Source organism: Leucobacter sp. cx-328 (genome assembly GCF_014530035.1).
Lineage (GTDB): Bacteria > Actinomycetota > Actinomycetes > Actinomycetales > Microbacteriaceae > Leucobacter.
The window spans coordinates 1-115343 of sequence record NZ_JACVMX010000005.1; the positions used below are offsets into that span (position 1 = coordinate 1).

Sequence of the window (115343 nt, forward strand, 5' to 3'; positions counted from 1 at the left end):
ACTCCCCGTACCGACCAAACCAATGGCCTTCCGAAAAGCAGTCCAACAACCAAAACCCGTAGGTTTCGGTTAACCGCAAGCGAATCAACCAGGCCAGCGATGCTGCCCGGCTGCGTTGCGGCGACAAGGGATTACATTACGCCGATCCACACCCCAGCGCAAACCCAGACCACATCCCGGGCGCGCCCCCACCACTCCCCCAAGCCACCACCAGAAAACCCACAAAAGCAACACCCGACCACAGCTTGGAATGATCCGCGCCCCGCACCCGAAAACCACGGCCAACAGCCAACGCCAACCCCTCGAAAACGATAGTTCCCAACAAAAAACAGGGGTTACTTGCGCAAGAAAGGGACAATCTCGCTAAAACAGGCCTATCTCGGCGAGGTAGCGGCAAAGCAAGACTGCACTGCACCGCGCAAACAAACAAACACACAAAAAGTGGGGCGCCCCGGAAATTCCGGAACGCCCCACTTCAACGGCCGAAGCCGAAGCGAAAGCTTTAGCCAGCCGCGCGCTCGAGCACGAGCTCGCGTACACGGGCGGCATCTGCCTGGCCGCGCATCGCCTTCATGACTGCACCGATGACTGCGCCGGCTGCCTGCACCTTGCCGTCGCGAATCTTCGCGAGAACGTCGGGCTGCTGCGCGAGCGCTGCATCGATTGCTTCGATGAGTGCGCCGTCGTCCGAGACGATTGCGAGGCCGCGAGCCTCAACGATCTCAGCTGCTGTGCCCTCGCCATCGATCAGGCCAGCGATGACCTGGCGAGCGAGCTTATCGTTCAGCGTGCCAGCGTCAACGAGCTCAACAACCGAGGCGATCTGCGCCGGGGTGATGAGGTCGGTGGGCTCTGCCTCGCGCTCCTTGGCGATACGTGCGATCTCGCCGGTCCACCACTTACGCGCAGCCTGTGCGGGAACGCCTGCAGCAACGGTCGACTCGATCGCATCGATCAGTCCGGCGTTGATGACATCGCGGAACTCGAGCGCCGAGAACTGCCACTCGTCGCGCAGGCGACGGCGACGCAGGGTCGGGTGCTCGGGAAGAGCTGCGCGCAGCTCCTCGACCAGCTCGCGCGAAGGCGTGAGCGGTGCAAGGTCGGGCTCGGGGAAGTAACGGTAGTCGTCCGCGTCACTCTTGGGACGGCCGGGCGAGGTCTCGCCGGTGTCCTCGTGCCAGTGACGGGTCTCCTGCGTGATGGTGCCACCCTCGTCAAGGATGCGCGCCTGGCGCTGGATCTCGAAGCGGACCGCACGCTCGATCGAGCGGAGCGAGTTCACGTTCTTGGTCTCGGTACGCGTGCCGAGCACCGACATGCCTGCATCCTCGTTGCCGCGGGGGCGGAGCGAAACGTTCGCGTCACAGCGGATGTTGCCGCGCTCCATGCGAGCGTCAGAGATGCCGAGAGCGGTAACGAGGTCGCGGATCGTCGAAACGTACGCAGCTGCGATCTCGGGAGTATCTGCTTCGCCGCCGAAGATCGGACGGGTCACGATCTCCACGAGGGGAACGCCAGCGCGATTGTAATCGACGAGCGAGTACTCTGCACCCTGGATGCGGCCGGTCGATCCACCAACGTGGTTCAGCTTGCCAGCGTCTTCCTCCATGTGAGCGCGCTCGATGGGCACGTTGATGATGCGGCCCGACTCGAGCTCGATCTCAACCTCACCGTCGTAGGCGATGGGGTCATCAGCCTGCGAGATCTGGTAGTTCTTCGCGAGGTCAGGGTAGAAGTAGTTCTTCCGAGCAAAGCCCGATACTTCCTGGATCTCGCAGCCGAGCGCGAGGCCGAGGCTGATCGAGTAGCGAACGGCCTGCTCGTTCACGACGGGCAGCGAGCCCGGGAGACCGAGGCAAACAGGGGTGATGTTCGTATTGGGGTCAGCACCGAAGGTGTTGGGTGCCGACGAGAACATCTTCGTCTTGGTGTTGAGTTCGACGTGAACCTCGAGGCCGATGACCGGTTCGTACAGCTCGAGAGCCTTGTCGAAATCCATGAGCTTGGTCTTTGCCATTACGCGGTCGCCTTTCCGAGTGCGGGAGCCGTAGCCCAGAACGGGGTGCCATCGCGCTCAGTGATGAGCGCTTCGATTGCTGCACCGGTGCGGAACAGGCGCGCATCTTCATATGCGGGCGCCATGAGCTGCAGGCCAACGGGCATGCCGTCTTCTGCCGCGGTACCGATCGGGAGCGAGAGGCCGGGAATGCCTGCCATGTTCGCGGGGATCGTGGTTGCGTCGTTGAGGTACGCAGCCATCGGGTCGTCCTGCTTCTTGCCGAGCTCCCATGCGGTGGTGGGGGCGGTGAGCGAAGCGATAACGTCGACCTGCTCGAATGCCTGCGCAAAGTCGCGCTGGATGAGCGTGCGCACCTTCTGTGCGTTGCCGTAGTACGCGTCGTAGTAGCCAGCCGAGAGGGCGTAGGTACCGAGGATGATGCGTCGCTTCACCTCTGCGCCGAAGCCCGCCGCACGGGTAGCACTCATGACGTCTTCAACGGTGCCCTGACCGGTGCGGAGACCGTAGCGAACCGAATCGAACTTCGCGAGGTTACTCGATGCCTCTGCGGGGTGCAGGAGGTAATACGCAGCAACTGCGTACTCGAAGTGCGGGGTGTCGATCTCGATGACCTCTGCGCCCTGCGCGGTGAGCATTGCGACAGCCTCTTCGAAGCGTGCCTTTGCCCCTGCCTGCGCACCGTCGAGCATGAGCTGCTTGACGAGGCCAACGCGAAGACCCTTGAGAGGTGCGTCGGTTGCACCTTCACGAGCTGCTGCCGCGAACGACGGCCACTCGTGCTTGAGCGAGGTCGAATCGTGTGCGTCGTGGCCGCTGATGACGTCCTGCAGGAGGGCGGTATCGAGGACGGTACGCGCGCAGCTGCCGATCTGGTCGAGCGACGATGCCATCGCGATCGCACCGTAGCGGCTCACACTGCCGTAGGTGCCTTTGAAGCCAACCGAACCGGTGAAGGCTGCGGGCTGGCGGATCGATCCGCCGGTGTCAGAGCCGAACGCAAGGGGGGCCTCGAACGCAGCAACCGCCGCAGCCGAGCCGCCGCCGGAGCCGCCGGGAATACGGTCGAGGTTCCACGGGTTGTGCACTGCACCGTACGCCGAGGTCTCGTTCGACGAGCCCATTGCGAACTCGTCCATGTTGGTCTTGCCGATGTTCACGAGACCTGCAGCGCGTGCCTGCGCAACCGAGGTTGCGTCGAACGGCGACTGGTAGCCCTCGAGAATCTTCGAACCAGCGGTGGTCGGCATGTCCGTCGTCACGAGGATGTCCTTGATGGCAACGGGAACGCCCGCGAGCTCACCGAGCTCTTCGCCGGCTGCACGGCGCTCGTCGATCGAGCGCGCGGCGGCAAGCGATGCCTCCGCGTCGGTTGCAAGGAACGCGTTGAGCGAGCCGTCAACCTCTGCAATGCGGTCAAGGTGCGCCTGCGCAGCCTCAACAGCCGATACTTCACCCGCAGCGAGCTTTGCGCCCAGCTCTGCGGCTGTCAGTCGAATCAATTCAGTCATTGGTGCCCCTCCTACTGCTCTTCACCGAGGATCGAGGTCACACGGAACATGCCGTCTGCCTGATCGGGAGCGTTCTTCAGCGCGTCTTCACGCGACAGGACATCTGCGATTTCGTCCTTGCGCGTCACGTTCGTGAGCGGGATCGGGTGGCTCGTCGCGGTCACGTCCGCAGTCGTAACCTCGCTCACCTTCGCAATATTCGTGAGGATCGAGCCCAGCTCAGTCGTGAGGCTTGCGACCTCTTCGGGGGTCAGGGCGATCCGGGCGAGACCAGCAAGATGTTCGACCGTCTCGGTCGTGATCTCGTTGTTCGCCGCATGGGTGTCAGACATGCTGCTCCATCATTCAGGCGTGGACGGGTTTCAAACCACACCATCCTATCCGACGGGGCAGACATTCAGCGGTGATTATTCACAAGCAGTGCGCGGATCACCATCACTCTGAATCATCTCTACGATGGGAGTATGAACGTGATTGATCTCAAGGGCGTCGATCTCAACCTGCTCGTGGTTTTCCATACCCTCATGCAGGAGCGGAACGTCACTCGTGCGGCAGAAAAACTGCATCTCACACAGAGTGCGGTGAGCGCTGCGCTGTCGCGTTTGCGTGCGGCGCTTGGCGATCCACTGTTCGAACGCGGCCGCGGTGAAATGACCCCGACGCCGCATGCGATCGAGATTGCTGGCGCGATCTCTTCGGCGCTTGGTGGCTTGTCGCAGGTATTCCACCCGAAGTCGACCTTCGACCCTGTCACGTCGACGCGCACGTTTCACTTGGCCATGTCAGATGACATTGAGGCCGTCGTCGCGCCATGGTTGCTGCGCCGCACGCTTGATGAGGGCTGGCGCGTTCGCTTCGCAGTGCACCAGACCAACTCGCGTCTCTATGAAGAGGCGCTTGCTACCGGTGGCAACGACGTCGCCATTTGCGTAACACCCTTGGACCGATCCGCTGCCCATCGTGTGCAGCCGATGTTTGCTGGTAGCTGGCTCTGCCTGTACGCGCCGACGTGGCGCCTCCGTAAGGGTCCGATCACCCGCAAGGAATTTGCCGAGGTGCCGCACATCCGCGTTTCGTTCGATGCACAGCGTGGCTTCATCGATGATCTCCTCGAGTCAGCAACCTCACTACGCCACATGCCGCTCTCGATTACCCACTTTGCTGGCCTCGGCGCGGTGCTGAAGAGCTCGCCCGCGATCGCAACTTTGCCCGACTATGCTGCGCGCGCCTTCGCGGCAGCAGAGGGGTTGCGCTGCTCCCCCGTGCCAGTTCCGGTTCCAGCGTTCACGGTGTCGATGGTGTGGCGTTCCGAGACTGACAGTGACCCGGCACTCGCGTGGCTGCGCGAGGTGCTCGGCGAATTCACCATGCCCAACGCAGAGTAGCCACAGCAATCGGGACGCGGATCATTTTCCGCTCCCAGAACTATGCATGCGTGCGAGTGCCGTCGATGTTCCAGAGCCCTGAGCAGCCACGGCGGTGAGAACTCACGATGTGCCCATCAACGACCCCGATTGCGGTCATAAGCGCATAGACAGTAACGGGACCGACATATCGGAAGCCTCGCTTCTTCAGCGCTTTTGCGAGAGCTACCGAATCCGGCGAGGAAGCCGGAATTTCATTCTCGGTATGTGCGGCAGGCGAAACAGCGGGCATTGCACTCCACACAAGCTCGTTCAGAGTCTCTCCGTCGTGCCACATCTTCATGACCAGCTGCGCATTCTGGATGACCGACCTCACCTTCATGCGATTTCGAATCATGTCTGGCATCTCGAGGATGCGTTCGATGTCTGCTTCATTCATCTGAGCGACGCGCTCGATCTCAAAGTTGTGGAACGCTGCTCGGATGCCCTCGCGCTTTCGGAGAACCGTCAACCATGAAAGCCCCGCTTGGAACCCTTCGAGCGAGATCCGCTCGAACAACCCGCGTTCGTCGCGCACGGGCATGCCCCACTCGGTGTCGTAGTACTCCGTTAGCAGGGGATCTTGTTCAGCCCAAGGCGTGCGCACAACATCGGACGCGGGTTGGTAGGTGCTCATCAGCTCACTTTCTTTCACTTAGCAGCAGATTGAAAACGCTGCCGGTCAGTAGCAAACCACGGTTCGCTCCCCCGTTGGAAAAATAACTGAATTTGCGAACAAGATCGCCGCACCAGCAAAGATTGGTACCTGTGGGCAACGCTCATGGGTACCCCGGCCTCTGCCAGAAGCCAGGACTTACAGATTGAGGCCTGCAGGCCCCTCCGTCACGAGAATCGCGAATTGTTCAGCGTCAAGCACTGGAATGCCGAGTTCTTCGGCTTTGCCGAGCTTTGAGCCAGCGCCCGGCCCCGCTGCGACGTAGTCGGTTTTTTTCGAGACCGACGAGGCCGCTTTACCGCCGGCCTGAATGATCGCTTCCTTCGCGCCGTCACGAGTAAAGCCGTCGAGCGCGCCGGTTGCCACGACAGTCAAGCCTTCGAGGACACCGCCCTCGGCAACTGCACCACCGGGGCCAGGATGACCTGGCGTCGACCACTGCACCCCAGCCGCCGTCCAACGCTCAACAATCTCACGGTGCCAGTCGACCTCAAACCAAGCCTGGAGCGACTCCGCGATGATGCTGCCGACACCTTCAACTGCGGAAAGCTCTTCGAGCGTTGCCGCACGGATCGCGTCAAGCGAGCCAAACCAGTCTGCGAGCGCTCGCGCCGCAACAGGACCAACGTGCCGAATATTCAGTGAGACGAGCAGTCGCCAGAGCGGCTTGGTCTTCGCCTTCTCAAGCTCTTCGAGGAGTTTGTCGGCGTCTTTAGATTTCACCGCAACGCGGTAGTCCTTCTTAATTCCGGCCTGACGGCGCTCAGCAGGCGTCGCATCTTCCCAGCCGGGCGGGTAGGTTGCCGCGCTCAATTTTTGGAACGGCTTCCGTCGCTTGGGTTCACCGGTCTCTTCGTCGATGGTGACCTCGCCCGTCTCAAGATCACGCACGATGACCTCAATAGGAACGAGCTGATCGAGCGTCAGTTCGAACAGACCTGCCTCGGTCTCGAGGGGTGGGGTAGCAGGAACCTCGGGCTGCGTGAGCGCGGCCGCGGTGATCGCGCCGAGCACCTCGACATCGAGCGCGCCGCGGGTACCGATGTGTTCAACGCGACCGCGCACCTGCGCGGGGCACGCACGCGCGTTCGGGCAACGCAGATCGATATCGCCCTCCTTCATCGCGCGCAGTTCAGCTCCACACTCGGGGCAGTTCTTCGGCATCTGCCACTCGATCTGGGTGCCGTCTCGTAGTTCGACGACCGCGCCGAGCACCTCAGGAATCACGTCGCCTGCTTTGCGAAGCACGACAGTGTCACCGAGCAGCACTCCCTTCGCCTTCACGACCTGTTGGTTGTGCAGGGTCGCCTGGCTCACGGTCGAACCGGCCACTCGAACCGGCTCCATGACCGCGTAAGGGGTCGCACGTCCTGTACGGCCGACGCCAATACGAATGTCGACCAGCTTGGTGTGCACCTCTTCTGGCGGATACTTGTATGCGATCGCCCAACGCGGTGCGCGACTGGTCTCTCCGAGTTCTGCGTGAAGCTCAAGTTCATCGACCTTGATGACGATCCCGTCGATCTCGTGCTCGAAGCCGTGGCGGTTTTCACCGCTCTCCCGAATAAAATCGACAACTTCTTCAGCAGTATCAAACACACGGGAATGCGGAGACACAGGTAGACCCCAGCTCGCGAGAAGCTCGTACGCATCTGACTGGTTCACAAATCCTGGGTGCTCCCATGCACCGATGCCGTGAACATACAGCGAGAGCTTGCCAAGACGCTCACGCATGAGCACGAGTTCGTCTGCACTCTTATTGTCGGCACGCTGGCGCAGCGAACCCGCAGCCGTGTTTCGTGGGTTCGCGAACTCTGGGTAGCGCACCTTAATGTCACCGTCAGCGATTCCCTTTGCTCGCTGCGTTGCCGCGAAGTCTTCTTGCAAGCGATGCTGGCGCTCGTTCAGCTCGGCGAACGCCTCACCACTGAGGAATACCTCGCCACGCGCCTCGAAGAACTCGGGAAGGTTCTCCCCCATCAGCTCACGCGGGATGACCGGAATGAGGTCAACGTTTTCGGTAATGTCTTCGCCGGTGCGCCCATCGCCACGGGTCGTCGCTGTCTCAAGCACACCGTTGCGGTACGCGAGGCTGATCGCGAGGCCGTCAATCTTGAGTTCACTCAGCCAGCGCACGTTACGCCCAGCCGCCGCACGGGTCTTGGCTGCCCACTCGCGGAACTCGTCGAGCGAGAACACGTTGTCGAGGCTCAGCATCCGCTCGGCGTGCGTGTGCTCAGGGAAACCAACTGATGCGACCGCAGCACCGACCTCGCGGGTGGGACTATCTTGACCGACAAGCTCGGGAAACTCCTGCTCGAGAGCTTCGAGCCTGCGGAACCGTTCGTCGTACTCAGCGTCAGACACCAAGCTCACACCGTCTGAATGGTATGCCAGACGGAACCGTTCGATCTCTTCGGTCAAACGGTCGACCTCGGCGCGCGCCTCATCAAAGTCGCGCGGAAGTGCTGCTGCAGAGTCGGTGTTCGTAGTCACCGTTCCAGTGTAAGTTCAGCCACCGACATCGGCACTCTTGGCACGCGCATTCCGCCACGCGCCCCTATGACGGGCGGCCCCGCTACCTACGCGGCGACCGGAGCTTCTGCGAGCGCACGGTCAATCGTGAACTGGCCAAGCACGCGCGAGCCAACGTAAATCACTGCCGTTTGGCCGGGCGCAACACCCAGCAGCGGCTCCGCGAGCTGCAGATTGATATCAACCACGAGCTCGTGAGTTGCTTCGGCACGGTGCTGCTCGGTGCGGTCCTCGTCGCGGATCGGCTCCAAACGCGCAAACGCAGGTACGGGATCAGCGTGGGCACGAATCTGCACCTCGCACGCGAAGCGCTCCGAGAGGTCGAAGCCGGGCTCACCAGCAAAGCTGTAGCGACCACCGGTGATCCGCTCAATTGCAAGACGGTCCTTCGAACCGACAACTACCTGGTTCGATACTGGGCGGATCGACAGCACGTATCGGGGCTTACCGTCATCGGCCGGACGACCGAGCTGGAGCCCGCGACGCTGGCCAACGGTGTAGCCGTGCGCGCCATCGTGCTTGCCGATGACCTCGCCAGCCTCGTCGAGAATCTCGCCTGGCTCACGCGACACGTGATCCGAAAGCCAGCCGCGCGTATCGCCGTCAGGAATGAAGCAAATGTCATGGCTATCGGGCTTCTGCGCGATCTGGATGCCGCGATCCGCCGCCTCTTCACGAATCATCGCCTTCGAAGGCGTATCGCCTAGCGGGAAATAGCAGTGATCGAGCTGGTTCTCAGTGAGGACACCAAGCACATATGACTGGTCTTTCGCCCACGCGCTCGCGCGGTGAAGTTCACGACCGTTCTCGCCGTCAATGAGGGTCGCATAGTGGCCGGTGGCCACGGCGTCAAAGCCAAGTGCGATTGCCTTATCGAGCAGCGCTGCAAACTTGATCTTCTCGTTGCACCGCATACACGGGTTCGGAGTGCGGCCCGCGGCATACTCGGCGATAAAGTCATCGACCACATCTGCCTTAAACCGCTCGCTGAAGTCCCACACATAGAAAGGAATGTCGAGCAGGTTCGCGACGCGACGGGCATCCATTGCGTCTTCGATCGTGCAGCAACCGCGCGAACCGGTACGCAGCGTGCCCGGCATACGGCTCAGCGCCAGGTGGACACCGACAACCTCGTGCCCTGCCTCAACGGCGCGAGCTGCAGCAACCGCTGAGTCAACGCCGCCACTCATCGCAGCCAAAATCTTCATTCGAAAGAGTTTACGCGACCTCGCCGGGAATCGTTACCCAGGTTTAGACAAATCCGGCGACCCGGGCGCGTTCGATCGCAATCGGCAGCGCCGCGAGAAACGCGTCAATCTCGGCGACTGCCGTGTCAGGGCTCAGCGTGAGACGAAGTGCACCGGCCGCAACATTCTCTGGCAGGCCCATGGCGAGCAGCACGTGAGAGACTTCGGCGACACCGGCGCGGCACGCAGATCCAACGGAAACCGAGACGCCTGCCGAGTCAAGAAGGAAGACGAGCGAATCACCCTGGCAGCCAGGGAACGTGAAGTGCGCGCTGCCGGCGAGGCGGTGGCCCGCTGCCGGATCCGCGCCCCGAAGTACCGCGGTGGGATCGATCGCGCGCACGCCAGCGATGAGCTGGTCGCGACGGCTCGTAAGCCGTGCGATGCGGTCGGTACGCGGGGTGCCATCAGTTTCAAGTGACAGTTCGATCGCGCGGGCGAAGGCAATTGCGCCGGCGACGTCCTGGGTGCCGGAGCGGCCGCGCTGCTGGGACCCGCCGTGGAACAGCGGGCTTACGGTGAGGCGCCGATCAACGACGAGCGCACCGACGCCCATAGGGCCACCGATCTTGTGCGCCGAAACACTCATCAGATTTGCGCCGGAATCGCGTAGCGAAACCGGGATCTGACCGAGGGCTGCCACAGCGTCAACGTGAACCGGAATATCAGCAGCCTGAGCGATCGCGCACAGTTCCTTCACCGGCTGGACGGTGCCGACCTCGTTGTTCGCCCAAAGGAACGAGATGAGTGCGACACGATCCGCGCCCCCAGCGTTCTCCTCCGCGATTGCCGCAGCGAGCGTCTCTGGTGCGAGGCGACCCTCAGCGTCGATCGGCAGCCAGCGCACGATCGCGCCCTGCTCATCGCGCAGCCACTCCGCTGCTTCGATGGTCGCGTGATGCTCACCATCAGCGACCAACATGACCGGGCGTGCGGATCGACCCTGGCGAGCCCAGAAGCCACCCTTGAGCGCAAGGTTGATTGATTCGGTGCCACCACCGGTGAGCACGAGCTCTGCTGAGCCGCAACCGAGCGCGACAGCAATGCGTTCGCGCGCGCTTTCCAGCGCCTCGCTTGCACGCTGGCCGTGGCTGTGGGTCGAGGCAGGGTTACCGACGGTCTGAAGCGCACGCGCGTACGCCGCAAGCACCTCATCCGGCATGGGTGAGGTGCTTGCGTGGTCGAGGTACGCCGAAGCTCCCTCAGTGGCGCCGGGCGCCGTGTCGTTCAGGTCGAGCATCGAGGTTAGAACATCAGCGATGCGAGGCGACCACGAGCGGCGTTGACGCGCGGATCAGCCTGGCCGACGACTTCGAACAGTTCGAGGAGACGGGTGCGAACGATCGCACGGTTCGCCTCGTCGCTCTTTTCGAAGAGTTCAAGGAGGCGAAGGAATGCGTCCTCAATATGGCCCCCCGAAAGGTCGAGGTCAGCAACAAGCATCTGCGCGTTGAGATCGTCGGGCTGGTCGGCAGCAGCCGTGCGCACACCGTCAACGGTCTGACCCTGCAGACGAAGCAACAGCTTCATCTGTGCGAGCGCTTCCTTTGCCGCCTGATCTGCGGGAGCCTTCTGCAGAACGGCCTGCCACTCGGCGATCGCGCCAGCGTAGTCACCACGCTCTGCCGCTTCCATCGCAGGGATGTGCGCCTCAGGAACACGCGCTGCAGGCGGGGGCACCGGAGTGCCGTCACCTGTCGCGTCGGGAGCTGCCACTCGGCCAGTCACACCCTGCTGTTCTGCGAGCTGCAGGAGCTGTGCCATGAAGTCACGGATCTGTGTCTCGGCGAGCGGACCCTGGAACAACGGAACTGGGCGGCCACCAACGAGTGCAACGACGGTCGGAATAGCCTGCGGGCCGAACGCTTGCGTCAGCTGCGGGTTTGCATCAACGTCGACCTTCGCGAGCATGATGAGGCCGCCAAGGTCACGGGTGACCTTTTCAAGGACGGGATTCAGCTCTTTCGCGGGCTCGCTGCTCTCAGACCACAGCGAGATCACGACGGGAACAATGCCCGACAGCTGCGCTGCCTGCTCGAAGGTCGAGTCACTGATGTCCATAACGAGAGACGGGACGTCGACTGCCGAGGCAGTCTGCTGACCACCCGCACCTGCGCCAGCGCCGGGAGCTTGGCCGCCCTGCGGACGGTTTGCCAAATGGCTCAGATCGACGCCACCACCGGGAATGCTCGGCATAGGGTTACGCTGACTCATGCTGTTCACTTACTCCTTCGCTCCAACGAGCTCACTTGTTACGCCGAGGAGTTGAATCTTCTCGCCGGAATCCTTGGTCGGGACGTAGAACAGGAGCTGGTGTGCAACCTCGCGCACGAGCTTCTTCTTCTGGCCTTCGAGGCCCGAAATTGCGGTGACCTCATTGGCCGCCTTAGGTGCATAGCCGTCTGACTCGACGATCTGGTCTTCAAGCACGGTTGTGGCAACAAGCGCTCCACCGAGGCCTGTAGAGAGCGCAACCACGGGCTGCTCACCCTGCGCTGCGGTCACCGAGAACTTCATCGGCGTCTTGTCGGTGTCAGCCTTCTGCTTCGACTGCGCTACCCAGGCAGCACCGTACTTCTCCAAGAGGAGATTATCTTCAAGGTCAAAGAGATCTGCACCTTCTGCGTCCTTGCCAGTGGCAAGGAACGTGGCGTACATTTCGCCGACCGACTCGGGCGTTGCCGCAATCGTTGAGATGTCGTTCGCGAGGAGCGCCGTACCCACCTCGGCAGGTGCTGCCTGCGGCATTGTGATGCCGCCGCGCAGCGAGAACACGCGAGTCACGAGGTAGTTGGTGTGCGGCGACTCCTGGGTGAGAAGCATCGCAACTGACGGCGCTTCGGCCTGTTCGTCACCTTCAGCCGCCTCGGGGGCCTTGGACGCAACAGTTAGGAAGAGTGTGCGAGGCCAGCCCTCGGTGCTCTGCACCAGCTGGTAGTCACGTGATTCCGAGGTGATGGCATCGGGAACCGAAGCATAATCACTCACCGATTTGCGGATCGTATAGTTCGCTGCGCGCTGCGTGAGGGCATCGCCCGTGAAGCGCTGCGCGAGGAGCTCTGCGTCGAGATCAGCATCGGCCTGTTTCGTTACCTCGGCTACGTTGTCCAGGATCGCGGTGATCTGACCGTCGGTCACGGGCACCGGCGCGGCGCCAGAACCTTCAACGACTTCTTCGACGACGGCTGGCTCTTCGTTTTCAAAGCTTGGCCAGTACGTTGGCGAACAGCCGCTCAGGCCAAGCACGGCAGCCATGCCGACGACAGGCAGCGCGAATCGGGACATCTTCTTTGTGCCTCCGTCGGAGTTGCCAGTCTCGGGTGTAGTTGCCTCTGGACCTGTTGCTTCTGGTGCATCCGTTCCCGGCTCGGACGCGGATCCTTCTACCGCAGCGGGCACCTCAGATGCGGGTGATTCAGTCGTGGGCGATTCAGGCAGCGTCGAAGCAACCTTCTTGCTTCTGAACATATTTCGGATCCCCTGGAATGCGCCGCGACGACCACGACGGGGGCCAAGACCACGACGGTCATGGTCGAATGCGAGGAGGTACAGCACGAGACCAGCGATGGCGAGCACGCCACCCGCAGTCAGGAGCGGGCCTGCCCACGGGGTATTGCGATCCTGTACCCAAACAAGTGCAGCGTCATCTGGCGCTGGTGCTTCGCCATCGGTTGCGAAGAGCAGCGACTCGTCAGGCTGCAGCGACACCGGAAGTCGGGTCTGCTTTTCACCATCGACGGGACCCTCACGAGACTCAAGCCAAAGATCGCTTCCACGTGGATTGATTGGCTCCATTGGCTCGGTGGTTTCATCGGTTGCCGCTGCATCGGTCGCCGCTGCATCGGTCGCTGCAGCATCGGCCTCGGCAGGTGCTTCGTCGGTAGCCGTCTGATCCGCATCGGAACCATCGCCTGCAGCGCCGGAACCGGGCTTCACAATAAAGGTCTTGCTCGCAGCGTCGTAGGTTGCACCGTCACTCTCGAAGGGAGCGATCCAGCCCTCGATGTCGCGGGTCTTTGCGATTGCAACGAATGAGTCAGGCGAGGTGAGCACGACATTGCCCTGGCCGGGAACGTCTTGCATGTCATCTGCGTCAACGACGAAGTACGGCGCGTCACTTTCCTCCGAGATCGGATACCGAAGCTCAGCAGGCCCAGCAAGGAAGGTGCGCTGGCCAACGCCAAGCACTAACAGCACGCCCGCTAATACCAGCGTCGCGATCGCAAGGAAATATCGCACCGGGAAGTCCTCCAATGGTGGCCCGAGAGCCGCCGTACTTTGTTGACTTATCCCGCCGACAGGAAGTGGACGGGAAAGCTTCGACGGTCGCCGAAACCTACAGTTCCTTACTACGGTACCGGAATGCAGCTGTGGAGCGCAGATGAATCAGCCAGAACTGTGTTGACTCCCAGCCGCACTCTTCCCCCATTCCAACACCGCAATCGGGTTATCATTGGTCAGTTACACAGGCGCGATAGATATGTTTGTCGAGCCTGAGCACCCAACGAATCCGGAGGCCATGTGTCCGACGCAGCACAGCAGTTCTCAGTCTCATTTCGCGGCTACCAGCGGGAAGAGGTGGATGCGCATCTCAATGATTTGAGCACGCGCATGTCGACTTTGCAGTCCCACTTGACCGCACTGCAGAACGCGCACCAGACCGAGGTGCAAGCTGGCGAGGGTCAGCGTGCCCTCATCGCAGAGCTTCAGGAGCAGGTCGCCGAACTGGGTGCATCAGGCTACTCAGGCCTCGGACTCCGCGTCGAGAAGAGCCTGCAGCAGGCCGAACAGCACGCTCAGGCACTGATGGCGCAAGCGGACCTTGATGCAGACAAGCTGCGTAAGTCGAGCGAAGAAGAAAGTAACCGCGTTCTCGCGCAGGCACGCACTCAAGCAGATGAGCTCCTGACCTCCGCGAACGAGCAGGCCGAGGTCATCATTAGCGCCGCGCGCCGCGACGTCATTCAGATCACCGCAGAGACCAATGAGGAGCGCGAGCGCATCCTCACTGAGACGAACGACACCGCAACGCGCGTCCGCACGACCGCTGAACGTGAGTCACTTTCGCTTCGTGAGACCGCAGATCGCGAGTCTCGTGCAGAGCTTGCGACGGCCAAGAGTGAAGCAGAGCGCATCCTTGGCGAGGCACAGACTGCCGCAGCAGCGCTCACAAACTCCACCGAAGCATCGGCTGCGGCGTTTGAGACGGAGCGTGAGGAAACTCGCCGCGAGGTCGAAGCCGAGCGCGCACGCCTCACCCATGAGGCAGAAGTGAATCGCGCCGAGTTTGAGGCACGCCGTCAGCGCGAAGAAGCTGAGCTTGAAGAGAAGTACACCGAGCTCGAGCGCCAGCTGACAGCGTCGACCGACGCCCAGCGCCGTGATCTCGAGAACGAAATGACCACACTGCGTGGTCGCATCGCGCAGGAGCGTGCCGAGCACGAGGAAGCGATCACGGCAGAGCGCACTGCGCACGATGCGCGGATCACGGCAGAGCTTGAACAGCACGCAGCACGACTTGCCCAGGAGCTCGCAGAACACGAGGCAACTGCCGCACGCGAGCAGGATCAGCAGGCCGCACAGATCCGCACCCTTGCCGATCAGGCTGAGCGCGAGCGCGAGCGACTGAACGCACACGCAACCGAGCTTCGCGAACGTGAGCGCGCAACGCACGATGCGACGCTCACCCGCGAGCGCGAGGACCACGACGCGCAACTCCTCACCGAACGCGAGAAGCAGACCGCACAGCTCACCGCTGAGCGCACTGCCCACGAGACTGCGATCCTTGACGAGCGCACCGCGCACGATGATTCGGTGCAGGCAGAGCGCAATGCGCACGAGGAACGCCTCGCATCCGAGCGCGCAACCCACGATGCGACACTCGCTACTGAGATCGAATCTCACGAGGCTCGCCTCGAGGCAGAGAGCACCGCGCACAGCGAGCGTATCGCTGCAGAGTCGCTCGCTCATGACGAACGTATTGCTGCAGAATCGCTTGCACATGACGAACGGATCGCCGCGGAAGCGCTCGCGCATGACGAGCGCCTTGCGTCCGAACGCGCAACGCATGAGGAGCGGATCGAGACCGAAGGCACCGAGCACGCAGATCGCATGGCCGCTGAACGACAGGCGCACGGCGAGCGCATTTCGCGCGAGCTTGGATCGCATCAGGATCGTCTCATCGCCGAGTGGGAACAGCATCGGACTCGCGTCGAGGGCGAGCGCAGCGCGCTGGCTGACGAACTCGAGGCGGCACGACTTTCAGCAGTCGAAGCGCGTGATGCCGCGGCTGAGGAGCAGCGCATCCAGCTTGCCGACGAGGTCGCCGAGCACACGGCCCGCCTTGCCGACGAAGTCACCGTGCACAACGAGTCACTCGCTGGCGAACTTGCCGCACACATTCAGCGTCTCGCTGACGAGGCTGCCGCGGCTGAAGCGCAGCTTCGTTTGGCACGTGAAGAATCCGCGACCCAGCTGGGTCTCGATCGCGAACAGCTCGAACTGCGCATCGAACGTGATCGTGCGAGCCTCAATGCAGACATCGAACGCGAACGCGGCGAACACGAGCGTGAACTCATCAAGCTTCGCGCACAGCACGACGAAGATCTACTTCGCGAGCGCGACGAGGCAGCAGCTTCGATTGCTCGCGAAGCAGCCGCGATCCGCGCCACCGCGACCGAGGAGACCGATCTCCTGCGCGCCAACACGGTGAAAGAACTCGCTGACTTCCGCACAAGCGAAGAAACCGAGCTCGCAACGCTGCGCGACACCACTGAGACCGAGGTCCGTGAGGCCCGTGAACAGCTCGCGGCCGAGCGCACCGAGACCGCGCAGACCGTAGCGGATCAGCGTTCGCAGCTCGAAACCGATTTGGCAGACCGTCAGCGCGAGGCAGCAGCTGCGGCGAAGGCAGAGCTCGATGCTGCGACCACAGAACTGGTTGCGCTGCGCGAACAGCTTGCCGCGGCACGCGCGGAGCACCAGGAACTCACGGCTGACGCCGAACAGGATGCGATGAAGATCCGTGCGGCTGCCGAACAGCGTGCTGCAGAGATCATGGTCGAAGCCGAGCAGCGTGCGCAGGTGACCTGGGTCGCCGCAGAGGACCGCGCGACCAAGGTGCTTGCAGCGGCAGAGGATCGCATGAACCAGCTCAAGGTCGAACGCGGCGCGGTTGCGCGCTACTTCGAGAGCCTTGGTGAAGTGCTGACCAATGCGCAGAAGATGAACACCGCAGCGGAGCGCCACGTGGATGTCGAGGTCGTTTCCGAAGAGGCACCCAACGCCACCGGCGAGACCGCAGTCATTCCCGAAGCAGATCAGGCAGAGTAACCCCAATGAGCATTACCGCAGCAGCCGATGGCTCGGCGCTCGGCAACCCCGGGCCAGCTGGCTGGGCTTGGTACATCGATGACAACCAGTGGCGCGCTGGCGGCTGGCCACGCGCCACCAACAACCAGGGCGAACTCATGGCCGTCCTTGATCTCCTGAACGCGACCGCCGACCGGGCGTCTGAGCCTATTCTGATCCGCTGTGACAGCCAATACGTCATCAACTCAGTAACGCAGTGGATGCCTGGCTGGAAGCGGAAGGGCTGGAGAAAGGCCGATGGCAAGCCCGTTCTCAATCGCGAGCTACTCGAACAGATCGATGCAGCACTCGCAGGTCGCACTTACAAATTCGAGTGGGTGAAGGGACACGCAGGTGACCCGATGAACGAAGCAGCGGACGCGCGAGCCAATGCGGCTGCAAAGGCTTTCCAGGCAGGTGTGGCACCCGATGCAGGCCCTGGCCTCGCCTCTGGCTCGCCAGCGCCGGTCACCGTCGATGTAGAGGCGCCTGCCGCTCCCCCGACGCTCTTCTAGCTCCGACTTCCAGCTTCTTCGCTACAACGAGAAAGAGGCCCCGCCTCCCGCGACCGCGGGGTGTGGGGCCTCTTTCTCGTTGGCCAAGGTCATCGCAAGGCGCCAGGGGCCAGAAGGCGTTACATGAGGCGCCAGCAGTGTGAATGATAATGGCGACGATCCGCTACCGCAGCCGAGTCACCAAAGAGGTTCTCTGCGCTCCATGCAACCACATGGGCTTGGCCTGGTGGCACGTCGCTGCCACACTCTGGGCAGCGATAGATTTTCTCTGCGCGTTGCACGGAAACATCACGAACGAACCATTCACGGCCACGACGCATTTCACGTCGTGCACCGCCGTTGGCCAGACGAGACACATCACGCTGCGGCGCTGCGGCCGCACGCTGATACTTACTCGGACCGCGGCTACGCCCCACCCGAGATCACCACCAGTGGTTCGAGGTCCAGAAGTCGTACGCTGCAGCCCAGCTGCCGTAACGACCCACTGCGTACCCGTTTGCCCACTGCAGGTTGTCTACTGGGTTGTAGCCGTTTCCAGGGACCTTGCTGCACGGGTAGGCCTGGATAAGGCCGCATGCACCCGAATCAGGGTTGGTCGCGTTGGGGTTCCAACCAGACTCACGCGAAGCAATGTAGTCAACGAAGCCCCAGTCACTCTGCGCGATACCTGCAGCTGCCATCCACTCAGAGGGAGCGCCACCACCGGTATAACGAAGCGATTCAGTGCTTGCAGACTCAGACGAGTCCTCAGAAGACCCAGAAGTTTCAACCGTCTTTGCGACAGGCTTTGGCTTCGGAATCTCTTCACCTTCAACGGCCGGAAGCACGAAGTCATCGTTCGGGTTTTCGTTCGCAACGAATTCTTGGAAGAGCTGTGGGTACTGCGCAGCAAACTCTTCGTCGGCAGAAGCGCTGGGCGTGGTCATCGGGGCCAGAATCGCCATACCGAGGAAGCCGGCTGCGGTCACGCCTGCGATGGGGCCGCGTACGCGGCGCCAGAGAGAAATACGAGTTGTTGATGCAGTCACAATGTAACGATTCTATCTCATCAACCGTGATGCGCCAAGGCGCTCACAGTCTGCGGTCAGCGAGTAGCGAGAATCAACTCGACAATCGCGTCGAGCAGCGCGTCTACCTGGTCTTCGTCGTAGCCACGCCATTCGCTATGGAAGACGGTCTCGCGCACCTCAGCTGGAGTCATTGAGATCTCACGTCGGGCGAACATGTCGCCAACGCTGTCGAGAAACGCATCGACCTGAGAGCGACGGTATCCCGACGCGAATACCCCGCGACGACGCAGGCGTTTGCCCGCCGGACGTCCGATGCGGCCACGCACGTCAGAGAGGAGTGAGCGGGTCTCATCCCACCACTCTTTCTCACCATTCTCACGCATCTCAACGCGACGTTCACGCTCATAAAAGACGTCCTCGAGCCGGTCGAGTGCCGCATCGACGTGGCGAACGGAGTAGCCACCTTTGACTACGGGGAAGGAAGCTTCTCGAACCTCTCCAGCGGTTACCGCGGAGGATGCGCCTGCAGCGCCAACATAGGTTTCACGAGCGCGCTCAACGAACGCTTCAACGTCGGCCGGCTTGTATCCCAGACGACGATCCGCCGCTTTCGGGAATACGTTTCCTGTCTGACCGGCACTGCCGGTTGCACCATCACTCAAGAGATAACTCCTACCACGAGGGCGACGCCATACACGGCAACCGCCGACGGCAACAACGAATCAAGTCGATCCAAGAAGCCACCATGACCAGGGAACCAGGTACTCATGTCTTTGACACCGAGATCACGCTTAATCAGCGACTCGGTAAGGTCTCCGCCCGTGGCGGTGAGGAGAACGACCGCGCCGAGCAGAATGCCTACCCACCACGGTTGATCAAGGAAGAATACGGCGGAGAGCACGCCCGTCGTCATCGCGAGCGCAGCTGCACCGGCGAAGCCTTCCCAGGTCTTATTGGGGCTAATCCTGGGAGTCATCTTGTGTTTACCAAGAGTCACGCCAGCGGCATATGCGCCGATATCAACCGAGACAACGACGAGAACGAGGGTGAAGACCCACCATTCTCCGTTATCGAGCTCGTTCAGCAGAACCGCAAACGAGCCGAAGAAGCCCACATATACGAGGGTAAAGAGCCCAGAGAACACGTCCCGAATGAGCGTCTTTGGTGGCACTTCCCACTTGGGTACAAGGCCCTCAAGTAGTCGCCACACAACGAGAAGTGCCGAGGCTGCAAACAGGCCCATAAGCATGCCCGCTGCACCCCAGAAATAGGTGGCGGTGACGGTGAGCAGTCCGCCGAGCGCGACGCCGATGCGCGGCACACGGCGTCCCGCGGTGCGAAACGCTGAAGCTAGCTCGACAAGAGCGACCACGACAAGCGCGCCAACGAGAATCGCGAAAGCCGGCTTCATCCAGAAGAGACTTCCAAGGAAAACCGCGCCGAAGGCCAAACCAGAACCAATCGCTAAGAAGAGATTGCGTCCTGCCTTTTCTTCTACACGATCGCTCGTCGCTTTGAGCTGCGCGCGAAGCTCCTGAAGGTCATGTCGACCCTCGTGCTGCTCACCATCTACCGGCATTGAGGTTAGACCTCCAGCAGTTCTGCTTCTTTGCGCTTGAACGCTTCGTCGATCTGCTCGATGAACTGCTTCGTCAGAGCCTCAAGCTCCTTCTCAGCACGTGCAACGTCGTCCTCGCCAACCTCGCTCTTAAGCGCCTCAAGCTCGTCCTTCGTGCTGCGGCGCACGTTACGAACTGCAACGCGTGCATCCTCAGAACGAGTCTTGACGATCTTGACGAACTCCTTACGGCGTTCTGCAGTCAGTTCGGGCAGGGTTACACGAATGACGGTTCCGTCGTTCGTAGGGTTTGCCCCGAGGTTGTGCATGTTGCGGATCGCCTCTTCGATGCCCTTCATCGCACCCTTGTCGTAGGGGGTGATAACAAGGCTACGTGCGTCCTGGTTTGCTACCGAACCCAGCTGCGGAAGCGGCGTCGGGGTGCCGTAGTAATCAACCAGCAGGTTCTGCAGCAGCGACGGGTTAGCGCGTCCGGTGCGAACCGTCGCGAAGCTTTCCTTGGCGGCCTCGACCGCGCGGGTCATACGATCCTTCGCGTCAGCGAATACCTCTTCGATCACGATGATCTCCTTCTTAAACGGTAAACGTTTCTAAGCTTACTGGTGGACCCGGGTGCCGAGCTTCTCGCCACGGATAGCGGCTGTGACATTTCCAGCAGGCTCCATACCAAAGACGCGCATCGGCATGCCATTGTCCATGCAGAGGCTGAACGAGGTCGAGTCGACTACCTTGAGGCCCTTAACGAGCGCATCATTGTAAGTAATGTCTTCGATGAGCGTAGCGTTGGGGTCTTTGTTCGGGTCGGCCGTGTACACGCCATCAACACCGTTCTTCGCGACGAGCACTTCGTCAGCGTGAATCTCGAGAGCACGCTGAGCTGCAACCGTGTCCGTCGAGAAGTACGGGAGGCCTGCGCCTGCACCGAAGATAACGACGCGACCCTTTTCCATATGGCGGATCGCACGAAGCGGGATGTAGGTCTCTGCGACCTGGGTCATGGTAATAGCCGACTGCACACGGCTATCGACGCCCGCCTGCTCGAGGAAGTCCTGAAGTGCAAGTGCGTTCATGACCGTGCCGAGCATACCCATGTAGTCGGCGCGCGCGCGATCCATACCGCGCTGTGAAAGCTCTGCGCCGCGGAAGAAATTACCGCCGCCAACAACGACTGCAACTTCTGCGGAATCCATTGCTGCAGCAATCTCACGTGCGATCTCGCTGATGACGTCCGGGTTCACTCCGAGGGTGCCACCACCGAACGCTTCTCCAGAGAGCTTAAGCAGTACGCGGCGCTTACGAGGGGTGACTGAAGTCATAAAAAGAGACTCGCTTTCTCGGTGGGTTCTGGGAGTAATGATAGTCGGTGAATGGCAGCACAAGGCCCGAGGGTAGAAAAACTACCCTCGGGCCTCATGAAGCAACTTACGCGCCGACCTTGCTACGAGCAAAGCCAACGATCTTGATGCCAGCTGCCTCAGCAACAGCCTTCACGTCGCGCTTGTCAGCGTCGAGTGCGTGAATCTGCTCGGTGAGAACAACCTGCTTGAAGAACGCGTTCAGGCGGCCTTCAACGATCTTCGGGAGTGCAGCCTCAGGCTTGCCCTCGTTACGCGAAATCTCGGTAACGATCTCGCGCTCCTTGTCGACGTCTGCAGCGGGAACCTCATCGCGGTTCACGTACAGGGGGTCAGCGAACGAGATGTGACGTGCGATGCTGAGCGCTGCGTCTGCAGCCTCTGCCGACTCACCTTCGTAGCCAACGACAACGCCGATCTGCGGGGGCAGATCCTTCGAGGTGCGGTGGAGGTAAACCGAGGTAGCGGGAGCCTCAACGCGGGTCACCTTACGGAGAACGATACGCTCACCGATGATTGCCGATTCGTCAGTGATGACGTCTGCAACGGTCTTGCCGTCGAGATCAGCCGCGAGGCCAGCCTCTGCGTCAGCTGCACCTGCTGCTGCAATTGCGTCGAGAACCTTCTCGCTGAGTGCAACGAACTTCTCGTTCTTTGCAACGAAGTCGGTCTCGCAAACGAGCTCGATCATGGTTGCTGCGCCCTCGGTCTCGCGCACTGCGACGAGTCCTTCGGTAGCCTCGCGGCCCTCACGCTTAGCAACGCCCTTGATGCCCTTCAGGCGAAGGATCTCAATTGCCTTCTCGATGTCACCGTCTGCCTCGACGAGTGCGTTCTTGCTGTCCATCATGCCGGCGCCAAGGCGCTCGCGCAGTTCCTTCACAGCGGCCATGGTTACTGCAGCCATGTGTGACTCCTTCATGTCTATGGAAACCGCGGGGTACTTTTCAGCACCCCGCGGTTTCATGTGTCTTGACTAAATCCTACGTTCAATAGATGAACGGAGGAAAGATCAGAGGTAATTACGAAAGGTAATTACTCAGCTGCGGGAGCAGCTGCCTCAGCCTCAGCCTCAGCGGGCTTGTCAGCGTTGAGGAGCTCAACTTCCCACTCAGCGAGGGGCTCAGCTGCTGCGCCTTCAGCGGGCTTCTGGTGGCGCTCCATGAGGCCCTCAGCAGCTGCGTCAGCGATAACACGGGTGAGCAGTGCAACCGAACGGATTGCGTCATCGTTGCCCGGGATGGGGTAGGTGACGTCGTCGGGATCGCAGTTGGTGTCGAGGATAGCGATAACGGGGATACCCAGCTTCTTCGCCTCGTCGATTGCGAGGTGCTCCTTCTTGGTGTCAACAACCCAGATAGCCGAAGGGGTCTTCGTCATGTGACGGATACCACCGAGGGTCTTCTGGAGCTTGTCGAGCTCACGCTTCTTGAGGAGGAGCTCCTTCTTGGTGAAGCCCGAGGTGGTGCCCTCGAAGTCGAGCTGCTCGAGCTCCTTCATGCGCTCCAGGCGACCGGTAACGGTCTGGAAGTTGGTGAGGAGGCCACCGAGCCAGCGCTGGTTCACGTAAGGCTGGTTAACGCGAGTCGACTGCTCAGCAATTGCTTCCTGAGCCTGCTTCTTGGTGCCGACGAAAAGAATCGAGCCGCCGCGTGCAACGGTGTTCTTTACGAAGTCGTATGCAGAATCGATGTAACCGAGGGTCTGCTGCAGGTCGATGATGTAGATACCCGAACGCTCGGTGAAAATGAAGCGCTTCATCTTCGGGTTCCAACGACGGGTCTGGTGACCGAAGTGGACGCCGCTGTCGAGCAGCTGGCGCATGGTAACGACTGCCATGGTCGTCTCCTTGTAAATCAGGCGCGCAAAAAGCACGCTCATACGGTTTTCAACGATCGCGGTGCGATCGAAGCCTGGTGCCCGTGAGCTCAACCGCCACTCACCAAATTGGTGTGCGGACCGATGGCATCACCCACTGAAGTGGGCACGCGAAGTCACCTCTTCCGAGATGCCAGTCCAGCTTACCACCATTTCGTCACTCACTTCGACGCCTCAGCGTTGCTCGCATATCGAGTTTGCCGCGATCTTTCGGTACTTATTCACAAAGCGAGGTGATCGCACTTCTGAGCTGGCAGTTTTCTTCACACTACCGACAGGAGGTTACCCATGAATGAAGAAAACTCACGTCGAAAATCTCAAGCGCTTGGTGCGCGTGGCGAGGCACTGGCGGCCAGGTTTCTCGTAGCGAAAGGGTACACAGTGTTAGCGCGTAATTGGCGTACGCAGCACGGTGAACTCGATCTGATCGTGTCGAAGGCTGGCACCGTCGTCGCGGTTGAGGTGAAGACCAGACGTGGACTCAACCACGGCCATCCGCTCGAAGCCATCACCGCCCGAAAGTGTGCACGCCTCAAGCGACTGCTCCTCGAGTGGGTGCAGAAGCAACGCATGCCACACCCCCATTTGCGTATTGATGCGATCGGCATCACGCTGCGCGATGACGAAACACCACGAATCGACCATCTGCGAGGCATCCAATGACGCGCGTCTGTCGCGCAGCGACCATCGCGCTCACCGGCCTCTCCGGCAGTGCGGTCTATGTAGAGGCCGCGGTGAACCAGCAGCTGCCGGGCATGGCGATCATCGGCCTCCCAGATGCTGCACTGGCGGAGGCGAAGCTGCGCGTACGAACTGCCGCGACCCAATCCGGGCTTTCGCTCTCAAGCAGGTTCATTACCGTGAACCTCGCCCCAGCAGCGCTCCCGAAGCATGGCACCGGGTTCGACCTTGCTATTGCACTCTCGGTGCTCTCAGCATCTGGGCACCTCCCGAGTTCGCAGCTCGCGACCACCGCTCACTTCGGCGAGCTCGGGCTAGACGGCACCCTTCGACGCCCCAATGGACTCTTGAGCGCAGTGCTCGCAGCCCGCGACCTCGGATTTCGGAAAGTGATGGTGCCATCGGCATCATTCAGTGAGGCGCAACTCATCCCCGATATCGAGGTCATCGCTGTGCCTGATCTGCGCAGCGCTGTTGCGTGGCACCACGGCGAGCAGGTTTCCCAGGGCTTCACTCACCCAGCACCGTCGCGATCCTTACAGCTCCTGCCAGAAGCCACCAACCTGCACTCTCTGGATATGGCTGAGGTCACAGGCCAGGCCGATGCGATCGAGGCACTCGTTGTCGCAGCAGCCGGGAGGCATCACCTTGCTATGGTCGGCCCGCCAGGCGCAGGCAAGACCCTACTTGCCACCAGACTCCCTTCTCTCCTGCCAGACTTGTCCGGGCAAGAGTCCCTCATGGCAAGCAGCATTGCGTCGCTTGGTGGCACGCCAGTGTTCGAACTCGTCACGCGCCCACCATTTGAGTCACCGCACCACACGGCAACCAGTGCTTCCCTCGTTGGGGGTGGGCAGTCAGCCGTTCCACGTATCGGCGCGATCACCCGAGCCTGTCACGGCGTGCTGTTTCTCGATGAAGCACCGGAGTTCAAAAAGGACGTACTCGAGGCACTTCGACAGCCACTCGAATCGGGAAGTATCGAAATCCATCGCGCAAATATGCGAACAACCTTTCCCGCCCGCACCCAACTCGTGCTGGCAGCGAATCCATGCCCGTGCGGGAAAGCAGGCTCACCTGAAACCGCGCTCCAGTGCGAGTGCACTCCTCAGATCCGACGCCGTTATCTCCGCAAGCTCTCAGGACCACTTGCAGACCGCATAGATCTCCAACTGTCGGTCCGCCGTGTCTCAACAGTTGCCAGACCTGCGACCGCAGGCCTTGACGCGATCGCAGAACACAGTAGCGCTGCACTGAGAGAAAAGGTCACTCTGGCGCGTGAGCGATCCGCCCACCGGCTTCGGGAAACACCATGGCGAGTGAACGCAGACGTTCCAGGAGACTGGCTGCGCGGTCTGACGCTCCGCCTCCCGAGCGAGGAGACGGCCGTGCTCGACCAAGCTTTGCGTCGCGGGTCAATCACGATGCGCGGCTACGACCGAGTACTCCGACTGCACAATACAACGTTTTTGCGTATGTGAACAACAGCGGGGAAACCCCAGATCAGCACATGGTTCCTGCCACTCGCAGCCGCTCGGCTGCTGCCGCACAGGGAGGGTTTCCCTCCTCCAGGAGGTGCTCGGCATGAGCGAGAAGGCGTCCGTGGCCGTGCTCGGCGGAGCGGGTGTGGGCCGCTGAGCGTAACGGAACGAGCGTTACGCTCCCCGATGGGTTGAGAAACCGCGGAATCATGCGGCAGAACGGGGCGTCGGAGCACGCGAGCGGCGGTGCGGTCGAATGGTGGCGTTACAGCTGCGAAACGGCGAGATCCGCGGAATCATGCGGTAGAACGAGGTGCGTAACGCTGTAACGCTGAAAACGCGAAACCTTTAGCTACAGAGCGCGTAAGTGCACGCATGGCATGGTCGTTGGTCTTGATATTTAACTTCTCTCTATACTATTTCCCCAGAACGAGCGTTACACCGTTACATTCAAGAAAAAACCCTGGTCAGAGGCTGTTTCATTTGTAACCCTGCTGTAACACCACGAGGCCCGGCGTTACAAAACCGGCTTCCCAGCCCCGGCGAGCAGACTCCCAGCGCGAAGAAACCCCTGGTAAACGAGCAGAAACGCGCACCTCGCGAGCCGCGGGGCCAGCGTTACTACACGGCCAGAAGCAGCGTTACGCAGCCCCTAGTAGCCCGCACCCATGCAGCCGTCCGCACGAGCTCCCTCATGCACGAGGGGCTCTCCCTCCCCAGCCCGGCCGAGGCGCAGCGGGAGCTCAGCCGCGGCCCCAGGAAACGCAGCGGCCACGCAGCGGGAGCGGAGTGGCTGCGCCCCGAGGCCCCTCCGGGCGCTCAACACGACGCGCGACACGCCGTACCGGCCATCGCTTCGCGTTGTAGATCGTTTCGCCTAGCCTGTGAGCAGTCGTTGAGACTCATACCGCGACTGCCTTTCAGAGGGCCGCTCCAAGACTCGGACTCCACGGAGCGGCCCTCGACTTTTCTTCCGCCTCCGGCAGTGCTTGTTTATCCTTGCCTCCGGGAGGCATCAGAGCGCTCCTATGCAACGAGCCCCGCGGCATCACGCTGCGGGGTCTGCTTTTCACCGCAGGTGCTCGAACGGATCAACAACCGAGTGCACGCCGTGCTCAGGGCACGAGAACGCCACCCTGATGCCGTCACCCACGCCGGCGTCGAAGGGCTCCGGCACGCAGTCGCGGCCGCACTCCTGGCATGTGCGGTACTGCTCCACGCCCGAGCTGTCGCCGACGCGGACCTCCAGGTTGTCGGGGACCTCAATACCATCGTCGCTCATGAATCGACCATATCCGCACCGTGCTCGCTGCTGTCAAGGTCGAGCACTGCTTGAAAACAAGAACCCCGAGGCATCGCGCCTCGGGGTTCTTGCGTCTACTCCGCTCGCCTGCGCGAGCGAGGAAGCGAATGTTGGGGCCGGGCACAGCCCGTCCCGGGAGAAGTGGTGACAAGAGCATCCCGCAGGGATGCGGCAGAGCGCACAGGCAGCCCTACGGGCTGTGGCTCTGTTGGCATCACCGCAACAGAAATGAGCACAACTATGCCTGAGCAGAAGCAAGCACAGCAGCGGATCACCGTGTCCGGCGTCGTCGGGGACACGGTCAAGTACGGCACCACGAAGCTGGGCCAGCCCTACATCTCATTCGAGATCGCGGTCCAGGAGGGTCCACGTCGCGGCGCGAAGCGCACCGTGTACTACACAGTGAACGCGTTCCGGCAGCTCGCCGTGAACGCATCGCAGAGCATCAAGCCGGGCGACCGTCTGCTCGTGACCGGCACGGTCAAGGAGATGCTCTGGCAGCGGCCTGACCGCCTCGTCAGCCAGCGCACCATCACCGCCGAGCGCATGGGCCATGACCTGTCCTAGGGCATCAGCGCGTTCAATCGCGCAGAAGAAGACATCGAAGACGCATAAGGAGACCCGACCATGACCACCCAACTCACCCCCTACGACACCGGCGACCGCCTGGAGCCGCAGCCCTGGCCGCTGGAGAGCGACGACCACTATGGCCTCGTCGACCTCGACAACGACGAGAGCGCCACGGTGTTCACCATCAGCGGCAAGCGCCTAGATGACAACACAGCCAACAGGACCGCTGACGGCTCGCCCGGGTACCTGCTGAGCGTCAGCACGTACAGCGACGACACAGCCGTCGAGATCGACGGCGACAGAGTCCTCGTTCTCGACGAGGACACCCTCGCGGGCCTCAACACTCTCGTCGAGCTCGCCGAGCAGGGTACTGCCGTCGACGCCGACGCCTGGCGCCTCGTTCAAGGAACCATCAAGAAGATTCAAGGAGCACGACCATGAAAGCACAGCCCACCGTCCTCCGCGCCACGAGCAGCGCTAATTTCCTCGCCGCGCTGCCCCGGCTCACGGGCATGACCGCGCCCGAGAGCTGCTTCGTCGTGCTGTTCAACGGCAAGCGCACGCTCGGCGCAGCCCGCATCGACCTGCCGCCGCTGGAACAGCTAGAGCGCCCCGGTGACGAGATCGAGCACTGGCTGCGCCAGATGGCCGAGATCGCCCTCAAAGGCGACGCCGTGGCCGTTGTAGTCAACACTGACGCTCAGCTCTCCAAGCAGCCCGTGTCGAGCCCGCACGGCACGCTCACAGGCGTGCTGGCTGATGTCTTACACGCTGCCGGCGCCTCAGTTCGCGACGCCCTCGTGGTTGCATCCGACGGCTGGGCGAGCTTCGTCGGGACGAACTTTCCAGAGCTACATAGCCTCGACGAGATCCAGCAGAGCCCGCTCTACGACCCTGACCACGTGCTGCTCGGTGTCGACGAGTGGCGCGCCCAGCACCCCGGCCGGACGGCCGAGGACCCCAACGAGATCACAAATATGACGGCGCAGATGTGCGCCTCCGGCAGTCAGGAGAACAGATCATGAGCACCAGAGACGCAGACCTCCTCGCGCGCTTCGCCTGGAGCCGCATCATCGAGCCCGGCGACCGCGCAGCCGCTGCGCTGATGAACGCCTTCGGCGCGGCAGAGGCACTGCAGCGACTCGCCGCCATCGACGAGCAGATCAAGAAGCGAATAGTGAACGCGTCCTACGCGCCGCTCGCTGAGAAGTGGCTCGCCCGTCACGACATGTCGCAGGCCCAGCGCGAGCTGGAGAAGGCACTGGCCGCAGGTCTCACGGCTCTGCTGCCCGGCGACGAGCTCTGGCCTGCGCGCCTCGGCGACCAAGAAAGCGCAGACCCGCTCGCACCGGCTCAGCCCCTCATGCTCTGGGCTCGCGGCGACGTTGCGTTGCTCCAGAAGCCGAGCCTTGCGATCACCGGGGCCCGCGCCTGCACCGGCTACGGCGAGCACGTGACCCGCGAGATCGCAGATCACGCAGCGCAGCACAGCGTCACCGTGCTGGCTGGCGCCTCCTACGGCATCGACGGCGCGGCTCACCGTGCTGCACTGGCGGCCGGCGGCAAGACCGTCGCGGTGCTTGCGAGCGGAGTGGACAGAGCCTATCCCGCAGGCCACCGAGAGCTCATCGAGCGGATCGCGGAGCAGGGCTTGGTCGTCAGCGAGATACCTCCCGGCACCGCGCCCACGCGGCACAGGTTCCAGATGCGCGGTCGGATCATCGCAGCGCTGGCGGGCGCAGTGGTCATTCCCGAGGCGGGCCTGCGCTCTGGCGCGCTGCGGGTGGCACAGCAGGCGCACGGCATCGGCAGGCCCGTCGGCGCTGTGCCGGGTCCCGTCACCAGCGCAGCGAGTGCGGGCTGCCACATGCTCCTGCAGCAGGGCACAGCGCAGCTGGTTGCAGACGGCGAGGAAGCGCTCGCCTTCATCATGCGGAGCAACGGTTGCAACGAAGAAGGAGTACCAGCATGAGCACCACCACGTTCGAGCTCACTCAAGGAGAGGCAGCCTGCGGCGTCGACCTGGAAGACGTCCATGCCCTGCGCGCGAGGGCGCTCGTCATCGACGGCGGTGGTGCCGTGGTGCTGCCCGCCGACCTTGCTCCGGCACTGACCGGGGCCGCGGCGAGGCTTGCGCTCGGCGGAGCAGTGGTATTCAGCGGGTTCAACCAGTTCGGCCAGCCTGTCTACCGACGCGAGGAGACAGCGCGATGACATGGAAGCTCATGCGCGAGGCTCTGAGGCTGCGATTCGGCGAGACCGAGCTGCAAGGCTCGCTTCATTACGACCCAGCCCAGCACGCACTGGAGATGCTGTTCCCCGACAGCGACAGCGAGATGCTCACGGTAGATCTGCTCGCGTCCGGCTACGTCGCGTACCCGGGCGAGGTGTTCGTCCGCGACTACAGCGAGCACAGCGGCCTGCCGGCGGCCCTTGTCGCAGCAGGTGTCTTCGGGGAGGTGGAAAAGCTCAGCGTCGGTCCCTTCAGCTCCAGCGTGAGCCGGATGCGTGTGATCGCTGCTGGTTGAGATGCGAAGAGACCCCGGGGCCCGACGGCCTCGGGGTCTCTGTGTGACTCAGAGTGATCTATTAGAAGATCATTCGACACCGTAGTGCGCGTTCATCTGTCGAGTACCCTGAATGATGAGCAGCTTCTTCAGATCAGTCCCCTTTGCCACATCATCGGTGAGCTTCCCGCCCCACTTCTGGATCTCCTCCTGAACCCAGAGACTCGCAAAATCAGGGGCGAGTTTGCCAGTACTGCGGATCTGCTTCGCGGTGTCAGTGCTCTCATACTGATCGAGGCTCTTCTTGATGAAGTCGAAGAAGCTCCGCAGTCGCTCATTCCCCTGCTTGGACAACTCACCAACCTCGACGAGCTTCACTCTCAGATCGTCGTCGGTGTTCTGTTCGCTCATTTCTCTCCTCTTTTCAGCGCCTGTTCCGGCGATCTCAAGCCTACGGGTCAGGCTTCTACGGCGAGCACGGCCCTACCTCCTCCCCTCGAACGGGTCCGTGACGCTGTGCAGGCCGTGCTCAGGGCACGAGAACGCTACCCTGATCGCGGCTTCCTCGCCGCCGTCGAATATCTCGGGCTCGCAGTCGCAGCCGCACTCGGAGCAGGTTCGGTAGTCCTCGTTGCCCGAGCCGTCTCCGATCCTGATATGCATGCGTTGATGATACGCGGGACGCCACCCTTCTCGCGGAACTCGGTGTTGTCGTGAGCGATCCCGCCTCACGAACATAGAATCGTTCCATGACCAACAAGCTCGGAGGCAATGAAGAACAGGTGCGCCGCTTCATCGACGCGGCGCAGAGTCTGAGTAGCTCTGACATCGAGCCGGTCGTCACAGCGACGCGCAGACAGGAAGTTCGCGATGCGGGGTCTCGGATCTTGGACGTTCCTCGGTCTGCATCGCACTACGCGGCCATAGAGTCTGCAGTTCGCGGTCTCGTAAAGGATGTTCGGGCGAAGCTGCCACAGTCCACCACGACTGCCGAGCGAATGACCATGGGGAGCTTCACTTCGCTCCTGGGTTTGGCAGTGTTCGCTCTCGCATCGCGCACGCAGCTCGATGACAACACAGTGGCGCTAGTAGTGGACCCATTCGCAAGGCGACTCGGGTTCGAGTGGCGGTCCTGGGGTGTGCCCAACGCAACAAGAAACCTCTGGAGCGGCGAGCCCAACGACGACGATGCAGCTCGGGAGCCTATAACAGTCGCGGTGAGCGGCGGGCCCGACGACGACGTAGCTCCTGCGCCGAGGTTCGACCGCGACGAGCCGGCTTGGGCGGCGCGCATAGTGGTCGGGGTGAGCGAAGAGCTCGGCGACAGGGAACGACAGCAGCTCGCCCACTTCCTCGACCCCGACTACTCGGCGAGGATCGAGGACGACGAGCCGGAGACGAAGTTCGAGGACATCTACGTCTCGCAGGAGCACCGCTTCTCGCTGGGCGCGGAGCTCATCTTCGGCATCGGCTACCTGTCGATTCCGGTGTCGACGGGCCTCGTCGACTACGAGGAGTACTACGCCCTCAACCGCGACGAGTTCGAGCAGTTCCGCAAGGACCCCGAGCTGGCTCTCCCGCTTGTTGAACAGTGCCGCAGGCGCGAGCAGGACGGCCGCCTCATGCAACAGCTGCCGGTCACGAATCGTGGCGTACCCGTCTAGCGGGCGAGCGTCCGCTTGCTCTCAGGGGAGCCGAGGCGTCGCGTGCCTCGCCCCGCTGCGAACGGGGTTTACGCGACGTAGAAGAACGTGAAGAACACCGCGAACCCGACGAATACCGCGAGCGGCAGGCCCAGAGACATCACCAACGTGGCGATAGCGGCGCCCCTACGCTCTCGCCTGACGAGGGAGATGATCGAGAACACGACGCCCCCGCCCATCGCGACGAGCAGCCCGATCGCCCACCCGGCTCCTGGGAGGACGTTTGACGCCGTGCCGACATAGGTGAGCAGCAGGGAGCCCAGGAACACGAGCAGCGCCGCGCGACCCCAGACCGGCTTTGCTCGGCTCCCTGCAGGCTCGCCTCGTTCGTCGGGCTCGCTTCGGCGCGCTCCAAGACTCGGTGCACGCTCGAAGCCCTGTTCCGTGCAGCCCTCTAGCTCAGCAGCCCGGCGGAGCGCCTGCAGCACCCTGCCGTCCTTCACGAAGCCGTCGATAAAGCCGTCGCAGAACCTCTCGCCGCGCTGCACCCACGTGAGGAACGTGGACAGCTGCGACTGGCTCATCTCCGGGACGCTCAGCTCTCGCACCTCGTCGACGCGCTCTGTGTAACCGTAGTCGGTGCCAACCAGCTCTGAAGCGCCCCACAACGCTTCCATGAGCCGCTTGTCGTAGTTCGGATAGGACATCGTGCGCGCCCCGGACTCCGTCACTCGCGACGATGTCCACTCGACGGTGTAGCCGGCCTCAAGCAGCTCGATGCCTGTGCTGATTCGCTGCAAGGCGTCCATCTGGTCCTCGTTTCTAGTCATCACGTGAGGTACCTCTTCGGCCCGAGCATCGGCAACGGCCGGCCCGGAGGGTGCGGATGCGCCGGGTTCCCTGTCTTCAGCAGTGCGTCAAGCGTGTACGCCCTCACGCTCATCCGGTCGAGCAGTGCCAGCACATCGGGTAGCGCCCGCGTCAAGGTCGCCGAGCCGCCCATGTTGCCCCAGGCTCCGAGCACCTCGGTCGCGCCCACCAGGTCGAGCACGTGCTCGATAGCGTCGCAGTTCGCAGCGGAGAGCCCCGCATCATACGGCCTGAGCGCCTTCGGCTTGGGAGACCGCTCCGGGTAGAGGTTCAGCATGAGCCACCCCGGATGCCTCCGCCTGGAGACGTCAATCACGTGGTTCACGGTCTTGTCGGACTCAGTCTCGCGGGCGTGCGAGGGGTTCATGCCGATCACGACGAGCGGCGGCGACCCCGCGGAGCATGCGCGGATCCTGCCGAGCGCGAAGCGGTGCCGGGCGTTGGCCGGGTTCGGGTCCCAGAAGTCTGGCTCCTGGCCGGAAGGGTAAGCGATCATGCATTCGCCTCAGTTTTTGCGCTCTCTTCCAAGAGCACGGCGTGCACGCTGCCCACGGAGACGTCGAGCACCCGAGCGATGACTCTTATCGACTCCCCCTTCTCGCGGCGCGCAAGAATGACCGCACGCTTGTCGTCGTCGATCACGCGAGGCCGGCCGCCGACCTTGCCACGCTTGCGTGCGGCTTCGAGGCCGTTCTTCGTCTTGCGGCTGATGTCGCGGCGGCGATCCTCCGCGAGAGCGAGAGCAAGGTCAAGGATCAGCGACCGCTCCGTGTGCTCACCAGCGGCGATGCCGTCGAGCACCTTCACCGAGATACCGCGCTCGAAAAGCTCAGTGAGCACGATGAGCCCTTCCAGCAGGTTTCGGCCGAGCCGGTCCACCTCCTGCACCGTGAGCATGTCCCCGTCGCGCAGGTAGTCAAGTGCAGCAGTGAGCCCCGGGCGGTCCTTGACCGCGAGCTTGCCGCTGACCTTCTCCTCGAACACCTTGACGCAGATCGGGTCGAGCACGTCGTGCTGTCGTGCGGTGTCCTGCCCCTTCGTGCTCACACGCACGAGTCCCACGAGTGCCACGCGCGTCACCTCCGTTCAGAAAACCTGTTCACTATCTACTCCCAACCTTACTGGTTACTGAACGAGTTTTTGAACACTATTTGCACCGGTACAGCGGCTTCGCGGCCACCGTGTTCAGATTCAACTAATGGCCGTTTGTTGAACGCGTACTGACCTGCCTTCGGCGATGCTCCTGCCGATGTCGGAGGTTCACGAGACAATGATGCGACCGGATGCTGGATCACTGGCGATCACCGGGAGATTCAAGTAGGAGGACACAGATGGCAACGGCGAGCGAGCGGTACAGGCGCCACACGGTGTGGGAGACGCTGGCGATCAAGCGCGAGTCCCTCAATGCAGCGAGGTTCGGCAGTAAGGATCTCGAGCGCTGGCGTACCGATGTGGTCGAGTGGCTCCTCGAGGCAGAGAAGACCAAGGCTGCGCGGCAACCTGCACTGTACCTCGGAGTCCTAGATGATCTGGGCAATGCTCTGAATCAACTCCCGGTCACGGAGACCGAGTTCCAGCGTTTTCTCTCAAATGGGTACTCGCAGCAACTGCTTGTCTCTCTCCGCGCGCTGCCGCTGCCGCCGCCCAAGGACCTTAAGGACTCCTACGTCGCGCTTCTCGACGATGAGATCGAAGCCAGAACCGAACGACTCGACCGTCTCGAAGGACGGGTTGCCGAGACCGAGAAAGCGCTGGCGGATCGACAAGCGACGCTCGACACCCTCGAGAAGAAGGCCACTGCGATCGCTGCCGAGGTCGAAGCCGAGCGCGAGGCGATCAAGTCCGTGAGCGAAGCGGCGACGGAGCAGATAGAGAACGAGTGGAGTGAATCGCTCGCAGATTGGTCGAAGAAGCGAGCCGAGTTCGACGAAGAGCAGAACGCGAAGATCCTGGCGCATGCTGCCTCGCTTGCCGCTACGGCGCGCGCCGGTGAAGCACTGGCCGAGCACGCAGCGGGTAGCCTGAGCGCCGCGGACTGGAACGGGCGCGCCAAGCGTGAGCGTCGAGCAGCGCAGTGGATGCGCTTCGGGGCAGCTGCTTCGTTCGTCTTCGCCGGGGCCGTCGGCTGGTTTATCGTCAGCGAGGCCGTCAAGAACAACTTCGATCTGACCGTCGGGGACGGCCTGCTGCGCGCGAGCGTCGCAGCAGTGATCGGTGCATTCGGCGCCCTCCTGCTCCGCGAGTCCGGCCGCCATTTCCGAGAAGCTGATACCGCCGAGGATGTGGCGCTCTCCCTCAGGGCACTGGCGCCGTTCTATGCCAGCTCCGATGACGACGTCCGCCTCGCTGCACGCGTCCAAGTCGGCAACGCGGTGCTCGTGCGGAACGTGCTCTCGAGGTTCGCCCACCGAGATGCGGCGAAACACGCTGGCGAGGCCAGTACGGCTGACCTCCCGAAGCTAGTGGACGACGCGGCCCAGGCGCTCGGCAAAGCCAGGCAGATGGACCCAGCCTGATGATCAATGACTACTGTGGACTATCGCTACTGATTTCCCATGAAGAAGGGTGAATCCCATGACTGTGCCTTCCGATGTGGTGAAGAGGCTGCTGCAAGAACAGGAGCAGCAGCTCGCCGTTGAGCTCCTGCGGAACAATCGCCTCCAGGGATATTTTCCGCCTGACAGTGAGGAGCTGTCCATGCTCCTTGGCGACTCAAGAGCCGACTTTGCCGACTTCCCTCGTGTCTTCCTGCACCCACGAGGCCACAAGATAGTGGGAGTGAAGGTTCTGTGGCCTGAATCGGAGGAAGCCGCGCTATCTGAACTCATCGACATTCTGCAACTGCTCGAAGACGCCTTCTCAGACTACGAGGAGGTCCATCTCCTCGCGGCAACACCATGGGAGTGCCCTCGCCTCGGTCGCTGGTTGAAATCGGTGCCGGGAATTTCCTTGACGGGTATTCAGGCCTCGCTCAACGTCACGGTTGGCGCGGACACTGCTGGCCCCGTCCCGCGAGTGCCCGCACCCGCACCCAGCCCGACGCCATTGTCGCCTGAGCCTGAGCCTGAGCCTGATCGCACGGAATCACAAGAGCTAGTTCCCGACAAAGTACTACCACCTCCTCACAGGAGGAAACCCCAGTCTCTGAAGGACTGGGCCGTGCCTGTGTGCCCGGAGTGCGAGGCCAGAATCGAGCTCGCTGACTTCGTGATCCAACCTCATCCTGGTGGCGGCCAGGTCGACTGCCCTACCAGCGGCAGTTTCGCAGTGATCCCCTCAGGTAGCACAAAGAGAATCAAGGCAGTATGCCCGGGCTGCACTGGAGCAACCGGGACGAATGCGATGACCGGGAAGATCTATCCTCACCTGATTCCAGGATCCCCAGACGCCCCCTGCCCATGGGGCAACTATTATCTAGAACCAGGCCCCAAGGAGATCAAAGTACACCTGCGCAAGAGGCAATCTGACGAACCAGTTCCAGCAGTCACTGCGTCGAAACAAAAAATCCGACCCAACTATGCCGACAGAACTGTGAATAGCGTCTTCGCTTATAACGGCGGGTCACCGGGTTCCCGTTAGGACATGAAGCCTGGGCGTCCTACCTCGAGCCTTTCACAGGCCTGCAAAGTCCACTTGGCCACGTGTTTCAACGTCACGACTTATGCTCCATAAGAGGATGACGAGTGGCCCCCCTGCTCAAAATCTCGGAAGGCCGCTCCAGGACGCACCGCGTTCAGCCGCGCCGAACCCCGGCCGGATCGAACATCGGCGAACCCAGCTCCTCGCGGAGCTGGCGGTAGCATCGAGCCGTCATGCCCTTCTCGATAAGCTCTCGCGCCCGCTCGGGGTATCCGAAGACCTCCGGCAGGCCGCCTGAGCGAAGCGTCGCCAGAGCTTCTTCGCGCACCTGCGAACCAGGGTGCACGAAGCCGTGCGGCTCGTACTGGAAAAGGTTCCAGCACCAGGCCGTCGCTTCTCCCCGAGTGATGCCAGACCAGCGGCCCCGTTCCACGACGTCGCCGGCGTTCGGCTGGTCGAACGCACCCTCGAACTCGGCCAGATCGGCTTCGCGGCGCTCGATCGCAGCGAGTTCGCGCCGCTGCTCGCGCTCCTGCGCCGCTGCTTCGATCATGGCCGCGACCTGTTCCAGACTGAGCGGTGCGCCTCCGACCACGGACACGAATGCGATGGGCGGGTGCTCACGGAGCACTCGCTCGGCCAGCCCGCCCATGACTCGATCGGCCACCGCTCGCAGTCCGAGGACGCTCCACCACCCATCGTCGTCCGGCAGTCGGCGCTTTGTTGTTGAGGACATGAGAACAGCCCCTCCCCGGGGCATCGCCCCATCGAATCTTGCGGCATGAGATCTCATGCCGCCCGTTCTTCCCCTGGGACACCCGGGAATCGATGGATTCGGGTTGTCGCGCGACCGGCCAGGTACCTACGGTCACGACTCTTGAACGTAGGAGGAACCATACCACAGACGTCGAGAGCGGCGCTCACCGTAAAGCTATAGGAGCACCTTCAGGAGCGCGGGAAGGTCCGAGCGGACGACGAGAGCCAGCGGCTTCTCGCTGACCTTCCCTGAATGGGTGATCGCGATGGCCTGGGGAGGGGTGTTGTTCTCCAGACCTGCGAAGACGCGCCAGGCCTGGACCACAGTCAACTCGCGTGAGCGCACGAGGACCTTGTCCTCCGCCTCTGAGAACTTTAGAACCTCGCCCAGCGAAGCATGCTCGATCGCAGCACCCGAGAACGCCTTGTATTCGGAAGCGAGCCATCGTGCCACAGCGTTGGTAGTGATCAGCTCCAGGCTCCCATCGCCCATGCGGACAGGCGCCTGCGAGAAGTTGTGCTCCCTCACGAGGTCGAGGAACTCTGCGGAGTCGCTCGCCTCGTCGAGCACGCCCACTTTCTGGTTCGGCATCACCGAAGCGACTCGAGGAGGGTTCTCGAGCTGATCTGCGATCCGTTCGAACTCCTCGACGACGCTGTCCCTCGGCTCTGCGATCGGATCGCCTGTGTGAGACCCCCTCGTGTGCAGGATCACATTGCGCAGCTCCGCATAGTCGAGGAGCACGTCTCGCGTCGGTGCGACCAGAAGCTTACTGGCTCGGACCCGCTTCGAAAAAGAGACGTAATCGGTGTCAGACTGCTTCCCTTCGAGTTGACGGTCGACTCTGTTGTACGCGTCGATGAATCGTGCCGCGTTGGACAGCTGTGGGTCGTTCATTGTTCGTCACTCCTCCAGGTCAGGACATCTAGATTCCATTACGTCGCCGAAGCGAACACCTCTGCCTGCTTCAGCACGAGCTCCACAGCCTGCTCCTCGGCGTCCGGTGGATAGTCGTAACGGGCCAAGATCCTGCGCACCTTCGAGCGCATTGTCGCGAGCACCGACTCCTTGAGGTTCCAGTCGATCGTCGCTGACTGCTGCACCGACTTCACGAGGTCCCGAGCGATCGCCTTCAGCGTCTCGTCGCCAAGCTCCAGCACCGCCGCGTCGTTCTGCACGACCGCGTCGTAGAACGCCACCTCGTCCTCACGCAGGCCCAGCTGCTCGAAGCGGCTCTGGTCGTCGCGGACCTCCTTCGCGAGCTTCACGAGCTCCGCGATGATCTCAGCAGTCGACAGAGACCTGTTCGTGTAGCGCTTCACCGCCTCGTCGAGCATCTCTGAGAACTTCCGCCCCTGCACGATGTTCTTGCGCTGCACCGTGCGGATCTGGTCGTTCAGGATCTTGCGGAGGAGCCCCATCTGCAGGTTCGGCTTGTCCTTGCCAGCCAGGGAGTCCAGAAACTCGTCGCTCAGGATTGAGATCTCCGGCGTCTCGACGCCCGCCAGCTTGTACACGTCGACGACGTCCTCGGCGGCGACCGCCTCGTTGAGTAGCTGCCCGAGCGCTGTGTCGATCTCCACCGCGCCGGAGCCGCCCTTGCCGGAGTCTGGGTTCAGGATCTTCAGGATCGCCGCGCGCACGTCCGTGAACAGCCGCACGTCGTCACGGATCGCCGCAGCCTCGTCACGGGCGCCGGCCAGTGCGAACGCCTTCGCCAGCGCGAGCACTTCGTCGTTGAACCGCTTCGTGCGATCAGGGTCAGCCATCACGAAGTCGAGCACCTTCGCGTACTCCGCGAGCCGCTGCGACGACGACAGCGCTGGCGATGCGTCGTACGCGACGCCGTGCAGGATCCCGCGCACGACGTCGTGCTTCTCCAGCATCGCGTTCACGATCTCCTCGATCGGCACGCCCGCCTGGTCACGGTCCGACGGCGAGTACTCCTGCAACGCCTCTTGCAAGTTCGCGAACAGCCCGATGTAGTCGACGATCAGCCCGCCGGGCTTGTCGCGGAACGTGCGGTTCACGCGGGCGATCGCCTGCATGAGCCCAGCGCCCTGCATGGTCTTGTCGACGTACATCGTGTGCATCGACGGCGCGTCGAAGCCGGTGAGCCACATGTCGCGCACGATCACGAGCTCCAGAGAGTCGTCGGCGTTCTTCGCCCGGAGCTTCAGGTCCTTCCGCACGTCCTTCGAGTGGATGTGCGGCTGGAACTCTGCCGGATCGGCGGCGGACCCAGTCATGACGACCTTGATCTTGCCCTTCTCAGGGTCATCTGAGTGCCAGTCTGGCCTGAGCGCAACGATCTTCTCGTACAGGCGCACAGCGATGCGGCGGCTCATCGCGACGATCATGCCCTTGCCGAGCATCGCCTCGCGGCGCTTCTCCCAGTGGTCGACGATGTCCTGGGCTACACGGTCGAGACGCGATTCCGAGCCGACGATCGCCTCCAGGCGCGACCAGCGCGACTTCGCCGCCGTCGCCGTGTCTTCCTCTACTGTTTCGGTGATCTCATCGGCGAGCTCGTCCAGCGCTGCGAGATCAGCGTCCGAAAGCTCGACGCGGGCGAGCCTCGACTCGTAGAAGATCTTCACCGTGGCGCCGTCGTCGACCGCCCTGGTGAGGTCGTAGACGTCGATGTAGTCGCCGAACACGGCACGGGTCGACTTGTCGTTCGACTCGATCGGCGTGCCGGTGAAGCCGAGGTACGTCGCCCCGGGCAGCGCATCGCGCATGTGCTTCGCGAGGCCCGCCTTCAGCCTGCCATGGCGGTCGAGCGTCTCGCCGAAACCGTACTGGCTGCGATGCGCCTCGTCGGCGATCACGACCACGTTCCTGCGGTCCGTGAGGACCGGATTAGTATCCCCGTCCTCGCCAGGGGCGAACTTCTGCAGCGTGGTGAACACGATGCCGCCGGACGCCCGCCTGAGCTTCTCGCGCAGGTCGGAGCGGGTCGACGCCTGCACCGGCGTCTCCGGCAGGATGCGCGCCGGTGCGAACGCCTCGCCGAACAACTGGTCGTCAAGGTCATTGCGGTCCGTGATGAACACGAGCGTCGGGTTCGCCATGCGCGGGTCCCGCATGATCTTCGCCGCGTAGAACACCATCTCGAAGCTCTTGCCCGAGCCCTGCGTGTGCCACACCACGCCGCCTCGCCGATCGCCGTCAGGGCGCGAGGCAGACACCGTGGACTCGACCGCGGCATTGACCGCCCAGTACTGGTGGTACTTCGCAACCCGCTTCACAAGCGTTCGCGTCGGCTGACCGGTGCTCCTGTCGGTCACCGTCTCGTCACTGAACACGACGAAGTTCTTCAGGATGTCCAGGAAGCGTCCCGGCTCGAACACGCCCTTGATGAGCACCTCAAGCGCGGGCCGGTCAGTCACGACCTCGCGGCCCTCGATCGTCTTCCATGGCGCGTAGTGCTCGAAAGCGCCGGAGTAGCTGCTCATCGCGGCCGACATGCCGTCAGAGATCACCGTGACCGCGTTCGGCACGAACACGGAGGGGATGTCCTGGCGGTACGTCTGGACCTGGTTCCACGCTGATTTGAGCGTCGCATTCTCCGCCGCCGGGTTCTTCAGCTCCAGCAGCGACACAGGCAGGCCGTTCAGCATCACGAGCACATCAGGACGACGGTTCTTGCCGTTCTCCACGATCGTGAACTGGTTGATCGCGACCCAGTCGTTGTTGCTCGGAACGTCGAAGTCGACGAGCTGAAGCCGCGTCGTGCGCAGCGTGCCCTCGGCGTCGCGATGCTCGACCGGCACGCCCTCGACAATCAGCTTGTGCACGCGGGCGTTCTCGTCGATCGCGCTCTGCGACTCGGCGCGCTGGAATGACTTGATCGCTTCGGAGATCAGCGCAGAGGTCGCGTCGAGGTTAATCCGGCGCATCGCATCCCGCAGGCGTCCCCACAGGATCACGTCCTCGTAGGACTCGCGCTCGGAAGAAGCCTCACCGGGTGCGATGTCGGGGCCATGCACGACTGTGTAGTCGAGCTCGTCGAAGTACTCCAGCGCGGCCTGCTCGACGACGTTCTCATTGAAGGATGTCATTAGGCGACCTCCACGTCTGCGGCGCGGATGCACCCGGAGAGGAGCTCGGGAAGGAGTGAATCGCGCAACGTAGAAAGTTGTTGGCTCTCCTCTTGCAGGTGCAGCATCTCGGCCATAAATTCTGCAGGAACGAGCATTTCTTGCTCATTCAAGGATGGAACCGCAACCTTGATCTTGGAGAGCCTTCCTTTCGATACGTTTGTATAAACCGAACCGCCCCCACCAGCTGCAAGAAGCTCTGGTTTCAGGGATCGAAACAGATAGTAAGCAAATCCTGTATTGATCACGGACAAATTTGGGATTAGCGTGTTGATCTGTTGGTTAGTCACAGACTCGGTTCCGATGATCCCGCACTCCCCGACGGTGGCGATACAAGATATAGCGATTGATCCAGCTGGAACCACAGCACCTTTCACAAGCTCCGCGCCAGCGTTCGAAAGCGTGCGTGCTGACTGCTGAACGATGTGGTGAGCTGATAGCTCAGAAATAGTCACAAATGGGATTGAGCCCCCAAAATTACCTTTGTCTTTTGTGCTTGGAGTCTTTCCTGTCACAAGAGTGCCGAGACTCTCCAATGCGCGTAATTGGCCAATATCAGCATGCGCGAGGTAGTTGCCGACTCTGGTTGACATGATCCTGTCCAGAATGTCAATAGCCCGCCGGTTCGACTCGATCTTGTCGTCGAGCGCGCCGAGCGTCGCCGCGATCGCTCGCTGCTCTTCGAGCGTAGGAAGGTCGATCTCGAACGAGCTCAGAGAATCGTGCTGCACTCTTTGTCTGCCAGAACTTCCGTTCATCGAACTGATGGCGTGATCTCGGACCTCAGGCGAGGTAAACAGATAGTACGCAAAATCGGTACTTGAAACTCCCTCTTTCCCACGAATCACAATGAACTCCGTGGACCCGAAAGCCGGGGTACCTTGCCGGTCGACGGCCGCACGATAAATCGACGTTTTCCCGTTCTCCAGCGACGGAGTGATTCGCGCCATCAGAACATCACCGTCACAGAACTTCATGCCGCCGCCGTACGGTTTATCTTGTGTCGCTGACACGTCCCTGGTGAACGGGACAAGACTCGCCATTTCGACGAAAGGAGCACTCATGCCCTTGGTGAGCTTCACAGTCGGGTTGAGGTCAAATGCTTCACCGAGAGTCATGCTAGTCACTGAAGACCACCCAGCCGACGACGGACCTCGTTCTCAAGCTCGCGTCCACGCTCGAACTCGGCGAAGAGCTCGCTCGTCAAGCGCTCGATCTTCTCGTCGATCGGCTCGTCGTCGACCTCGGCCTCGGCTGCACCGACATACCGGCCAGGCGTGAGCACGAAGTCGTGACTCTCAATCTCGTCGATCGTCGCGGACCTTGCAAAACCGGGAACGTCCTTGTACTTGCCGCCGTGGTTTCGCCACTCGTGATAGGTATCTGCGATTTTCGCGATATGTTCATCCGACAGCACGCGCAGCTTGCGAGTCTCCATGTCGCCAAGCTTGCGGGCGTCGATGAACAGCACCTCGCCCTTACGAGCACGGTGACCGTTGCCATCTCGCCCCTTAGAGACGAACCACAGCGCCACTGGAATGCCCGTGTTGAAGAACAACTTGTCGGGCATCGCAACAATGCAGTCGACGAGTCCCGCCTCGACGAGCTTCTGGCGGATCTCACCGTTCCCTCCTTCTTTGGAGCTGAGGGAGCCGTTCGCGAGGACGAAGCCTGCGGTTCCGTTCGGTGCCAGGTGATAGATGAAATGCTGGGCCCAAGCGAAGTTGCTCCCTACCTTGCCCGGTGCGGGCGTGCCGTACTTCCAGCGAGGGTCGTCCGCGAGGCTCGCGTCCCACCACTCCTTCTGGTTGAACGGCGGGTTCGCGATCACGAAGTCCGCGCGCAGATCAGGATGCAGGTTCTCGGTGAACGAGTCAGCCGAGCGCACGCCCATGTCAGCCTCGATGCCGCGCAGCGCGAGGTTCATCTTCGCGAGCTTCCACGTCGTGTCGGTGAACTCCTGGCCGTAGACGGAGATGTCCGTGCGCTTGCCGCCGTGTGCCTTCACGAACTCAGCCGACTGCACGAACATGCCGCCCGAGCCTGCCGCGGGGTCGTACACACGGCCCTTGTAGGGCTCCAGCATCTCGACCAGCGTCTTGACGACTGAGCGAGGCGTGTAGAACGCACCTGCGTCCTTGCCGGTCTCCTTGCCTGCGAACTGGCCCAGGAAGTACTCGTACACACGGCCCAACACATCGTCGGCGCCGTGATCATCAGTCGCAGTGAAGCCGATCGAGCCGATGAGGTCGACGAGCTCGCCGAGGCGTTTCTTGTCGAGGCCGTCGCGGCCGTAGTTGCGCGGTAGCACGCCCTTGAGCGTCGGGTTCTCCTTCTCGATGAGGTCCATCGCGGTGTCAATGAGTTCACCGATCTCCGGCTGCTTCGCCGAGTCCTGGATCGTGCCCCATCGGGCTGCCGAGGGTACCCAGAAGACGTTCTGGCTCGCGTACTCGTCGCGGTCCTCCAGGAAGCCGTCGATGCGCTCGGGCTTGATGCCCTCAGCCGCGAGCTCGTCCTTGAGCTGTGCGCGGCGCTCCTCGAAGCGGTCGGAGATGTACTTCAGGAACACGAGGCCGAGCACGACGTGCTTGTACTCGCTCGGCTCCTGGTTACCGCGCAGCTTGTCCGCGGCGTCCCACAGGGTCTGCTCAAGGGTTCGTTGCGGCTTGGCCGCGGCCGACTTTCTCGCCATATTTTGTTAGCTCCTTCGCGCGCTATCGCGCTTCCAGATGAAGTATCAGGTGTTAGGAGCGATCCTATCGGGGGCCTACGACACTGCTAAACGAAGCGCCCGAACTGCGCTGGCGATGACCCGGGTCGTGGGTCTCAGATCATCCGAGAGTCAACGCAGCGGGCAGGGAGCGACTTGCTCCCTGCCCGCTGTCTCTCAGACCACTGCCGGCGGCTGCTGCATCCTCTGCTGGTAGCTGTGGATCGCGTGCCACTCAGGGATCATCAACCCGTGCTTCGCGAGCAAACCCCAGTAGCCCAGCGGGTCCTCTCCGCCCGCTCCAAGCTTCGCTGCGCGCTCCATGGTGAGCTCCACGAACCGACGCTCGTCGCGGGCGAGGCGTGCCTCGTACTCGACGCGAGTCTCGTCGTCCAGCTCGTCGGGCTCACGAATGCAGTCCTCACACTCGCATCCCTCCTCGTCATCGAAGAGCCCCAGCATGTCCCGGAGCAGCTCGATCTCGCCGTCCAGATACTCCAGTTCTTCATCAATTTCCGCGACCAGCCCGTACGCTGCCCCCATGGCATCGCTCGCGGCAGCGATCTCGGCGACCTCGGCCGCCAGCACCAACGCGCCGCGGTTCTCGGGGTCCCAGGGGATCAGCGCGCTTGCGAGCGCGTCGTGCTCTTCAATCGCTGCGTCGATCGCTAAATCAGCGGGTGAGCCGTCCTCGAAGTAGGACGGGGTCCGTATCCAGGCGTGCGACGCCTCGGAGCAGGCCTGCAGCGCTGCGCGCACTGCCTGCTCGTCGCCGGCGTGCATCGCCGCCTCGAACTCGCGGTGCTTGTCGCTCATCGTCTGGATTGCGCGCAATACTGCGTCGAGCTGCATCTGCTCGGCCTGTGTCGTCTCTGCTGTCTTCGTCATGGTCTTGCTCCGTTCTGGTTCTTTGCGCTCTTGCGCGAGGGCCTCGGCGACTGTCGCCGAGGCTGTGTTCTCTCGTCGGGGGCGGCGTAATGTGCCGCCCCCGGTTGTCTTTGCTCTCTGGCGCGTGCTACTTCACCGCGATCATCGAGCGACCCTTGAGCTTCTTGCCGTGCTTCAGCAGCACGCTGGCGAAGGAGAGCTCGATCGTCAGCCACATCTCCAGCATCTCGGAGGCAGCGCTCATCGCTTCGTCGATCTCGTGGGCGTCGCCCCGAGCCTCGGCTGCCGCCAGCTCGGCGAAGTGATCCTCCATGCCGAGGCGCATGGCCTTCGCCCCGCCCTCCGCGATCGTGATCGTTCCGGGCACATTCATCGGGATCGCGTCGCGAGGCACGACAGCGATCAGCGGCATCTTGCCCGTCGGATCCACTCGGAGCTTCATGTTGTCCAGCGCGAGGTTCAACTGCTTGTTCGTAATAGTCATCTTCTTGTCCTTCTCTCGATTTGCCGCGCGCAGCACTCATCACAGCGCGCTCGTCTGGACGAGTGCGTCTCACCCGTCTCACATGCTTTTCCGGGCGCGGCGTCATGCCGCGCCAAGCTCTGCTGCTCGCTGTGCTCGTCACAGCGCTCGCTTCGCAGGCTCCGCCAGGGGCGCCGGGCTCGCAGAGGCAGGCGCTTCTCACCTGTCTCACCAGCTTCTCGGGGCGGCAGTGTTGCCGCCCTGTGCTCTCTGTGTTGCTACCTGGCTGCGATCACCGCAGCCAGGGGCCTGTCGCACGCGTGTGCGCGTGCTGTACCTCCCGCGCGGCGTCCGTGCCGCGCTCTGTGCTTCTCGCGCTCGCGCATGCTGCGCGGCGACTCGTCCACCCGATCCGACGCTCATCGGGTCGGGGTAGGGCTTCAGCTGGCCGCTTCCGGCGACCACCTATGACAGCTTCTGAAGGAACTAGACTTTAGCTCCTCTGCCTCAGCGGGATTCCCTTCTCAAGTTTTCCCCCGGGCAGTGCTCTGCACTGCCACCACGAGCCGGAGTAACCTCTGCAAAAAACAGCTCGTGATCGTCATGATGCCCGTCCCGGGTATCGAGTAGTGAAGCTAAAGTCTAGTACGCAAAAATGTGACAGAGATGGGAACACTCCGTTGCTGGTCTCTATCGTTACTGGATCGTTACCACGTTTGTTTCTCTGCGATACAGCACACCACGCGGAGCCGCCCCGCTCACGCGGGGCCGGGAGTCTCCCTGATGAGCACGGCACGTCCGCCGCTGCTCGCGCACGAGACCGGAGGACGCTCCCATGGTTACTACTGTTTCTTCTACTTCTACCTCTGCTGCTACACCCGGCAACACAGCGCAGACGCCGAGCGTCTGGCTAGGGTGCATGTCGCATTACAACGCCGGTTACCTGGTCGGCGACTGGTACGACGCCGCGGAAGCAAGCACCGTGACCGTCGCCAAGCTGCACCGCGGCACGGGCCTGAGCCCTGCCGGCTGCGAGGAGATCTGGGCGTACGACACTGAGTACATGCTCGTCGACCGCGAGATGAGCCCTCACGAGGCCCAGCAGCAGGCCGAGGCTCTGCTCGCCGTGGAAGAGCACCTGCGCCCTGCCCTGCGGGCCTGGGTCGCGAGCGGCGACTACGTCGCTGAGGGCGACGGCAGGAGTGACGTGCCGGTGCTCTCTGAGTTCCAGGACCGTTATTGCGGTCACTGGGACTCCTTCGAGGAGTACGCTGCCGACCTGGTCGACAGCACGGGGATGCTGAACGGGGTTCCTGAGGAGGTGGCGCAGCACTTCGACTGGAGGAGCCACGCCCGCGAGCTGGCGCACGACTACGCTGTGCTCGATGCTCAGGCTCCTGCCTCCGGCGTGTACGTGTTCAGGAGCTGCTGAGTCATGGGCCTCCGTGACATCAGCAGCACGGCTGAGGAACGCTGGCAGCGCTTCTGCCTCGACTGCGACCCGCCCCGGCTGTGCCACCGGGAGCTGCTGTTCTTCCCGGACCTCGGCGCGTACAGGGTCCGTGTCTGCCCCGAGCACGGCGCCTGCGCCATGGAGACCGTGCTCGCAAAAGGCGACGCGCCCCGACCTGGCGCATCAGGGGCGAGCATGGGAGCGCTGCCATGACCGCAACCCTTGAGCGCGAGCTCATCGTGCAGGAGGAGTGCACCTCCCTCAGGCACCACGAGCTCCAGGAGCTCCTCTCCGCAGCCGAGAGGGCTGCGGACCTCTCTGTGTCCGTCGAGGACCTGCTGCGCCTCCTGGCGGCCGTCCAGGCCCAGGTGCACGCCTGCAGGAAGGCAGTGGTATGCGAAGCCCGCGCGACAGGGCATAGCGACAGGGAGGTAGCGCGGATGTTGAAGATCCACGTCAATGACTTCGTGTCGCGGTTCCCCGCGGCATAGAAGCAGACAGGCAGAGACCCCGAGGCTAGCCACAGGGGGCTCTGCTTGCAGTCATCACAGCAGGTGCGATGGCTACAACCTCTACTGTCTACTGCCGCGCCGGCCCTTCGGGTTTGCGTCGTCAGGCCTGACTCGCACAGCGGGTAGCTCGTCATGGACCTCCCCAGAGAGCAGAGCGCCCGCGTCGAGCCCCAAGAAGCCGGCGTACTCGTCGAAGGTGTCTAACGTCACATTCCGCTCGCCCCGCTCAAGTGCCGCGAGATAACGGGGGGTCACGCCGATCCTTTCGGCAAGCTGCTCCTGCGTAAGGCCCCAATGGTTCCGTTGCGCACGGAGCCCCTCGCCAAGCCGGCCCCTCAGTGTTTTTCCCACCCTTCAACATTTTCGACAGGAACGTGACCGTGCCAGGTACGGATACGTTCCTGTTTCTAATAGGATCTGCTGATAGACGAGCGGGAACGACGCCCGTCAGCAGAGACGGGAGCCCCCGCCCGAGCGCCTCGCCCGCGCCGGAAGACTCCAGCCCCGAACGGCCCGCACTGCAGGCGACTTCACACAAGAACAGGAAAGAGGCCACGCCATGTTGGTGCCAACGAAGAAAAAAACCATCGCGACCGTCGCCGCGGCGATCGCCCTGCTCGCGGCCCTCACCGGCTGCGCCACCGAGAACACCAAGACCCCCAACGAGACCGTCGCACCCGAGCAGACGCAGACGCAGACCCAGGAGCCCGCCCCCGAGGCGTGGATCCCCGAGGGTCCTGCAGACGACTGGACCGCGGAGCTGACCGACCCCGCCAACCCGATCGCCGACGGCACGTCCGTCGGGGTGAGCCTGACCGCATGGTCCGGCGGGCACCCTGCTCAGAACGGTGTCATCGTCGTCCCCTGGGGCGTCGAAGGCCCCGCGGCCGGTGAGTGTGGCTTCGACGAGGCCCGCGCAGGCGCGGCCGCGAAGATCGAAGAACTCGCTCCGCAGGTCCACGAGTGGCGCGTCTCCTACGTGGAGGGTGCCGACACCGTCAACACTGAAGACCAGCACGTCGCGAAGATCGCGATGGGCGACTACGGCTACGGCCCCGTGCTCGTGCGCGCGGGCTGGGCCAAGGACACCGGCGGCCAGTACGCCGAAGACCAGATCATCGCTCAGCAGGCCGGTTCCGGCCTCTGGGCAACCTGCTGGGCTGAGTAGCCCGGCAGGACACAAGAACATCACAGACAAAGAAGGAGGTGGCAGCCATAGCTGACAAGAGCAGCAACACCGGCGACACACAAAAGAGTGCCGGTGCAAAGAAGAATAAGAAAGCAATCATCGCGATCGCTGCAGCAGCTGCGCTCGTGCTCGGCGGTGGCGTCGCATCCGCCGTTGCAGTGAACAACTACAACACCGAGACCCAGGCTCTCTGCGTCGCAGCGACCGACAAGGTCGCAGAGGCCCGCACGACCGCGAAGACCGCCCAGCAGGGCGCGGACGCGGCGCTCGCGGCTGTTGAGGACACCACGCTCCCCGAAAGCGCGGGCACCAGCACCAAGTACGCCGACCGCAAGGCCGTCGAAGAGGTGAAGGCGCAGAAGGCAGAGGGTGACAAGCCCGAGGTCAAGGCTGTGCCCGCCCGCCAGAGCGGCGCTGACTTCGTGGGCGATGTCACCGACGCCAAGGAGGAGCTCACCAAGGCTGAGAAGGCCCTCGCCGACACCTGCGAGACCCGCGACAACGCCGCAGCGAGCGACACTCAGGTGAAGGCTGTGACTGACGCCGCGAAGAAGCTCGATGCTGCATCCACTGCACTCACCGAGGACTTCGCTCTCTTTCAGGCTGACGAGGCTGCTCGCCTCGCCGCGGAGAAGAAGGCGGCCGAGGAGGCAGCGGCGGCAGAGGCCGCTCGCATCGCGGCGGAGCAGGCAGCGGCCGAGGAGGCTGCGCGCCAGGCCGAGCAGGAAAGCTGGGACAACAGCTACGGCGGAGGCTACGACGACGGCTACTACAACCCCGGAAACGGTGGTGGTGGCGGCGGGGGCAACTCCGGCGGCGGCGGTACGATCATTGTTCCCCCGAACGGCGGCGGCGGCTGCCCGCCCAACCAGCCGGTCTGCTACGGCTGATCCGCGCTGACCTAAGACGATGAGCCCCGAGGGAGAAATCCCTCGGGGGTTTCGTTGCACGCGACGGGAGAATGAGTACCGCGCACTGCCGGTTCTGTCTCTCGTGACAAGCAGCGGTGAATGCTTGTGACGCCACAGGCGTCACGGGAGAAACATGAGGATGCCAGCCGGCATCTCATCTTTCCGCGACACGCCGAAAACACGGAAACGAATTGTGCCGATTTGACAGGGTTCCTAGGCTCACGCTCATCACCGTCACCCCCTGCTTCACGATGTGATTTCGCTTGAGAGCCTAGACTCTCTCGCACTCGGCAAGCATCTCGTTATCTGTGGTTCTCGGCCCGTCTTCCCTCTGTATTCTGACTACCCCCAGCACCAGCGTCTTCTCTGTGACCCTAAGGTCACGAGGCTGCATGCGGGGTTCAGGGTACACCGTTTCTGGAGGTCTCATGCCCACCACAATCACTAATGCAATGAACACGAGCGTCGACGAGTTCGAACTCTTTGACGACACCACACACTCACGGTCTACCGGCTACGAAGCCCTGCGCAACACCCGCGCCGTGGAGTCAGCATCGAACACACGTCTGCTCGCACCCAGCTACCAGTTCCATCGCCCAGACCTCGCTCACGAAACCGCTGCTCAACTGCTCCGCACGAAACCCCAGATCGTCGCAGTCACTGGAAGACCCGGTGTTGGGCGCACTGCATTTCTTGCTGAGGTCGCTGCCGTCGTGCACGCAGCACACTCCACCCTTCGCTTGCGAATAGCAGAACTGCCCGGAGGTGATTCTGCTATCGAGCTCGCCGACATGATCGACGTGTTGCACGCAGAAGGCCTCTCCGCCTCAACGGTGCTCGTGGTCGATAACATCGACCTCCGTCCCGACATGCACACGGACACGAAACATCTGGGTATCATCAGCCTGCTCACCAGCTACGCGAACGAGCATGGCCTCCGCAGCATCCTGGTGTACGACGAACGCAAATACGCTGAACTGGCCGAAGCTGAACCCGTGCGCATCTCAAAGCTGCATCGCGTACAACTCGAGCCCCTCCCAAACGAGGCGCTGACAAGGATCGTTGCCACCGAATCACTCACGCTGCCACAGCTCGCCCACATCAACACGGAGATCACCCCCGCCGTCATCGAGCACGCACTCACACCGCCAACGCCGACAGATGCCTACGTGCACCCGCGGCTCGCGTTAGAGCGGATCGACACCGCGATCGCACGCGCACAGATCGAACAGCGCACCACCCGAATACAGCTGACACCAGGCCACCTCGCACTCGAGGGTCTCCCCGCAGCAAGAACCGCGACCGAGCTGCGTGACCGGCTCACCGAAGTCGTCAGAGGGCAAGACGCAGCAATCCACACCATCGCCGAACGGCTCGCCCCCGCACTGTCCGGCCTCACGCTACGGCCAGAACGCCCCCACGGGGTGTTCCTGTTCGCTGGCCCATCCGGAGTCGGCAAGACCGAGGCTGCGAAACAGCTCGCACGAACCGTGTACGGCACCGACGAGGCCCTCATCCGCCTCGACATGAGCGAGTACAGCACGCACGAAGACTCAGTCATGAAACTCATCGGCGGGCACCGGATCTGGAAGAAGAGCAGCACCGAAGGTCTCCTCACCACGAGGATCATCCAGCAACCCCGTACCGTGCTCCTGCTCGACGAGTTCGAGAAATCTCACCCACTGGTCTGGCCGCTATTCCTCCAGATCTTCGATGAAGGCCGCCTCACCGACGGCTGGGGAAACACCGCCTCATTCGCCGAAACCATCATCATCATGACGTCAAACCTCGGCGTCAGGGAAGGAGCAAAACCAGGCACCGGGTTCGGCTCCACACACACATTCGACAGCAGCCGCCAACTCCAAGAAATCGAACGAGTGCTCCCGCCGGAGCTGCTCGGCAGAATCACCGAGACGATCTGCTTCGACCCCCTCGACGAGAACGCGATCCAGCAACTCGCGCACGACGAACTCGCACGCCTGAGCGGCCGCCTCACAGGCATCGGATGGCGACTCGACTACGCACCAGAGGTCCCGTCGTGGCTCGCCAGCCACCGCAGAAACCCCGCACTCGGTGCACGCCACCTCCAGAGCAATATCGAACGCGAACTGCTTCCCGCGCTCGCACGAGAAGCATCACGAGAGCTGATGGTCACTATCCGCGACGGAAAGATCCACACGCACCCGATCCTGGATCACTACTAATTACCCATCGAGCGGGCCCCTGCAGCACAGTGCTGCAGGGGCTCATCTTTTCACCGCACGAATACCCCCGAGGCGCACGCCTCGGGGGTATTCGTTTTCACCGTGCCAATCAACACCAACACCAACACGACACACGTCCAAGGCATTACCAACGCGCAACCGAGTTGTCCACAGGTTCAGCTACACCTCAGCAGAGTGCCTGCAGCTACCCCTGCGACAGAGGCGGCGACGTCCCCGGAGGCAGGCTCGCAGCGTGCCAGGAGACACGTCTGCGACGGGTGCTTTGCGACGACGAAGCGTGCGATGAGGAGACCGTGCAGAGCCCGGTCTCGCGCTGGAGAGAGGCAATGGCCGCAGCCTTCGGGGCTGCGGTCGACACGGAAGAGTGAGCGGAGGCGCCCCGGGGGCACCACCGCTTCTCAGCGCTTCGCGCTACACAGGCGCCCCGGGACCAGAGGTCCCACAATCCTGGGCGCCCGTGCTTCCGCGTCTTTCCAACGAAGTAGCGGGGGTCAGGCACCTAGGCTCTACCGAGGCCCCTCCGGGGCTACCCTAGGCGCCTAGGGCCGAGGCCCCCCGCAACTTCGTTGATTCTCCAGCAGATTCCATACCTGTTTCACCGCTAAGGCGGCGAAACGAGGTAAGTAACGAAAAGAGCATAAGGGGGCGTGGTCCTTCGCTGCGTTTATCCACTCGCTGCGCTCCTGTCTAAACTTGCTTCGGAGTTGGCATAGCCAACACGCCTTCGTCGACGTTTCGGGACTCGCTTCGCTCCTCCCTCTCCGTCTCCTCACCCGGTCTCGCTGCGCTCGCCGGGCCCTTACTTCGGTCGCTGCGCTCCCTCGCCCCTGCGACAGCCCACTGGGCTGTCTGGGGGTGCTCCTGCCCTCCGCGCAGCCGGGCTCGCGCTGCCGTACCCTCGCTGCGCTCGTGTAACGGACAGCACGAGGTTATCCACAGCTGAAGCTGTGATGCTCCGCTGCCGCCAGCAAAACACGAAGAGGCTCTGCGCGTCACATAAACGCACAGAGCCTCAACACGAGTAGCGAGTGCTACTTCGGAGTCACGTCCCAAGGCGACGGCACCGAATCAGGACTCACCGGCCTGCGATCAGCCAACTTTGCCTCACCCAGAAACACGCGCTTAAACAGATCGCGAATTCCAGGCTTCAGCTCGTTCACCCAAGGACCGAGGGTGAGCTGATTATCGCCGTCCTCAGAGTCGCTTGACTCGGCATGCTCCTCCCGCTTCAACCAAGGGTTGATCTTCTCCCAGCTTGCGGCAAGCCTCAGCCAAGCGTGAACTCGAGAATGCTCATTCGCGACCTGCTGCTGCTCCACAAGCAACAGAGTCGCCTCAGCCTGCGCGATGGCCGCATGAGCAGCGGCGGCATCGCACAACTCCTTGTGCCCGTCTGACACCGTGATGCGACCAAGACAACGACGAGCGGCGTCAATGCTCCTACGGACAGCCTCAGCGCCGTCAAGGTGCTTCTGAGGGATGTTGTTCCTAACCATAAGGAACTCCTTTCCTGTATATAGCTTGCGAACGGCCGATTGGACGTTCGCTGTAGCCGTCGCTCAGGGGCGGCTCGGGTGTTTATCAAGACTTGGAATCCGGGGGCAGTCACCCCAATGCTCAGACCTGCGCGTGCTGCATCATGAGCTGCGCCTCAGAAGGCAAAGTCTCAAGCGCGTCCTCCGCGTAGCTCGCGAGGGAGTTGGCGGCCTCGACGACGTCGAAGTAGCTGTAGGTGTTGCTCATGGTGTTTCTCTCTTTCTCGTGTACTCCGATCTCGTGATCTGTGCCGACGCTCAGCCGCCGGCACCCTCGTCATCCGTGGACGCAGCCTGAGCAGCGGCAGGTACCGCGCGCAAGATGCAGCGATAGCTCGCCTTCGGCTTGTCGAACGCACCGACGGAGAGCGGGTTGTTGCCACTCGCCAGCGTGTTCTTCCACTTGACGAGGTCGTACTCGGCGATCAGCGGCTCTGGCACGGCCATCAGCTTCTTGATGCGCTCCGGGCCCGCCGGGCACTGCCAGTGGGCGGAGCCGTCGAGATGCGACCTGATCGCCTCCAGGAAGTCCTTGTAGCTCTCTGCCCTCCCGCCGGGCTCGACCTCGGCGAACCACGCCTTGTACAGGTCATACAGGAACGACAGGGGCAGGAGATCCCACGCGAACTGCTGTTCGAACTCCTCCCAGAAACCGCGCACGGAGTTGTTGGCGCTGAACCACGACCCCCACGCCACACGGCACACCAGGGGCTCCGAGAGCTCGACGTGGTCCATGTGGAGGGCGCGCTTGAGCGCATACCGCAGCACGTCCTCGCGGGCGAGGTACTGATTCTTGATGTACTTGCGCTCGATCCCGGTGAAGCGCTTCGTCATCGGGACGACGAGCGCTCGTCTCATGAACGACGCCGACTTGTCCTTGACCTTGGGCGCCATCGTGTTCATGCACTGCACCATGAAGCCGCTCCAGTGCAGCATGATCGGGTCCCTGTACTTGCGGTCGACCATCACGGGGTCGCCGGTGACGACCGCCTTGAAATCGTCGAGGTTCTGCGCGAGCGCGCCGACGGCGTTCTCGTCGGTCAGCACGAGCGGCGACTTCAGCAGGCCCGTGAGAGCGAACGGCTTGCCGAACCGCGCGAGCGGGATCGACACATAGGCTCCCCTCCCGACGAGCTTGCGCATGAGCTCCAGGAGCGTGCCCTTGCCGCCGTTGCCATTCGGTCCGACGAAGTACGGCACCCGGTCCCAGCTCAGGTGAGGCCTGAGTGCGGCGCTGACAATCTCCCAGAGGAGTTCGGGCACGCCCTCGTCATCACTCAGCTCGGCCATCCACTGCTCGACCTCCCAGACGGTGCCGTCCACGGGATGGGTGATCACAGGGCTCTCAGCGTTCGGGTCGTAGTCGACCGCGCACTTGGAGAGGAAGACCCACTCCGGGGAGAAGGGCTGCAACTCCATCCGCGTGGTGTCGAAGACCCCGTTGCGCACGGGCACCAGGTGTTCTTCCTGCGTCGGTAGCACAACAGGGGCCATGCTCGCGAGCCGCTTGAACGCGGACTCGATCGCGTTCTGTTTCATCGAGGGCGCGAGCGCCGCGATGAGCCGCTGGATCGCCTCGTCGTCCTCCACGTAGAGGCCGGCGTGCTCGCCGAGCTCGTGGTACATGGCAACGAACTTGGACGCTGCGCTGTCGCTGCCCCGGGTGAAGTCGAGGCGCACGATGCGGTGGCGGGCGAGCGCGACGGCGACCGCGGTCGCCTCGTCCAGCGCGTCGATGGTCGAGATCGCGGGGGCGTTGGCCACGGCCTTGTGGCGCAGCTTCGCCTCCGTCACGATCGCGTTGTTGATGTGGCGGAGGATTCCGTCACGGATCTCCGCGAGCGTGAGCGCGAGGTTCGCGGAGATCATCGAGAGGTACTCGCCAGTGGCGTCCGAAACGATGGTGTCCTTCGACGTCGGGCAGAAGCTCGGATCATGCCGCCTGTGCTGCCTCTCGCGCACAGGCCCGCTGCCGGATGACGGCGGGGCCTGGTCCGTCTGAGGCGCCATCAGCGCGCACCCCCGTCCAGGATCGAGCCGAGTCGCGCGAGCTGCGCCGAGCTCAGCCTCGGCGCGCGAGCGACGACATCATCGACAGCGGCGTCGAGGGCAGTCACCTCCGCGGCGGGGCCGACGGGCTCGGGCCTCGCGCCCAGCACGCGATCGAGGTCGACGGGGTCGAAGATGTTCTTGCGGCGCCCGTCGCGGATGATCTTGACGCGCGGCAGCTCGCCAGAGGCGATGCGACGGCGGATCGTCGCCATCGTGCCGTAGCCCAGGGCGATCGCCTGGTGGATGTCAGGGTAGCGGCTGTACTTCTCAGCGATGGTTGCGGGGTTCCCCACGGCGGCTCTCCTTCGGAGAACACGACGAACCAGGGCACCGGCGTAGTTGGTGCTGCCTGGTTCGGCCGTCTGCCGACGGACGGGGCTGCCCGTGTCGCTGTCACGACAGGGGGTTGTGGTTCTGCTTCGTGCTGGTGCCGAGGTGTGAGGAGATGCTGAGGTTGAGTCTGTGGGACGCTTCGTTCAGCCGGGAGCCCGCGTCACTCTCTCCCGACCGCACGCCTGCCTGGGCAGCACGTGGTGCATGTTCGTTCAGCCACTATTGAATTGTCGGTGCGCATATCTTACGCACTCACAAATATATCATATGATCGCAAATCGGCGCGCAGGTTATTTCGCCTCGACCCACTCGATGCCGACCGTGTCCGGCCTGAACGTGCGCACGCCGCGGCCCACCGGGTGGAGGGTCACCGTGAGCAGCTCCCGCACAACCTCGCGCTGGCGCTCGACGCTGAGGGCCTCCCACACGGCGCGCACGGCCGCCTCGCGCGACTGGGCAGTGTCGCCGCCGAGCCCGACCAGCTCGCCGAGCAGGTCGACGCGGCCGGCGTCCGACAGCTCCGCCTGGATGGCGGCGAGCTGGTCCTTGATACCCTTCGAGGCGATGCCGAGCTGCGACGCGGTCAGCGCCGAGTCCGGCTTGGCGAACTCGGCCGCGAGCGCGTCCAGCCGCTCCCGCAGCCGACGCTCCTCGGCGCGCAGCTTCCGGGCATCGACGGACTTCGAGGGGCTCAGCAGGCGGATGGCGTCCTTCCTCGCCAGGCGTCGCACGACGATGCGCGAGACGTAGTCCTCAACGGGCTCGGCCATGCGCGCGAAGTGGCCGGTGCTGCCCGAGCAGCGGTAGCCGCGCACGCCCCTGCGCGCGCTGCCGCCGGCGTGGACGGTCGCGCCGCAGACGCCGCACAGCGCGACCCCGGTGAGAAGCCCCACAGGGTTGCGACCGGGCCTGCGCCGCCCCGGGTCCAGCAGTATCGACTGCACCTGCTCAAAGAGGTCGGCGTCGTCGCCCTGCAGGATCGGCTCCCACTGGGCCGGCGCGCTCTGCACCTCGCCGAGGTAGACGAGCTGCCCGATGTTGCGGCGGTTGAGCATCACGTCGCGGACGCCGCTGCGGGTCCACGGAGAGGGCGCGGGAGCCTCCCCGGCCTCCTTCTCGGCCTTGCTCAGGCGCTTGTTCTGGCCGGTGGTGAACCCCGCCTCGTTCCAGGCCCGGGCCACGGAGCCGAGGGACTCGCCCCGGGCGATCATCCGGTAGCCCTGCACGATCGCGTCGGCCTCCGCCCGGCGCAGCGTCACGCCGTCCTTCTCGTACCCGAAGGGCCTGCGGCCCCCGACGCGCAGCCCCTTCGCCGCGCGCTGCTCGTTCGCGCGCTTCTGGCGCTCGGACTTCCGGCGCACCTCGAACCGGGCCACCGCCGCCAGCATCGTCGCCCGCAGCTCACCGTCGGCGCTGGTCAGGTCGATCTCGCCGTCGACGGTGAGCACGCGCACGCCGGTGCGCATCAGGTCGGCGAGGTCGGTGATCGAGCGCAGCAGCCGGTCCACGTCCACGGCGATCACCACGTCGATCCGATTCGCGGCCGCGTCGTCGAGGAGCTGCGCCCACTTCGCGGTGCCGCGGCCCTTGCTCGCGCTGGTCGCGTTGTCCTCGTAGGTCGCCACGACGACGTACTCGCGGGCCTTCGCCATCATGCGGGTCTTCTTTCGCTGGCGCTCGATGCCGTCCTTCTCGTCGACGCTCTGCCGCCAGTACAGGCCGGCCTTCGCTCCCGCCTTCAGTGCTCCGCTCATGCACCTATGCTATTTCGTTGTCCTGTGAGTCGCGTGGACGGTGAGTGATCTCTCCGGAGTCGTACGCCCCGGCCGCAGGGAGATAGCTCAGGCCCTCAGCCTTCGGAGTGGAGCGTTCTCATGACCAACCACTCACCGTTCTTCGCAAACGACACTGAGCTGCGGCACGCACTCGCTGCAACTCAAGGAGCTGACCTAGATGTGCGCCTCGCCACAACACTGCTCTCCCGGATCATCTGGGCTCGCTTGTGTGAGCCTGGCGACCGAGTTGCAGGCTCGCTTATTGCGGCGCTCGGCCCCGAACACGCTTTTGATCTCGTCGTGCAAGGCGCATCAGCAAAAACCACGCTCGAAGCGATCGCCGCTAGCGGGTTCTCCCCCGCCGAGTTTTCGCTCCTCACTCCTGCACGAATTACGGCAGCGATGCAACGCTGGCGCCCGCGACTCAGCAGAAAAGAGACACTTAAAGATCTCAACGCCGCCGCCGCCAATGGCTTCGATGTCATGAGTCCAGATCACGCAGACTGGCCGAGCGGCCTTGCCGACCTGGAGCACGCAGCTCCACCACTTTTATGGTTCCAAGGAAACGTTTCGGCACTCAACGCTGGAGGGCTAGCGATCGTAGGAGCACGTGCCTGCACAAATTACGGTCGAGAGTTGACAGGTGAATTTGCAGAATATGCGGCGAGCGCAGGGCTCATGGTGGTCTCTGGCGCTGCCTACGGGATCGACGCCGCAGCCCATCACGCCGCCCTCAGCGCACAGCAACCAACCGTCGCTGTACTTGCTGGTGGACTTGACCGCCCCTACCCGGCAGGACACACCGCTCTTATTGCAGAGATAGCGCGCCGCGGGGCCGTCTGCTCTGAAGTTGTTCCCGGCACCGCTCCGACAAGATGGCGGTTCCTGCAACGGAACAGACTCATTGCCGCACTCGCACACGCAACGCTCGTCACTGAGGCAGGCGCACGATCCGGGTCACTCAATACTGCTGGGCATGCTGCGGAGCTCGGCCGACCGCTTGCTGCTGTGCCGGGCCCGATCACGAGTCCTGCTTCGGCAGGGTGCCACGCACTCATTCGGAATCTCGGGGCAGAGCTCGTCTCAAACACTTCTGAGCTACGTGAGTTCCTCAGGCTTGAAGCAATCGGTTCGGCGTCAGAGGCCAGCAATGCAAGGCAGCTTTCCGTCCACCGGCGGGTACTGGACGCCCTGCCATTGCGGAATACTCGCAGCGCCACTGAGACTTCTCGTGTCTCTGGGGTCACGCTCACAGAGGCTCGGCAAGCGCTTGCCGAGCTAGAGCTTCTCGGGTTCGTGGAACGAGACCCCTTAGATCCCCAGAACTGGAGGTTACTCAAACGCGAGTGAAGCTACGTCCGCTGGAGGAGCCCCTATGTATAGGGTGCAAGCATGGCAACCACCTTCTCCTTCCGCGTTGGCGTAGAAGAATCGCATGAGGTCACAGTGAACTTGGCCGGCGTCAGGCATGTTGTGACGATTAGTGTGGATGGCCACATAATCCTCACAGGAGGCGGCAATCTCGGTATCCTCATGCCGAACGTGTTCGACCTCGAAGTTGGTTTTGTGGAGAAGCATATGGTCTCCGTGCGTTTCATCGCGGCTCAGGTCATCGACGGGGGTGCTACCTATATTGACGTCTTCGTTGACGGCAGGTTCGCGTTCCGTCACCCCTGGTGAAACGATCCTCGCCTAGGACGCGAAAGCGGCCCACTCTCGCCTAGCGAGCGGGCCGCTTTTCGCGTCTGCCAGCAGTAACAGTTACGTCAGACTTCTTATCACCCTGCCAGGAACAGGATCGAGTGGCGCTCGCCGTCGCCAGACTTCTGCGATCGCTACACAGACAGTGCGCACCGACCGTTGTGTCCGCATCGCATTGGCGATAGCGTCGTAACCAGATCTGCAACATAATCGCTCATGCTTTCAGCGCGATGTCATCGCACCACTCAACGACGAGTCAGGCGAAGTGACAGCGTGCCAAGGCACGGTTCTGAGGACTTTTCAATGACGTCGAGTACCACCACACCAGATTCAGTTTCACGCAAGGACCCGACGGAGCTCCGCGCCCCGGGCATGATTATCGGCGCGGTGATCATCGTCGTGCTCTTGATCGGCGTCGCATTCGCGCTCGACGCGGTGAAGGGCATCTTCGCTGGCGGCGCACCCGCGCCTGCGGCGAGCGCTTCACCGCAACCAGAAGGGTTTGGGGCGTGGGTGAGCTGGACGATCAGCGATATCACGTCGCCTCAGTTCTACAAGCTGCCCCTCGCTTCCATTGGCCTCTTCCTCGGCGCTGCGCTCGCATGGTGGGCGTGGAAGCGTGGTCGCGCCTGGGGCGGCATCGCGGTCTCGTATGGTTCGGGGCTGTGGCCGTGGATCCTTGGTTCGGCGACGCTCAGTCTCATCCTTTCGAACGTCGCGTTTGGCTGGCGGATCGATGACACCTGGCAGTCCACCTTCATCCCGTTCGTGTGTGTGCCCGCCGCGATCGTACTGATCTATGGTTCGGGTTGGAAGACGCTCTTCACTGGCGCGGTCCTTGGCGCGGGTATCGCGACTCCCCTGTCGATCCCGCTGATCATGTATGTGACGGTGCCGCTCGGTCTCCCCGGCGTTGCTGCAAACACCATGGCTATGGCGCTCGGTACCGCGATCTCGTGCCTAATTGCGCGCTATCTGCCGTGGATGGAGCGTCCGGCCGCGCCGAAGCAAGACGCAGCGCCGGCGGCCCCCGCGACCACTATCACGGGCACACCAACGCTGTGGAAGGACGCGGCTTGGACAATGCGCCGCGTTATCGCCGATTTCTCAGAGGCACAGTTCTGGGCGACCGAGCTCGCTTCGATTGGCATGCTGATCGGCCTCGCAATCACGGTCATGATCGGTCCGGCTGAGCTGGCTGGCCTTCTCCCGCAGATTCTCGTGGCGCAAGGCCTCACCGCGGCGATCGGCGTAGTTGTGTGGCGGCGTGGACTTCGTGGCGGCGGCTACGTTCCCACCTATATCCCCGTCGTCTCCGTCGCTCCAGCGTGCGTGCTGGCCTTCGGTGGCACGGTTCCCGCGATCATCCTCGGTGCGGTGCTCGGCGCGCTTATTGGCCCATTCATCTCTCGCCTGATTGAAAAGATCCTCGCGTCCGATTTCCACCCGGTCATCGCGTTCACCTTCGCGATGGCGGTCACCTCGGCAATCGTTGTACCGACGCTCGGCCTCATTCTGAATTAGTGACCGGTCAGGGCGCGGTTCAGTGCCAGCTGGAAAGGCTCACAGCCAAAAGATTGTGAGCCTTTCCAGCTTCCTGCTCCATGCGAGCCACAATAGAGGCATGGATATCCGTGACGCAGTGGACAGCTTCCTCACCATCGTGCGCCACGAGTATGGCTACTCGGAGCACACCGTTACCGCTTACCGCCGCGATCTCGAACTCCTCTCAGCTTTCGCCGTGGAGCGGCAGCTCACCAATGTCACGGATCTCACGCTTGATCTACTGCGAGACTGGCTCTGGCAGCGCCAGCAGACTGGGCTTTCCCCAGCGACACTCTCCCGCAACGTCGCGACGTTGAAGTCGTTCGGGTCTTGGCTTGAGACCAGAGGTTATGTTCCAGGCAGCCCTGCATCGCGCCTACGCGCCCCGAAGTCGCCGCAGTCGCTTCCCCGTGTCCTCACCGCCGATCAGGCGGAACGCATTCTCACGCGTGCTGCCAGCCTTGCCGAGAGTGGTGATCCCACGAAGCTCCGGGATCATGCCGCGCTTGAGCTGCTGTACGCATCTGCGTTGCGTGTATCTGAGCTGTGTTCACTCACCGTCGCTGGCTACGCGCCAGGTGATCGCACCGTGCGCGTGCTCGGCAAGGGCAATAAGGAGCGTGTGGTGCCGCTCGGCCGATCCGCCGCCCTTGCGCTCGATCGCTACCTCAGTAGCGGGCGACCGGCACTCCTCGCACGCGCACAGAACACGGGCGCGGATCGGTCTCCCACTCCTGCAACGCAAGCAACCATGTTCCTGGGGAACCGTGGTGGTGCGTTCACCTCGTCTGCCGCGTATCGATTGGTCGCAAAGGAACTCGAACAGGAGCCTGGCAGTGGCCCGCGCGGACCGCACACTCTCCGCCACACCGCCGCCACCCACCTGCTCGACGGCGGCGCCGACCTGCGCGTTGTTCAGGAATATCTTGGTCACTCGAGCCTCGCCAGCACGCAGGTATACACCCACGTCTCGAAGGAACGCCTCGCAGAGAGCTACCGTCAGGCACACCCGCGCGCCTGAGACCGCGTGGCCTGATCCGCTACCCAGAAAGTGGGAGCAAGATCGGCCGTGCCAAGAAGAACCGCATGGGGTTCACATAGGCACCATCGATTCTGACGCCGACGTGCACACATTCCGCGTAGCAGTGACCGCCGCTGGCCATCTCACCGAGCACGGCTCCGCGACTGACGAAATCACCGATGACGAACTCCGAGCGCACCGGCTCCAGCGACACAAGTGTCTGCGCATCGACGCGGATGGTGACGAGCGGGCGGTCAGCAACCACGCCAGCGAATGTCACTTCGCCCGCGGTAGGCGCGAGCACAGCTGCGCCAGGGAGAGCAGGCAGGTCGATTCCTCGATGGCCTGACGCATAGCGATTAGGTGGTGCCCGATACCGGCCGGAAACCTGCAACGCAGTGCCGACCGGGGGTAGCCATTTTCCAGGGGAGGCCGCGGCGGTCGCGTCGGCAGGCGGTGCCGGGATTGACGAGGTCGACGGCACTGACGGCGCTGCCACGGCAACCGGAACCGCCGGACTCACCAGGAAAAGGGTCAAAACCAACGAGTACACACACGAGACGAAACGATTCATGCGGCAAGTGTGGTGCACCGGTTGTCGCCAGACACACAAAAACCGCCTCTGAGGCGGTTGTTGTGGAGAAATACTTGAAACCGGGGGCTGTGAGCAACCTACCGGTCGAGCGACAGGTCCTCAGGGAACTTCAGCTCGTGCGCCGAAAGCTCCTCAACGTTGACGTCCTTGAACGTCAACACCCGAACCGACTTCACGAAGCGGTTGGCGCGGTACACGTCCCACACCCACACGTCAGTCATGGACAGCTCAAAGTAAAAATCGTTGCCCGCGTCCTGGCGTTTCAGCTCAACATCGTTCGCCAGGTAGAAACGGCGTTCCGTCTCTACGACATAGCGAAACTGGCTTGCGATATCGCGGTACTCACGAAACAGCGATAGCTCGGCTTCGCGCTCGTAATCGTCCAGCTCTTCCTCATTCATCGCCACCATCCTACGCGCCTTCTTGGGGGCGCGCCGACAGATTGACTTATTCGAACATATGTTCGAATATTGCTTCATGAATTCTCCGGCGACAGTCCTCGAGCTGCAACAGCGCATCAGCGCAATGCAGCCGCTGCGCCTGCACGAGCGCACGCTACCAACGGCGCCTGAACTCGCTCCGCTCCTTCCCGGCGGCGCACTCCGCGAAGGGGGCATCTACTCGGTCTCCGGCTCTTGGCAGCTCGCGCTTACTTTCCTCGCCCCCGTGTCACAAAGTGGCGCGTGGTGCGGCATTATTGGCTGTCCAGATCTCAGTGCTGAAGCCGCTGCCGAGGTGGGCATTGCTCTTGACCGCTGCATCATCGTGCCAAATCCCGGCAATCGCACGACCGCGGTCGCCGACATGCTGAGCGGCACAGTCACTGCGCTCCTCACGAAGTTTCCCGCCGAGGTCCCACCACACGACGCAGAACACATCGCAGCCAGACTTCGCGAGCAGGGCTCTGCGCTCATTGTCATGGGAGATTGGCGTCGCACCGATGCCGAGATTCGAGTGACAGATTCCCGCTGGCTTGGGCTAGACACTGGCCGCGGTGCACTCCGCGACCGCGAGTTGACCGTTCGCAGCAATGACCACCGCGGCCCTCGCACGCACAAGATCCGATTCGCTGGCGGCCACCTGGCCCCGCAGCAATCACCAGTCCGCTTGGTGGCAACGCGATGAGCCTCGAACAAGCCAAGCAGCGCATCATTGCACTGTGGTTCCCCGATTGGCCCGTTTACGCACACCTTGATGCATTTAGCGCCGAACTGGCCGATCCGCTCCCACCGCTTGCTCTCACGTCCAAGCGCACGATCGTTGCGTGTTCACCCTCGGCGCGCGCACGCGGTGTGCGGATCGGACTGCGCGAGCAAGAAGCCCGCCTCCGCTGCCCAGATCTCGCAATCGAACCACTGCATCCCACGCTGGGAGCAGAGCGCTTCGCGACACTGCTCGCGGCCTTCGCAGACCTTATTCCTCACATCGCCGAAGAACGACCCGGCCTTGCCGTCATGCAGGCACGAGGCCCCGCGCGGTTTTATGGCAGTGAACTGCAGGCCGCACAAGAGCTGTGCAGGTTCGCGACCGAACTCGGCTATGTCACCGCTCGCGTTGGCATAGCCGAGGGCAGATTTGCGGCAGCACAGGCTGCCAGAACTGACGCGCAAAACCCATATCTGGAAACAGCGGAAGCAGGCGTCAGAGTGCTGCGCCCTGGCACCGCGCGAGCGTTTCTTGCGCCGCTCCCTGTAGACCTCGCGATCGCAGCCTCACCACGTTTGGGCGACACATTGCACGGGCTCGGCATCCACACGCTTGGCGCTTTCGCAGCGCTCCCCGAACCTGCCGTGCGCGCCCGTTTCGGCCCCAGCGGTATTGCCGCACACCGTCGCGCGCAGGGGCTTGACCCGGCAACCCCCGCGACAATTCAAGCGTATGCTCCAGCACAGACGTTCGAGGTGACACAAGAGTTTGAGTCCCCTATTGATACTGCTGAACAACTCGCTTTTGCGTGCAGTGCGCTCGCAAATACCTGTGTCGATCAGCTCGCGCAGGCAAACCTTGTCTGCACAGAGCTTCGCATCACTCTGGTCGATGACATCGGCGTACTTCACGAGCGAGTCTGGGGACACCCCCAGCATTTCTCTGCGGCAGATCTCCTCACGCGTATTCGCTGGCAAAGTGAACAGGTTCCCCGCGCTCCCGAACGCACTGGGTCTGGCATCGCGCGAATCCTGGTGTTTCCAGTTCGTACTGATGCGGCTGCGGCGCACGAACCAGGCCTCTGGAACACCGGCGCAGACGAACGCGTGCATCACCAGTTCAGTCGCGTGCAACAGCTCCTCGGCCCGAGCAGCATCGGCACGTTCTCTCTCACAGGTGGGCGCCTTGTCAGCGAACGTCAGGCGTTCACGCCGTGGGGCACCGTACAAGCTGACGCGTCACGCAACAGTGCCGCTGCACCGTGGCCGGGGGCGCTCTCGGAGCCGCATCCCTCTCTCGTTTTTGATCCACCAATTCCCGCGCATCTCATTGGCACCGATGGCACTCCCCTGCTCGTCACCTCCGATGACGTATTGTCAGCAGACCCTGCTGAGTTCACGGCAGGGTCACAGCAGAGTGTTCAGGTCGCGCACTGGTCCTTCCCGTGGCCGTTGCGTGAGCGTTGGTGGGAAGGCAGACCAGTCAGACACCGCTTACAGATCGAGCTTGCAGACGGCACTGCCTGGCTTCTCATTACTTCGAACCAGTCATGGTTCGCCGAGGGGAAGTACGACTGATGGCTGGCTGGCACAACCCAAAGATCACCTGGTCCGAGCTTGAGCGCAGGCTCTCCGGGCGCCCGGACGCGGGCGCCCAAGTGGCCGCAACACCGCCGGCAGAGAAGGTTTCCCCGCGTCAGGGATCCGCCCACACACCAGAACGTGATGACTCCCACATTCCGTATGCAGAGTTGCATGCGCACTCCCACTACAGCTTCCTCGACGGCGCATCCTCACCGCAGCAGCTCATCCGCACCGCGGCCGAACTTGACCTCGATGGCATCGCAATCACCGATCACGATGGCCTCTATGGGGCTGCCCGTTTCGCAGAGGAAGCAACCGCTTTCCCCAACGTTCGCACCGTATACGGGGCCGAACTCAGTCTCGGCCTCGATGTCCCCCAGCTCGGCGCGATCGACCCAGTTGGCACGCACCTGCTCGCACTCGCCCACGGCCAGGAGGGATATCACCGACTCGCGAGCGCGATTACCCACGCGCAACTGGCCGGCGGCGCAAAAGGCCGCCCCGTCTATGACCTCGAGTCGCTCGCCGAATCAGCTGGCGGCGAATGGGCCATTCTGACCGGCTGCCGCAAGGGCGCGGTACAGCAGGCACTCAATACCGCTTCGAACAGATCCGACGGAGAAGACGCGGCCCTATTGGAACTCAATCGCCTCATTGCACTCTTCGGACGCGACCAGGTGCACGTTGAGCTCACGCACCACGGCCGCCCCGGCGACGATGCGCGGATCGACCAGCTCGCCGGCCTTGCCAAGCACGCAGGTGTGCCCATCTTGGCAACCGGCAACGTGCACTACGCGACCCTCGCTGAGACGCCACTGGCCGAAGCGGTGGCCGCGGTTCGCGCGCGGAGAAGTCTCGCGGAAATGAACCCGTATCTGCCTGCGAACGGTTCTGCACGATTGCGAAGCGGTGCCTGGATGCTGAACCGGTTTGCCAGGCACGCAGACGCTGTGCTGCGCACCGCGCCCCTGGCCCGCGAACTCGCGTTCCCTCTCGCCAAGGCGAAGCCAAACCTGCCCCGTATCCCACTACCTGACGGGCAGACGCAGATGGGTTGGCTCCGCGAACTCGTCTGGCGCGGCGCTGAACAGCGGTACGGGCAAGCACTCGACGCGGCAAAGCGCGCACGCATCGAGCGCGAACTCGGAGTCATTGAAGCAAAAGACTTCCCCGGTTACTTCCTCATCGTGCACGACATCGTGCAGCATGCCCGTAGCCTCGGCATCCTCTGCCAGGGGCGCGGATCGGCTGCGAACTCAGCCGTTTGCTACGTGCTCGAAATCACCGCGGTCGACTCGATCTACTACGACCTCCCGTTTGAGCGATTCCTCTCAAGCATGCGCGATGAAGAGCCAGACATCGATGTCGACTTCGATTCTGAGCGCCGCGAAGAGGTCATCCAATACGTCTACGCCAAATACGGCAGGCTGAACGCCGCTCAGGTTGCCAACGTCATCACGTACCGCCCGAAAGCAGCGGTGCGCGATGCCGCGCGCGCCCTCGGTTATAGTTCTGCCCAGCAGACGGCATGGACGAAACAGCTTGAACGCGGCGGCAAGATCGCCGAGAACACCGCGCTGCCAGCGCCTGTCGCCAAGTTGGCAGAGATGATGTTGACGGCGCCACGTCACCTCGGTATTCACTCCGGCGGCATGGTACTCACCGACCGTCCCGTCGGCGAGGTCTGCCCAATCGAGCACGCCCGCATGGAGCGCCGCACGGTCCTCCAATGGGACAAAGACGACTGCGCGTCTATGGGTCTTGTCAAGTTTGATCTACTTGGACTCGGCATGCTGAGCGCGATCCGCAAATCATTCGACATGATCGCGGCAGGCACCGGTGAGCAATGGAGCATCGAAACCATTCCCCGTGAAGAGAGCGGCGTCTACGACATGCTCTGCCGCGGTGACGCGGTCGGTGTCTTCCAGCTCGAAAGCCGCGCGCAGCTCAATACGCTCCCCCGACTCAAACCACGCAAGTTCACTGACCTCGTGATTGAAATTGCGCTCATCCGGCCGGGGCCAGTACAAGGCGGCTCCGTGCACCCCTACCTCCGCAGACGCTCGGGTGCCGAGCCCATCACCTATCCGCATCCCACGCTTGAGCCCGTACTCAAGCGCACGCTCGGCATTCCACTCTTCCAAGAGCAGCTCATGCAGATGGCAATGGCCGTTGGCAATTTCACGGGTGAAGATGCCGACCAGCTCCGCCGAGCAATGGGGTCAAAGCGCGGCGAGGAGCGGATCGACAAGCTCAAGTCGAAACTCTTCACTGGCATGGCCGAACACGGCATCGTGGGTGATGAGGCAGCTCGAATCTTCGAACAGATCGAGGCGTTTGCGAGCTTCGGCTTCGCAGAAAGCCATTCGATCAGCTTTGCGTTGCTCGTCTACGTGAGTGCCTGGCTCAAGCTGCACTATCCGGCGGCGTTCCTCGCTGGGCTGTTGCAGTCTCAACCCATGGGCTTCTACTCACCGCGATCACTCGTCGAAGACTCCCGAAGGCACGGCGTCGAGGTGTTGCCCCCTGATGTCCAGTTCTCCGATGTCGCCTCGGTCATCGCCCCGAGCGCTTCGCAGGGTTCGCGCGCTTCGCAAGGTTCGCCCAGCCCGCTCCAAGAACCGAGTGGGATCCACGCCTGCACCATCTTCGAACAACCACCGGTGGGCCTATTCGACAGCAGTAGACCAGACGAGAGCGGGCAACACCGACGTGACCGCAATGTTCATGTGCGGCTCGGTCTCACTGAGATCCGCGGCATCGAGACGGCAACAGCAGAGCGCATCGTCGCAGCCCGCGCGCGCGAGCCGTTCCTCGACATGGCCGACCTTGCCCGCAGAGCAGACCTCAGCAAAGATCAGCTCGAGGCGCTCGCGAGCGCGGGCGCGTGCAGCGGCATCGGTCTTGAACGACGCGAGGCACTCTGGTCGGCAGGCCCCAGCTCAGAAAACCGTGAGCGTTATCTCCCAGGCATCGCCACCTCCGTGCAACCGCCCCTGCTACCTCTCCTCACCCCTGGCGAGCAATCTGCACTCGATCTTTGGAGCACGGGTGTGGTCACCGAGCATCATCCGCTCAGCCTGTTGCGCGACCAGCTCGATGTACGTCGTGTCGTACGATCCGACCGCACCAGCCAGGTACGTCCAGGGAGCATCGTCGAAGTCGCTGGCGTCGTCACCCATCGGCAGCGCCCCAGCACGGCAGGCGGTGTCACCTTCCTCACTCTTGAAGATGAGAGTGGCACCGTCAACATCGTGGTCTGGCAGAAGATGTGGGAGCGGCACAGGTTGGTGGCTCGATCCGCGCCAGCGCTCATCGTGCGAGGCCGCCTAGAACGATCACCAGAAGGGGTAGAAAACGTCGTCGCCGAAAGTTTCGAGCCTTTAGCTGCCCCACCCGCCGTGCAGTCTCGAGATTTTCAATGAACATTAGCTAAGCTGACCGAGTGAACACCACAGCACGGTCCACCGCTTTCTTCACCGACCATTACGAGCTGACGATGGTTGATGCGGCGCTTCGCAATGGCACCGCTCACCGTCAGAGCGTCTTTGAGCTGTTTGCGCGCCGACTCTCGGGCGCACGTCGATACGGCGTTGTTGCCGGCGTCGGCCGTCTGCTCGAAGCAATCGAACAGTTCCGTTTCGGTGACGCTGAACTCGAGTTCCTCCGTCGCAAGAACATTGCGAGCGCCGAGACACTCGATTGGCTCGCAAACTACCGTTTCAGCGGTGACATCTGGGGCTACCCCGAAGGTGAAGTCTTCTTCCCCGGCTCACCACTGCTGACGGTTGAGTCAACCTTCGCTGAGGGCGTGGTACTCGAGACTCTCGCCCTCTCCATCCTCAACGCTGATTCTGCCGTCGCAACCGCTGCTTCGCGCATGACCAATGCGGCGCATGGCAAGCCGCTTGCAGAGATGGGCTCACGCCGCACCGGTGAGTACAGCGCGGTCGCAGCCGCACGCGCCGCGTACATCGCAGGCTTCGGCGCCACCTCAAATCTCGAGGCTGGTCGCACGTACGGTATCCCAACGATGGGCACCGCCGCGCACAGCTTTACCCTCCTCCACGACAGCGAGCGTGAAGCATTTGAGGCACAGATTGCCGCGTTCGGTGTCGATACCACGCTCCTCGTTGACACCTATGACATCGAGCAGGGCGTGCGCACCGCGATCGACGTTGCTGGCACCGAACTTGGCGCTGTGCGCATCGACTCGGGCGATCTCCCAGTCGTCGTCGCGCGGGTGCGAAACCTGCTTGATAGCCTCGGCGCAACCAACACGAAGATCACCGTCACAAACGACCTCGATGAGCACACCGTGGCTGCGCTTTCCCACTCTCCGGTCGATGCGTTCGGGGTCGGCACCTCGGTGGTTGTTGGTTCAGGCACCCCGACCATGGGTATGGTCTACAAGCTCGTCTCCCGCCAGGGAAACGACGGCGAGTGGGTCTCAGTCGCGAAAAAGAGTGCAGACAAGGCCACCGTCGGCGGCCGCAAGTCTGTACGACGCACTTTTGACGCGAAGGGGCACGCAAACGCAGAGCTCATCTTTGCGAGCAGCGACCCTGCAGAGCAGCACGGTTCGCACGCAAACGACGACGCCGCCGCAGCGACCACCGGTCGAGACGTGCTCGTACCGCTCATGCTCAACGGCGAAATCGAGTCCGGTCATACCGGCCAGGAGGGGATCGCGCTCGCACGCGAACGTCATATTACGAGCGTCGCAGAGCTGCCACTCGTGGCAATGAGCCTCACACGAGGAGACCCCGCTATCCCTACCGAATACCGGTAAAGCGCGGGGTCTCTGCGAGGGGGTGCGTTACTTACGCATTCCCTCGTACACCTTCTTGCAGTCTGGGCAGACCGGGAACTTCTCGGGGTCACGCGACGGCGTCCACTTCTTGCCGCAGAGGGCACGCACGGGTTTGCCGGTCACCGCCGATTCGAGGATCTTGTCTTTCGGCACATAGTGCGAAAAACGCTCGTGATCGCCGTCTTCAATCTGCGAGTCTTCGAGAAGCTTCTCGAGTTCGCGGTCGAGAACGTCGACCCCTCCAGCAGGCTCAGACTCACGTCGCGTAAAGATTCCCATAGCTGGCATTCTACCGCGCAAACCAAAAGCCGGCTGAGTCGAAATAAGACCCAGCCGGCTTTTCACGAGCAGTTCGCACTCCAGTGAACTAGTCGAACATCTGTGTTGCCGCGATAAGTTCTGGACCGCGTCGATTGAAGATCGCGCCACCAATCAGCACGCCGACAATGAGCACAAGCAAGCCGAAGCCGAGACCAACGACAAGCGCAAGAATGTTCCAGCCAAGTTCGGGCACCGCAATCGCGTATCCCGAGAGCAGTACAGGGACGAGCGAGAGCATGGCGGCGGTGATCATCGACATCGTCTGAGCGGTGCCAGAACCAGAGCCAGACCACTGCGGCTGCGCAAAGGGGCTCTCACCGGGACGCGTCGCAGGATACGGCATCAGTGCAGAGAAGATACTCGAAACGCCACTCGCAACCAACAGCACACCAAGGTTCATGCCGATCAGAGCTGGCAACACACGCCAATCACCGATGATCGTCGCGGTCAGGCTTGAGCCAATCACCGCGATCGGAACGCCGAACATCAGTACAGGAGCAAGTCTGCCCCAACGATCTGCGCGGCCGTCAACACCACTTGCGACGTGTTCCCAAATCGCCGTCGAGTCCATTGCGACATCGTTGTGCTGCGACCAACCGAAGAGGAGCATCAGCACCGGGAGCGGAATCACCGCGAGCACGCGAATATCTGCGCCGGCCACCCAGAAGGCAAGCAGCATCACGATCGGCGCGATCGGAATAGCAGCGAGCGCAACACGGTAACGCGGATCTCGTGCCCAGTACGTCAGCTGACGCGCAGCAATTGCTGAAGCCGGGCGAGCTGCGAAGCGTTCGAACCAGCCGAGGCCGCGTCGGGCGCTCAGCACGTCGACCGGCGCTTCAAGCGAGACATGAGTCTTGCCGGCTACGAGGAACCACAGACCACCAAGCACGATCGTCGAGCCGAGCAATACACTCAGGCGCAGCAGCGCGTCGACGGTCATACCGGTGCCAAACATTGAGCTTGCGGTCAGGCCAGCACCGAAGGGCGTCCATCCAAGCACGCGAGCTGCGTCTTCAAGCATCTGTGCTTCTTCAGGACGGAACACCGTGGCGAAGGCAAAAGCGATGACAGGAACGATTGCAATCAACAGGACGACGCCGATGAGGCGAACGGTGCCTTCGATCCGGGCACTCACCCACAGCTTGGAAAGACCTGCCATCAGCCGAGCGCTCACCAATACGAACAGCGCAGTCAGTACTCCAGCGAGCGGAACAGCCCAGACAGGGCCGACCGTCCACAGCGGGCGGGTACACAGCACAGTCACTAGCCACACAATGAAGGTGAAGAACGGCCACGTCAAGACGCCAGAGGACAGCATTGCCCATGCGATCGAGCGTGAACGCACCGGGTAGGCAGTGAACTGGCGAACATCGAGCATACGACGCGAGTCAAAGAATGGGACGATGGTTGCAGCGATCAGCAGGATCGAGCCAACGAGCACGTCGATCGTGTCACGCACGACGATATCGTTCACCACCAGCAGCGGCAGCAGTCCAAGCAGCACGGCCGCAGCGAAGCCGAGCATGAGACGGATCGCCGCGCGAACGACGTGACCTGCGGAGCCGCGGAAGATTCCGCCGAGCAGTGCTACTCGGAGTCGGAAGAGCCTTGCAGCCACTCGAGCCCCTTCTCTTCTTCGCGCTCGCCAGTAAGCGAACGGAACCGCTCTTCCAAGCTCATGCCATCGCGAACATCGTCGACGGTGCCCTGAGCGATGACCGAGCCATCAACAATGATTGCGACGTGGTCGCACACGCGCTGGATCAGGTCCAGACTGTGGCTCGACATCACGACGCTGCCGCCGCCTGCGACGTACTTCTCAAGAATTTCGGTGAGATTTGCAGCCGAGACAGGGTCGATCGCTTCGAACGGCTCGTCAAGCACGAGCACCTGCGGCGCGTGAATCATCGAGCACGCGAGTGCGATCTTCTTCTGCATGCCAGCGGAATAGTCAGAGACAAGACGAGTGAGCGCCGAGTCAAGGCCAAAGGCCCGCGCAAGCTCAGCGCCGCGCTTTGCAACGTCTGCTTCTGGAACGCCGTGCAGGACGCCGCAGTAGTACAGCAGCTGGGCGCCAGTCAGACGGTCAAACAGACGTAGTCGGTCGGGCAGTGTGCCGATAAGGCGCTTTGCAGCAGGACCATCGGCCCACACATCAACATCGCTGACCGTCACGCGGCCCGAGGACGGACGCAGCAGGCCACTGATCATCGAAAGTGTCGTGGTCTTGCCTGCGCCGTTCGGGCCGACAAAGCCGGTGAAGGAGCCAGCGTGTACCTCAATTGACACTTCGCCAGCGGCGACAACCGAGCCGTAGATCTTGGTGAGCATCTCTGTGCGCAGGACGACTGGGTTTTGCGTGGCAATTCGGCCGCGCTCACGAGCACGAACGACCGAGGGAATCGGCACCTCGATACGGCCCGTGCGGGGCGCAGCGTGCGAGGTTGTTGCCTGAGCATCAGCCGCTTCTGGCGTCTTCACGGTCGCCTGCTCTGGCTCTGGCGCAGAACGCTCAGGAGCCTCAGCCTGCGTTGCCGACGTGCGACTCGGTCGCACTCGCGGCGCAGGGGTCGAATTCACGTCGGATTCGCTGGCGCCAGTGGGTAACACGTCTGGTTCAGACGCGCCATCGCTGGTCGCAGAAGAGGATTCGTGCTGCACGCTATTAATCTACCAAACGTTAATCGTCGCGACCGGTCGACTCACAGGAGTCGATGCCGTCACGTTACTTTTCGGTTCCCGGGTGAGTACCGAGGTCACCGTCGGGTTGAGATCTGTGCTGAGTAGCGTCAGCAGCACGATGCGCTGCCGCCCGCTCCATCAGCGTTTCGATCGCAGCGTGGAAGCGCTTGGTCGGCGCCCCCGGTGTCGTGTCGCCGAAGTATCGCTCTGACCACACACCGAGACGCTCGCGGGCGGTGCCGTCGTTGATCACACCGTCGAGCACGTCGGCGATTGACGTGGTCTGCGACGCATCAAGCCACTCGCACACGCTGAGGTAGCCGCCCTCGTCGACGGTGGCCTCTTCAGCAATCGGACGGGTAACCATGAGCGGTTTGCCAGTTGCGAGCCGGTCGTACACCATCGCCGAGATGTCACAGATCGCGACGTCTGGCACACGCAGCTGCCAGCCAAGAGCCGGAGCGGTGTCATAGACGTGATGAGCTGCAGGATCGGCCTCGTTTGCCGCGGCGATCATCGCAATGATGCGCTTGTTCGCGGCCCCGAAGCTTTCACTGACAACACCGCTACGCGGATGCGGGCGGTAGACCACACGGTGCTTGCCTGTCGCAAGGAGCTCACGCACGAGCCCCTCACCGTGCGACTCCACGGAGCCGTAGCTCGCTGCAGGTCGGTCGCCTTCCCAAGTTGGTGAATAGAGCACGACCGTACGGCCATCTGCGGGGAATGGCGGTTCGCCGTCGAAATAGTCAGCTTGCGGACGGCCAATCTCGATAGTGCGCGACTCAACGTCGTAATCCCACAGTGCGGCAGACAATCGTGCGCGAGCGGCCTGCCCAGCAACAAACGCATAGTCATACGTTTTGTACTGGTTGCTCGTCATATACATTTTGTCGCTCTCGCCGTGATTCACGAACACGTGCCAACGCGAGCCATAGCGCATCATCTGGAAGTTACGCGTGTTCTGGTTCACGTAAAGAATGACATCGAGCTGTTCCTGCTCGATGAAACGCTCAAGGTGCGTCACCTTGGGCACGTGAACGACGTCGAGGCCGCTCTCCGTGATGAGCTGGCGTGCACCCGCAGTGTTGCGCGCCAGGACGACAACGGGCCAGCTCTTCGAGAGCTCCGCGAGCGGCGCGTACCACTGACGCATCTGGTAGATATTCACGTCGCTGTCAGCGAAGTACACGCCAACACGGTACTTTCCGACGGGCAGCGGGCCGCGCTCTTCAAGCAGCTTGCGCAACTCAAAGTGCGCCTTCCGTCCTTTGAGGACCCGCTTTGCGAGCTTGATTGCGCGCTTACTGTCTTTCGCCAACTGCATAAAGCAAGGATACCGGGCAGGTATGGGAAGATCGTGTTGTGAGCGCTGCCAATCCCCTCCCGGAGCTGCCCGAGCTTCCCGCTGTGAGCTACATCATGCCCGTCCTCAACGAGGAAGACTTCCTTGAGGCCGCGGTCGAGACGATCCTCGCGCAGGACTACGACGGTGAGAAGGAGATCGTGCTTGCGCTCGGCCCGTCTCGCGATGCGAGCAATGAGATTGCGGCGCGGATCGCAGGGCGTGACCCCCGCGTCGTCCTCGTCGACAACCCCGAGCGCGACATCCCTACCGGCCTGAATCACGCAATCCGCGCAAGCCACTTCCCCGTGGTGATCCGCGTTGACGCCCACTCGGAACTCACCCCTGACTACACCCGTGTCGCGATCGCAGCGCTGCGCTCGACCGGCGCAGCCAATGTTGGCGGCATCATGCTCGCTGCGGGATCCACGCCTGTGCAACGCGCGATCGCCCGCGGTTACAACAGCCCATATGGCCTCGGCGGCGGCGCGTACCACGGGGACGGTACACCCGGCCCAGCCGAGTCTGCGTATCTCGGTGTCTTCCGACGTGACGTGCTTGACCGGGTCGGTGGCTATGATCCCGCGATTCTGCGCGGTGAAGACTGGGAACTGAACCTGCGGATCCGCCGTCTCGGTGAGACTATCTGGTTCGAACCCAAGCTCGGCGTCACCTATTGGCCGCGTGCGAGCTTCGGTGCGCTCTCTCGCCAATTCTTCGCGACCGGTAACTGGCGCGCTGTCCTCGTCCGTAAGTACGGCGGCGCAAATCCCTGGCGATTTTTCGCCCCTGGCACGCTCGTTGTCGGTCTCGTGATCGGCCTCATCACGCTGCTACTGCAGGCGTGCGGTGTCATGGCTTTTGCCTCAGCGTGGTCGATTCTCTGGGCGCCGACCGCACTCTATGTCCTTGGAATCGTCTTTGCAGTGGCGCGGATCCCAGAACAACACGGGCTTCGCGACCGGTGGCTCACGGCCGTCACCCTCGTAACGATGCATACGTCGTGGGGCTCCGGATTCTTGCGCGGCATCATCTTCGGCGGCGGCAAGGTCGTCGACCGGTCGCGGATTTAGCGTTCACGGATGTCCGTGCTGCGCCGAGCGCAGACCGGACATCCACAGACCGGAGCTAGCCGCGCAGGCCGCGCACCTCGAGCGAGTCGACTACACGTGCCGCGGCGCGACCGTCGTCGAACGGCGCAAACTTCTTCCGCCATGCGGCCGCACGTGCAGCATATTCCTGACGCCACGCTGCCGAATCGCCGGCAGCACCGAGTTCGAGCGCGTGCGCCACAACCGAGGTACGCGAGTCCAAGATTGGACCGGGCGCCTCGCGTTCGAAGTCGAACGTGAAGCCACGCTCACTGTCGCGGTACGCTGCGAGGTCAGGAGCGAAGAACAACATAGGCGTGCGCGACACCGCTGCATCGAACATGACGGATGAGTAGTCAGTCACGAGCAGGTCGCACGCAAGCAGCGCGTCGTTGATGTCTGGATGGCGAGACACGTCGATCACGTTGCCGAGACCCTGCGTCGCATAGCCGCCAAGATCGTGCGTACGGGTGTGCCCGCGAGCAATGACCGTCCAACCATCGCCAAGCTCCTGCGCGAGCTTCACCACGTCGAGATCGTCACTCGGACCTACCTGCCGCTCACGCCACGTCGGCGCGTACAACAGCACGCGTGCGTCATCGCTGAGACTGAGGCTCTTGCGGGCCGCACTGCGGACGATTGGATTGATCTCTGCGTTGCCGTCGCGATCCACCATGACGGCCTGCGCGAGCCTGTCATCGCGCGGGTATCCTGTCTCAAGCATCTCGCCCTTGAACGCATAGTTCTTGCGGAACTGCTCCGTCGAGTGTGGGTTTTGGGAGATCATCAGCGACCAACGTGCGCTCTCACGGCGGATCGCGATCCGCGTTCGCAGAGACACATTCGGCCGACCAAGCGCCAGGTGCTTGAGCATCGTGCCGTGCCAAGTCTGCAGGACGACCTGATTTCGCTGGCGCTTGAAGCCGAAACGCAGCCAGTCATTGACGACCAGGAACGCTGCGCGCTTGCGAGCCGCGTGCCACTCATGACCACCGACGAGCACGGGAACTGCGCCTGCTGGCACCGCCTGATCCTCGCTCGTGACGCTCCAGTAGCGAGGCACCGTGGGCAAACGATCCACGATTTCACGATCAATTGCGAGCGGGTTACAGCTCACCTGGCGGCCATAGAACGATTCAAAGAACACTGAGTTCGCCGGCACGAGTTCGGCAGCGGGAGTATCGAGCTGCGCGATTGCGTCGAGGACACGGTGCGCGGATCCGCCAGCAGGGAACTCATGGAATCGGTCCGCGAGTGCCTTCGCCTGGCGAATTGCTTCCCAGTGCTCACGGCTACCGGACTCGAGCAGACGGCCGAGACGTGCTTGCACCTCAGCCCAGGTCGTGTCGATGCGGCCGGAGGTCGTGACGTGGAGTGGCTCGTACAGTCCACGGGTCGCTTCGTAGTGTGCGAGGTCTGGTGCAAACCAGACAATCGGACGGTGCAGAAGCGAGAAGTCGACCGCGATCGAGGAGTAATCAGTGATGAGCAAGTCGAAGGCGCTGAGCAGCGGAGTAATGTCACGGGCGTGCTCGCTCGACAGCAGGTGCACTCGATCACCGATGAGATGCGCGTACTCTCCCTCGCCGAGCGGGTGCGAGCGAATCACGAGGTGCGAGTCTGACCGTTCGAGCTGTGCGATGAGGTCAGCAGCTTCTGTTGCTGTTGGGATCGCAGCGTCGGTCTCGCCGTCGCGCCAGGTTGGCGCGTACATGATGATCGTGTCTGAGCCGGTAACAGCGCCACCGAGGAGCGCGCACACTGCCCGCTTCGCATCGGTTGCACGTGCGGGGTCTGCCGCCTGACGTGCAAGCTGATCGTCGCGTGCATCACCGAGTACCTGGACCTTGCCCGGCTGTACTCGGAACGCCGAACGCATGCGCTGTGCCGATTCGACGGAGCCGGCGACGAAGAGCGAAACCTGCTGAGTGCCGCGCAGGTACATACGGCGCAGGACCGCGCGGAGCGGAGCCGGGCCGCTGAACGTCATGGTGACGGGCGAATCGAGATGGATGCGTTTGAGCGGAGCTCCGTGCCAGAGTTGCACGACAAGTGCGCGGAACGGCGCGTATCGGTTCACGTCGCCGAGGCCGTGGGTGACGATGAGGTGACGAGCGCGGAGTGTCGTCCAGAATCCTTGCCAGGAGTCACGTTGCAGCGGGATGAACCCTTCGGCTGCAGCGAGCGCGGTCTCGGTTTCTGCCCGGTCGCCTGACGCGATCGACCAGAAGATTTCGGCGTGCGGATCGCGAAGCTTGAGGGCACGCGCAACCTCAAGGGCTCCCTCTCCAACGCCAATGCCGCTCCCGAACACCCACCGGTCGTGCTTACGCGGTACGAACCAGGAGAACAGCCAGCCGAACGCGTATGCGGGGATCGAGAGCAGCTTGACAAGGTTGCCCGTGGCGAAATGGAACCGGCTCTTGCTCATTTCACCAACTGTAGGGCATCTCGCTGGGGTGAACATGCCTGTGCGGCGGAACCGATTCGGATCCGCCGCACAGGGTATTCATCTTGTTGCTAATGGTTACCAATCAAGGCTTCCGAGGGTGGCCTCGACCTGTCCGGCGACACCGCCGCGCAGGTAATCGATGGTCACCTTCTCGTTGGCGCCGTGAGTGCGGACCAGAGCTGAGACGGTGACACCGTCTGCTGCTGGCACGCCATCAACTGCGGTGACAACGTCACCGACCTTCAAACCAGCCTTCGCCGCTGCACCGCCACGGACGACCTCAGCGATCAGGCCACCGGCGGCCTGCGCGTCAACGTCGGTATCAGCGCTTGCGTCGAGCACGCTTGCGCCGAGCAAGCCGTAGGTTGGCTTCTCGCCTGCGATGATTTCGTCAGCGACGCGAACTGCTGCGTTTGCGGGGATCGCAAAGCCAAGGCCTGCGCTTCCCGCGGTGCCCTCACTCGCGCCAGGTGAAGCAATAGCCACGTTAATTCCGATGAGTTCACCGGCGCCGTTCAGCAGTGCGCCACCCGAGTTGCCAGGGTTGATCGAGGCATCCGTCTGAATCACCGGGAGCGTTACCGAACCGGTGGGCTGCTGCTCCTGGCTCTGCGAATCGAAGCGGAAGTCCCACGGCGAATTAGAACCGTTCTCGTCCTGCTGCGCGTTCGGGTCGCTCGGAACGAGCGGGCTACCGACCGTGATGCCGCGGTTGAGCGCGCTGACGACGCCGCTGGTGACCGTGTTCGACAGACTCATCGGTGCGCCGATTGCGACTGCAAGGTCACCAACATTGACTTTGCTCGAGTCAGCAACCTTGATCGGGGTGAGTCCTTCAGGGTCAACCTTCAACACAGCGATATCGGTGTACGGTGCGGTGCCGACGAGCTTCGCATCACGGACGCTGCCGTCGTGTAGCTTCACCTGTACGGTCGGATTACTCGTCGCGCCATCAAGCAGTGCGACGTGGGCGTTCGTGATGATGTAGCCCTCATCGCCGTAGATGACGCCAGAGCCAGAGCCCGAAGCACCATCACCTGAGACAAGCACGGTGACAACGCTCGGGGTCGCGACAAGTGCAACCTGCGTCACATCAGTCGCGGTCGAAGCATTGTTCAATGTCACTGCGCTCTGGTTTACTGCGGTCGCCGGATGCGAGTTCGCAGATACGATCGCTGCGACGCCGCCGCCTACGATGCCACCAAGCAGCGCACCGATCGCAAGGCCAACGAGCAGAACGTTGCCCTTGCTCTTCTCAGCTGACTTCTTGGGCTCTGGGTTCAGGCCGAAGCTCGCGCCACCTTCGCCACCGGTCGGCGGCACAGGCGGAACCTGACCGTGGTCGTGGCCCGCGGCGGGCGGGAGTACCTCGGTGACCTGCTGCGTCGGATGCGCAGGCGCAGCAGGGACAGCAGGCGCTGCGTGTGCACTTGGAGCTGCAGGCGCAGGGTGCGTAACGGGAGCAGCGGGTGCTACTGACGCTGACGGTGCGACCTGCGCAACCGTGGGTGCGGGCGCAGCCGGCGCAGCGGGGGCAACCGGGGTAACCGGAGCACCCTGCGCGGCAGGCACCACAGGAGTGGCAGGAGCTACAGGAGCAGCGGGTTCCGCACCCGCAGCGGTCTCAACAGGGAGAGTCGACTCCGGCGTCGGCGTCGACTGTTCAGATTCTGGGGTATTCGCCATGAGCAGTGTCCTTCTTGGTCTTTGGTGCCTCTAGCTTCTCGTAATTTCCTATGTTTTTGACGAACAAAACCTGCGAGCCTGCTGCACATCAATTGCGTGGCTTCTGGTTCGCTATTCGATATCGGCGACTGCATCCCGCGCACGCCACACGCACCGTTTGCGAATCATGCCTGTCAGTAACACCGCGGCAGCGCATCCCAACAAACCGATGCCACAAAAGACGGTCAGCTTCAAGTGCCCGTTTCCGGTGAAGACTAGGGGCGGGCTCGGCGGCCGATGCACAACCGTTCGTTCATTTTCAAGGCCACAATCACCACGGTGCAGCACGATCACCTCACCTGACTCGTCATCGCGCGCCAACAATGTCTCCACCCAGTAGACAACGCCATCACTCTGCGCAGTCACTGTCGGCGACCTGAACTGTGCGCCAGTCTTGGTAACGTGCACCGCCGCCGTTGTCGCCACAGGCTGTGCTTCGCAGGACGCAGCAGCGACCTCCGCCGCGGTCCAGGGCTTTTCACTTGATCGTTCGCGCCATTCCTCGTCAAACATAGGTTGCCCCGCCCGTGGCTGCAGAAAGGCGGTAAACGTGAGTTCTGTTCGCATCCCCTCCGGTAACGCACCCGAAACCTTGGCCACGTCATGCATCAGCTCCCCGACGTTAACCTGCTGCAATGCCTCAGTTTCAACTTTAGGTTGCTCAATGACCGCAGACGCTTCTGGCGAACCCCACACATCGCAGGTGTCGTCAATGAGCGGCTGAATCTCTTCTGGTTGATCTTCTTGGAGCACGCAAGACTGCACGGTCACTCCACTTCGCACCTCACGCGGCACCAACACTTCCACTTCAACCCCGAGCTCGGCTTCAGCTCCGGTATCAGCGACTGACATCGGCAACGAGCGCAGCCGTCCACCGTCATCGTCGACGACTGAGGCCTGTGCCTGCATGTCTGCATCGCCGACCTGGACATGGGTCAGCAGTCGCGCAAGCACCCGCGCAGTTTCCGGGGCTTGCGCCTGCGATAATACATTTCGCGGCGCTTCGTACACCGTCGAACGCACCACGAGAGGAATCGTTGTGTTGCTCGCGATGAGGCACCCGTCGTCCTCGCACGCGAAGTCCCATCGGGCGACCGTTGATCCGCCAATTGGCAAGACTTGGTCACGTAGCCTCGTAAGTGGGACGGCACGCATGGGTTGCACATGTGTTTCCTGGGGCTGCCCAAACTCGTCCGCAAATGCGTAGTCACCGCGCAGATGCCATGCTTCCTCCGGTCCGGTTTGCAGCTCGGGGCCCTGATCAGCGCCCCGTATGCGCCATACCCAGTTGTAAAACCCAACCTCACGCGCCGAGCCGGCTGGAGCGGTCGCAAGGTACTCCCCTGGGCCCTCATTAGCGATAAGCCGCACTTGTGCAGCGATCGGCAGCTTCGCAGGGTCAGGGTCTTTGTTTGGGAGCTGCTGGAGTGGACCATACAACGTGCCTTCCGCTTCAAGCGCACGATATTTCCGCTCGTCATTCTCAACATAAGTAGGCCAGTGCGAGCCGGACTCCGCTGCGAATACCACCCGGTCGGTCGGCTCGTCGGTGGGCGAGAGACGCACCACATCAACCTGCGTCGACAGGGTTGGCCTAAACTCAACCGGCGCAGGAGCGATGCCGCCCCAACTTCCACCTCGCGTCACCACTTCCTGCCGCGCAACACCGAGTTGCTGCTGCGTTGCCGAGTCCCGACCCGCGAAGACCGTGACCGCTGCCGGCCACCCTCGTCGCGATACTTCCCAAGACCCCGCCGCACTCGGCCCGGTCGCGGTGGCGTCAGTCTTCCCAAGCGCTTGATCCCAGCGGATCGAGTGCGAGCGGCCGTCCGTAATCGCTATCGATCTGCGATCAGGTGAAAACTGCACACCAGCATCAGGATCGCCGCTCGCGACGGCCCCTTTGAGTTGAACCTGTTTCGTGCCCGCGGCCGCGACGAGTGTGCCTGCCGTGCGGATCTCCCCCTCCCAATGCATCGTGGGAGCCATAACCTCAGCAATAGCTGGCGTTGGTTTCGCGTTCAGCTTTGCTTCGCGCACCATTTGATCGGCAAGCGCAACCCACGCTGCTCCGCTCGCACGGCGATCGCGGATCACGTTCTCCTGCAACCAAGAATCACCCGCGCTTCGAATAATCCAGATTGCCATCGAAACGGCAGCCGCACGCCCGTTGGGGTCGGCGACCGTGTGAAGCGGCACACCGAAGTTATGCAGAATGTAGGCCATCTGGCGCAGCCCTGCCGGGTCGCTGTACGGCGCAACGTAGTGCTTGTTTCCGGCCGTCCAGTACCCGCGCAATGTTGAGACGTTGTTTTCCCCCGGCGCTTGCGGGTCGAGCGGCGTCTCGGCCCCAGGCTCGAGGCAGTACACCGCCAGCTTGGTACCGGGCACCAGGTACGCGCCCATAAACCACTTCGAGGTCCAGACGCCAGGCCCAAAGCTCGCCGCTTGCACGGTTGTTGGCGGCTGACCCAGTGTCCATCCAACGCCGCAACTCAAAGCCAGCAGGACCACGAACGTGCCCATCACCGCGCGCCGGACAGCGTTCGTTCGCTTTTTCACCCAGCTTCTGTATGTCGCTCGGTCTGTCTGTGGTCGATGTGGCCTCGTACTCAAGGCAGCCTCCCCTCGGCACCGCGAACTCTCCGCGATGCCAATGATTCTGCGGAACCCCGCGTCGAGTCAGGGAGTTATACACACCACCCGCCACGCCCGAAACGACTGGCTCTTCGGCCTCGATTCGTCGGATCCTCATACGCCGTGTATTGTTTTACATGTGCCGCGGGATGGAGCAGTTCGGTAGCTCGCCGGGCTCATAACCCGGAGGTCGTAGGTTCAAATCCTGCTCCCGCAACTATGAGGAAGGCCCTGATCTATCACAGATCAGGGCCTTCCGGCTTTTGTATGCCAGAAAGTTGCCACCGCGCGCCTGCGCCTGGAGATCGGCCAAAGACCGGACAATCCTGCTCAGCTTCGCCCTAACGACGGTCGAATTCCAAACGAAGGCGACTCGCCATGACGCGCCCACGAAACACGCTCGTTTAGGCGATATCCGCAAACCCCCACTAGTCTCTTAGATGTGCCGCGGGATGGAGCAGTTCGGTAGCTCGCCGGGCTCATAACCCGGAGGTCGTAGGTTCAAATCCTGCTCCCGCAACTAGTGAGAAAGGCCCTGGTCAAGTGATTACCACTTGACCAGGGCCTTTCGCTTTGTCATCACGCTACGAATACTGTGCTTGACATGCACAACCGGTGAGGGCGGTACCGTTTCTCGGTTTGCCCCCACCTGTTGAATGTGAGCAACGCTGTCGAGCTCGGGGCTCCACCCGAGACACTCCGACGAAACACCGTGGTTCCCGAGAACACCTATTTCTACGCGCTAAAACCATCAATTTCGGGAGAATGTACCCGTTTCGCGGGCTTGAGTGCCGCTAGCCGCTGCCGCCCCAGAGCACGGCGCTCACCCACCCTGGGCATAGACAGAGGGAGGGCCCGGAACAGATGCTCCGGGCCCTCCCTCTCTGCGCTAGGCGCGGTGACTACTCTGCAGCGATCGCAGCTTCAAGAGCCGCACGCAGCTTCTCGTCTGCCTTGCCGTAGGCCGTCCAGTCACCCTTCTTCATTGCAGCATCGCGTTCGTCGATTGCCTGCTGCATCTGCTTCAGGATTTCCTTCGTGGTCTGCACAGTCGGCGTTTGACCACCGTCAGTGCCGCCTTCGGTACCGGCCTCGGCATCCTCTGTGCCGCCGCCTGCGATGTTACTGTCGCCAGCAGAGACGCCCGAGTTGCCGCCAAACAGCTCGTCAAGCGCTGCGTCAAGCGTGTCTTCGAAGGCGATGTCATCACCGAACGAAACAAGCACCTTCTGGAGCAGGGGGAACTGCGTACCAGATGACGCCTCGATGTAGACCGGCTGGACGTACAGCAAGCCACCACCGACCGGGAGGGTCAGCAGGTTACCGCTGACCACCTGGGTGCCACCCTGACGCAGCAGGTTCAACTCAGTTGACACCTTCGGGTCAGTGTTGAAGTTGTTCTGCATCTGACCAGGGCCAGCAATCGTGTTGCCCTTTGGCAGGGTCAGCAGCTTCAGCGTGCCGTAATCGTCTGAGATCACGCCGTCCTTCGAACCAGCGTTCGAGTTCGCGGCGAGATAGCCCGTGAGAATGTCGCGCGCGTTCTTACCGGTCGCGTCAGGAACATACGTCGAGTAGATCGAGTAGTTCGGCTCTGCCTCCTTACCGGCAGACAGCGTGAGGTAGTACGGCGGCTGCGCCACTTCCTGGGTGCCGTCGGTCGTCTTCGATGCGACGGGATCGTTCGGCGTACGCCAAGCGTCTTCCTTCGAGTAGAACGCGCCAGCGTCAGTGACGTGGTACTTGCTCAGCACCTCGCGCTGCACCTTGAACATGTCCGTCGGGTAACGTACGTGGCTGAGCAGATCACCGCTCATTTCCGATACCGAGGTGAAGGAGTCAGGGTAGATTGACTGCCAGGCCTTCAGGATGGGATCGGTTTCGTCCCAGGCATACAGCGTGACAGATCCATCGTACGCATCAACCGTCGCCTTGACCGAGTTGCGAATGTAGTTGAGGTTCTTCGGCAGCGGCGAAGTGCGGGTCGTGTCGGCATCGGCGATGAGCGAGTTCATATCGTTCATCTGCGAATACGGGTAGTTTGCCGAGGTCGTGTAGCCGTCGATGATCCAGACAATGCGTCCGTCGACCACCGAAGCGTAGGGCGACTCGTCGAGCGTCAGGTAGGGCGCAACCTTCTGCACACGCTCGAGCGGGTTGCGGTCGTAAAGCACCTGCGAACCCTCTGCAACATCACCCGACAGCAGCAGCTCGACGTCCTGGAACTTGAGCGCGTAGATCATCTTGGTGAGAACATTATTCAGGACCGGGCCGCCATCGCCCGAGAACGTTGTGAAGTTCGGGCGACTATCGTCAGCCTTCGTTTCCTCCGTGGATGCGCCCTGCTCAGCGTCATCGGTCTTCTCGCTCGGCTCGCCCTCTGCCGCCTGCTCAGCGGTTGACTCAACATCAGAATCTGCGGGGTAATCGAGCTCGATCGACTTCTTCCGCTCGCCACCCACGACCGAGTATTCAGGTGAGTTCATTCCGAAGTACACACGGGGCTCAAACTCGCCGAGACGGCCCGTGCTCGGAATACCGCTCTCAAGGAAGACGGGCTCGCCACCGGACGATCGCTGGTTACCGTAAGCAGCGACAAGGCCATAACCGTGCGTGTACACGAGGGTTCGGTTGTACCAGCCGGTCTGCCCGGAGATATCGATGTCACGAACTGCAGAGATGGTGTCTTCGACCTTGCCATCAAGTACGTAACGGTCGACGTTCAGACTCTCGGGGAACTTGTAGTACTGCTTGCTCTGCTCGAGCTGCGAGAAGGTACGAGCGATCTTCTCGGGGTCCATGATGCGGATGTTTGCCGTTGCAACGGCATCGTCGCGGAGTGCGCCTGGCTCAGCGTCAGTCTCTGCGTCATAACGTTCAATCTTGACCTTGTCGAGACCATATGCCGCACGGGTTGCCTCGATGTTGCGCTCGATGTACTCAGACTCGAGGCTCTTCTCATCGGGGGTGACACGGAACTGCTGGATGGTCCAGGGGTAGCCAACACCGACCACCAGTGCAGACACCACGAAGAGCGAGGTACCAATCACGGGCAGACGCCACTTGCCGGTGAACGCGGTCACCAGGAAGAGGATCGCAACGAGTGCCGCGATGCCAGCGAGGATCTGCTTGCCTGGAATCACGGCGTTGGCACCCGAGTACATCGCACCGGTACCGATCGCCGTACTCTCAGTCAGCGTGCTGTACTGGCCAAGCCAAAGGCTGCCGCCAAGAATCAGCAAGAAGAGGAAGATGAGGATGGCCGCCTGAATACGAGTTGCCTTCGAAACTCGGAACTCACGTGCCGAGATCGAAACGCCACCGTAGAGGAAGCTTGTCGCTACGCCAGCGATGAGTGAAATCAGTACGACTGCCGAGGCAAACGAAAGCACCGACTGCCACAGCGGCAACGCAAACAAGTAGAACGAGATATCAAGGTTGAACTGGGGGTCAGTTGTGCCCGTGGGCGAACTGTTCATCCAGAGCATGACCTTCTGCCAGCTCGATGCCGCAGCCGTGGCCGCAAACAGACCGATGACCGCGGGTAGACCCCACTTCACGACGCGGCGGATAGGCTCAAACGCCTCCTGATACCGGTCGAGCTGTGCGGTCAAGCGCGCGTAGACGGGGCGCTTGCGGTATGCAATGTCGATCGACAGGAACACCGGGATGGCCATTCCCAGGAAGCCGATCACAAACATCACCGCCGCCGCGATCCATTGGGTCGCGAAGACCGGCAGGAAGTCAACCTGTCGGAACCACAGAACTTCGGTAAATACCGCCGCTACTGCCAAAAAGGCAATGACGAGAGCCACCACGAGCACGACAGTAATCGCGAGTGGTGAAAACTTCCTCGTTTGGGCGGGATCAGTAACAATCGGGTCGGTCACGTCTGCCATTACACGCTTTCTCGTCGCCGGTGTTCAGTACACCGCGGGCAAGGTTTCTACCACCCTACCTGTCCGAGCTGGCGAGTTACCTGGCTTTACACAGTTCAAGTCCGGCTGGCTTCGTTCCGTTCTGATATTCCTGCACCACGCTGAGCGCTTCTTCAAGCGTCCCAACCGGAGCGACGGTGAGCCCTGACGGCACATTTTCGGGGACCTGGCCACAGTTCTCGATTGGCATGAGGAAGAGGTCAGTGCCTGCGCGATCCGCCGCCCACATCTTTTGTTTGAGGCCACCAATCGCCCCAACCGTGCCATCCGCGCTCATGGTGCCAGTTCCGCTCACGTTCAGTCCGTCAAATAGCGGCTCCTCGGTGAGCCGATCAACCACGCCGAGTGCAAACACGAGACCGGCACTCGGTCCACCGATATCTTCAAGGTGGATCTTCACGGTGTCTGGAATGTCTGCGTACTGCGTGAGCGTCACCCCGATGCGCGGCGCTTCAGCATCAGCTGGTTGTTCCGGCGTGATGCTGACGGTCTGCATCTTGCCGTCACGGCGGATCCCTATATCGACGGGATTTCCCGCGCCGCGTTGTGTGAGCAACGCTCGGAACTCGTCGAGGCTCGTGATCGGCGCACCGGCCGCAGTGATGAGCACATCGCCGGCCTGTAGCACCCCTTCTGCGGCCTCTCCCTTGGCCACATCGTGCACCCGAAGTTCGACGGTGATCTCCTCACCGAGGGCAGCATAGGCCGCGATGAGCGCGGTCGACTGCGAGGACTCCATCATGGCAGCGCTCAACTCTTTGCGCTCGTCGCCCGTGATGTTGTCGGGATAGACCTTGTCAATCGGCAATCGATCCTGGGTTGCATCGAAGAACGTTGGGATGATCTCAAAGAGACTTGCGCTTCGCTCAGGAGTACCAATGAGTGAAACAGTGAGGAGGTTGAGTGTTCCAGGCGTGTCGAAGCCGCCATCATCTGTCGATTCGATGACTTCGACTGCACCAGATTCAAGCTCAATTTCACCCAGCACGTTCACCACCGGGCCCGGGCGCTCCACTGCGTATCCCGAAGGGATGAATCCGACGAGCATCAAAAGCACAATCACCATCGTGGCAACCGTCGTCCCGCTTGGCTTTTTCCAAGACCGCTTTACCGCAGTGGTTTCCTGGCTCATTCCGCTCCTCGCAGTGTTCCGTTTCGGAAATGGCGTTGCTGCTGCGATCCGCGCCCTGACCAGCTGTTCGCAGTCGGCGCAACGGAATCCCGGCGACGGAGGCCAATCTAGCAGGCGAAACCGAGCCTCTTGCCGTAGCGTTAATTCCATTCACTCTTGAAGGAGGATGCCATGGGAGCAGACGATTTTGACCGGTCTGGCTCGAACGACGACTTCGAGGATCTGCAGCGCATGTTGCGCGACATGCTGTCCGGTCAGGGAATGCCTGAGGGCGGCTTTGACCCGGAGAAATTTGCTGGGGCTGCTGGGTTACCAGGTGACCCAGCAGCGCTGAAGAAGCTGTTCGAGACGCTCCGCGGCGCAATGAATAACACCACCGATGGCGTCGATTGGTCGCTCGCTCGAAAGTCTGCGATCGAGGCTGCTGGGGGCACTCAACCGGCGGATCCGGCGCCGGCTGAACGCGCTTTCCCCGTCGCGTCGCTCTGGCTCGATGAGGTAACTACGCTCGGCACGACGCAGGACGCACCCCGCACCGTTTCACGGATCGAGTGGGTTCAGCAGACGATCGACACTTGGATCAGCCTGGCCGAGCCCGTCGCTGAGTCCATCTCGAATGCGCTGCTTGGTGCGCTCGAGAGCCAGGTGCCAGAGGAAATGCGCGCAGGCATCCTGTCACAGGCAGGACCTATGCTGCGCAACGTCGGTGGCGCACTCTTTGCGATGCAGCTCGGCTCCATCGTCGGCCGAATCTCAGGCGAGGTCGTCTCGGCTGGCGATGTCGGCATCCCGCTGTTCTCTGGCGCTGGGAAGGAAGGCGGCGCGCTACTCCCCTCGGGTGTTGCCGCATTCGCTTCAGGTCTCGAACAGGATCTTGAAGCGGTCACGCTCTACCTCGCGGTGCGCGAGCTCGCGCACGCACGTCTTTTCCGCCACACCAAGTGGCTCCGTCTAAGCCTGCTCACGGCGATCACTGATTACGCACGTGAGATCCGCATTGATACTGCGCGTATGGAAGAGCTCGCGCGCGACTTCGACCCGTCGCAGACGGAGGAATTCCAAGCGTTGCTCACAAGCGGCGCTCTCATTCCGCCGAAGACTCCCGAGCAGGAGGCTGCGCACGCTCGCCTCGAGACCATGCTCGCGCTCATCGATGGCTGGGTAGACGTCGTCACCGAACAGGCAACGAAGCGCCTCCCCGGCGCGAACGCGATCGCTGAAATGGTGCGTCGCCGACGCGCAGCAGGTGGCCCTGCAGAACGCGCATTCTCCGCCCTAGCTGGTTTGGAACTGCGTCCCCGACGCATGCGTGAGGCTGCCGCGATGTGGCGTCTCGTTGAGGAGCGTAGCGATGCTGCAACCCGTGACGGCCTCTGGTCGCACCCAGATCTGTTGCCGACCGGCGACGAGGTTGACGATCCACAGTCGCTGCTCGTACGCCTCGGCCTGACCGACGCTGAGCCGGAGATCGATTCGTTCGACGCCGACCTTGCGCGACTACTGAGTGGCGACCTGCCGCCACTCAAGCGTGACTCGGACGATTCTGACGGCGTCACAGGCGAAAAAGATCAGCCAGAAGCGTAGTCATTTTGTAGGTACGTAGCGAGGTCCCGCCAGTTGTGGATAACAATTGGCGGGACCTCGCTACGTTCACAATGCCATCTATGACTCGAACGACGAATCCTGTCCCTGCCCGATTCTCCGCCCACACCACCTCAGGCAGCGCCTCTCACACGGTCTGGACGCTTGATGCTGTTCCACTCTGCTGGGAATCCCCCGATGTGCTTCGCCTGGGTTTCGATCGGGTGACCGCACGCCTCGGACCGTTGTCTGCTGCCGCAAAGCGCGTGATCGAGCTGCTCTGCGCAGGCGTCTCCGGCGTGAACGACCCGCACGCCGCCGTGGCCGAGGCGATCCGTATGGCGGGCGCCCGAGATGAAGGAGCCCGCAATCTCGCCCCTGTGCTCCCCCGGTATCTCAGTCGGCATCTCCCACCCGCACTAGAGCTCGGTCGCGTCGGCATGCCTGCGTTGCGCACGTTTATCGCAGACAACGGCCGCAATGTTGATGGCCTGGCGCGGGCGCTTGATGCATGTGGCGCATTCGCCTTTACGCGGATCACTTCCCGCCCTGACATGGTGTTGCGGGTGATTCGCTATTTAGAACCCCTCGAGTGGACACACCGATGGCTCCTCAGCGGCACACCGCATTTACTCATGAGGTACACCGATACCGCGATCCGCATCGGCCCCCTCGTAGGCGGCGAGGGGCGTCCGTGCCACACGTGCGAGGCGCTCGCCCTGGTCGATGTTGATCCACTCCTCCCGCGTTTGGCTGCTCAGCTCGTCGATACGACACCGGTTTCAGAGAGTCAGGCGTTGACGCGTATCGCGATCGCTCATGCGGTGCCGTTCGTTCACGCTTGGCGCCAAGGCGAAGATTGGGTACACCAGAGGCAGTTAGTGCTCGAAGTGAACGGTGTCGGTACTTGCGGAGAGGACGATGGCGACCGCGAGCGCGCGCCCGAACAGGCGGTTGAGCGGGCACGCGTGAGCGGGATGCACTGGGAGACCGTAGCCGCGCATCCCGAGTGCGGTTGCGCGGTTGCTGAACGGCAGGCAGCCTGAACGCTTAGATTCCTGCCTCCGCGATAAAGCGCGATGGCGCCGAGCCCGACTGCCGCGAGCCTGAAAGGAAGAGCCTGTCCCGCGCTCGGGTGAGGGCCACGTAGCAAAGACGGCGCTCCTCCTCGATGGCGGCTTCGTCCTGCGCATAGTTGATCGGGAACATTCCCTCGCTCATGCCGATGACGTGCACGAGCGACCATTCCAAACCCTTGGCTGCGTGAACGGCAGATAGCGTGACCGCTTCTACCTTCGGCTCGTGCTGCGAGCGCTGACGCGCGACGAGCTCGTCAGCAAACTCGCGGATCGTTGTGCCTGCCGGCATTTCGTCCACGAGACCGAGCAGCGCGTTCAGCGCTTCCCAGCTCTCACGCTCGGCAGCACCCTCGGGTGGCTGCGAGGTCCAGCCGCCAGCGCGCAACGCGTCACTGACAACCTGAAATAGCGGCCGTGGGTCGCCGGTTTTTGCTTCGCCACGCAACAGCAGCACTGCACGCTTCACGTCTGCGCGGTCGAAGAAGCGCTGGCCGCCACGCACTTGCGACTGGGCGCCCTGCCTTGCGAGCGCTTCTTCGATTCGGACGAGCTGCGCGTTCGTTCGCGCAAGCACAGCGATGTCAGAGGGCGCGGTACCCGAGCGGATTGCGGCGGCCACCGAGGCTGCGACCGCCTGTGCTTCGTCAATGTCAGTCGAGAACCATTCGAAACCGGGCGCGAACACCTGTGCTGCAGTTGCCTCAAGCGTCTCGGTACCAGAAGGTGTCTCTGGTGCGCCGCGCATGGGGCGCAGCTGCAGTGCGCCCGGGCGCTGCTTCATCAACCGGTTCGCGGCGGCAACGATGGGAGCGGTCGAACGGTAATTGCGTTCGAGTCTGAATTCACGCGCATTTCGGAAGTCACTGCTGAAGCCCAGTAGGTAGTCGCTCGAGGCGCCAGCGAACGAGTAAATGGTCTGGCTCGCATCACCGACAACGCAAAGATCATTGCGATTACCCAGCCACAGCTTAAGTAACTCGTACTGCAGCGGCGAAACGTCTTGGAACTCATCGACGGTAAAGAAACGATACTGCTCACGTACCTGCATTGCGACGCGCGGCTCAACCTCGAGCATGCCAGAAAGCAGCACGAGTACATCTTCAAAGTCGATCTGACGACGCTCTTCAAGAATCTGGCCGTACTTCGCATGCATGTCGACAAGTGTCTCTGGGGTGAGACCGTTGAGCGCCGGCCGTTCGCCGATCTTGGCCGCGTACGTATCGAGGTCGAGACGCGATACCTTACGCCACTCGATCTCGAACGCGACATCGCGCAGTGTATCGGTGCTCAGGCGCATGCCGAGCGACTCGGCAGCCTGCGCGAGTACGGGAACTTTGCCGTTCAGAATCTGGGGCGCATCGCCACCGACAACCTGCGGCCAGAAGAAACTCAACTGAGCGAGCGCCGCACCGTGGAACGTGCGCGCTTTCACTCCGTCAGCGCCGAGGTCGCGCAGGCGCCCCTGCAACTCACCGGCGGCCTTTCGGGTGAAGGTAACGGCGAGCACACGATCCGGCGCATAGACACCCGTGCGTACGCCGTACGCAATACGGTGCGTAATCGCACGCGTCTTACCCGTACCAGCGCCCGCGCGCACCACAACTGGCCCAGCGAGCGTTTCAGCGATGGCGCGCTGATCGGGGTCAAGCCCGGCAAGTACCGCATCAGCGCCCGAAACTGCGCCGCTCATTCGTTGCCCTCATTGCTTGCATTACACTCGTCGACCTCGTCGGCCTCGTCACCCTCGTTGAGCCACAACTGCACAAGCCAGCCCGCAATCGAGAGCTCACCAGGAAGCTTGACACCGACCGGCGGGTGCCGAAGCTCGTCACGGGTGAACCAGCGCAGCTCGGAAATCTCTGCCGGATCCGCGACCAGATCAGCGGGTGACTGATCCGCCGCCAATTTCGCACGGAATCCCAGCATCAGCGAGCGCGGGAACGGCCACGGCTGCGAAGCGACATACGTGATGTCGGTGACACGAGCGCCGGCTTCCTCGCGCATCTCACGTTCGACGGCGTGCTCGGCGGTTTCGCCGGCATCGATGTACCCGGCAAGGAGCGAGAATCGGCCAGATTCCCAGAGAGCATTCGAGCCGAGCAGGAGCTTGTTGTCGTGCTCAACAATCACGATGACCGCTGGGTCCATGCGCGGGAACAGCTCTGCGCCATTCGCGTCGCGACGCGACCAGCCGCCGTCGGCGATAGTCGTGGGTGTGCCGTCCTGGGGTGAGAACCCGGCTGTGCGATGCCAGTTCAACAGCGCGGCTGCGATCGTGACAATCTCACGTTCGGCTGCGGGCAGCTCGGTGCCGCGCGCGAATGGATGCGCCCATTCCACGTCTGGATCGGTGGGCCTCGCCTGATCTGCAGCTGCCTCAGCAGCAGGCAGCTCGCGTGCAAACACCGCTGCACCTTCCATCCGCCCGATAAAGACGACCTCTTCCGGCCGGTCACCGATCGTTGAACCAAGTACGAGGTGGGAGACGTCAGCAGACTCGCGACGTAGCGGAATCTGGCCTGCCCGAAGTTCAAGCATTCGTGCGGCCTCACTCGCCCACGCCGCATCAAGCGCGGCGGGCTGGGTGCGGATCGCCGAATCGCGGTCAAGGTAGCCTGCGCCGAGCGGGACTCCGCCCGTCTGATTCGTTTCGCGTGCGCTCATCGCATCCTCCCCAGATATTGCTCTCGCCACTCGTGCGCGTGGCGCGTGGAACCGACCGCCCTGGTTGCTTACCCTAAGGTCATGTCCAGCACCCCTCTCACCCTAGCTGCGCTCGCGACCTCTGCGGTACCGGATCTCGAGCCGCTCGCGGTGCGCCCTTACAATCCGTCAGGGCAGGACTTCCGATCGGCGGTGCTCACCACCGCGAGCGAAGAACTTCTCGTCAGCGTGCCGCGCAATCACTCAGCTGAAGTCGCCCAGGCTGCAAGCTTGCTTGCGTTCTCGGCGCTCACCGAGGGCGCACGGGCACAGCTCCCCTTCGCGGTCCCAGAAGGACGCGGAATGACGCGCACTGGCGAGTCCCGCGCGGTTGTGTCGACTTTCCTGATTGGTGGGCGGATCGATCCCTCAGCACTCGCAGCGGATTCACTTCTCGTTGACCCGATTGCAGCGGCAACCGCAGCGATCCATGCGCTCCCCCGCACGGTCGTGCAGCAGGGCGGGCTTCCCGTGCGCACCGCAAACGATTTGCGCCTGCTCGCCACCCGGATCGTGGATCGCGCTGACGCGACCCGTTTTCTGCCAGACACGGTGCACCGTCGGTGGCTCGAGGTCATCGAGAATGCTGAGCTGTGGGACTTCACGCCGGTCGTGACGCATGGCTCGCTCAATGCCGAAGCACTGCTTGTGGAGGACGACGAGATTCTCGGTGTGCTCGGTTGGTCGGAGTTTGGCGTCGGCGACCCAGCGGCTGACCTCGCGTGGCTGCATGGTGCGTCGCAGGGCACATTTGGTGCCGTTCTTGAGGCCTACCTGGGGCTCGTCGATACCGGTAACGCTGACGCGCTCACTGCCAGGAGCCGCCTTTACCACGAGCTTGAAATCGCGAAGTGGCTGCTGCACGGCGTCGAACATCACGACCGTGAGGTCGTTGATGACGCGGTGAGCATGCTCGACCGCTTTGTCGATGCGCTCAGCCTGCTCGCGCCCGCGACGGCGACGCGTGCCCCGCTGAACGCGGAGGAGGCGCTCGATCTGCTTGAGCAGACTCCCGATGTCAACGATCATATGTCTGACACTGCGGCCTACGAGGCCCTCGACGAGGATCGGATGTTCGCCAATGACACCGACTTCATCGAGCCGCTCACGGCGGCTACGGCTGCAGAACCAACGACGGAGTCAGAGGCGACTGCGGCTACCGAGGCGAATGCGACTGCTGAGGCCCCGGCGGCCGCAGAGATCGCTGACGAGCAGGTGACCGAGGCATACGGCGACAACGATCTCCCTACGCGCGCTCCAAATGCTCAGCCGCAAGAGGGTCACTAACCCGCTCCGCGGCCGCCTGCCAGATCTCTTCAAGCTCTGGCAGCGTGCGCACCTGGTCTCCTCTGAGCTCGACGCCCTCTGAGACGTAGAACAGCGAGACGTCGATCCTCTCAGGCGCCACTCCTGCCCACTGGGCGTAGGCGTGCCGGTAGAGGTCGAGCTGGAAGAAGCGTGTCTCGCGCTCCTTCGCGGTCTGCGGTGAGCGGCCTGCCTTCCAGTCGATGACCTCGAAGCGGGGCTCTTTTTCACCCTCGCGTGGCGGCAACTCGTACACAGCGTCGAGCTTGCAGACGAGGGTGCGGCCGGCAAAGGGCAGCGCCACCTGCTGTTCAACCGAGATCGGCTGCAGATCTGCCCAGCGCGACGCCTCGAACAATTCGATGAGCGGTTGCAGCTCAGCCTCGTCAACGAACGCGTCAAGACCTTCTACTGCCGAATCGATCTCGGTGTCGGGTTCGAGATCGAACAGCGCGAGGCTCGTGCCGTGTGCAGTCGTCGCTCGGCGCTCCACCCACTCGTGGAAACGGTTACCAATGCGTGTGCGCCGGAACGGCCGCTGCGGGATCGGACGCAGGCGGCTCCGCTCTGCGGCTTCAGGGTCTTCGACAAACTCGTGGAATGTCGACGCCGTGATTCGGCCAGGCAGCGTTTTCACGACTGCAGCATCGTCACCCTGTGCCGCCCGCTCGGCGAGCAACAGGCGGACCGTGCTGTCAATGTCGAGGTCAGCCTCTTCGGGTTCCTCAGCGATGCGCGCACTGAGCACCGCAGCTGCCGCCAGCACCACATCAGCACGTCGGCCGAGCGGATCAAGGGGCCACTGCATCGTGAGTTCTTGGGCCTCGCTCGGGTCTTCCTCATGCTCCGAGGATTCGGGCAGCCCGGTAATTACGCCGTGTTCTTGCAGTTCGAGCATGAACAGCGACGGCACACGGGCACGTGATTGACCGCCCCAGAAGCTGCCAGTCAGCAGCAGTTTCTTCGCGGCACGCGTGATTGCGACGTAGCCCAGGCGTCGTTCCTCTTCCGCGAAGCGGTCTTTCGACTCGGTGACGTACTCAGCGATGCGTTCTTTGAGTTCTTTCTGGTTGGTCGCAATACGCCAGTTGAGCTGCGGTCGCGCCGAGGCATCGCCGCGCAGTTCGTCTGACAGTTGTCCTTTCCGGAGCCAGCCAACGCCGCGGCGCGGGGTACTCGGGAACTCGCCATCAACCATGCGTGGAATCGCAACGAGGTCCCATTCGAGCCCCTTCGATCCGTGCGCGGTGATGAGCTGCACCGTGCCCGGCGCTGGCGCCGACACGTGCTCTTCAACCTCATCGGCTTCGACCGCGCGTTCGATCCACTCAAGAAGCGATGCGAGCGTGCCGCGGCTATCGACCGCCAGGTGGCCCTCGACGAGGTCGATGAAGACGTCAAGGTTTGCCAGAGCCGCTGCGCCACCAGCGTGCTCGCGCCCCTCGTGAGATTCCAGCTCGATGTCGAGACGCAGCGCGTTCACTGTTGCCTGGATCAGCTCGATGACGTCGCCGCCGACGCGCTGGCGCAGGTTCGCGAGCATCCACCCGGCCTCGCGCAGTCGTTCAACACCGACGTCGCTAATGGTTTTGAGAGCTGCGTGCTTCCGGCCACCGCGCATCGGGTCGCGGATCGCTGCGATCTGGTCGAGCGCATCGATGAGCGTGAAGTCACGGTCGGGATCAGGCAGCACACTGTCTGCCGCGATGTCTTCCGGTGAGAATTCCTGTTGCGTCTCGTCGCGGCGGGAGAACCAGCGCGCTGCGTCTTTCAGCCCAGCGATGTCTGCGACACCAAGGCGGAAGCGCGGCCCGGCGAGCAACCGAATGAGGTCTCCCCCGGCGTCGGCGTACCACACGCAGCGCAGCGTGCTCACGACGTCGGTGATCTCTGGCGTGCTGAGCAGACCGCCGAGGCCGACGATGATGTTTGGCACGCCAGCCGCGGTGAGAGCTGCCGAGAACGGCGCCATGTGACGGCGATTGCGGAAGACGACCGCAGAGGTCGGCAGCTCGTTCTTCTCACGAATGTGTGCTGCCCGTTCCTCTGCCATCCATGCGGCAAGCGCGTCTTGCTCTTCGTGCAGAGTCTCAGGGAATCGCCATTCGACGACACCGTCTTTTGCGCCGGGCCGCGGAGCGAGCTTCGGCACGTCAATCTCAGAGGCCGCCGCAAGTGGTGCCGCAACCACGTTGGCTGCGTCGAGCACGGTCACCGGGTTTCGCCAGCTCGTCGAGAGCGTCAACGTTGCCGCAGCCTGGGGCCGCCCGGTGCCGCGCGCCGCAAAGTCAGCATGGAACGACTGCAGACCCTCGGCTGAGGCGCCTCGCCAACCGTAGATTGACTGGTGCGGATCACCCACCGCCATGACAGGGACACCCGAGAAAATTCGCGAAAGCAGTCGGGTCTGACCGACTGACGTATCTTGTACCTCGTCAAGGAGCACGACGCCGTAGCGCCGACGCAGCACAGCACCTGCTTCGGGAACGAACTCAAGTGTGCGTGACGCAAGCGCCAACTGATCTGAGAACTCTATGAGACCGCGACGCTGTTTCTCTTCGGCGAATGCCTCAGCGAGACGCGCGAGCAGCGGGGTGTCTGCAACGTTTGCGACCGCATCACGCACTGGCGCGTAGTTCTTGCCTTCGGGGCCACCGACGGTGTCTTTCTCGTTGTACGGCAGGTCGAGTACCCGCGTGAACTCGGTGATGATTTGACGTGTCCGCTCAAACGAGGTGAGGTTGTCTGCGACCGCGTGATCGATCGCCATCGTGTGGCGAATCAGTTCGGGGGTACGCATGTCAGTCGTGAGGAGTTCACGGTCATGGCTCGCGAGGATAACCTCGCGAGCCACACGCCAGGCGGTGGCCTCATCAATGACCGTTGCCCCGGGGGCGATGCCCGCTGCCGCGCCGAACTCCTGCAGCACACCAGAAGCGAATGCGTTGTACGTGCTCACCTCTGGCAGGTCGAGTCCATCTTCGAGGAGAGCGACGAGCTCTGCGGCGCGCAACTTCTCTGGCTCAGTCAGGAGTCCCTGCTCGGCGTTGTCGACGAGGCGTTCGACAAAGGTGTGCAGACGACCGGAGATACGCTCGCGCAGCTCACCCGCGGCCTTCCGTGTAAAGGTGAGGCCCAGAATACGGTCTGGGTCAATCTCTCCATTCGCGACGAGCCAGACAACGCGGTTCGCCATGGTCTCGGTCTTGCCGCTGCCTGCACCGGCGATAACGAGTGCGGTGCCCTCGCGTTCGTGCTCGATGACAGCGCGCTGCTCATGCGTGGGGGTGAGCGGCGTTGCGCCAGGCTCGGTGAGCAACTCTGCGATGCGAGTGGCTGAGAACACTGGGGCGTTCTGCATGGGGACCTCATTCATGCGTGGCTCACCGCCTGGATGATATGGATTCGGCAGTTGCCAAACTGGTGCGGATCGGTGCAGTGGTGTTCAACGCGTGCGGTGAAGCTCCCGGCTGCCATGGTGTCACCCGCGGTTTCAATGCGTTCGAGCAGCGCGTTTCGCGTCTCAGCGTCGAGCGGTGCCTGCACGCGTTCGACGTACCCCTTGCCCTTTGCTGCGTTCGGGTGCACGTACAAGAGGCGAGCGCCCCCCGAGCTGATTTCACCGGCTTCTGTGTGCTCACTCGTTGCGCCGTCGAAGGCGCCATATTCGACGCCGAGCTGGTACGCCTGCAGCTGAAGGTGCTGCTCTGTCGCAGGTTTGGAAGGTACCGATGCGCCCGTTTTCAGGTCAAGCACGGTGATCTCGAGCCCGTCGGCTTTTACAAGACCCTCAAGCCGGTCAGCCTTGCCGCGAAGGGTGACGTCGCCCACTTGAACGTGGAACCCTGACTCACGACCGATGAGCTGTCGATCTGACGCGTCGAACTCACGCAGGTATACGCCAAGCCCCTCGACCATGTGTTCTGCGGTCGCGAGCGTGCGTGTCGACTCCCACTCGGCGTCGAAGGGCAGTTTTCGCCACTCTCGTCGAATGTCTGCCATGAGGGCTTCCGTGTCAGCAGTCACGGCATTCTCGAACGCGTGATGCACGAGTGTGCCAAGGCTCGCCTGGATATTGCCGGTACCACCGCCAAGCGCGCCAACGACCCAGTCGAGCGCACAGCCTTCCACCGATTCAAGCTGGGACGGACCGACCGCGATCTCGCGCTCACCGTTTTCATTTGTGAAGAGCGCGGCTTCGGTGCTCGGAGGGAGTACGCCGTACCAGCTCTCGGGAGCCGCGCCTGCCACATCTGCCCGCGTGAGCTGCACGAGCGAGTCACGAGCGGACACGTCAGTTGGGTCTGTCGTGAGCCGACGCCGCATAGCCGCGGTTGCCCCACGCAGTGTGAGTCTGGAGCTCGGCAGTGGATCAACAGCGAAATCTTTCCCGAACCCGAAGAATGCACTCGGGTGCTGATCTGTGTCGCTCACTGACACCACAAGTAATTCCTGCTGCGTGCGTGAGCTTGCCTGGTGCAGGAGGCGCAGCTCGTCATGAATGGTGTCTTTGCGACTTGGCGGAACCGCTGCGCCTCCGCGCAGCCAGCGTTCGAGTGCCACCGTGCCAAGAATTGTGCCGCGCGAACGGGTGTTCGGCCACGCGCCGTCTTGCAGACCGACAACAGCGACGAGTGCGAACTCACGGCCAACCGCACCCTGCGGTGTCGTCACTGTCACTGCTGACCGTTCGCCGCTGCGGGCAAGGGAGTCTTCTGGCACAGCGCTCTCTGCGAGTTCAGCAAGCAGGGCGTGGATCGGCTGCTCACTCACCTGTTCTTCGTGCCGCTGGAGTGCAAAGAACAGACCGAGCACTGCGTCGAGTGAACGATTTGCTTCGTCTGCACGGGCGCCACGACCGCGCAGCGCTTCTTCTTGCCAGGCCTCGGCGAGGCGTGTGCCCTGCCACAGCGCCCAGAGTGTCTCGCGCGGAGTGCCGTCAGCAGCCACGACGGTGTTTGCTGCGTCGGCAATCTTGCCGAGCCTGCGCAACGCACGACCCTGCTTACTGTCGATCGCTGGTTCGACACCGGGCACGAGGAATGCGGCCAGAATAAGCTGCTCAGTTGCTTCCGGCTCACGACCTTCTGCGCGGGCCGCACGCCGCTCCTGCATCATCAGCGAGCCGCGCAGACGGCGCACAGCAACCGGGTCCAGCCCACCAATGGGGCCGCTCAGCAGCTGGAGCACGCCTGACGCATCAAGTGGGGCGATACCGAGCGAGTGTTGCAGCAGCCTGATGAGGTCAAGCACGATGCGATGCTCACGCAGCACGATGCCGCCTGCGAGTGTGCCGGTCGGCACCTGGTGGCCGGCGAGGCCACGCGCGACCCGCGACGCTTCCGAACGCGAACGGCAGATCACCGCCATCTGCTCCCACTCAAGGGGACTTTCGCGATCGAGGCCGAGCCTGTTCGCTCGCATTCGATGCGCAATCATTCCAAGCTGCTCGGAGGTGGAGCCAGCGCGCACGAACTCGATGCGCTCAGCGGGCTCAGCCACCGACCGGCCGTCTACCGTACCTGACACGTCAGTCGACGCGAGCTGTGCCTTACGCTTCGCCGTAGCCGCGCGCTGCTGCCCGGCACCTGCGGCACCGATACGTGCAGCGAGGCTCTGGGTGAAGCCACGCAACTGCTGGCCACCGCGGTACACGTATTCCAACACCCAGAACTGCTCTGCGTCAGCACGCACGCCACGGCGCTGGAGCTCACCGCTGAGGCCTGCCAGCACCCGCGATCGCTCGCCGTGGAAAGTCTCAGTTGTCACGTCAGGATCGCCGAAGACCCAGATAGTGGTGCCCGCCGCGGCACATGCCGCGAGCAGCGCGAGCTGGCCCTCGCCAATCTCTTGCGCGTCATCAACGAGAAGCAGGCGCGGTACCTGTACGGCCCCCGCTCGCACGCTCGCTGCGGCGGCGCGCAGCAGCCCGCTCGCGCTGTACTCCCCCGGGCGCTCAGCGCGCACGCGCGCCTCGACGGCCTCAACGATGAGCAAGGCCTCTGCCCAACGGTTCAGCAGCTGGTCTTCTGGCGCGTCTGACTGCGCAGACGATACCGCAACCCCGCGCAGCGCGGTCACCCGCGCGAGCAGTTCGCGTACGTCGAGGTCGAAGTCGTCGATCGTGCGCCAGAACTCGCGCAGCTCAGCACGAAAGGCAGGACTGCGAAGCACCTCTGCAGTGAGCCCCTCGACATTGCCGAGAGTCTCGCCAGCCTCGTCACTCTCACCGTTACTAGTCGAGCTGTCACAGGTCGCGCCCGCACCCGCGCGCGACCTGAGCGCAACCTCGAGCTGCTCGTCAATCAACGCGGTAATGAGTTCGTCTTGCACCGTACCGGTAAGGAGTCGCGGTTCGGTCTCACCGCCGGTCGCAGCAGCTGCTGCGAGCACCCCGAACGCGAATGAGGTGAGCGTACGTACTGGTGTGCCGCCGAGCGCACGCTCAGAGCGGTCTTCAATGGCGCCACGCAACATTGTCGCCGGCCGACGCCCGGAGGCAATCGCGAGTACGTCACCCTCGCTCCAGCCTGGCAGATCGAGCACACGCGCAAACATCTCGACGACGAGCGTGCTCTTCCCGCTGCCTGGCGCACCGAGCACCCGTGCGTGCCTACCGGGATCACCGGCAAGGACCGCGAGCTGCGCACCATCAAATTCGATCATGCATTCAGCCTAATGATGACCACTGACATTGCATGGTGCGCTTGCGGCGAACGATCCACATTTCTGAGGCGCAGTGTCGGAGGTCAGGCATAGACTCATTTCGTACTTACTTCGTGACGGCATGTCACAGCACTATGAGGAGGCTCCCTGTGGAGGTTCGTATCGGCATCAAGCACTCACCTCGCGAGCTCGCATTCGAGACCGAGGCAACTGCTGACGAGGTGCGCGCTGCGCTCACTCAGGCAGCTGAGGGCTTCGCATCATTCGCAGATTCGAAGGGCAAGCAGATTATCGTTGCTGCCGATTCGATCGCATTCATCGAGTTCGGTGGCGAGAACAGCCGCAAGGTCGGCTTCATCGGCTAACCCGCTTTCGGGCGGGTTGCCGCGCGGCAGAATTACTTCGCGTCAACCCGTTCGAGCAGCACCATCACCTCGGCATGCCCCGTATGCGGGAACATGTCGAATAGTCGTGCATTCACCGCACGCAATGAGGGCATTCGCGCGAGATCCTGCGCGAGACTCTTCGGGTTACAGCTCGAGTAGATGACCGAGCGCGTCGACGACTGCTCAAGCCAGTCAGCGAGTTCTGGGCCGATACCGCGACGCGGCGGGTTGACGATTACCAGCTCGGGCGCATCTCCGGGAGCGCTTTCGAGCGCAAACGCGGTCGCATCACCCGCGCTGAATCGCACGGGCGCGCCCGCATCCTTCGCGCTTCGAGTAGCCGAGCGGATCGCAGCCTCGCTCACCTCGATCCCCACTGTGTCTCGGATCCCAGACGCATCGCCCGCGCCAGTTCCCGCACAGAACAGCGCGAAGCCACCGACGCCGCAGTAGAGATCCCACAGTGACGCGGGGTCAAGCTCCGCGGTCCACTCCGCAGCCTGCGCGTACAGCGCCTGTGCCACGGGAGTGTTTGTCTGGAAGAAGCTCTGGGGCTGCAAGTGCAGTGACACCGGGCCAAGATCCATCTCGAGTGAGTCGCCGAGCAACAGCTCTTCGCGCTCCCCCTCCAGCACAGCTTTGTGCTCCGGCAGCAGATTCACCGAGATCACGGTTGCTTGCGGAAGCAGTTCACGCAGTTGCGGGAGCAAAGCGCGGATCCGATCGAGCGCGCCGCTCGAACGCACAACAAACCGCACCATGAGCGCACCAGACGGCGCCTCGGTGAGATGCGCATACTTGAGTTCGCCCTTACGGTTTGGCACCGAGTACGGCGCGAGTCCCGTCTCGTTGAGGAATTCGGCAACGCGTGGAATTGCCTGCTGCACACCTGGCTGGTGGATCAGACACTCGGTGAGATCAATGCCACGTCCATCGCCGTCGCGGCTGAGGTCAAGAATGCCAAGGGCCACGGCCCCGGTTTCACCGCCGACAGCGAGCTTTGCGCGGTTGCGGAACTCAGTGACTCCACCTGGCACTGGCGGCAGCCACGCATCATCGGCGGGTCCGTACTCGCCCAGCAAGTTACGGCACGCGAGATCCTTCTCGCGGAGTTGTACCGCGTACGGCGTTTCGATGAGTGCACACGAGCGGCAAAGATCCGCCACAAAATATCGGCACTCGGGAATCTGCGTGTCGAGCGTCACAGTCACAATTACGCGGTGAGGCCGAGGCCATCCATGCGGCGAATGTGATCGGCAATGAGCTCCGTAAACACAGGCTCGACAGCGTCCGCGTCGAACTCGCGGTTTGCGCTGCGCGACAGAACCGCGCGCGCCATGAGCAGCGTGTCGCCGACGAGACGACGACCCCAGACAGCAAGCCAGCTACCGAGCTTCGGATCCGCCTCCAATTCGGCCTGCAACAGCCGCTTGAGCTCATCGCGGCCCGCATGATCGCTCAGCGTCGCGATTGCCTCCCGGCTGAAGGGATCTTTAATGCCGCTCGCGAGCTCCGCGAAGAAGTCGTCAAACAGGCCACCAACGAGGTAGATCGAGAGGATGTGCTGGTGCCAATCGACCGCGTCGATGCGCGTGATGTAGTCCTCAATCATGGTCGAGTAGGGCTGCATCACGACGTGCGGCGATCGCCCGCGGCGGCGGATCTCCTCCGCAAAACGCTGGTGCTTCTGCAGCGTGGCGCCCGCGACGCCAGCCAAAACTTCCTTCGCTTGGAGCGTCGGAGCACCCGAAACACCGCGCGTCGCGGCCTCGTACATCTCTAGCTGCAGGTACGCCGTCAGGCCGAGAAACTCGAGGACTTCAGGCGCGAACGCAGCTACTTCAACCTTTTCGGCACCAGCAGACTCATCACGCGAGCGCACCTTGCGCGATGATGTCTGCTTCTTACCGATGCCACGAATCCAGTTGAACACGATAAATAGCCTACCTCGGGTTCTGTGTAGCTCTGGAATAGAATACGTACGAACTATTCATCGCCCCTGCTCACGGAAGCCGGGGCCGCTGCGCCGGAAGTATGCATGCGCAGCACCGCACACTTCGGAGGTCACATACAGTGACAACGTTCCTTGAACTTGGAATTGACCAGGACATGGTCGACGCGCTCACTCGGGAAGGCATCGTCGATGCGTTCCCTATTCAGGAGCAGACCATCCCCCTCGCTATCACCGGCCAGGACATCATTGGCCAGGCAAAGACCGGTACCGGTAAGACCTTCGGCTTCGGCCTGCCTCTCCTGCAGCGCATCGGCGCGAACCCAGAGCCCGGAGTCCAGGCACTCATCGTCGTGCCGACCCGTGAGCTCGCAGTGCAGGTCTACGAAGACCTCGAACTCGCAGCGAGCGGCCGCGCGGCAACCGTCGTCCCCATCTACGGCGGCAAGGCGTACGAGGGCCAGATTGAACAGCTGAAGGCTGGTGCGCAGATCGTTGTCGGCACCCCCGGCCGCCTGCTCGACCTCTCGAACCAGCGCCTCCTCGACCTTTCGAAGGTTCGTGAAATGGTGCTCGACGAGGCAGACAAGATGCTCGACCTCGGCTTCCTCGCCGACATCGAGAAGCTGTTCTCGAAGACCCCCGAGAAGCGCCACACCATGCTCTTCTCGGCAACCATGCCCGGCACCATCGTGACGCTCGCTCGTCGCTTCATGTCGAACCCCGTGCACATTCGCGCAACCGACCCTGACGAGGGCGCTGCACAGGCGAACATCGAGCACATCATCTACCGCGCACACTCGCTTGATAAGGACGAGGTCATCGGCCGCATCCTGCAGGCAGAAGGCCGCGGCAAGACCGTCATCTTCATGCGCACCAAGCGCGCGGCTGCAAAGCTGCAGGAGGAGCTCAACGACCGCGGCTTTAACGCGGCATCGGTTCACGGTGACCTCAACCAGGATCAGCGTGAGCGCGCAATGGCGAGCTTCAAGTCAGGCAAGAAGGACATCCTGATTGCTACCGACGTTGCCGCTCGTGGCATCGACGTTGACGACGTGACCCACGTCATCAACCACACGGTTCCCGACGATGAAAAGACCTACCTGCACCGCGTGGGCCGTACCGGTCGTGCGGGTCGCGAAGGCATCGCAGTCACCTTCGTTGACTGGGATGACCTGCACAAGTGGGCACTCATCAACAAGGCACTCGAGTTTGGTGTTGACGAGCCCGTCGAGACCTACTCGTCGTCGCCGCACCTCTTCTCGGACCTGAACATCCCCGAGGGATCAAAAGGCCGCCTCAAGGCAACTCCCGTCAAGGAGACCGCACCTCGCAACGGTTCGCGCCGTTCGTCGGGCGACCGCGACAAGAAGGACGGCCAGCGCGATGGCGGCGAGCGCCGCAACCGCACCCGTACCCGCAGCGCAAACCCGCGCGGCGAAGGCCGTCACGAGTCGCACGGTGAAGGCCGTTCGGCAACGGACAAGAACACCGATGTAGCTGGCGAGCAGGCAGCAGGCGAGACGGGTGACGCACCTCGCCGCCGTCGCCGCCGTCGCCGCGGTGGTGCGGGCTCGGGCAGCGCTGAGGGCGGCTCGAACGCCGGCTCAGCTTCGACCGAGGTTCCCGCACAGGACGCATAAGGCTGAGACCTTCGGAGGGGCGCGCAGATTCATTGGAATTTGCGCGCCCCTCCTGTGCTTTGGGGCGCAGGCTGCTGGTGCGGCGCCTATGCTCGCACCTTCGCTCGCACCAGCACTCGCACCTGCGCTCACACCTGCGCTCGCACCTGCGCTCACACCTGCGCTCGCACCTCAGCTCAGCGCACCCCACCCCGTCGAAACTGGCACTTCCCCGCGAGAACCCTAGTTTCAGCGCGCTGAAAGGGGTCATCTCAGCAGAAACTCCCCGTTTCGCGGGGTTGATAACCAATGGAGCCGCATCGCGGGACTCAGCAGCCTAAGCGCTCAGCGCCGCCTTGACGAGCGGCAACGTCCGCCCCATGAAGTGCGTACCGAGCACGAGCTGTGACGATACCCGAATGACCCCTGGTGCGGTGGCAACGTGGTCAAGCACTCGCTGCAGGTCGTGCGTTGACCGGGCGACGATTGCGGCAAACAGATCCGCATCCCCAGTCGCGGTGTGCAATTCGAGCAGTTCTGGGATAGCTTCGAGGCCAACCGAGACCCGATCGTGGCCGATCCGCTGATCAATCTGTATCGAACAGAAGCAGCGGATCGGAAAGCCGAGCGCGACGGGGTCGATGTGCGGCGCCATTGACTTGATGATGCCGGTTTTGCGCAGTCGGTCGAGTCGACCCTGTGCGGTTGCGCGGGCGATTCCGAGTCTGCGCGCACATTCGACTACCGAAATACCGGCTTCTTCACTGGTGAGCGTGATGAGTCGCGCATCAAGTGCATCAATTGCCACGAGGCCTCCTTGCCTAGACATTTTGCCTACCCTATCGCAGGCGACACCTATCTGTCAGTACAGATTGCTACCCCAGAAATGAACCAATTGACGGAGGAATTCCCGGATCCCTAGAGTTACGGCCGGAACACTCCATCCAGAGAAAGCGAGCCAGCACATGACTCTTGAATTCCGTCCAGGCCTCGAACATGTCGCGGCATACCGCGCGGGCAAAGCCGCCCCGGTGTCGGCGTCAGGTCAGAGCTACAAGCTCTCCTCAAATGAAAACCCCTACCCGCCGCTCGAATCCGTTCAGCGCCGCGTTGCCGCGTGCCTGCCCGACGCGATCTACCGCTACCCCAGCATCGCCGCCGAGTCGGTGGTGAATGCCCTTGCCGCACGCTTCGACGTTGCAGCGAACAACATCGCGCTGGGCGCTGGTTCCGTTGAAGTCGCTGCCCAGATCATCCACGCACTTACCGGCCCGGGTGACGAGGTGATGTACGCATGGCGCTCGTTTGAGGCCTACCCGATTCTTACGCGCGTTGCAGGCGCTGTGCCGGTTGAGGTTCCGCTCGATGCTGATGCGCGCCACGATCTGCCGGCTATGGCCGCTGCGGTCACTGATCGAACTCGCGTCGTCTTCGTGTGCAACCCAAATAACCCGACCGGCACGGTCATCACACAGTCAGAGCTCGATGCGTTCCTCGCCGCCGTTCCCCGAAATGTGCTCGTCGTGATTGACGAAGCGTACGTACACTTTGATCGCAACGCTGACTCCCCGAGTGGCATCGCCGAGTTTAAAAAGCACCCGAACGTCGCCGTGCTACACACCTTCTCGAAGGCATATGGTCTCGCCGGTTTGCGCATCGGTTACGCGATTGCGCCCACCGATGTCGCCGAGGCACTGCGCAAGGTATCGGTGCCGTTCGCAGTCACCGCACTCGCTCAGGAGGCCGCGGTCGCACCTCTCGAAGCCGAAGACGAACTCGGGGCGCGGATCAGCGACATCGTCACCTCACGCGAGCAGCTGACCGACGCCCTGCGAGCACTGGGTCTTCCGCTTGTCGCATCACAGGCGAACTTCGTTTGGCTGTCGCTCGGTACAGACAGTGCACGATTCAACGCGGCGCTCGAGTCCAACGGTATTTCTGCTCGCACGTTTGCGGGCGAGGGCATCCGCATCTCGATCGGTAACGCAGCCGAAAACGAGGCGGTCATCGCAGCACTCACACAGGAAATCACGAACGGTAACGCGTCAACGGCATAGCTCGACTACGCCTATTTCAGCGTGCTCACCCGCAATGTTTTTGCTCTGTGCAGCGTGTGACAACTTCCAGAGCAAACCTTAAATAGCTGTACAAGTTGTATAGCCATCGCGAAACTACGACCGCCGAACAGCTACACATGTCTAGCAAACAAAGAACATGTTTACAGTGCAGCGGCTCGCCGTTACGCTCAACCACCAGGGACGGCGTTGTCCCAGTACTTACCGGTACTAGCGCCGTGTCGACCCATTCTGACCATCCACAGTAAATGAGGACATCATGGCCAACCACAAGCTCCGCGGCAGGACCTTTGCCGCAGCAGGCGTAGCCCTCTCGGCTGCACTTCTCCTGGGCGCATGCTCATCGAACGCCGGCAATGACGCCGGCACAGGCGACGAAAAGTCGTTCAAGGTAGGCATCAGCCAGTTCGTTCAGCACCCCGCGCTCGACTCCGCAAGCGAAGGTTTCAAGCAGGCCTTCTTCGACGCGGGATATGTTGAGGGCGAGACCATCACATTCGACGAGCAGAACGCGAACGGCGAGGTTCCAACTGCGACGACGATCTCACAGACCTTCGCCACCTCGAATCTCGATCTTGCGATCGCAATCGCCACCCCGTCGGCACAGGCGCTGCTGCAGAACAACACTGACATTCCGTTGCTCTTCGCAGCCGTCACTGACCCTGTTGCAACCGGTCTGCTCGAAAGCAACGAGAAGCCCGGTGCAAACATGACCGGTGTCAGCGATATGAACCCGGTCGCCGATCAGATCGATCTCATCACCGAGATCAAGCCTGAAACGAAGCGCATCGGCATCGTCTACGGTTCGGGCGAGGCAAACTCAGAGGTGCAGGTCGCACTCGCCAAGGAAGCCGCGCAGGAACGCGGTCTCGAGATCGTCGCAACCTCGATCACCAACGCTTCCGAGCTGAAGCAGGCAGTTGAGGCGCTCAGCGACATCGATGCGATCTACACCCCGAGCGATAACCTCGTTGCATCGGGCCTCGGCTCGCTCATCTCGGTGGCTGAGGATCGCGGCATCCTCGTTGTCGGCGCAGACTCCACCCACGTTGAGGGCGGGGCAGTCGCAACTCTCGGTATCGACTATCTGAAGCTCGGTCACCAGGCTGGCGAGATGGCGCTTCGTATCCTTGAGGATGGCGCGGATCCCGCGACCATGCCCGTTGAGTCGCAGAAGGAGCTTTCGCTCGTTGTGAACCCGGAAGCTGCGAAGCGTCAGGGTGTGGAAATCCCGGCGGCTCTCCTCGAGCGCGCTGACAGCGTCATCGAGTAATCGTGATCGGTGCACTGGAAATTGGACTCCTCTATGGAGTCATGGCGCTCGGTGTCTATCTGACCTTCCGAGTGCTGAACTTCCCTGATCTCACGGTTGACGGAAGTTTCACGACGGGCGGCGCTGTCGCTGCGTCCATGATCGTGGCTGGTCAGAGCCCGCTGCTCGCAACCCTTGCGGGTGCGGCAGCGGGCGTGGTCGCCGGCATTGTGACGGGTCTGCTCCACACGAAGGGCCGCATCGACGGACTCCTCGCCGGCATCCTCACCATGATCGCGCTCTGGTCGATCAACCTACGAATCATGGGCAAAGCAAACGTGCCACTCCTCCGCGAGGAGACGATCATGTCGCCGCTTCGCGACAACGGCTGGATCGGCAAGACATGGATCGCTGTCGTCATCTTCATCGTTGCGGTCTTCCTCGTGAAGCTCGCACTTGACTGGTTCCTCTCGACTGACCTCGGTCTCGCGATTCAGGCAACGGGTAACAACGAACAAATGATCCGCTCGTTCGGTGTAAGTACCGACCGCATGAAGATCCTCACCCTTGCGCTTTCGAACGGCTTCGTCGCACTGGCAGGCGCGGTCATCGCGCAGTACCAGGGCTTCGCAGACATCAGCATGGGCATCGGTATCATCCTCATCGGTCTCGCATCGGTGATCCTTGGCCAGGCAGTGCTCGGCCAGCGAAACATTTTCATGGCAAGCCTTGCCGTACTTGTTGGTTCGGTTCTCTACCGAATGATCATCTTCATTGCGCTGTCGGCTGGCCTGAACCCGAACGATATGCGCGCGGTCACCGCTGTGCTCGTCGTGCTCGCGCTGCTGCTGCCGCGTTGGGGCTTCCTCAAGAAGATCCCGGCGTGGAGCAACCGTGGCAACACGAGGCCGAAGGACCAGGGTCCAGATCCGGTGATCTCAGCGACCACCGGCGTCAAGGTCCCCGTAGCGGGAGGGAAGTAAGCACATGCTGCACATCGACAAGATTTCGAAGACCTTCTTCCCCGGCACGATCAATGAGCGCAAGGCACTCGTAGACGTGAGCCTGCGACTGAGCCAGGGCGATTTCGTTACGGTGATTGGTTCAAACGGTGCGGGCAAGTCCACGCTGCTAAACGCAGTTGCTGGCCGCTACCTCATCGACACAGGCTCACTCACCATCGACGGCAAGCAAGTCGCAAAGCTCAAGGAGTACCAGCGCGCAAAGTACGTCGGTCGCGTCTTCCAGGACCCGATGGCGGGAACTGCTCCCGATCTCACGATCGAGCAGAACCTGTCGCTGGCACTCAAGCGCGGACAGTCCCGCGGCCTCGGCGCAGGACGCACCAAGGCCCGCCGCGAGCTATTCGTCGAGGAGCTGAAGTCGCTTGAGCTCGGCCTTGAGAACAGGCTCACGGCCAAGGTGGGCCTGTTGTCGGGTGGCCAGCGTCAGGCGCTCTCGCTGCTCATGGCAGGCTTTACGCAGCCCAGTATCCTGCTTCTGGACGAGCACACCGCGGCGCTCGATCCGCAGCGTGCGGCGCTCGTGACGAACCTCACGGAGCGCATTGTGGCGGCGGATCGCCTCACCACTCTCATGGTCACTCACAACATGGAGCAGGCGCTCCAGCTGGGTAACCGCCTCATCATGATGCACGAGGGACGGATTGTGTTCCAGGCCTCCGAGGAGGAGAAGAAGCACCTCACGGTACCGGCACTGCTCTCAGAGTTTGCCAAGATCAAGGGCGCAAGCTTCGACGATCGCGCACTCCTGGCGTAGTTTCAGCCACCCGCTCTACCCGCCCAGCCACCCGCTGAGCACCTCAACCCCGCGAGAACGTCCCTTTCTCCCGAAAACCCGAGTTTCTACACGTAGAAACGGGTCATCTCGAGAGAAACGGGCCATCTCGCGGGGTTGACTCCGTGTAACCTTCGGCCGATGCAAACCTAGTTACCGAATCGCGCCAGACTTCCGCGCGGCAGCGACAGCAGCGGTTCGTGATGAGACCCCGAGCTTCGTATAGATGTGCGCGAGGTGAGTCTTCACCGTCGCTTCGGAAATGATGAGCTCATTCGCGATCCGCGTATTGGATTTGCCTTGGGCGACCAGCGTGAGCACCTCGGCCTCGCGTGCGCTCAAGCTTTCCTGCGGTGCGCGCAGCCGGGCGAGCAGGCGGCCAGCGATCGCAGGAGCGAGCGCGCTCTCCCCCGCTGCGGCCGCGCGGATCGCGGCAACGAGTTCCTCCGGAGGAGCGTCCTTCAACAGGTACCCGCTCGCGCCAGCTTCGACCGCACCGAGAATGTCTCCGTCGGTGTCGTAGTTCGTGAGCACGAGCACGGCTGGCGGATCGGCCAAGGCTCGAATCTCCCGAGTCGCATCGGCCCCGTTCACCGGTGCTCCGGCTCCAGCTGCGCCGGCGCCCGCCGAGACTGCACCAAACTGCAGGTCCATCAGCACAACGTCTGGCCGCAACTCGGCTGCCGCCCGCACCGCATCAGCTGGGGTGGCTGCGTCACCGACAACAGTGAATTCGGGTTCGCCCTCCAGGAGGGCACGAATCCCTGCGCGCACTACGGGATGATCATCTGCCAACACGATACGCATCGTCATCACACTGCCTCTCTGGGAAGGGTTGCCGAGAGCACGGTACCGTGCCCTGGCGCCGAATCAATCTCCATAGCACCACCGAGCTGCAATACACGCTCTTCGATGGCACGGATCCCGAAGGAATCTCGCGAGGGGTTGCTTGCCTGCATGACCTGCAAGTCAAACCCACTGCCATCATCTGCGACGCTCAAGCGCACGCCGCCGTCATCGGATTCGGCGAGGATGATGCGTGCGTGATCCGCGCCAGAGTGCTTGACCACGTTCGACATCGCTCCCTGCGCGATGCGCAAAAGCGCTGTGCTGGCATCCATGCTCAACTCGCGGGACTCTATCTCAGGGGCAATGTCGACGACCACGAGGATGCCCGTGCGGCGACTCTGATCAGCCGCGAGCCGTCGGAGCGCGTCAGCGAGACCGTTCGACAGCGTCTCTGGGGTGAGCGCACGAATAATCTGTCGGGTATCGGCAAGGCTCTCAGCAGCCGTCTCGCGTGCGAGTCGGAGGTACCCGAGACCGGGCTCCGGTGTCGTACGTTCGGCCGCGTGCAACAGCATCTGAATGCTCGACAGCCCTTGCGCGACGGTGTCGTGGATATCGCGGGCAAGCCGCGCACGTTCTTCGGAGGCGCCCTGTTCGCGCTCGGTTGCGGCGAGCTGTTCGCGGGTCGCAAGGAGCTCTTGCACGAGGGCTTCACGCTCGTGCGCCTCACGTGTAAGTCGTCGATAGCCATACCCGATGAAGGTGGCGACAACCGCACCGACGATGGGCCCAATAACTCCCCCAAAGCTGAACCCGAGGTGCAGGCCAAGTGCGAGCACTGCGATTCCCGTCGTGACGATGACGGTGATGAGTCCGCCGGGCGACGGCAACACATGCAAGTAGAGGAAGAAGAGCGGGAATACGAGGTAGGCACCCTCGGGTGACAGCCACACAAGGACAGTCCAAAGCAGTGTCAGCGCTGCCACCCACGCGACCGCCTGCGATGTACGGGCAGCAGGTGAGCGCGTCTCACGGAGGTGCCCAAACACAGCACCGCCAGCATAGACCGCAAGGAAGCCGACCGCGATAATCAGCACCGGGAGGAAATGCCCAGAGCTCGACAGATAGCTCGTTGCAACGGGCAAGACGAGCAGGCCAAGCAGCAGCACGTGCAGCCCGAGGCGGAGCCCGGCAAAGACCGGTGACAGGGTGGCGTGCTCGCGTGAGTGACTCATGACGCTTCCAGGTTACGCCGTTACCCACGTCTCGTCATCATCCATTCGGATGACCCCGCATCAGCCGATATGAGCTGCGAAAGACCGGGTATGCGGCCGATGTTTGAAGCCCGAAACTTCGCGATTCTTGAATGGTGGCCGCGCACCAAGCGCGACCGGAAGGAGTTATCGTGTTCGTTGCTTGGAGAGACCTGCGGTTTGCGCGGGGTCGCTTCTTCCTCATCGGAACCGTGGTGGCACTCATCACGCTACTCGTCGGTTTCCTTTCGGGACTCACCGGCGGCCTAGCATCACAGAACATTTCTGCGGTGCTGCAGCTGCCTGGGGAGCGCGTGGTGCTGCAAAACCCTGGTGATGGCGCCCCTGACTATGCCACCTCGTCAATCTCGAACGAAACTGGCGAAGCCTGGATCGCGGCAGACGGCGTCGAAACCGTGCTCCCCCTCGGCATCGCGCAGGCGCGCGCTGAAAACACGAGCGGGTCGGCAACTGCGGCTGAGGGCACGGTTGGCGTCGCCCTGTTCGGCATGTCAGAGGCATCTGAGAAAGACGGCACCACCGGTTCGGTCTTTGATCTCACCCCGGCAAAGTCTGGCGAGGTCGGACTCTCGCAGGGCGCGGCCGATGAGCTTGGTGCGAAGGTGGGCGATACGCTCACCATCATCGGCTCCGAATTTACGGTTGCGAAGATCGGCTCCGAGGCGTGGTACAGCCACACGCCGGTCGTCGCAATGGACCACGGCGATTGGGCAATGTCGAACGCAAAGCTCGGCGGCACAGGCGCGCCAACGGCGCTGCTGGTGTCTGGCGCTGAGGGATCCGCGCCCGATTGGGACGGCATTGCCGCCGATACCGGCACGACCGTCAAGACTCCGATCATGTCACTGTCCGCGCTCTCGACGTTTAAGTCAGAGATCGGATCTCTTGGACTCATGATCGCAATGCTCTTCGGCATCTCTGCCCTCGTTGTCGGCGCATTCTTCACCGTCTGGACGATGCAGCGAGCTGGCGATGTCGCGGTGCTCAAGGCGCTTGGCGCCTCGAACGCTTCACTCATCAAGGATGCGCTCGGCCAGGCACTCGTCGTCCTCATCGCGGGCATCGGCATCGGCATCCTCGCGGTGACTGGGCTCGGACTTCTCGCAGGGCAGGCGCTGCCGTTCCTGCTGAGTCCGCTCACCACCGTGCTTCCCGCGCTCATCATGGCCGTCCTCGGCCTCGCAGGAGCCGCATTCGCACTCCGTACCGTCACCAAAGCTGATCCACTCGTAGCACTTGGGAGCCACCGATGATTGAACTACAGAACGTCACCCTCACCTTCCCCGACGGCGACAGCCGAGTCACCGCGGTCGACAACGTCACCCTCACCGCGCCAGCTGGCAAGGTGACCGGTATCACCGGCCCGTCTGGCTCAGGTAAGTCTTCGATCCTTGCGGTCGCTTCGACACTCATCCGGCCTGACAGCGGAAGCGTCTTGCTCAGTAGCGCGAAACACTCCACCGTCGACGCGGCGAAACTCTCGCTCGAAGACGCAGCGGCGCTTCGTCGCGATCGCATCGGCATCGTGTTCCAGCAGTCGAATCTGCTTCCGTCCCTCACCGCTCGCGAGCAGTTGCTCGTCATGGCAGAGCTCGGGGGTGCGGATCGTCGCACCAGGCGCACGCAGATCACCGGCCGCGTCGACGAACTCCTCGCAGCCGTCGGCCTTGCTGAGCACGCAAGCAAGCGCCCGCATCAGCTCTCGGGCGGCCAGCGCCAGCGCATCGCGATCGCTCGCGCGCTCGTGCAGGAGCCGGATGCGCTCCTCGTCGATGAACCGACGAGCGCGCTTGATCAGGAGCGCGGTGCAGAAATCATGCAGCTCATCGCTGACCTCACCCACGAACGCGGCACCGCAACTCTGCTGGTGACACACGACCTCGTTCATCGTGGCACGCTCGATGAGCTCGTCACCGTGGTTGACGGGCGCATCGCAGCCGACAGCCTCGCAGGCAGCGCGGCTGCCTAGTTAGCGCGGCGTGGCGGTCATCTTTCGGATGGCCGCCACAGTCGTTTCCGGGGTCGTGAAATCGCCAAGCCGGTTTGGCTTACCTGCACCGTGGAAGTCACTCGACCCCGTCGGGATCAACCCGATCTCAGCTGACCCAACGCGCAGCTCAGGGATCCACTCAGCCCGATTCTCTGGATGGTCCAGCTCGATGCCCCACAGTCCAGCTGCGGCGAGCGCTGCGAGGTCTGCGAGTGGAATTGCCTCTGACTGGCGGTTCGCAGCTGGATGCGCAATCACGGGAACCCCACCGGCCTCACGTACCAGGCGGATCGCCTCCGCCGTATCCATCGCAAGCGTACCGATGTAATAGGGCGAGCCGGGGTACAGCAGCTCAGCGAACACGGCACTGCGGTCAACGAAGTAGCCTGCACGCACGAGTGCATCCGCGATGTGCGGGCGGCCAACCGTGCGCGCGTCTTCGGAGCCGAGCACGTCTTCCCACGTGATCGCAAAGTCTTTCTTGATGAGGTCGACCATCTTGCTCGCGCGGGTCAGCCGCGCGCGGCGCACCACCGCGAGCGCGTCAAACAGCTCGTCGTCATCCGGTGAGATGCCGTATCCCAGTAGGTGCGGCGAGCGGCCAGCAAACTTCGTGGTGATCTCGATACCAGGAAGAAAATCGATGCCGTGCATCGCTGCCGCCTCGCGTGCTTCTTCCCAACCGTCGATCGTGTCGTGGTCGGTCAGGGCGAAGCCGCTGAGTCCGAGCGCGGCAACGTCTGCCGCGATTTCGCTCGGCCTGGTCGTACCGTCTGAAAACACCGAGTGCGTGTGGAGGTCAAACCCTCGTTGCTTTTCGGTGCGGTCCATCCCGCCAGTCTAGGGTCTTTCCATCGCATTCGGGTCTCTGAGGTGGTTCCGGTATTGAGGTGAGAGGATGGAGATATGACCACGAGCGAGCAGGCTACCCACGAGGTAGAGATCGATAACACGAACCGAAGCACTACCCCGCAGAATGACGCGTTCGGAACGTATATTTCGCAGCACTGGGCGGATCGGGTTGACGAGCTGCCCGCAGCCCATCCCGCCGCTGGCTTCGCTGCAACGCGTCGTGCTGCAGTCGCAGCACAGTTCGCAGGCAAGCGCCTTGTGATCGCCGCTGGCGCAATGAAGCAGCGCTCAAACGATACGTTCTACCAGTACCGCGCACATTCGGCGTTCGCGCACCTCACCGGCTGGGGCGCAGAGTCTGAGCCCGGCGCGATCCTCGTCATTGAGGACGATGCTTCGACCCTGTACTTCCGTGAGCGCGCTGGTCGCGACAGCGACGAGTTCTTTGCGAACCCTGAGATCGGCGAGTTCTGGATCGGCCCGCGCCCCTCACTCGCGCAGGTCTCGGCACTGCTTGACGTGCCAACAGCGCACCTCGCAGAGTTCCGTGCAGAGGATGGCGACATCACACTTGACGACGCTGAGCTTGCGCGCGTCACCTCTGAGCTGCGTCTCGTGAAGGACGACTACGAACTCGCCGAAATGCAGGCCGCCGTCGATGCTACTGCGCAGGGCTTCACTGAGGTCCTCGCTGCGCTGCCAAAGGCGAGCGCTCATCCTCGCGGCGAGCGCATCGTCGAGGGCGTCTTCAACCAGCGCGCTCGTCTTGATGGCAACACTGTTGGCTACGAGACCATCGCTGCTTCGGGGCCACACGCGTGCACGCTGCATTGGATCCGCAATGATGGCCCAGTGCGCGAGGGCGATCTTCTGCTCCTCGATGCCGGCATCGAGATGGACAGCCTGTACACGGCAGACATTACGCGCACCGTTCCCGTCTCGGGCAAGTTCACTGAGGTGCAGCGCCGCGTGTACAACGCCGTGCTCGAAGCCGCAGATGCTGCACGCGCGATTGTGCGCCCAGGGATCCGCTTCCACGAAGTACACGACGCAGCAATGGCAGTGATCGAACGCCGCACCCGCGAGTGGGGCATTCTTCCCGAAGATGACGGCACCGCGTACTACCGTCGCTACATGGTGCACGGCACAAGCCACCATCTTGGCATGGACGTACACGACTGCGCGCAGGCGCGTCGCGAGATGTACATGGACGGTGTGCTCGAGCCAGGCATGGTCTTCACGATCGAGCCCGGCCTATACTTCCAGCCTGATGACCTCACGGTTCCCGCAGAGTACCGCGGCATCGGCGTGCGTATCGAGGACGACATTGTCGTTACCGAGAGCGGTTGCCTCAACCTCTCCGCAGGTATCCCCCGCACCGCTGACGCGGTAGAGGCGTGGATCGCTAGCGCGCAGGGCTAGTTCGCGCCTCCCGCGCTTCCGCGCTTCCCCGTTCAACCCCTCGAGACGGGCCCTTTCTCTCGAGATGACCACTTTCATGCATCAGAAAGTGCTTGTTTCGAGAGAATCGCCCTGTTTCGAGGGGTTGAGTCGTTGAATGACGCTCGTCTGGTCCCACGGTCCTCGACCTCGTATTACCCCGCGAAGTTAAACCACGCTGAGTAGATGCCCTTAGGAATTGTTGTGGATATACAAATGCGGCAGCTCTTCT

The 115343-nt window shown here is 62.5% G+C and carries 97 protein-coding genes, 2 tRNA genes and 1 riboswitch (1 of these 100 running past the window's edge); of the genes, 42 read left to right on the forward strand and 57 right to left on the reverse strand.

Annotated elements, in window-relative coordinates:
- Window positions 1–502 precede the first annotated feature (502 nt).
- From gatB to gatC, 3 genes are read right to left on the reverse strand one after another with little or no spacing between them, the layout of a single operon-like run.
- Window positions 503–2017: an Asp-tRNA(Asn)/Glu-tRNA(Gln) amidotransferase subunit GatB gene (gene gatB, locus ICL81_RS07770; RefSeq protein WP_188034350.1), complete on the reverse strand. Its 1515-nt coding sequence runs from the start codon at window positions 2015–2017 to the stop codon at window positions 503–505.
- On the reverse strand, window positions 2017–3528 hold the full coding sequence (gene gatA / locus ICL81_RS07775) for an Asp-tRNA(Asn)/Glu-tRNA(Gln) amidotransferase subunit GatA (RefSeq protein ID WP_188034351.1): 1512 nt from the start codon (window positions 3526–3528) through the stop codon (window positions 2017–2019). Before gatA ends, gatB begins: the two co-directional genes overlap by 1 nt.
- Before the next feature lie 11 nt (window positions 3529–3539).
- The gene (gatC, locus tag ICL81_RS07780) at window positions 3540–3860 is read right to left on the reverse strand and encodes an Asp-tRNA(Asn)/Glu-tRNA(Gln) amidotransferase subunit GatC (protein WP_188034352.1); all 321 of its coding nucleotides are present in this window, start codon (window positions 3858–3860) and stop codon (window positions 3540–3542) included.
- 132 nt (window positions 3861–3992) lie between these two features.
- Between gatC and ICL81_RS07785 the strand changes: the two genes are divergently transcribed.
- Complete coding sequence (locus tag ICL81_RS07785) at window positions 3993–4913, forward strand: LysR family transcriptional regulator (RefSeq protein WP_188034353.1); 921 nt, start codon at window positions 3993–3995, stop codon at window positions 4911–4913.
- Window positions 4914–4953: 40 nt separating this feature from the next.
- Here the strand turns inward: ICL81_RS07785 and ICL81_RS07790 are convergent, their stop codons facing one another.
- From ICL81_RS07790 to ICL81_RS07815, 6 genes are all read right to left on the reverse strand, one after another.
- Window positions 4954–5568 (reverse strand): DNA-3-methyladenine glycosylase I, encoded by a 615-nt coding sequence (locus ICL81_RS07790; RefSeq protein WP_188034354.1) that lies wholly within the window; start codon window positions 5566–5568, stop codon window positions 4954–4956.
- A 177-nt stretch (window positions 5569–5745) separates the two neighbouring features.
- Window positions 5746–8103: an NAD-dependent DNA ligase LigA gene (ligA, locus tag ICL81_RS07795; RefSeq protein ID WP_188034355.1), complete on the reverse strand. Its 2358-nt coding sequence runs from the start codon at window positions 8101–8103 to the stop codon at window positions 5746–5748.
- 86 nt (window positions 8104–8189) lie between these two features.
- Complete coding sequence (gene mnmA, locus ICL81_RS07800) at window positions 8190–9350, reverse strand: tRNA 2-thiouridine(34) synthase MnmA (RefSeq protein ID WP_188034356.1); 1161 nt, start codon at window positions 9348–9350, stop codon at window positions 8190–8192.
- Between the two features lie 43 nt (window positions 9351–9393).
- Entirely contained in the window at window positions 9394–10629 is a 1236-nt protein-coding gene (locus tag ICL81_RS07805; protein ID WP_188034357.1) for a cysteine desulfurase family protein, read from the reverse strand.
- 5 nt (window positions 10630–10634) lie between these two features.
- Entirely contained in the window at window positions 10635–11603 is a 969-nt protein-coding gene (locus ICL81_RS07810; protein WP_188034358.1) for a tetratricopeptide repeat protein, read from the reverse strand.
- Window positions 11604–11612: 9 nt separating this feature from the next.
- On the reverse strand, window positions 11613–13628 hold the full coding sequence (locus ICL81_RS07815) for a glycosyltransferase (protein ID WP_188034359.1): 2016 nt from the start codon (window positions 13626–13628) through the stop codon (window positions 11613–11615).
- Between the two features lie 282 nt (window positions 13629–13910).
- On the opposite strand from ICL81_RS07815, the gene ICL81_RS07820 reads away from it, so the two are divergent.
- Both ICL81_RS07820 and ICL81_RS07825 read left to right on the forward strand, forming a co-directional pair.
- Window positions 13911–16721, forward strand: coding sequence for a DivIVA domain-containing protein (locus ICL81_RS07820; RefSeq protein ID WP_188034360.1), 2811 nt, complete (start codon window positions 13911–13913; stop codon window positions 16719–16721).
- Window positions 16722–16726: 5 nt separating this feature from the next.
- Window positions 16727–17254 (forward strand): ribonuclease H, encoded by a 528-nt coding sequence (locus ICL81_RS07825; protein ID WP_188034361.1) that lies wholly within the window; start codon window positions 16727–16729, stop codon window positions 17252–17254.
- 422 nt (window positions 17255–17676) lie between these two features.
- Here ICL81_RS07825 and ICL81_RS07830 read toward each other — a convergent pair whose 3' ends face one another.
- The 7 genes from ICL81_RS07830 to rpsB all read right to left on the reverse strand — a co-directional run bounded on the left by ICL81_RS07830 (window position 17677) and on the right by rpsB (window position 23037).
- Window positions 17677–18282, reverse strand: a complete 606-nt coding sequence (locus ICL81_RS07830; protein ID WP_353055464.1) for a transglycosylase SLT domain-containing protein — start codon at window positions 18280–18282, stop codon at window positions 17677–17679.
- Between the two features lie 56 nt (window positions 18283–18338).
- Complete coding sequence (locus ICL81_RS07835; protein WP_188034362.1) at window positions 18339–18926, reverse strand: DivIVA domain-containing protein; 588 nt, start codon at window positions 18924–18926, stop codon at window positions 18339–18341.
- The gene (locus ICL81_RS07840; RefSeq protein WP_188034363.1) at window positions 18923–19843 is read right to left on the reverse strand and encodes a phosphatidate cytidylyltransferase; all 921 of its coding nucleotides are present in this window, start codon (window positions 19841–19843) and stop codon (window positions 18923–18925) included. The genes ICL81_RS07835 and ICL81_RS07840 overlap by 4 nt, the downstream gene beginning before the upstream one ends.
- Window positions 19844–19848: 5 nt before the next feature.
- Entirely contained in the window at window positions 19849–20403 is a 555-nt protein-coding gene (gene frr, locus ICL81_RS07845; RefSeq protein ID WP_188034364.1) for a ribosome recycling factor, read from the reverse strand.
- A gap of 36 nt (window positions 20404–20439) precedes the next feature.
- Window positions 20440–21159: a UMP kinase gene (gene pyrH / locus ICL81_RS07850; RefSeq protein ID WP_188034365.1), complete on the reverse strand. Its 720-nt coding sequence runs from the start codon at window positions 21157–21159 to the stop codon at window positions 20440–20442.
- Window positions 21160–21265: 106 nt separating this feature from the next.
- Entirely contained in the window at window positions 21266–22105 is an 840-nt protein-coding gene (tsf, locus tag ICL81_RS07855) for a translation elongation factor Ts (RefSeq protein WP_188034366.1), read from the reverse strand.
- Window positions 22106–22233: 128 nt separating this feature from the next.
- Complete coding sequence (gene rpsB / locus ICL81_RS07860; protein WP_188034367.1) at window positions 22234–23037, reverse strand: 30S ribosomal protein S2; 804 nt, start codon at window positions 23035–23037, stop codon at window positions 22234–22236.
- A 327-nt stretch (window positions 23038–23364) separates the two neighbouring features.
- On the opposite strand from rpsB, the gene ICL81_RS07865 reads away from it, so the two are divergent.
- Together ICL81_RS07865 and ICL81_RS07870 are read left to right on the forward strand one after the other, a co-directional pair.
- Window positions 23365–23739: a YraN family protein gene (locus ICL81_RS07865; RefSeq protein ID WP_188034368.1), complete on the forward strand. Its 375-nt coding sequence runs from the start codon at window positions 23365–23367 to the stop codon at window positions 23737–23739.
- A complete protein-coding gene (locus tag ICL81_RS07870) occupies window positions 23736–25238 on the forward strand; it encodes a YifB family Mg chelatase-like AAA ATPase (RefSeq protein WP_188034369.1) in 1503 nt (500 codons plus the stop codon). Before ICL81_RS07865 ends, ICL81_RS07870 begins: the two co-directional genes overlap by 4 nt.
- Before the next feature lie 1069 nt (window positions 25239–26307).
- Here the strand turns inward: ICL81_RS07870 and ICL81_RS07875 are convergent.
- Window positions 26308–26520 (reverse strand): hypothetical protein, encoded by a 213-nt coding sequence (locus tag ICL81_RS07875; protein WP_188034370.1) that lies wholly within the window; start codon window positions 26518–26520, stop codon window positions 26308–26310.
- 261 nt (window positions 26521–26781) lie between these two features.
- Between ICL81_RS07875 and ICL81_RS07880 the strand changes: the two genes are divergently transcribed.
- The 6 genes from ICL81_RS07880 to ICL81_RS07905 are packed head-to-tail and all read left to right on the forward strand — an operon-like array spanning window position 26782 to window position 29639.
- The gene (locus ICL81_RS07880) at window positions 26782–27108 is read left to right on the forward strand and encodes a single-stranded DNA-binding protein (protein ID WP_188034371.1); all 327 of its coding nucleotides are present in this window, start codon (window positions 26782–26784) and stop codon (window positions 27106–27108) included.
- A gap of 60 nt (window positions 27109–27168) precedes the next feature.
- Window positions 27169–27552, forward strand: coding sequence for a hypothetical protein (locus ICL81_RS07885; protein WP_188034372.1), 384 nt, complete (start codon window positions 27169–27171; stop codon window positions 27550–27552).
- The gene (locus ICL81_RS07890) at window positions 27549–28136 is read left to right on the forward strand and encodes a DUF4192 family protein (RefSeq protein ID WP_188034373.1); all 588 of its coding nucleotides are present in this window, start codon (window positions 27549–27551) and stop codon (window positions 28134–28136) included. The genes ICL81_RS07885 and ICL81_RS07890 overlap by 4 nt, the downstream gene beginning before the upstream one ends.
- Window positions 28133–29083 (forward strand): DNA-processing protein DprA, encoded by a 951-nt coding sequence (gene dprA, locus ICL81_RS07895; protein ID WP_188034374.1) that lies wholly within the window; start codon window positions 28133–28135, stop codon window positions 29081–29083. Before ICL81_RS07890 ends, dprA (ICL81_RS07895) begins: the two co-directional genes overlap by 4 nt.
- A complete protein-coding gene (locus tag ICL81_RS07900; RefSeq protein WP_188034375.1) occupies window positions 29080–29325 on the forward strand; it encodes a hypothetical protein in 246 nt (81 codons plus the stop codon). Before dprA (ICL81_RS07895) ends, ICL81_RS07900 begins: the two co-directional genes overlap by 4 nt.
- Window positions 29322–29639, forward strand: a complete 318-nt coding sequence (locus tag ICL81_RS07905) for a hypothetical protein (RefSeq protein ID WP_188034376.1) — start codon at window positions 29322–29324, stop codon at window positions 29637–29639. The genes ICL81_RS07900 and ICL81_RS07905 overlap by 4 nt, the downstream gene beginning before the upstream one ends.
- 69 nt (window positions 29640–29708) lie before the next feature.
- Here the strand turns inward: ICL81_RS07905 and ICL81_RS07910 are convergent, their stop codons facing one another.
- Window positions 29709–30029, reverse strand: coding sequence for a hypothetical protein (locus ICL81_RS07910; protein ID WP_141886154.1), 321 nt, complete (start codon window positions 30027–30029; stop codon window positions 29709–29711).
- 72 nt (window positions 30030–30101) lie between these two features.
- Complete coding sequence (locus ICL81_RS07915) at window positions 30102–30281, reverse strand: hypothetical protein (protein WP_188034377.1); 180 nt, start codon at window positions 30279–30281, stop codon at window positions 30102–30104.
- 86 nt (window positions 30282–30367) lie between these two features.
- Between ICL81_RS07915 and ICL81_RS11835 the strand changes: the two genes are divergently transcribed.
- Window positions 30368–31282 (forward strand): hypothetical protein, encoded by a 915-nt coding sequence (locus tag ICL81_RS11835; protein ID WP_215394773.1) that lies wholly within the window; start codon window positions 30368–30370, stop codon window positions 31280–31282.
- A gap of 68 nt (window positions 31283–31350) precedes the next feature.
- Here the strand turns inward: ICL81_RS11835 and ICL81_RS07925 are convergent, their stop codons facing one another.
- From ICL81_RS07925 to ICL81_RS07935, 3 genes are read right to left on the reverse strand one after another with little or no spacing between them, the layout of a single operon-like run.
- Window positions 31351–32091, reverse strand: a complete 741-nt coding sequence (locus tag ICL81_RS07925) for a DUF6508 domain-containing protein (protein ID WP_188034378.1) — start codon at window positions 32089–32091, stop codon at window positions 31351–31353.
- Entirely contained in the window at window positions 32091–32627 is a 537-nt protein-coding gene (locus tag ICL81_RS07930) for a DUF1643 domain-containing protein (RefSeq protein ID WP_188034379.1), read from the reverse strand. Before ICL81_RS07930 ends, ICL81_RS07925 begins: the two co-directional genes overlap by 1 nt.
- A complete protein-coding gene (locus ICL81_RS07935) occupies window positions 32624–33202 on the reverse strand; it encodes a recombinase family protein (RefSeq protein WP_188034380.1) in 579 nt (192 codons plus the stop codon). Before ICL81_RS07935 ends, ICL81_RS07930 begins: the two co-directional genes overlap by 4 nt.
- A 260-nt stretch (window positions 33203–33462) precedes the next feature.
- Here ICL81_RS07935 and ICL81_RS07940 point away from each other — a divergent pair, with 260 nt between their 5' ends.
- Both ICL81_RS07940 and ICL81_RS07945 read left to right on the forward strand, forming a co-directional pair.
- A complete protein-coding gene (locus ICL81_RS07940; protein ID WP_188034381.1) occupies window positions 33463–34647 on the forward strand; it encodes a hypothetical protein in 1185 nt (394 codons plus the stop codon).
- Between the two features lie 58 nt (window positions 34648–34705).
- Window positions 34706–35710, forward strand: coding sequence for a hypothetical protein (locus ICL81_RS07945; RefSeq protein WP_188034382.1), 1005 nt, complete (start codon window positions 34706–34708; stop codon window positions 35708–35710).
- 154 nt (window positions 35711–35864) lie between these two features.
- Here ICL81_RS07945 and ICL81_RS07950 read toward each other — a convergent pair whose 3' ends face one another.
- The 7 genes from ICL81_RS07950 to ICL81_RS07980 all read right to left on the reverse strand — a co-directional run bounded on the left by ICL81_RS07950 (window position 35865) and on the right by ICL81_RS07980 (window position 44655).
- Window positions 35865–36446: a hypothetical protein gene (locus tag ICL81_RS07950; protein WP_188034383.1), complete on the reverse strand. Its 582-nt coding sequence runs from the start codon at window positions 36444–36446 to the stop codon at window positions 35865–35867.
- A 29-nt stretch (window positions 36447–36475) separates the two neighbouring features.
- Window positions 36476–36593, reverse strand: a riboswitch (SAM riboswitch).
- 48 nt (window positions 36594–36641) lie between these two features.
- Window positions 36642–37364 carry a hypothetical protein gene (locus ICL81_RS07955; protein ID WP_188034384.1) on the reverse strand — a complete coding sequence of 241 codons (723 nt, stop codon included), beginning with the start codon at window positions 37362–37364 and terminating at the stop codon, window positions 36642–36644.
- Window positions 37365–37402: 38 nt separating this feature from the next.
- Complete coding sequence (locus tag ICL81_RS07960) at window positions 37403–40531, reverse strand: type I restriction endonuclease subunit R (RefSeq protein ID WP_188034385.1); 3129 nt, start codon at window positions 40529–40531, stop codon at window positions 37403–37405.
- Window positions 40531–41688 (reverse strand): restriction endonuclease subunit S, encoded by a 1158-nt coding sequence (locus ICL81_RS07965; protein ID WP_188034386.1) that lies wholly within the window; start codon window positions 41686–41688, stop codon window positions 40531–40533. The genes ICL81_RS07960 and ICL81_RS07965 overlap by 1 nt, the downstream gene beginning before the upstream one ends.
- A 5-nt stretch (window positions 41689–41693) precedes the next feature.
- Window positions 41694–43265, reverse strand: a complete 1572-nt coding sequence (locus ICL81_RS07970; protein ID WP_188034387.1) for a class I SAM-dependent DNA methyltransferase — start codon at window positions 43263–43265, stop codon at window positions 41694–41696.
- Window positions 43266–43460: 195 nt separating this feature from the next.
- A complete protein-coding gene (locus ICL81_RS07975; RefSeq protein ID WP_188034388.1) occupies window positions 43461–44171 on the reverse strand; it encodes a hypothetical protein in 711 nt (236 codons plus the stop codon).
- Between the two features lie 127 nt (window positions 44172–44298).
- A complete protein-coding gene (locus ICL81_RS07980; RefSeq protein ID WP_188034389.1) occupies window positions 44299–44655 on the reverse strand; it encodes a hypothetical protein in 357 nt (118 codons plus the stop codon).
- Window positions 44656–45469: 814 nt separating this feature from the next.
- Here ICL81_RS07980 and ICL81_RS07985 point away from each other — a divergent pair.
- Window positions 45470–46066, forward strand: a complete 597-nt coding sequence (locus ICL81_RS07985) for an antirestriction protein ArdA (protein ID WP_188034390.1) — start codon at window positions 45470–45472, stop codon at window positions 46064–46066.
- A 230-nt stretch (window positions 46067–46296) separates the two neighbouring features.
- Complete coding sequence (locus ICL81_RS07990) at window positions 46297–46578, forward strand: hypothetical protein (RefSeq protein WP_188034391.1); 282 nt, start codon at window positions 46297–46299, stop codon at window positions 46576–46578.
- An 81-nt stretch (window positions 46579–46659) separates the two neighbouring features.
- Here the strand turns inward: ICL81_RS07990 and ICL81_RS07995 are convergent, their stop codons facing one another.
- Window positions 46660–46950, reverse strand: a complete 291-nt coding sequence (locus tag ICL81_RS07995; RefSeq protein WP_141886131.1) for a helix-turn-helix domain-containing protein — start codon at window positions 46948–46950, stop codon at window positions 46660–46662.
- A gap of 214 nt (window positions 46951–47164) precedes the next feature.
- Between ICL81_RS07995 and ICL81_RS08000 the strand changes: the two genes are divergently transcribed.
- The 3 genes from ICL81_RS08000 to ICL81_RS08010 all read left to right on the forward strand — a co-directional run bounded on the left by ICL81_RS08000 (window position 47165) and on the right by ICL81_RS08010 (window position 50903).
- A complete protein-coding gene (locus tag ICL81_RS08000; RefSeq protein WP_215394774.1) occupies window positions 47165–47767 on the forward strand; it encodes a hypothetical protein in 603 nt (200 codons plus the stop codon).
- A gap of 38 nt (window positions 47768–47805) precedes the next feature.
- Window positions 47806–48678 (forward strand): hypothetical protein, encoded by an 873-nt coding sequence (locus ICL81_RS08005; RefSeq protein ID WP_188034393.1) that lies wholly within the window; start codon window positions 47806–47808, stop codon window positions 48676–48678.
- A gap of 449 nt (window positions 48679–49127) precedes the next feature.
- Window positions 49128–50903 carry an AAA family ATPase gene (locus ICL81_RS08010; RefSeq protein ID WP_188034394.1) on the forward strand — a complete coding sequence of 592 codons (1776 nt, stop codon included), beginning with the start codon at window positions 49128–49130 and terminating at the stop codon, window positions 50901–50903.
- Between the two features lie 1052 nt (window positions 50904–51955).
- Here the strand turns inward: ICL81_RS08010 and ICL81_RS08015 are convergent.
- The 5 genes from ICL81_RS08015 to ICL81_RS08030 all read right to left on the reverse strand — a co-directional run bounded on the left by ICL81_RS08015 (window position 51956) and on the right by ICL81_RS08030 (window position 56598).
- On the reverse strand, window positions 51956–52420 hold the full coding sequence (locus ICL81_RS08015; protein ID WP_042542547.1) for a hypothetical protein: 465 nt from the start codon (window positions 52418–52420) through the stop codon (window positions 51956–51958).
- A 121-nt stretch (window positions 52421–52541) separates the two neighbouring features.
- Window positions 52542–52667 (reverse strand): hypothetical protein, encoded by a 126-nt coding sequence (locus ICL81_RS12015; RefSeq protein WP_255498837.1) that lies wholly within the window; start codon window positions 52665–52667, stop codon window positions 52542–52544.
- 50 nt (window positions 52668–52717) lie between these two features.
- A complete protein-coding gene (locus tag ICL81_RS08020) occupies window positions 52718–54469 on the reverse strand; it encodes a phage/plasmid primase, P4 family (RefSeq protein WP_188034395.1) in 1752 nt (583 codons plus the stop codon).
- On the reverse strand, window positions 54469–54804 hold the full coding sequence (locus tag ICL81_RS08025) for a hypothetical protein (protein WP_188034396.1): 336 nt from the start codon (window positions 54802–54804) through the stop codon (window positions 54469–54471). Before ICL81_RS08025 ends, ICL81_RS08020 begins: the two co-directional genes overlap by 1 nt.
- Window positions 54805–55134: 330 nt before the next feature.
- Window positions 55135–56598: a recombinase family protein gene (locus ICL81_RS08030; protein ID WP_188034397.1), complete on the reverse strand. Its 1464-nt coding sequence runs from the start codon at window positions 56596–56598 to the stop codon at window positions 55135–55137.
- A 120-nt stretch (window positions 56599–56718) separates the two neighbouring features.
- On the opposite strand from ICL81_RS08030, the gene dprA (ICL81_RS08035) reads away from it, so the two are divergent.
- The 4 genes from dprA (ICL81_RS08035) to ICL81_RS08050 all read left to right on the forward strand — a co-directional run bounded on the left by dprA (ICL81_RS08035) (window position 56719) and on the right by ICL81_RS08050 (window position 60886).
- Window positions 56719–57969, forward strand: coding sequence for a DNA-processing protein DprA (gene dprA, locus ICL81_RS08035; protein WP_188034398.1), 1251 nt, complete (start codon window positions 56719–56721; stop codon window positions 57967–57969).
- A gap of 42 nt (window positions 57970–58011) precedes the next feature.
- On the forward strand, window positions 58012–58299 hold the full coding sequence (locus ICL81_RS08040; RefSeq protein WP_188034399.1) for a hypothetical protein: 288 nt from the start codon (window positions 58012–58014) through the stop codon (window positions 58297–58299).
- Between the two features lie 324 nt (window positions 58300–58623).
- A complete protein-coding gene (locus ICL81_RS08045; protein WP_188034400.1) occupies window positions 58624–59844 on the forward strand; it encodes a hypothetical protein in 1221 nt (406 codons plus the stop codon).
- 100 nt (window positions 59845–59944) lie between these two features.
- A complete protein-coding gene (locus ICL81_RS08050; protein ID WP_188034401.1) occupies window positions 59945–60886 on the forward strand; it encodes a tyrosine recombinase XerC in 942 nt (313 codons plus the stop codon).
- Between the two features lie 19 nt (window positions 60887–60905).
- Here ICL81_RS08050 and ICL81_RS08055 read toward each other — a convergent pair whose 3' ends face one another.
- Window positions 60906–61409 (reverse strand): M23 family metallopeptidase, encoded by a 504-nt coding sequence (locus ICL81_RS08055; RefSeq protein WP_215394775.1) that lies wholly within the window; start codon window positions 61407–61409, stop codon window positions 60906–60908.
- A gap of 149 nt (window positions 61410–61558) precedes the next feature.
- The gene (locus tag ICL81_RS08060; RefSeq protein WP_188034403.1) at window positions 61559–61882 is read right to left on the reverse strand and encodes a DUF2469 domain-containing protein; all 324 of its coding nucleotides are present in this window, start codon (window positions 61880–61882) and stop codon (window positions 61559–61561) included.
- A 76-nt stretch (window positions 61883–61958) separates the two neighbouring features.
- Between ICL81_RS08060 and ICL81_RS08065 the strand changes: the two genes are divergently transcribed.
- From ICL81_RS08065 to ICL81_RS08080, 4 genes are all read left to right on the forward strand, one after another.
- Window positions 61959–62606 (forward strand): hypothetical protein, encoded by a 648-nt coding sequence (locus tag ICL81_RS08065; protein ID WP_188034404.1) that lies wholly within the window; start codon window positions 61959–61961, stop codon window positions 62604–62606.
- On the forward strand, window positions 62603–64204 hold the full coding sequence (locus tag ICL81_RS08070) for a DNA polymerase Y family protein (protein ID WP_223160632.1): 1602 nt from the start codon (window positions 62603–62605) through the stop codon (window positions 64202–64204). Before ICL81_RS08065 ends, ICL81_RS08070 begins: the two co-directional genes overlap by 4 nt.
- Complete coding sequence (locus tag ICL81_RS08075; RefSeq protein WP_188034405.1) at window positions 64204–67635, forward strand: error-prone DNA polymerase; 3432 nt, start codon at window positions 64204–64206, stop codon at window positions 67633–67635. The genes ICL81_RS08070 and ICL81_RS08075 overlap by 1 nt, the downstream gene beginning before the upstream one ends.
- A gap of 74 nt (window positions 67636–67709) precedes the next feature.
- A complete protein-coding gene (locus tag ICL81_RS08080) occupies window positions 67710–69002 on the forward strand; it encodes a nicotinate phosphoribosyltransferase (protein ID WP_251381984.1) in 1293 nt (430 codons plus the stop codon).
- A gap of 27 nt (window positions 69003–69029) precedes the next feature.
- On the opposite strand, the gene ICL81_RS08085 is transcribed toward ICL81_RS08080, so the two are convergent.
- From ICL81_RS08085 to ICL81_RS08100, 4 genes are all read right to left on the reverse strand, one after another.
- On the reverse strand, window positions 69030–69302 hold the full coding sequence (locus ICL81_RS08085; protein ID WP_188024730.1) for a DUF3039 domain-containing protein: 273 nt from the start codon (window positions 69300–69302) through the stop codon (window positions 69030–69032).
- Between the two features lie 88 nt (window positions 69303–69390).
- Complete coding sequence (locus ICL81_RS08090) at window positions 69391–70965, reverse strand: hypothetical protein (RefSeq protein ID WP_188034407.1); 1575 nt, start codon at window positions 70963–70965, stop codon at window positions 69391–69393.
- Window positions 70935–72008: an ABC transporter ATP-binding protein gene (locus tag ICL81_RS08095; protein WP_353055465.1), complete on the reverse strand. Its 1074-nt coding sequence runs from the start codon at window positions 72006–72008 to the stop codon at window positions 70935–70937. The genes ICL81_RS08090 and ICL81_RS08095 overlap by 31 nt, the downstream gene beginning before the upstream one ends.
- A 64-nt stretch (window positions 72009–72072) precedes the next feature.
- On the reverse strand, window positions 72073–73356 hold the full coding sequence (locus ICL81_RS08100) for a CDP-glycerol glycerophosphotransferase family protein (RefSeq protein ID WP_251381969.1): 1284 nt from the start codon (window positions 73354–73356) through the stop codon (window positions 72073–72075).
- 38 nt (window positions 73357–73394) lie between these two features.
- Between ICL81_RS08100 and ICL81_RS08105 the strand changes: the two genes are divergently transcribed.
- Window positions 73395–74447 carry a glycosyltransferase family 2 protein gene (locus ICL81_RS08105; RefSeq protein WP_353055466.1) on the forward strand — a complete coding sequence of 351 codons (1053 nt, stop codon included), beginning with the start codon at window positions 73395–73397 and terminating at the stop codon, window positions 74445–74447.
- A gap of 55 nt (window positions 74448–74502) precedes the next feature.
- Here ICL81_RS08105 and ICL81_RS08110 read toward each other — a convergent pair whose 3' ends face one another.
- The 3 genes from ICL81_RS08110 to ICL81_RS08120 all read right to left on the reverse strand — a co-directional run bounded on the left by ICL81_RS08110 (window position 74503) and on the right by ICL81_RS08120 (window position 81204).
- Entirely contained in the window at window positions 74503–76896 is a 2394-nt protein-coding gene (locus ICL81_RS08110; protein ID WP_188034408.1) for a CDP-glycerol glycerophosphotransferase family protein, read from the reverse strand.
- A gap of 96 nt (window positions 76897–76992) precedes the next feature.
- Window positions 76993–78603, reverse strand: coding sequence for a S1C family serine protease (locus ICL81_RS08115; RefSeq protein ID WP_188034409.1), 1611 nt, complete (start codon window positions 78601–78603; stop codon window positions 76993–76995).
- Between the two features lie 111 nt (window positions 78604–78714).
- On the reverse strand, window positions 78715–81204 hold the full coding sequence (locus ICL81_RS08120) for a hypothetical protein (protein ID WP_188034410.1): 2490 nt from the start codon (window positions 81202–81204) through the stop codon (window positions 78715–78717).
- Between the two features lie 218 nt (window positions 81205–81422).
- Here ICL81_RS08120 and ICL81_RS08125 point away from each other — a divergent pair.
- Together ICL81_RS08125 and ICL81_RS08130 are read left to right on the forward strand one after the other, a co-directional pair.
- Window positions 81423–81496, forward strand: a tRNA-Met gene (locus tag ICL81_RS08125).
- A 229-nt stretch (window positions 81497–81725) separates the two neighbouring features.
- Window positions 81726–81799 (forward strand) — tRNA-Met (locus tag ICL81_RS08130).
- 382 nt (window positions 81800–82181) lie between these two features.
- Here the strand turns inward: ICL81_RS08130 and ICL81_RS08135 are convergent.
- Entirely contained in the window at window positions 82182–85178 is a 2997-nt protein-coding gene (locus tag ICL81_RS08135; RefSeq protein WP_188034411.1) for a UPF0182 family protein, read from the reverse strand.
- 76 nt (window positions 85179–85254) lie between these two features.
- On the reverse strand, window positions 85255–86349 hold the full coding sequence (locus ICL81_RS08140) for a PDZ domain-containing protein (RefSeq protein ID WP_188034412.1): 1095 nt from the start codon (window positions 86347–86349) through the stop codon (window positions 85255–85257).
- Window positions 86350–86520: 171 nt separating this feature from the next.
- Here ICL81_RS08140 and ICL81_RS08145 point away from each other — a divergent pair, with 171 nt between their 5' ends.
- Both ICL81_RS08145 and ICL81_RS08150 read left to right on the forward strand, forming a co-directional pair.
- Window positions 86521–87933: a zinc-dependent metalloprotease gene (locus ICL81_RS08145; RefSeq protein WP_188034413.1), complete on the forward strand. Its 1413-nt coding sequence runs from the start codon at window positions 86521–86523 to the stop codon at window positions 87931–87933.
- 80 nt (window positions 87934–88013) lie between these two features.
- The gene (locus tag ICL81_RS08150) at window positions 88014–88976 is read left to right on the forward strand and encodes a hypothetical protein (protein WP_188034414.1); all 963 of its coding nucleotides are present in this window, start codon (window positions 88014–88016) and stop codon (window positions 88974–88976) included.
- A 4-nt stretch (window positions 88977–88980) separates the two neighbouring features.
- Here the strand turns inward: ICL81_RS08150 and ICL81_RS08155 are convergent, their stop codons facing one another.
- Both ICL81_RS08155 and nudC read right to left on the reverse strand, forming a co-directional pair.
- Complete coding sequence (locus ICL81_RS08155) at window positions 88981–90699, reverse strand: ATP-dependent helicase (protein WP_188034415.1); 1719 nt, start codon at window positions 90697–90699, stop codon at window positions 88981–88983.
- Window positions 90696–91673: an NAD(+) diphosphatase gene (gene nudC, locus ICL81_RS08160; RefSeq protein WP_188034416.1), complete on the reverse strand. Its 978-nt coding sequence runs from the start codon at window positions 91671–91673 to the stop codon at window positions 90696–90698. Before nudC ends, ICL81_RS08155 begins: the two co-directional genes overlap by 4 nt.
- Window positions 91674–91754: 81 nt before the next feature.
- Between nudC and ICL81_RS08165 the strand changes: the two genes are divergently transcribed.
- Window positions 91755–92999 (forward strand): phosphotransferase, encoded by a 1245-nt coding sequence (locus ICL81_RS08165; protein ID WP_188034417.1) that lies wholly within the window; start codon window positions 91755–91757, stop codon window positions 92997–92999.
- Here the strand turns inward: ICL81_RS08165 and ICL81_RS08170 are convergent.
- Both ICL81_RS08170 and ICL81_RS08175 read right to left on the reverse strand, forming a co-directional pair.
- On the reverse strand, window positions 92959–96378 hold the full coding sequence (locus ICL81_RS08170; protein WP_251381971.1) for an ATP-dependent DNA helicase: 3420 nt from the start codon (window positions 96376–96378) through the stop codon (window positions 92959–92961). The genes ICL81_RS08165 and ICL81_RS08170 overlap by 41 nt on opposite strands.
- An 11-nt stretch (window positions 96379–96389) precedes the next feature.
- On the reverse strand, window positions 96390–99683 hold the full coding sequence (locus tag ICL81_RS08175; protein ID WP_188034419.1) for a PD-(D/E)XK nuclease family protein: 3294 nt from the start codon (window positions 99681–99683) through the stop codon (window positions 96390–96392).
- Window positions 99684–99832: 149 nt separating this feature from the next.
- Between ICL81_RS08175 and ICL81_RS08180 the strand changes: the two genes are divergently transcribed.
- Window positions 99833–100048, forward strand: coding sequence for a DUF3107 domain-containing protein (locus tag ICL81_RS08180; RefSeq protein ID WP_188034420.1), 216 nt, complete (start codon window positions 99833–99835; stop codon window positions 100046–100048).
- Between the two features lie 32 nt (window positions 100049–100080).
- Here the strand turns inward: ICL81_RS08180 and ICL81_RS08185 are convergent, their stop codons facing one another.
- Window positions 100081–101274: a methyltransferase domain-containing protein gene (locus ICL81_RS08185; RefSeq protein ID WP_188034421.1), complete on the reverse strand. Its 1194-nt coding sequence runs from the start codon at window positions 101272–101274 to the stop codon at window positions 100081–100083.
- Between the two features lie 8 nt (window positions 101275–101282).
- A complete protein-coding gene (locus tag ICL81_RS08190) occupies window positions 101283–102002 on the reverse strand; it encodes a ferritin-like fold-containing protein (protein WP_188034422.1) in 720 nt (239 codons plus the stop codon).
- A gap of 101 nt (window positions 102003–102103) precedes the next feature.
- Here ICL81_RS08190 and ICL81_RS08195 point away from each other — a divergent pair, with 101 nt between their 5' ends.
- The gene (locus ICL81_RS08195) at window positions 102104–103663 is read left to right on the forward strand and encodes a DEAD/DEAH box helicase (protein WP_188034423.1); all 1560 of its coding nucleotides are present in this window, start codon (window positions 102104–102106) and stop codon (window positions 103661–103663) included.
- 316 nt (window positions 103664–103979) lie between these two features.
- Here the strand turns inward: ICL81_RS08195 and ICL81_RS08200 are convergent, their stop codons facing one another.
- Window positions 103980–104450: an Lrp/AsnC family transcriptional regulator gene (locus tag ICL81_RS08200; protein WP_215394776.1), complete on the reverse strand. Its 471-nt coding sequence runs from the start codon at window positions 104448–104450 to the stop codon at window positions 103980–103982.
- Window positions 104451–104607: 157 nt separating this feature from the next.
- Here ICL81_RS08200 and hisC point away from each other — a divergent pair, with 157 nt between their 5' ends.
- The 4 genes from hisC to ICL81_RS08220 all read left to right on the forward strand — a co-directional run bounded on the left by hisC (window position 104608) and on the right by ICL81_RS08220 (window position 108748).
- Window positions 104608–105699 carry a histidinol-phosphate transaminase gene (hisC, locus tag ICL81_RS08205; protein ID WP_188034425.1) on the forward strand — a complete coding sequence of 364 codons (1092 nt, stop codon included), beginning with the start codon at window positions 104608–104610 and terminating at the stop codon, window positions 105697–105699.
- Window positions 105700–105976: 277 nt separating this feature from the next.
- Window positions 105977–106990, forward strand: coding sequence for an ABC transporter substrate-binding protein (locus ICL81_RS08210; protein ID WP_188034426.1), 1014 nt, complete (start codon window positions 105977–105979; stop codon window positions 106988–106990).
- Window positions 106991–106992: 2 nt separating this feature from the next.
- Window positions 106993–107952, forward strand: coding sequence for an ABC transporter permease (locus ICL81_RS08215; protein WP_188034427.1), 960 nt, complete (start codon window positions 106993–106995; stop codon window positions 107950–107952).
- Between the two features lie 4 nt (window positions 107953–107956).
- Window positions 107957–108748 carry an ABC transporter ATP-binding protein gene (locus tag ICL81_RS08220; protein WP_188034428.1) on the forward strand — a complete coding sequence of 264 codons (792 nt, stop codon included), beginning with the start codon at window positions 107957–107959 and terminating at the stop codon, window positions 108746–108748.
- Between the two features lie 171 nt (window positions 108749–108919).
- On the opposite strand, the gene ICL81_RS08225 is transcribed toward ICL81_RS08220, so the two are convergent.
- Both ICL81_RS08225 and ICL81_RS08230 read right to left on the reverse strand, forming a co-directional pair.
- Complete coding sequence (locus ICL81_RS08225) at window positions 108920–109579, reverse strand: response regulator transcription factor (protein ID WP_285895413.1); 660 nt, start codon at window positions 109577–109579, stop codon at window positions 108920–108922.
- The gene (locus tag ICL81_RS08230) at window positions 109579–110790 is read right to left on the reverse strand and encodes a sensor histidine kinase (RefSeq protein WP_188034429.1); all 1212 of its coding nucleotides are present in this window, start codon (window positions 110788–110790) and stop codon (window positions 109579–109581) included. Before ICL81_RS08230 ends, ICL81_RS08225 begins: the two co-directional genes overlap by 1 nt.
- 170 nt (window positions 110791–110960) lie before the next feature.
- Between ICL81_RS08230 and ICL81_RS08235 the strand changes: the two genes are divergently transcribed.
- Both ICL81_RS08235 and ICL81_RS08240 read left to right on the forward strand, forming a co-directional pair.
- The gene (locus ICL81_RS08235) at window positions 110961–112082 is read left to right on the forward strand and encodes an ABC transporter permease (protein WP_188034430.1); all 1122 of its coding nucleotides are present in this window, start codon (window positions 110961–110963) and stop codon (window positions 112080–112082) included.
- Complete coding sequence (locus tag ICL81_RS08240) at window positions 112079–112798, forward strand: ABC transporter ATP-binding protein (RefSeq protein ID WP_188034431.1); 720 nt, start codon at window positions 112079–112081, stop codon at window positions 112796–112798. Before ICL81_RS08235 ends, ICL81_RS08240 begins: the two co-directional genes overlap by 4 nt.
- Here ICL81_RS08240 and ICL81_RS08245 read toward each other — a convergent pair whose 3' ends face one another.
- A complete protein-coding gene (locus ICL81_RS08245; RefSeq protein ID WP_188034432.1) occupies window positions 112799–113650 on the reverse strand; it encodes a PHP domain-containing protein in 852 nt (283 codons plus the stop codon). It abuts the gene before it with no gap.
- Between the two features lie 75 nt (window positions 113651–113725).
- Here ICL81_RS08245 and ICL81_RS08250 point away from each other — a divergent pair, with 75 nt between their 5' ends.
- On the forward strand, window positions 113726–115093 hold the full coding sequence (locus ICL81_RS08250) for an aminopeptidase P family protein (RefSeq protein ID WP_188034433.1): 1368 nt from the start codon (window positions 113726–113728) through the stop codon (window positions 115091–115093).
- Window positions 115094–115303: 210 nt separating this feature from the next.
- On the opposite strand, the gene ICL81_RS08255 is transcribed toward ICL81_RS08250, so the two are convergent.
- Window positions 115304–115343, reverse strand: partial view of a hypothetical protein gene (locus ICL81_RS08255; protein ID WP_188034434.1) — the end only. It continues 689 nt past the right edge of the window; 40 of the gene's 729 nt are visible here — the last part of the coding sequence; the start codon falls outside the window, past its right edge; it ends in the stop codon at window positions 115304–115306.

What these genes read in the sequence shown, in the direction of transcription:
- gatB (WP_188034350.1), bottom strand. Translation starts at nt 2,017, where the DNA reads ATGGCAAAGACCAAGCTCATGGATTTCGACAAGGCTCTCGAGCTGTAC.
- gatA (WP_188034351.1), bottom strand. Translation starts at nt 3,528, where the DNA reads ATGACTGAATTGATTCGACTGACAGCCGCAGAGCTGGGCGCAAAGCTC.
- gatC (WP_188034352.1), bottom strand. Translation starts at nt 3,860, where the DNA reads ATGTCTGACACCCATGCGGCGAACAACGAGATCACGACCGAGACGGTC.
- ICL81_RS07785 (WP_188034353.1), top strand. Translation starts at nt 3,993, where the DNA reads ATGAACGTGATTGATCTCAAGGGCGTCGATCTCAACCTGCTCGTGGTT.
- ICL81_RS07790 (WP_188034354.1), bottom strand. Translation starts at nt 5,568, where the DNA reads ATGAGCACCTACCAACCCGCGTCCGATGTTGTGCGCACGCCTTGGGCT.
- mnmA (WP_188034356.1), bottom strand. Translation starts at nt 9,350, where the DNA reads ATGAAGATTTTGGCTGCGATGAGTGGCGGCGTTGACTCAGCGGTTGCT.
- ICL81_RS07805 (WP_188034357.1), bottom strand. Translation starts at nt 10,629, where the DNA reads ATGCTCGACCTGAACGACACGGCGCCCGGCGCCACTGAGGGAGCTTCG.
- ICL81_RS07810 (WP_188034358.1), bottom strand. Translation starts at nt 11,603, where the DNA reads ATGAGTCAGCGTAACCCTATGCCGAGCATTCCCGGTGGTGGCGTCGAT.
- ICL81_RS07825 (WP_188034361.1), top strand. Translation starts at nt 16,727, where the DNA reads ATGAGCATTACCGCAGCAGCCGATGGCTCGGCGCTCGGCAACCCCGGG.
- ICL81_RS07840 (WP_188034363.1), bottom strand. Translation starts at nt 19,843, where the DNA reads ATGCCGGTAGATGGTGAGCAGCACGAGGGTCGACATGACCTTCAGGAG.
- pyrH (WP_188034365.1), bottom strand. Translation starts at nt 21,159, where the DNA reads ATGACTTCAGTCACCCCTCGTAAGCGCCGCGTACTGCTTAAGCTCTCT.
- tsf (WP_188034366.1), bottom strand. Translation starts at nt 22,105, where the DNA reads ATGGCTGCAGTAACCATGGCCGCTGTGAAGGAACTGCGCGAGCGCCTT.
- rpsB (WP_188034367.1), bottom strand. Translation starts at nt 23,037, where the DNA reads ATGGCAGTCGTTACCATGCGCCAGCTGCTCGACAGCGGCGTCCACTTC.
- ICL81_RS07865 (WP_188034368.1), top strand. Translation starts at nt 23,365, where the DNA reads ATGAATGAAGAAAACTCACGTCGAAAATCTCAAGCGCTTGGTGCGCGT.
- ICL81_RS07870 (WP_188034369.1), top strand. Translation starts at nt 23,736, where the DNA reads ATGACGCGCGTCTGTCGCGCAGCGACCATCGCGCTCACCGGCCTCTCC.
- ICL81_RS07875 (WP_188034370.1), bottom strand. Translation starts at nt 26,520, where the DNA reads ATGAGCGACGATGGTATTGAGGTCCCCGACAACCTGGAGGTCCGCGTC.
- ICL81_RS07880 (WP_188034371.1), top strand. Translation starts at nt 26,782, where the DNA reads ATGCCTGAGCAGAAGCAAGCACAGCAGCGGATCACCGTGTCCGGCGTC.
- ICL81_RS07885 (WP_188034372.1), top strand. Translation starts at nt 27,169, where the DNA reads ATGACCACCCAACTCACCCCCTACGACACCGGCGACCGCCTGGAGCCG.
- ICL81_RS07890 (WP_188034373.1), top strand. Translation starts at nt 27,549, where the DNA reads ATGAAAGCACAGCCCACCGTCCTCCGCGCCACGAGCAGCGCTAATTTC.
- dprA (WP_188034374.1), top strand. Translation starts at nt 28,133, where the DNA reads ATGAGCACCAGAGACGCAGACCTCCTCGCGCGCTTCGCCTGGAGCCGC.
- ICL81_RS07900 (WP_188034375.1), top strand. Translation starts at nt 29,080, where the DNA reads ATGAGCACCACCACGTTCGAGCTCACTCAAGGAGAGGCAGCCTGCGGC.
- ICL81_RS07905 (WP_188034376.1), top strand. Translation starts at nt 29,322, where the DNA reads ATGACATGGAAGCTCATGCGCGAGGCTCTGAGGCTGCGATTCGGCGAG.
- ICL81_RS07910 (WP_141886154.1), bottom strand. Translation starts at nt 30,029, where the DNA reads ATGAGCGAACAGAACACCGACGACGATCTGAGAGTGAAGCTCGTCGAG.
- ICL81_RS07915 (WP_188034377.1), bottom strand. Translation starts at nt 30,281, where the DNA reads ATGCATATCAGGATCGGAGACGGCTCGGGCAACGAGGACTACCGAACC.
- ICL81_RS11835 (WP_215394773.1), top strand. Translation starts at nt 30,368, where the DNA reads ATGACCAACAAGCTCGGAGGCAATGAAGAACAGGTGCGCCGCTTCATC.
- ICL81_RS07925 (WP_188034378.1), bottom strand. Translation starts at nt 32,091, where the DNA reads ATGACTAGAAACGAGGACCAGATGGACGCCTTGCAGCGAATCAGCACA.
- ICL81_RS07930 (WP_188034379.1), bottom strand. Translation starts at nt 32,627, where the DNA reads ATGATCGCTTACCCTTCCGGCCAGGAGCCAGACTTCTGGGACCCGAAC.
- ICL81_RS07940 (WP_188034381.1), top strand. Translation starts at nt 33,463, where the DNA reads ATGGCAACGGCGAGCGAGCGGTACAGGCGCCACACGGTGTGGGAGACG.
- ICL81_RS07945 (WP_188034382.1), top strand. Translation starts at nt 34,706, where the DNA reads ATGACTGTGCCTTCCGATGTGGTGAAGAGGCTGCTGCAAGAACAGGAG.
- ICL81_RS07950 (WP_188034383.1), bottom strand. Translation starts at nt 36,446, where the DNA reads ATGTCCTCAACAACAAAGCGCCGACTGCCGGACGACGATGGGTGGTGG.
- ICL81_RS07955 (WP_188034384.1), bottom strand. Translation starts at nt 37,364, where the DNA reads ATGAACGACCCACAGCTGTCCAACGCGGCACGATTCATCGACGCGTAC.
- ICL81_RS07960 (WP_188034385.1), bottom strand. Translation starts at nt 40,531, where the DNA reads ATGACATCCTTCAATGAGAACGTCGTCGAGCAGGCCGCGCTGGAGTAC.
- ICL81_RS07965 (WP_188034386.1), bottom strand. Translation starts at nt 41,688, where the DNA reads ATGACTCTCGGTGAAGCATTTGACCTCAACCCGACTGTGAAGCTCACC.
- ICL81_RS07970 (WP_188034387.1), bottom strand. Translation starts at nt 43,265, where the DNA reads ATGGCGAGAAAGTCGGCCGCGGCCAAGCCGCAACGAACCCTTGAGCAG.
- ICL81_RS07975 (WP_188034388.1), bottom strand. Translation starts at nt 44,171, where the DNA reads ATGACGAAGACAGCAGAGACGACACAGGCCGAGCAGATGCAGCTCGAC.
- ICL81_RS07980 (WP_188034389.1), bottom strand. Translation starts at nt 44,655, where the DNA reads ATGACTATTACGAACAAGCAGTTGAACCTCGCGCTGGACAACATGAAG.
- ICL81_RS07985 (WP_188034390.1), top strand. Translation starts at nt 45,470, where the DNA reads ATGGTTACTACTGTTTCTTCTACTTCTACCTCTGCTGCTACACCCGGC.
- ICL81_RS07990 (WP_188034391.1), top strand. Translation starts at nt 46,297, where the DNA reads ATGACCGCAACCCTTGAGCGCGAGCTCATCGTGCAGGAGGAGTGCACC.
- ICL81_RS08010 (WP_188034394.1), top strand. Translation starts at nt 49,128, where the DNA reads ATGCCCACCACAATCACTAATGCAATGAACACGAGCGTCGACGAGTTC.
- ICL81_RS08015 (WP_042542547.1), bottom strand. Translation starts at nt 52,420, where the DNA reads ATGGTTAGGAACAACATCCCTCAGAAGCACCTTGACGGCGCTGAGGCT.
- ICL81_RS12015 (WP_255498837.1), bottom strand. Translation starts at nt 52,667, where the DNA reads ATGAGCAACACCTACAGCTACTTCGACGTCGTCGAGGCCGCCAACTCC.
- ICL81_RS08020 (WP_188034395.1), bottom strand. Translation starts at nt 54,469, where the DNA reads ATGGCGCCTCAGACGGACCAGGCCCCGCCGTCATCCGGCAGCGGGCCT.
- ICL81_RS08030 (WP_188034397.1), bottom strand. Translation starts at nt 56,598, where the DNA reads ATGAGCGGAGCACTGAAGGCGGGAGCGAAGGCCGGCCTGTACTGGCGG.
- dprA (WP_188034398.1), top strand. Translation starts at nt 56,719, where the DNA reads ATGACCAACCACTCACCGTTCTTCGCAAACGACACTGAGCTGCGGCAC.
- ICL81_RS08040 (WP_188034399.1), top strand. Translation starts at nt 58,012, where the DNA reads ATGGCAACCACCTTCTCCTTCCGCGTTGGCGTAGAAGAATCGCATGAG.
- ICL81_RS08045 (WP_188034400.1), top strand. Translation starts at nt 58,624, where the DNA reads ATGACGTCGAGTACCACCACACCAGATTCAGTTTCACGCAAGGACCCG.
- ICL81_RS08050 (WP_188034401.1), top strand. Translation starts at nt 59,945, where the DNA reads ATGGATATCCGTGACGCAGTGGACAGCTTCCTCACCATCGTGCGCCAC.
- ICL81_RS08060 (WP_188034403.1), bottom strand. Translation starts at nt 61,882, where the DNA reads ATGAATGAGGAAGAGCTGGACGATTACGAGCGCGAAGCCGAGCTATCG.
- ICL81_RS08065 (WP_188034404.1), top strand. Translation starts at nt 61,959, where the DNA reads ATGAATTCTCCGGCGACAGTCCTCGAGCTGCAACAGCGCATCAGCGCA.
- ICL81_RS08070 (WP_223160632.1), top strand. Translation starts at nt 62,603, where the DNA reads ATGAGCCTCGAACAAGCCAAGCAGCGCATCATTGCACTGTGGTTCCCC.
- ICL81_RS08075 (WP_188034405.1), top strand. Translation starts at nt 64,204, where the DNA reads ATGGCTGGCTGGCACAACCCAAAGATCACCTGGTCCGAGCTTGAGCGC.
- ICL81_RS08080 (WP_251381984.1), top strand. Translation starts at nt 67,710, where the DNA reads ATGGTTGATGCGGCGCTTCGCAATGGCACCGCTCACCGTCAGAGCGTC.
- ICL81_RS08085 (WP_188024730.1), bottom strand. Translation starts at nt 69,302, where the DNA reads ATGGGAATCTTTACGCGACGTGAGTCTGAGCCTGCTGGAGGGGTCGAC.
- ICL81_RS08100 (WP_251381969.1), bottom strand. Translation starts at nt 73,356, where the DNA reads ATGCAGTTGGCGAAAGACAGTAAGCGCGCAATCAAGCTCGCAAAGCGG.
- ICL81_RS08110 (WP_188034408.1), bottom strand. Translation starts at nt 76,896, where the DNA reads ATGAGCAAGAGCCGGTTCCATTTCGCCACGGGCAACCTTGTCAAGCTG.
- ICL81_RS08115 (WP_188034409.1), bottom strand. Translation starts at nt 78,603, where the DNA reads ATGGCGAATACCCCAGAATCTGAACAGTCGACGCCGACGCCGGAGTCG.
- ICL81_RS08135 (WP_188034411.1), bottom strand. Translation starts at nt 85,178, where the DNA reads ATGGCAGACGTGACCGACCCGATTGTTACTGATCCCGCCCAAACGAGG.
- ICL81_RS08140 (WP_188034412.1), bottom strand. Translation starts at nt 86,349, where the DNA reads ATGAGCCAGGAAACCACTGCGGTAAAGCGGTCTTGGAAAAAGCCAAGC.
- ICL81_RS08145 (WP_188034413.1), top strand. Translation starts at nt 86,521, where the DNA reads ATGGGAGCAGACGATTTTGACCGGTCTGGCTCGAACGACGACTTCGAG.
- ICL81_RS08150 (WP_188034414.1), top strand. Translation starts at nt 88,014, where the DNA reads ATGACTCGAACGACGAATCCTGTCCCTGCCCGATTCTCCGCCCACACC.
- ICL81_RS08155 (WP_188034415.1), bottom strand. Translation starts at nt 90,699, where the DNA reads ATGAGCGGCGCAGTTTCGGGCGCTGATGCGGTACTTGCCGGGCTTGAC.
- nudC (WP_188034416.1), bottom strand. Translation starts at nt 91,673, where the DNA reads ATGAGCGCACGCGAAACGAATCAGACGGGCGGAGTCCCGCTCGGCGCA.
- ICL81_RS08165 (WP_188034417.1), top strand. Translation starts at nt 91,755, where the DNA reads ATGTCCAGCACCCCTCTCACCCTAGCTGCGCTCGCGACCTCTGCGGTA.
- ICL81_RS08170 (WP_251381971.1), bottom strand. Translation starts at nt 96,378, where the DNA reads ATGCAGAACGCCCCAGTGTTCTCAGCCACTCGCATCGCAGAGTTGCTC.
- ICL81_RS08175 (WP_188034419.1), bottom strand. Translation starts at nt 99,683, where the DNA reads ATGATCGAATTTGATGGTGCGCAGCTCGCGGTCCTTGCCGGTGATCCC.
- ICL81_RS08195 (WP_188034423.1), top strand. Translation starts at nt 102,104, where the DNA reads ATGCATGCGCAGCACCGCACACTTCGGAGGTCACATACAGTGACAACG.
- hisC (WP_188034425.1), top strand. Translation starts at nt 104,608, where the DNA reads ATGACTCTTGAATTCCGTCCAGGCCTCGAACATGTCGCGGCATACCGC.
- ICL81_RS08210 (WP_188034426.1), top strand. Translation starts at nt 105,977, where the DNA reads ATGGCCAACCACAAGCTCCGCGGCAGGACCTTTGCCGCAGCAGGCGTA.
- ICL81_RS08220 (WP_188034428.1), top strand. Translation starts at nt 107,957, where the DNA reads ATGCTGCACATCGACAAGATTTCGAAGACCTTCTTCCCCGGCACGATC.
- ICL81_RS08225 (WP_285895413.1), bottom strand. Translation starts at nt 109,579, where the DNA reads ATGACGATGCGTATCGTGTTGGCAGATGATCATCCCGTAGTGCGCGCA.
- ICL81_RS08230 (WP_188034429.1), bottom strand. Translation starts at nt 110,790, where the DNA reads ATGAGTCACTCACGCGAGCACGCCACCCTGTCACCGGTCTTTGCCGGG.
- ICL81_RS08240 (WP_188034431.1), top strand. Translation starts at nt 112,079, where the DNA reads ATGATTGAACTACAGAACGTCACCCTCACCTTCCCCGACGGCGACAGC.
- ICL81_RS08245 (WP_188034432.1), bottom strand. Translation starts at nt 113,650, where the DNA reads ATGGACCGCACCGAAAAGCAACGAGGGTTTGACCTCCACACGCACTCG.
- ICL81_RS08250 (WP_188034433.1), top strand. Translation starts at nt 113,726, where the DNA reads ATGACCACGAGCGAGCAGGCTACCCACGAGGTAGAGATCGATAACACG.